The following is a 115,343-nucleotide window of genomic DNA, read 5'->3' as shown; positions in this document are numbered from 1 at the left end:
ACAATTGGGTATGAACCAATCATTTATGGACCAGAATATCAAGAACTATTTGTTAATAATTCTAGTATGAATGGTTATGAAGCATTGAATATTGGTGATTTATATAGTTTTTTGCAATCTTATCAAAATGCAAATAGTACGGTCGGTAATGATTTGTCAATTAATAATTTTTATAGAAACTTTACCCAAAATTATAATTTAAAATATTTCCAAGGTGCAGGGCTTGAATTTTATAAATATAAAGATGATAATATTTTATTTAAACCAAATTTATCAACGAATTTATCGCCGGAATGATTTTTTAATGGGATTGATAGTTTTGATGAAGGCAATGATAGTTTATTAGCATATGCCAAGAAAAATACCTTTATGCCGAAAGTTAATAATGCTATTCTTAATGTGGCGGCAATGAAAGAATTAATTCAATCTAAAAACTGATTTCATGAATCTAATCCAAGTTGAGATCCAAAAAATTATTCAGTAGATGTTTATCCAATTATTATTAATAAAGGAATTAGTTTTATTCACGGTATTAATGTTGGGGACATTATTAATAAAACCTTTGGCCCTTGGGGAACTACCTTTTATATTGTTGTTGACAATTTCTGAAATGGTCCCAAAAATAATCTTTTAGTTAACTGGTATACTAACACAAACTTAAACCAACAGCATTTATCAACACTATATTCAATAGGAAAAACAAATAGTTTATATAATTATTTAGGAATTTATGAGAAAAATAATAATTATCAAATTATGGAAAATCCTAATTATGAAGGGGCAATTGTATATCAAGGAGCAATGGATTTAGATAAAACATTAAGTAGTACTTTGAATTTACAAGCTTTATTATTTATTATTTACTTATTAATTTTATTTGCAACAATTTTAGCTTGCATCTTCCAAATTTTTATTATTACAAATATTATTATTAAAGATAATTTAAAAGTCTTAAATAGTTTTAAAGCATTAGGATATTCTGATTGATGAATTTTTAACCGTTTATTTATGATTTATTTGCCAATTGTCATAATTAGTTGAGTGATTGGAATTCCAATCGGAATTTGAGGAATTGATATGGTTCGTTTCCAAATAATTTGAAACATGATTGCTTATGTTTCTAATGGTGTTATTTGAGTTGATTATTTAATTAGCTTCCTTGGCTTATGATTAATGTTCATTATTGCCTTTTTAATTAATAAGAAATTTATGAATAAACGTTATCCTTTAACGCGGGTTTTAAATTAAATAAAATCGTAGATAACATTGGGGTCCAAAATTTTACTAGTAATTATGCTACAATTAAAGTGTATCAATCATAAGAAAGAAGGACGTTGTATGTTAGTAAAAAGACTAGTAGCATCTTTATTAAATATGGTTTTATGTTGATTAAATTTTATTTTGTGGTTCTTTAATGTTACACCGATTGGATGTATGGTGTTAGGAACAGAATGTCCAAGTGATCGAAAAGGAAAATTAATTTTTGGATTAGCTTCCTTGTTACAATGAATATTAATGGTCACAATTATTGGAACTATTGTTATTATTATTTTATGAGCCCAAGATAAGCCATCAATCGCGACAAGATTAGCAAAAATGGCGTAATATCGAAAAAATGAAAACATACCGCTTTAGGTATGTTTTCATTTTTTTTATTGATGTTAATTAAGTATTATTTTTAAAATTTTAAAATTCGCTTGTTAAGATAAAACTAGTTTAAGGGGGCAATAATATTACAACAATTCAAGATATTAATTTACAAGGAATTTTAGTTTTGAAAGAACAAAGCAAGAAGTTTGCTAATTTTTATTATCAACAGCAACCACAAAGCAATTTAATTTTAAAATGATTAGAAGTTGATTTTGATAGTTTTTATTCTGTATTAGATTGTAGTAAATTTGTGCTTGAATCATTATTTGAAATTTTAGAGCAAGAGCACTTAATTTTATCGGAAGATATTATGATTCAAATTGGTATTTTATTATCGTATAGTAATGGTGTTAAACTGTTATTTGAAAAGTTAGATAGTTATTTAATTGATGTTGAGCAAATTAATGATTGTTATGTGCAAACAGTTGAAGAAATTAATGTTGGATTAATTTTGGAATTAACTCAATTTGAAAGTCTTAATTTGAGTAAAGTTACTAGTATTTTTCAAAAGATTATTAAAGCTAAAAAAATTTATGATTTTTTATCGTTAGAAAAAAAGTTTTGAGCTGAAGTTAAAAACATTATTTTAAATTGTGATCAACCAAAAAGTGAATTGTACAAATTATTTTTATTATATTATTTTACGTCCCAAGCAATCACTGATTTTTTCTATAAATTATCTGTTGTAAAGTGTTAAATTATTTAACTTTTTAATAAAGTTGTTATAATAAAGGTAGTATTAAAATATTACCAGAAAGGAAGTTAATATGTTTGGTTTAGAACAACTAACAGGTTTAATTTTTTTTGTTTTTTTGACATTATTTGGGTTATATTGTCTAGGATGAATAATCATGACAATTGTTACAATTGTTTTTAAAAGAATTAAAACAGGAATCAAAACCCAACCTTTATTACAACAAATATTAAATGACAATAGTTTTAAAGATATTCGAATTGTTCATCGGAAAGGAATTATTAAAGGACAAAATTATGAACAAGATGCTAATGCGATTAAAATTCGTTATCGTGATCTTAATGATGATAGTTTAAGTAAAGTTTATGATATGCTATTTCATTTTTATTATATCTTTCAAATTAAAACAAAGGATGCTAAGTCTTATTTTTGATTAAAAGTTACTTCATATTTCATTTGACTAGTAATTGGTTTATTTGTAATAACAACAGGATTAGTGGTTGGTGCAAATTATCCATCAGGAATTAACTTTGAATTAGCAATTCAAATTCTTTCAATAATTGGGATTTTTTTCTTGGCTGTATTATGATTCGGATGAACAAATATTGTCGAAAAATATCGTAAGGAAATTTTGGATTTGGCGAATGATTTTTTACCACCTGCTGTTGTTAAAAAAATCAAAGTGTTATTAACTTTTAAGGCTTTCTTTCCATTATCAGAAAATGTTATTTTTTTAACATAAGAAAAATTAATTTATTAAATTAATTTTTAGGAATTGTTTTTTTCGTTTTAATTAGGTATATTAAAAGAGTAGAAGTAAATAATATCTTAACCTGTATATGCTAGAAATATGGTCTAGTGTCTCTACGTCTTACCATTAAATAAGACTCTATAGGTTAATGCTTTGGGCATTAACTTTATTAATTAGGTTAATGTTTTTTATTTTTACTCTTAATTAGACAGGAGAAGTAATTAATGTTTATTACAAAGCAAGTTAAAAAGTTTTTTAAATTTGATAAATTAAAAACTACTTTTAAAAAAGAAATTATTGGCGGATTAACTACTTTTTTAGCAATGATTTATATTTTGTCAGTGCAACCAAGTATGTTATCAACAGCCAACGATATTAATTTTCCTGGTGATCCAAGTCATAATATGGCCTTTGGAGGAATCTTTATTGCCACAGCGATTGCGGCTTTTATTTCAACACTAATTATGGGGTTATCGGCAAATATGCCAGTTGGTTTAGCTCCAGGAATGGGACTAAACGCCATTTTTACTTTTAATGTTGCAAATAATGGGGTGGGTTATCAAGGAGCTTTAATTTCTGTAATGATTTCATCGATATTATTTTGCATTATTTCGGCAACAAAAGTCCGAATGATTATTATTAATTCAATTCCAAAATCATTAAAATTAGCGATTGGGGCTGGAATTGGCTTTTTTATCGCTTATTTAGGACTGCATAATATTGGCTTAGTGGGCGATACAGCAGTAACACCTGGGGGCAGCATTGTTAATGGGGGATTACCAATTGCGTCTTTAGGAAATTTAAAAACTAACTGACCAATCATTTTAATGGGACTTGGGGTTTTAATTTTAATTTTAGTTTTACACTTTAAAAAAATTCCAGGAGCAATTGCTATTGCCATTTTTGTTGGTTTAGGGATTTCAATTTTGATTGGTAATTTAGGTACAAGCGACTTTATTAAACAAAATTTTTCTCATTGAAATGGCTGAAGTTATGATGATTTTAGTGGTTTTGCAGGGAATATAAAATCAACATTTGCCGAATTTACTAATCGCGAAATTTGAACATCACCAATTATGTATATTTCAATTTTTGTTTTCTTGTTTGTCTGTTTTTTTGATGCAACAGGAACACTATATTCAATTTCTGAACAAATTTCTGAACAAACAGGGAATAAATATCAATTGAATTCACGAGCTTTATTAGCTGATTCAACAGGAACACTGATTGGTGGAGTTCTTGGCTGTTCACCAGTAACAACGTTTGTTGAATCAACAACCGGTGTTTCACAAGGGGCAAGAACAGGATTTTCGTCAATAATTACGGCCCTAATGTTTTTAGTGGCAATTGCTTTATTTCCAGTTTTTAAATTAATTACTCCGGCAATTGTTGGAGCCGCAACTATTTTTGTTGGTTCATTAATGATTATGCAAATTAAAGATATTGAATGACTTAAACCCGAATTTGCTATTTCAGCCTTTTTTACGATTATCATTATGATTGTTACTTTCTCAATTACAAACGGTATTGCTGTTGGCTTTATCTTTTATGCTATTGTTAGCTTGATTTGTAACAAAGGAAAAGGAGTTGGAATTCCAATTTATGTATTAGATTTATTCTTTATTGGATATTTCATTGCTTTTGCTTTCGTCCAGTAGGAAAGTAGCTAAAAAGAGTTTTTCAGAACTCTTTTTATTTTGGGTAAATAATTTTAGAAAATTTTCTTTCAAGAGCGGATAACAAAGCAATTGTGATAAACTTATAATGGAGTAAAAAAAATGAGAACTAATGAACGCAAGATAAAAATAAAAAAAGAAAAAATCGCCCGAGAAAAGCGTAATAAAAAACGAAAGTATTTAGATTTAAAAGACTTTGGCCAATCATCAAAAGCATTTCGCTTATATGTTAATGAAAAAAGAATCTTTTTCAAAGCACATTGACGATCAATGTCTTTTCGAATTTTCTTTTATTTAGTTGGGGTTTATATTTTTGGATTAAGTGTTTCTTTATACATGGATTTAAATTTAGGAGTTGTTAATGAAGATTTAATAGTCTTTGCTTTAATTGCTGATATTTGGACAAAGGGTGGCGATAATGTTGAAGAATATTATGCAATAATGTTAGTGGTTGTATATCTTGGTTTCTGATTATTTGTAGTCCTCTTTAAAATAATTAAATTAATTCAATTTCACCGTAAAAAGCAATTAACTTTAACATTAATTTATGATGAAATTTTTAAAATGGTGTTAGATTTAGTACCAGTCTTTTTATGACCTGCAGCTGTTCAATTAAATGTTTTAATTATTAATCCAGCAGAGACAATTAAACCGTTAGATCCTTCCAATATTACAGGTTCGCAGGCCCAGTGGAATGAGTGAATTAGAAGTTGAATTTTATGAGCTAGTTATTTATTATTTTGTTTAGGTCTAGCAATTATTGTTTCAACAAAAATGTTAGAAGGTCCATATAATGGTCTTTCGGGGGAATTAGCATTGATTACAAAAATCCCTTATGCCGCTTGTCGGGTAATTGTTGATATGGCTTTATTAGTCGTGGGATTAGGACTATTATTTCTTGGTCAATATCCCATTTCTGAACGGCTAAGTCACCTCTATAGTTGGGTTAGTTATGCGACAATTTTAATGGCCTTTTTTGCTGGACCATTAATTGGGTTAATTGTTGTTATTCTTGAACGTTATATTAAACTTGAATTAATTGATGTTAACCATAAACTTTACCGTAAGTTGCGTCGAGAAGTTATTCGTGAATTTCGCCAAGATAACCCCGATAAAAAAACAAAATTGAAATGAACAATTTTACAAGATAGTATTTTAGATAAATATAATCTTATGATTAAAGAAACATTTATTGAAGAATTTGATGATGCGGAATTAATTGACAAAATTATTAAATAATTTGTTTATAAAAAGCAAGATTACTATCTTGCTTTTTATATTCCTTTAAAATCATTATATTTTTTGAAAAAAAAGCAAAAATTTACAAAAATAGTTGCTAGTATTTACTTTTTTAGTATATAATAAAAAAGGTTAAAAATCACAATAATGCCTAGTTAGCTCAGTTGGCAGAGCATCCGGCTGTTAACCGGCAGGTCGTAGGTTCGAGCCCTACACTAGGCGCCATTATTTTTTTTGACAAAAATTTTATCCGGCCTGTTGGTGAAGCGGTTAACACACATGCCTTTCACGCATGCATTCACGGGTTCAAACCCCGTACAGGTCACCATTTTCGGGTGTTAGCTCAGTTGGGAGAGCGTCTGCCTTACAAGCAGGTGGTCAGCGGTTCAAGTCCGTTACACCCGACCATTTTTTATTTTAAGTGCTGGCTTAGCTCAATTGGTAGAGCAACTGACTTGTAATCAGTAGGTTGGGAGTTCAAGTCTTCTAGCCAGCACCATTAAAAAATTAAAAATTAAAATTAGCAAAAATACTATCTCCTGTTAGCTCAGTCGGTAGAGCTGCTGGCTTTTAACCAGTAGGTCGTAGGTTCAAGTCCTGCACAGGAGACCATTTTATAAAAAAAGATTCTCCGGGTTTGGCGGAATTGGCAGACGCACCAGACTTAGGATCTGGCGGGGTAACTCGTGGGGGTTCAAGTCCCTTAACCCGGACCAAATTTAAAATTAACTTACAACACTTATCTAATTAATAAGTGTTTTTTTATTGTTAAATAATCTCGCAAGATGTATTAAATTTACAGCAATTAAATGATATTATTTAAAGAGATTAAAATATTAATTAGCAATTGCTACATTTATCGATGGAATAGTTATAATAGTTATCAACAATTGAGCTTTTTACAGCATTTTTATCAATAAAAATTAATTTTTATTAATTTTCCACCAATTTTAATAGTAATGCTTTGGAGGTAAAAAATGGATTCAAATAAGGATGTTTTTTTAGATTTAAGCATGTTAGCCGGTCGGGAATTGGATTTTTATTATTTTACAATTAATAACTATGATTTTTTAATTAATTCAAATCTTCAGACTTTAAGCCAAAAATATGGCGTTGGGATGAGTTTTATTTATGGGTTTTTTAAAAAATTAAATGTTTCAGGCTTAAAAGAATATATTTATAAATTAGGGATTTTACATGGTGTTAGTTTAATTACCAAAAAAAATGATAAAAATGGTTGTAATTCACAAGTACTAACATTAATTCAAGATAATTATCAAGTTTCGAATAATATTAATGTTGTGATGTTTCAAGATCAGCAAGCAAAATTTGACGAATTAGTTGCGATTTTATCGCAAGCCAAAAAAATTTATGCCTTTGGGGCCGGCCATAGCTTAATTGCGCTAACAGATTTATGCGGAATGTTAACGCATTTTGGTTTGGTAACTCAAATTTTAGAGCGGGGGAAAAATATTACTAAAACAATATCATCAATGACAAAAGATGATATTTTAATCATTTTTTCAATGCGAGGGCTAAATGACTTTCACTTACAATTATTAAAGTTAATTAGAAGAGAACGAATTCCTGGCCAAGTTGTTTTAATAACAAGCAATTTAAATTCAGAATTAAATAAATATACTAATTTATCAATTTTTATTGATAATCAAATTCGTCGGATTGATGATTTAGAGGATAATTTAATTTTTTCCCCATTATGAAGTTTTCTCTTCTTTACCGATTATTTGAAAAATCTTTTTTATATTAAAAATAAAAAACTAATTGATGCAAAAGATAGTTTTTTACAAGAAATGAATAGCTGACATGACAATAAAAGGATTGAAAAATAAAAAAAATGGAATCTTATTCCATTTTTTTTATTTTTCTTTTTTAAATTATTCTAATAAGTTAAAATGGAAATATGAAAGGAGGCAACATTATGCGAAAATTACTTTTAGTCTTGCCAATGGTTACTTTACTTAATACAACTGCAACAACTTTAATTGCGTGTTCATGAGGAACACCACCTTTAAATGTTGAAACAATTTATCAAATAATGAATCGTTTGCAAGAGCAAGCGGGATATCAAACATCCTCAGCCGGAGAAATTACTAATCCTGGGACAATTGGGGCGTTTCCAATGCCAAAACCAGCCGTTAGTGATTTAGAAGACCCAACTCAGCAAGATTCAATTGCGCATGCGCGAACTGCTTCCGATGCCATTACTAATCTTGCTAGCAATTATATTACAACAAATGTCAAAGAACAAAAAACATTAACAGGTGAAGAAGATAGTTTTTATCAAAACAACAATATTGATGCTAGCTTATTTCAAAGTTACTATTTTACAACAAGAATAGCAAATTTTAAAGCGGCACAAGTAGGAGCCGATCCAGACGAAAAATGGATTTTTGATTACCAAGATGATAGTAATACAATGGAAGATTTTAAATGAACAAATGGTGATAACAACATTGTTCGCTTTAAAAATGATAACCAACAGACTGACTCTGGTCAGGGGGAAAACTATTCATATTTAAATATTCAAAAACTTTGATCAAATGGCAAAATCTTTAATTTGGATGATAAAAATAATATTACTACAGTAGTAAAACCATATCAAAAAGAATCATCACAAATATATACTATAAGATTTTTAGTATCATTTTCTCCAATTGCCAAATTTGGCTATGACCCAGTTAAGTTTTACCTTGATTTTGATTTTAGTAGTTAGTAGAAAGGAGACAAAAAATGACAACAGATAAAATAAAAATTGTAGCAATTACTGCCTGTGCGGCGGGTGTTGCTCATACTTATATGGCAGCTGATAGTTTAAAAAAAGCCGCCAGTGAAAAGGGTTTTGAAATTAATGTTGAAACGCAAGGAACAATTGGGGCGGAAAATGTTTTAACCGCTGAACAAATTGCCCAAGCGGATCTTGTTATTATTGCTGCTGATGTCAAAATTGATTTATCGCGTTTTAATGATAAAAAACTTTTTAAAACAGGAGTTAATTTTGCCATTAAAAATCCAGCCCAATTAATTGATACAGCTTTAGAACAAGGAACAATTCACGGGAAAAAAGGAACAAAAGTGGGGGCTGTTACTTTTGGAACAACAAAAAAACGAGGAATGCTATCGCACTTGATGACTGGAATTTCATGAATGATTCCAATGACAATTGCGGCAGGGATTCTAATGGCGATTGCTAATCTATGTGCTTTCCAAACTGAATATGTCGATAACTATGGGGATTATGGCCAAAACTGAGTATTGGGAACAAGAAAACTACCCCAATTTATGATGGATGTTGGAGCCTTAGGGTTTAAACTAATGATTCCATTATTTGCAGGGTTTACGGCTTATTCAATTGCCGATAAACCCGGATTAGCCCCAGCAATGATTGCTGGATGAATTATTAATGATAATAAAATGTTAGGAATTGATGTAACAGTTGGAACAACTAATTCTCCAATTGAACCAGGAGCTGGTTTTATTGGCGCAATTGTTGTTGGACTTTTAAGTGGATACTTAGTTCAATTATTAAAAATTATTCGTTGACCAAAAGTTTTACAACCAATTGTCCCATTAATGATTATTCCAATTTTAGCAACATTTATTATGGCAACTTTTGTTAAATTTGTGATTGGAGCACCAATTGCCGGTTTAGTATTAGGAATGTTTGATGGCTTAAGTGCTTTACAAGAAAAATTTGCTTCAACAGGAATAATTATTGCGATTGTTGTTGCGATAATGATTGCCTTTGATCTAGGAGGGCCATTAAATAAAACTGCTTTAGTGTTTGGGACAGTTATTTTCTATCAAACATTAGCGCAAGCAATGGCGGAAGGGAAAACATTCTGGGATGCAAACTTTATTCCTGGAACAGCAACCCAAGCCGCAATTTCGGTACCACCACTAGGAATGTGATTATCAACTATTATCTTTAAAAATCGCTACCCAAAAAATCAAAGAATTATGGGGAAAGCCGCTTTTGGAACAGGAATGGTTGGGATTACAGAAGGAGCAATTCCATTTGCTGCTGCTGATCCAATTCGTATTATTCCGGCCAATATTGCTGGTTCGGTTGTAGCAGCGATTCTTGTAACATTGTGAGATGTTAAATTCGCGGCTGGTTTAGGATCACCGTTGGGAACTTTCCTAGGATATATTCAACAGAATTCAGCTCCATTTTGACCAATGGCATGACTTTTAGCTATTCTAGCTGGAGTAGTAACAACAGCTGTCATTGCAGGGTTACTGAAACCAAAAATCAAAGGGGAAGAAGCGCAATTATTAAAAGAAGAAAAATTATCACGTAAAATAGCCCGCAAAAATGCGAAAAACAATTTAAAATTATTATTTACAAAACCAAAATTAGCTGGGAAAAAAATGAATCATTGATTCAAAAGAACTTGGCATAATCGAATTAAAAGTACAAAAGAATATTGAATTTGAATTGGAACAGGAATTAAAAATTACTTTGTTGATTGAGGCTATTCAATTCAAAGAGGATGAATTTCCTTTACTAATTTATTCCGTCGTAAAAAAAATAAAAAAGATCCGTCAGTTGTTGGTGTTAAAATTAAAAAAGATTAAGAATAGGATATGACAAAATGAAGAAATGAACAATTACCGTTGTACCACATACACACTGAGATAAAGAATGATATTTTACAAAACAAGATTCAGATGTCTTTTTATCGGCTAATTTATTAGAATATTTAAAGTTATATCGTCAGAATCCGAATTGTTTTAGTTTTACATATGATGGGCAAACATCAATCATTGAAGATTATCTAACGTATTTTAAAGATGATAATAACGCTATTTTATTTAAAGCGTTAGCTACCAAAAAATTAATTGTTGGACCGTGATATACCCAACCAGATTTCTTTAATTTAACATCTGAATCAATTGTTCGGAATTTATTATTAGGGATTACGTTAGTTGAAAATTATCATGGCCAATATTTAACAACAGCTTATGTCCCAGATTCATTTGGGCATACTTCACAAATGCCCCAAATTTATCGCCAGTTTGGCTTAGATCAATTTATTTATTGGCGCGGAGCCCGTCCAGCTGACCTTGAAGAGGGAACTATCCACTGATGGGAAGGGCTTGATGGGACAAAAATTCTCGCTTACAATTTCTATTTTGGTTACTGAGTAATGGGAAGTCATTTTCCATATCAAAGACTAACAAATGAAAATCTTGCGACCGAAGCACAGTTATTTTTAACAAGTTTTAGCGATATTTTAAATACGCTAAAAGCAAAAACAAAAGTAACAAATAATATCTTATTACCTTTTGGGGGTGACCAAGCCCCAATTTCAAAACTATTAGCTGAATTCATTGATAAACTAAATGATTTGGACCAAGAACATGCCTGAAAATTAGCAGATTACGATGAATATTTTGCTGATAATCAATTTACTAATTTAGCAACAGTTAAGGGGGAGTTAAAATCCCCAGCTTTTGCTAGAGTTCATAAAACAATTGGTTCACAACGTGTTGATCTTAAAATTAAAACTAAGGCGGTTGAATATCGTTTATATAATGCTTTTGAACCATTAGCAACTTATTACCATATGATGGGAGGAACTTATCCTGCTGAATTAATTCGTGAGGTTTTAAAATTATTAACAACATCACAAGCCCATGATTCATTAGGGGGCTGCAATAGTGATGAAACTAACCGGGATATTGCAAATCGTCTTGATCGGGCCAATGATTTAATTGCCAGTTCAATAACAAAATTACTAAAAACCTATAGTTATTATCACCAGTTAAAAAATGAAGAGTTTTTAGTTTTTAATCCGAGAATTACGGAAAACCAAAATAAGCAACACTATGAGGTTGCATTATTTACTAAAACTAAAAAATTTGCAATTAATCATACAACCAATGAGCCAGTTAATTTTGTCTTATTAGAACAAAATTACTGTGATGGGGGCTATGATGTTGTGGCAACAAATAATGGTGAAAAACATGTCTTAAGAGAAGGATTTTATCAAAATAAAGTACTATTATTAGACCTTAATTTGCCGTTATTTACAATTAGTAAATTTAAAATTACAAAGGCACCAAATTATCATAATCGTTTGGGTAACGCAGCAACACTTAAAACAAATCATTGAGAATTTACAATTAATCCCGATGGAAGTTTAGATATTTATGATTTGAAAACAAAGAGACTTTATCAAAAACAATTTTTATTAGAAGCAGATCATGATATGGGCGATTCTTATGATTATTCCCCATCTCGTCAACAACCAGGACCAGTTAGTCAACTTTTCAAAACAAAGTATGACTTTCAACAATACCAAGATTATTATCAACTTGTTTTAAATAATACATATTTAGTCCCTAGTCATGAACAAGGGAAAATGATAAAACAGCAATTTGAATTGAAATTTGCAATTAATAATACTGACTTTATTGAACTAGAAATTACAACAAAAAATGTCGCTCGAGAAATTCGTTGACGAATCAACGCCACTGCACCATTTATAACAAATAATTCTTATGCAAATCAAGCTTATGGAACAATTGAAAGACCAGTTATTTTAAGGGAAGATTTAAAAAATTGGGAAAAAGAACAGTGAAAAGAAAAACCGGTGGCAATTGAAACAAATGAATCATTTGTTTATTTAACAGATGATATAATCAAAGTGGGATATTTGACACGGGGTAATAATGAATATGAAGTAGTTAATGATGATCATTATTCAACACTATGAATTACCTTATTCCGTTCAGTTCCCTTCTTAGGTCGAAATAATTTGATTAATCGGCCAGGACGAGCATCGGGTGTTAACGAAATTGCAGTTAATACCCCAGATGCGCAGTTATTGACAACTTTAACCTTTAATTTACAATGATTTGTTTCAACAGATAATAATCTTTGAAATAAAGCTGAACAGGAAAATACGCCAGTGCTATTTTACCAACAACAAAGTTATAATTCAGTATACCAACATGCTGATCGGTTTTTACTAGCTAATTTAGAAGAACTTGATTTAGCAAGAGAGTGTGATTTAAAATTATTTGAAAATCCAAATTTTGTAATTAAAGCCGTTAAAAAATCCGAACGAAATAACGCAATAATTGTCCGAGGTTTTAATGCTAGTTGTACGGAAATTAAGTTTTCTTTTGAGAATTTACCAGAAAAAATTCAACAAATTAATAAGGTTAATTTATTGGAAAAAGAAAGCGAAACTAATATTAAAAATGATTCACTAAAAAAATATCAAATTCAAACATATGAAATCATTTTAAAAGAGGAGAGAAACAATGCAAAAAGAATTATTTAATTTAAACCATATCTATTTTGATGTAGATTGCAAAACTCAAAAAGAAGCTTTTACATTTATTGCTAACGCTTTTGTTGAAAATGGTGTTAGTGACAATTTAAAAAAATGTTTTAAAGGATTAGTAAAACGGGAAAAAGAAGGAACAACAGGTTTCAATGATGGGATAGCTATTCCTCATGCGCGAATTAAAGAAATTAGTCGCCCGGGATTATTTGTGTTCTTATTTAAAGATGGAATTGAATGAAAATCAATTGATGATTCAAAAGTTAAATTGGCAATCGCTTTAGCAATTCCAGAAACTAATTCAGGAAGTGAACATATTAAAATTTTATCTTCAGTTGCTCGAAAATTAGTTGACCAAGAGTTTTGTAAAAACTTACTATCAGCAAAATCAAAAGAAGCTGTTTATAAATTAATTAGTGAAATAGAGATTAAATAGATGAATTTAGTTTTTGATATTGGGGGATTAAGTACGAAGTATATATTATTTACCTCTGATAAAACAACAGTTATTTGTGAAGGACAAGTTGAGTATCAATCATTGATTGATAATGATCAAATTATCGAGATTGTTAATAAAATATATCAAAAATTACAAATTAGTTATCCAATTGAAAATATTGCCTTTTCTTCATTAGGAGTTATTAACCCTCTTACCGGAGAAATTTCCGGACTAGGAGCGATTAAAAATTACCATTTAGTTAACTGAAAAGATATTTTTAAAGATAAAGGAAACGTTTACATTGAAAATGATGCTAATTGTGCTGCTTGATATGAATTAACAATTAATCAAAATATTAAAAATGCCTTGCTGTTTGTCATTGGAACAGGCCTGGGGGGAGCTGTTATCATAAATCGGCAAGTTTACCATGGTAGCCATTTTATGGCCGGTGAATTTGGTTGCGGACTAGCAGAACAACAAGGAAATATTTATAAAAATATTTCCAGCTGTAGTTCAACATATTCAGCAATCATGCGCTATTATGAAAAAACAGGAATTAAAAAGACGGGCTATGAGTTATTTGCCTTATATGACAAAGATCAAAACGCTCGTACAAGTATTGATGCAATGGTTTTTGCCTTGGCAAAAGCGGTTATTAATTTTGCATTAGTAATTGATCCTGACACTATTTTAATTGGAGGGGGAATTTCTGAAAATACTTTTTTTCTGGGATTACTATCACAGGAAATTGAAAAACTAACAAAATCGTTAGGGCTTTCGCAAACTTTTACTCTTCAAGCGTGTCAAAAAAATAATAAAGCTAATCTTTATGGAGCTTTAACCTTAATTCCATAATAGCTTTTTTTTTTTTTTTTTGTTTAAAATTAGTAATTTTGAAGAGTAATAATTGATAAAATCTAAAGAAGTTCTTTCTCTAGATTTTTTTTGTTTATTTTGCTTTTTTACTAATAATCAACTATAATTAAGCGGATAGGATAGTATTTAAGAGAAAGGGAATTTAGAAAATGAGTAAAGCAATTTTTTCAGATTTAGATGGAACATTATTGCTGGACAATCACCGTTTTAGTAAAGAAACTAAGAAGATTGTTAGCAAAACTCAAAAAGAGGGAATCCATTTTGTTGTGACAACTGGTCGGTTAGCAAGTGATGCCATTCGCCAAGCAAAAAAATTAAAGGCCCATAAATATAATGGTTTTGTCTTAGCAAATAATGGGGCAAGTGCTTTTTCATTTAAAACAAATAGTTTTATTTGAATGATGGTATTTTCAAATAGTGAATTAGAAACAATTTTTAATTTTACCTATAATAAATATAAAGTTCATTTCTTTAGTAATAATTCAACCTATGTATATGAATTTGGTGAAAATTCTTATTATTGATCAAAGATAATGAAAACAAATTATTATATTATTAAGGATGTAAAAGAGATTACAGAAGATATTACCCATGCAAGCGTGATTGCTCCTAGTTCATTGACTGATCAAGAAGCGCAAGACTTAATTGAGACTTTACAAAAGCTTTTGCCACAGTTGGACATTACTCAGTATAATAATCGGGTTTTTGAACTTTCATGTAAGGGGATTTCCAAAGGGAGTGCACTACGATTTTTATCGCATCATCTTGGGGTCGAGATTAATAATACCTACTCATTTGGGGATTCATATAATGATTTGGAATTAATTCGTCAAGCTGGGGTAGGAATCGCGGTTGACAATGCAATTGATGAACTTAAGAAATTAGCTCATCAAACAGTTCCATCAAATCAAAAAAATGGCCCAGCAAAATATATTAAAGAAGTAATTTTAGAAAAATAAGTTATAATAAAGATATAGAAAACGGAGGAAAGTTAGATATGGCAGTAAATTCAATTACCGATAAAGAAAATTTTGATTCAATGATTGCAAAGGATAATATGACATTAGTAGATTTTTATGCAGATTGATGTGGTCCTTGTAAAATGATTGCCCCAATTGTGCATGAATTAGCAGAAGAAATGACAAATGTAACTTTTGCAAAAGTAGATGTTGATCAATTAGGGAATATTGCTCAAGAATATGGAGTTATGTCAATTCCAACATTAATTGTTTTTAAAGCTGGAAAAGAAATCAAACGTCATACTGGATTTATGACTAAAGATGAGCTTAAAAAAATCTTGGCATAAATATTTTAGAAAAGTAAGGGATGTGATTATTTAATGGCAATGGCAATGAAAAAACGTCGTAAGTTAATAGCTGAAAAAAAAGCGGCAAAAGCACTAGCACGTAAAGAAGCAGCAAAAGAATTAGCGGCAAAAGCTAAAAAAGCAGAATAAAAAAATATTAAGAATAGCTCTTAATATTTTTTTTATTTTAAAACTGCAAAGATAACGGCAGTAATTAAGGCAAAAGCCAAATTTAAACTTGTTGAAACGATTAAAATATAACCTTTTTTCTTTAAATAAACTAAGTAACCAGAAAATTCATTTTCTAATGTGGGATCTTGTGTAATCATATTAAATCCTAAATCTTCTTGCCAGGGTGCTAGTTTTTGGTTTTTAATGACCTTTTGAGCAGGGAATTTAATTAAAAAATAATGGCTAACAAATAGGGAAATAATAATAACGACTAAAACTCCAAAAATAATTTGTGATACATCACTGTTATTTAATTTTAAATCGATTTTATAAAGGGCTAATATTGTAACAAGAGCTATTTGAACTAATAAAAATAAGCTGTTTGTAATAGAAGACCAGATTGTAAATTTTTTTAATGTTGTTTTCATAGTGTATATTTTAACATAAATGTTAGAAGAGGGCAAAAAGGGAGACTTTAATATTTACAAAAGGGATTAATTTACCAAAATTTCGCATATCAAAATTAAAATATTGTTATTTTACTTTATTAGCCGTTTTTTTTTTTTTTTTTAATTATAATAAAATTATCTCAAAAGATAAATATAAATTTTATAAATTGTGTTTTATTTTGAGATAGATATTTGAGTTTCAATTTCTATTTTAACTTTAATATCGCTACTAATAATTCAAGACCAAAAATCTCCCTGGTAATTAATGCAAATTATTAGTAAAGAAGTTTTAACAAATTAAATATTTGTTAAGGGGGAACTATCATTATGAAAAAACTTTTAAGTATTATAGGAGCAATCTCATTAACAGCAACAGGTGCATCAAGTGTTGTTGCTTGCAATAAAAAAAAGCAAGATGAACCAAAATCTGGTGCTAAATTAGAAACAGCTCCAAAACTAAAAGATTTAAATAAAAGTACGCCTAATGATCAAAAATTATCAGCGGCTGATAATATTTAGAACAATTACAGAAAGATAAAAAGGTATTGGGTTAATGCTAATAAGGTTGTAAACCAATTCAATAAAATGTCAAAAGGTTAAAATTAATTTGAAAATTGTCTAGCTTACTAAAATTTTATGCCATTTGTAGAAGAAACAATTTTTATTATTAAAATCAACCCTGTGTTAATTTAAAATATCTAATCTTAATGTAAAATAGGTGTAATTAGGTTAGAACAAACAGGTAAAAAATTATTATCATCTAAACGATAAAATATAATTAGATAAATGATTTTAAATCAATTTATCCTTTATTAATAAATTTTAGAATTATAGTATTTAAAAAACAAATATTTTAATAATTTTTGCATAACTGTTTAAAAATTCTAAGATAACAAAATATAGCAAAAGATTAAAAATATAAAATTAACAACTTATAAATACAATTGAATAAATTCCTTATTAACCTACAAAGGAACTACAACTTTTTCTTTCAAATTAAATTCAACAAATCAATAAAAAAATAAATCAACGAACCAACAAATAAACAAATAAGTAAAAATATTTTTCTAATTAGAAAAATATTTTTATTTTCCAGACTATTTTTACTATTTCAATATCACCATACTGTTATAAGGCTGAAAAAATGTTATAATTTTGGTTATAAGATTAAAAAAGGGAGAAGAGAATATCAATGGAATTTTCGCATAAAGCAATTGAACAAAAATGACAAAAATATTGGGCAGAACATAATACTTTTGCCACAAATACAAACTTTAATAAAAAAGCATATATTTTAGATATGTTTCCATATCCATCAGGAGCAGGGTTACATGTTGGCCATCCAAAAGGATATACTGCAACAGATGTAATTAGTCGTATGCGTCGTTTACAACAATATAATGTTTTACACCCAATTGGTTGAGATGCTTTTGGTTTACCTGCAGAACAGTATGCGTTACAAACCGGAAATGACCCAGCTGATTTTACGCTTAAAAATATTGATAATTTTCGGAACCAATTAAAAGCCCTAGGATTTAGTTATGATTATCAAAAAGAGGTAAATACTTCAGCCCCATGATATTTTAAAACAACGCAATGAATTTTTGAAAAATTGTACCAACAAGGTTTAGCAGAAGTACGAGAAGTAGATGTTAATTGATGTCCAGAATTAGGGACAGTTTTAGCTAATGAGGAAGTTTTTGTTGTTGATGGCAAAATGGTTTCAGAGCGAGGAAGTTTTCCAGTTTATAAAAAACCAATGAAACAATGAGTATTAAAAATTACAGCTTATGCTGAACAATTAATCAGTGGTTTAGATGAATTAGACTGGCCCCAATCAGTTAAGGATTTACAAAAAAATTGAATTGGTAAATCAGTTGGAGCGGAAATTAAATTTGCGGTTGCTGATATGTCAGAGGAAGTTACTGTTTTTTCAACCAGAGCCGATACAATTTTTGGGGTGGAATATCTTGTTTTAGCACCTGAGCACCCGCTAGTTTTATCATTAGTAACACCAGAAAATTTAGCAGCAACAAAAGAATATTTAGAATTAGTTAAAACAAAAACAGAGTTAGATCGTCAAGATACAAGTAAAGAAAAAACAGGAGTCTTCTTAGGGCGATATGCGATTAATCCTGTTAACAATAAAAAGATCCCAATTTGAACAGCTGATTATGTTTTATCGCATTACGGAACGGGGGCCGTGATGGCTGTACCAGGTCATGATGAACGCGATTATCTATTCGCAATGAAATATAATTTACCAATTAGTTATGTGATTAAAAATAACAATAATAATGGTCCATTTCTAAAAGATGGCGAACATATTAATTCTGACTTTTTGGATGGTCTAAATACTGACCAAGCTAGCGAAAAGGCTTTAGGATTTCTTGGGGGAAAAGGGCTTGCCCAACCCAAGGTAACATATAAACTAAAAGACTGACTATTTTCGCGACAACGCTATTGAGGAGAACCTTTCCCAATTATTCATTGAGAAGATGGCTCAATTTCTTTAGTTCCGGAAGCAGAATTACCATTAACTCTACCAAAAATGGATAATATTACTCCATCATCAACGGGAGAATCACCATTAGCAAATGCAACAGATTGATTGACTGTTGTTGATGCAACAGGAAAAAAAGGGCGCCGGGAAACAAATACAATGCCCCAATGAGCGGGAAGTTGCTGATATTATTTAGCCTATCCGTTAATGACAGGACAAGAAGAAATGCTTGATCTTGCTTCTCCTGAGGGCCAAGCAGCATTAAAAGAATGATTACCTGTTGATTTATATGTTGGTGGTCAAGAACATGCTGTTTTACACTTGTTGTATGCCCGTTTTTGACATAAAGTTTTATTCGATCAAAACTTAGTCCCAACTTCTGAGCCGTTTATTAAATTAGTAAACCAAGGAATGATTTTGGGCCCTGATGGATCAAAAATGAGTAAATCAAAGGGTAATGTCATTAATCCTGATGATATTATCAAATCACATGGGGCGGATAGTTTACGTTTATATGAAATGTTTATGGGGCCAATTGAGGCTTCATTGCCATGAAGTGAAACAGGGTTAGATTCAATGCGGAAATGGTTAGATCGAATTTATCGGTTGGTGAAAAATAATAATTTTACTACAGTAAACGATAAAACATTAGATTTTGCCTATCATCAGATGGTTAAAAAGACAACAGAAATGCTAGAAAATTTAAGTTTTAATACGGCAATTTCGCAACTAATGGTTTTTATTAATGCTTGTTATAAAACTGATCAACCAATTTATCAGCCGTACTTTGAAGGGTTCACAAAAATCTTGTCATGTTTTGCTCCACATTTAGCTGAAGAAATTTGAAATAATTTTGGACATCAAGCATCAATTGCTAATGAACAGTGACCAATTTATGAAACAAAGTATTTACAAAAAACAGCAATAATTGTTGCTGTCCAAGTAAATGGTAAATTACGAGCAAAATTAGAAGTTGCTGTTGATACTCCAGAAGCAGAATTATTGTTATTAGCTAAAGAACATGAAAATATTCAAGGAATCTTAGCAACACACGATATTTTAAAAGAAATAGTTGTTAAAAATAAAATTGTTAATTTTGTTGTTAAAGCAAGATAATTTGAAAATCTTATCATTAGGTTAAATATGATAAGATTTTTTTATTTTTATCATAAATTACCACTATTTAGCATATAATTACATTAGAAAGAAGGAAGCAATTTTGAAAACAACATTAAAATTCCAATTAGAAAAAGCTCAAAGAGAAGGATATGCGGTCCCCGCCTTTAATTTTGATAATTTAGAAATGTTGAAAGCAATTATTGAAGGAGCCGAAGAAGAACAAGCACCAGTAATTATTATGGTGACTGAATCAGCCGCTAAATATATGGGTTTTGAATATGTCACTGCCCTGGGTAAAACAGCAGTAGAAAAGGCAAAGGTTCCAGTTATTTTACACTGAGATCATGGTTTTGATTTAGAATTAATTAAAAAAGCTGTTGATAATAAATATACTTCTGTAATGTTAGATGCTTCAGCTAAGCCAACAACGGAAAATATTCAAGAAACCCAAGAAATAGTTACTTATGCTCATCAGTATGGTGTGGAAGTTGAATCCGAAATTGGCCATGTTGGAGGAAAAGAAGATGACCGTAATACAGCTGGAGGTAATTATACTACTGTTAGGGCGGCAATTGATTTTGTTCAACAAACAGACGTTGATTGCTTAGCAATTGCCGTTGGGACAGCTCACGGAATTTATCATGATGAGGTTAAACTACAAATTGATCGGATTGCTGAAATTAACTCCGCCGTGAAAACACCGCTTGTGCTTCATGGTTCTTCGGGAGTTCCAAGTGATCAGTTATCTTTAGCAATTAAAGCTGGGATTTGTAAAGTGAACATTGGAACTGATCTAAAATTGGCTAATGTAAAAGGAATACGAACTTGGCTTACTGCTAATCCAACTGGTTATGATGCTCGCAAATTTGGGCGCTTAGCAATCGATGAAATGAAAATAATAGTTAAAGAAAAAATTAAAATTTTAAAAGCTAATGGAAAAGCAAAATAAAATAGTAATTTTAAATTACTATTTTATTTTGCCAAAAACAAATTAAATTTCTGACTAATTTGCTACTATTAATGTAATAAATTTATTATAATAAAAAGGTAGATAAAGTTTAGGAATTATTTATAATTTTTAGTAATATAATACGAAAATATAAAGATGGAAAAGGAGGGCAAATAATGACGTTATTTTCATGAAATATTGATTTTTTTAAAAAGTTAGGTTTATATGATGGTCCAGTTGCTCAAGGAGTTGTTTGATTAATTTTTTTGGTTTTAGCAGCGGGAGTTGTTTTTAGTGCAATTTATTTATCAAATTTTTTAATTGCCTATACAGCCCGGAAAAATATTGGTCAATCATTAGCCGGAGGAATTATTTTAGCAATTATTACATCTTTGCCAGAGTTAACAATTGCAATTACAATGGGCGCAAATGATCGTCCAGAGTTCAGTTTAGGAAATACAATTGGTTCTAATTCATATTATATGGCATTATTTGCCTTAGCAAGTTTAATTTTTATTAAACGCCAGAAATTTGTTAAAATTAATAAATTTCATTGAAGTTTATTAATTGAAGCTCTTGTTTTTATGACAATTTTATTTTTAGCATTTTTACCAAATTCATTTGGTTTGGATGCTAATGCCTTATTGCCATTTTTAACAGCAACAATCCCCGGAATTAAAATGTCATGATTATGGCTAGTTTTTTTACTTTCTTATATCACTTTAATCGTTGTTGTGATTTATCGCCAACGAAAAAGAATGAAACACCAGCCAGGGTTAGAATTTCATATTGAACCAGAGCACCATGAGGAAAAAGATTTTAAACATCATCTATCAGTTAAAATGATTGCCATCATTTTTGCTGGTTTGGCTTTTTTACTAGTCTTTTTAGCTTTTGCCCTATCAATTACTGCCGATATTTTACCACATGTATATGGTATTCCTGAAACTTCAGTTGGAGGGCTTATTTTATCTTTTGTTACAAACTGTCCAGAATTAGCAACAACATTTGTAATGTTTAAAAAGAATAAAAGAATGATTGCATTTGGTGGGTTAGTCGGAAGTTTAAATTTTAAAATTGTTATTAACTTTTTTACCGATTTGGCTTTTCGCCCAACAGGATCATTGGGGCATGTAACTGGTAATGACCCATACTTTTTGCAATATAGTGCTTTAATGTTATTACAATTAGTAATGCTATGATTAACTTTTGCCACAATTACTAAAAAGGTTCAGCATAATAAACCGGCTTATATTGCCATTAATGTTAGTATTATAGCGACATACGTTATAACTTGAATTCTACTATTGTTGTTAATTCCACAAGTTTAAGGAAAACAACATTTTTTATTGCAAATCAGTTATAATTTTAATGACGAGAAAGGGATGAAAAAATGTTTAAGTATGTAATTATCGCTAATGATTATCCCGAATCATTAGCTTTAGCGCAAAAATTAAAAATAATTTTAACAGATCGCGAAATGCAAGAAGATATTATTGCCCCTGAATATGTTTTTGTGATTGGGGGCGATGGGACGTTGCTACGGGCTGTTAATGAATTTCAAGATATTTTAGATGAAGTTTGTTTGATTGTCGTTAAATCAGGTTCGCTTGGTTTTTATGCCAATTATGATGAAAAAACAGTTACCCAAGCAATTGATGATATTATCAATGACACTGCCCATATTCAACAATTGCCATTATTGGAAGTTAAATTTAATAATAACCAAATTCGTTATGCCCTTAATGAAGTTAAAATTGTTGACCATGTTAAAACAATTCGGACAGATATTTATATCAACGATGAGTTACTAGAATATTTTCGTGGTAGTGGGTTAGTATTTGCAACTTCAACTGGTTCAACAGGTTATATGCGGGCAATTGGGGGAGCAATTATTTTGTCGAATAAGCATAAATTATGAGAAATGAAAGAAATTGCGCCAGTTGCTAATTCAACATTTTCAACAATAACAGCCCCTTTAATTCTTGATGATAGTCAGAGCGTAATTTTAGAAGGTGAACTAATAGATAAACAAATCATAATTGATACTTATGAATATGAAGCAAACAATAACTTAGTTGAAATTAAATTCAGTGATAAAACGTTAAATTTAATTTATAATCATCGCCAAAATCAATCAACAACGGCCAAACTACAAACTTTATTTGCTTATTGTAATAATGTTAATAAACGAGGTGATCGTTAATGTCAGTTTGAAAAATAATTTTAATTGTTGTTGGAATGATTATTATGCTATTATTTATTTTCATGATGGTTTTTTGAAAAAAAATCTTTAATTATCGTAAAGAACTATTAGGTAATCAAACCATCAATTTTTCCGTCAGTGATTTAATTACGATTCTAGGAGCTAAGGAAAATATTATTGATGTTCGAGCAACAATGACAAGATTAAAAGTGACAGTTAAGGAAATTGAGGAAATTGATTTACCATTGCTACAAAAAAAATTTAAACTTAAAAAAATTCAAATTATTAATCAAACACTAATTTTACCATTAGGACAAATTAGCTTAAAAGTTGAAGAAGTAATTAAAGCTGAACTTAAGCGCTAATAAGAGGCGAAAGATTTAGATATGATTTCAACAAAGAAGGAGAGAAACTTATGCCAGCAATTTTAACAAAAAAAATTACTTTAAATAATGGGGTAGAAATGCCAATGATTGGTTATGGAACATATTTAGTAACGGACCAAGCAAAAGGGTTGGCAGCAATTACTCATGCTATTAATTATGGTTATCAATTAATCGACACTGCGGATATTTATCATAATCATCAATTAGTTCGTGAAGCGATAAAAAATTCAAACCAACCCCGCGAAAATTTATTTATTACTACTAAAATTTGAATTACAAATAAAAACCCAGAAATAGTAAAAGCCGATATTGATCGAATTCTAGCGGAATTAGGAACAGATTATTTAGACTTAGTGTTAGTTCATTGACCATTACCAGATGGGGTAATGATTTATCAAACATTAGAAGAAATTTATCAGACTGGTAAAATCCGTGCCATTGGTGTTTCTAATTTTATGATTGATCAATTAAAAACTTTGTTAGAACAGACAACAATTGTTCCCGTTGTTAATCAGGTTGAACTGCATCCCCAACTGCCTTTATTGGAATTACAAGAGTTTTGTCAAAAACATAATATTGTTTTAGAAAGTTGACAAACAATTATGAAAGGGAAAGTTAGTGATTTACCATATTTACAAACTTTAGCCGCAAAATACAATGTTGATGCTCCAGCAATTGCTTTAAAATGAGCTCTACAACGTGGTATTATTGTCATCCCAAAATCAGAAACATTAACTCGCATTGAGTCAAATGTCCAACAACTTGAAAATTTTGAATTATCAGCGGAAGAAATTACGGCAATTAATGATCTTGGCCCAACTTTACGATTAGGACCTGATCCATATCATTTTGTTGGTTAAAAGGATTTTTCTTGTTTTTTAAGAAAATTAAAATAACGTTGGGAAAAAAAGAAAAATGATATAATTAATAAAATATTAATAATTTAGCAAAAGTATTACGGAGGCATTAATGCAGATAAAAATTAAAAAAATTATTATTAACTCAGACATTTTTAGTTTTAGTTTTGGTTTTATTGGGATAACCTTTGGTCTTTTAAGTCTACTATCCCTAGAACCATTTTGAAATAATAGTAATGAAGTTAGAGCATATCAATCTTTTATTTTTACAGTTCTAACAATTATTTTTGATACGCTAAGTGTTATTAGCGCCATGCTTGCCTTTATTTATGGGAAAAAAATGTATCGTTTACGTCAAGCAAATAAAAAGGAAAAACGCCGAATTGATAAACGCTTTGAAAAATTATCTTATTGATTTGATTTTTGAAGTTTCAGTGTTGGGATATTAGGGTTAGTTTTTGGTTTAACAAGTCTAGTAACATTATTACCATATACAATTAATGAATTTGTTTCATGATGAGCAACTTTAACTTCAATTTTTTTAGATACTTTTAGTGCAATTGCGGCAATTTTAGCCTTGACTTGTTTTTTGAAAAGTTGAAAAAAATAATTATCTTGTAATAGTTAGAGTTATTAATAAACCAAGAATATAATTCGGACTTTGCCAAGACACACCTGAATTTTAGGGTTACTATGTTATGATTTATTTAAGATTTAATTTAAATAAAACAATTTTAGAAAAGAGGTTAAGATGGATAAAATAGGAAATAATCAAGAAGATTATATAATTGAAAAACTGAAAATTAAAAATGAAGATATAAATAATAGTAAAACAAAAATTAATAAAAAAGGGTTTTGAAAATTAGTGCTACCGTATTATGCAACATATTGACCTCTTTGTACAATGTTTTTACTTTTTTCGCTAATTACTTCTGGTATTCTAGTAGCAATGCCAATTGTTGTTAATCAATTATTAAATGCAATTAATATTAATGTTGCCGCTGGGAAAATTGGCTTAGAATGAATGACAGTTATTTATGCCGGAATTGGCTTATTAATAACATATGTTTTATATGCGTTGTTTTGGATTTCCCGTTATACCATTAGTGGAGTTTTAGCTCGTCGAATTGAAACAAAAATTCGCGTAAGATTATTAGCGAAACTTTTACGTTTAGACTTACATTTTTATCACAATAAAAAAACGGGGGATATTTTAACAAAACTAATTTCTGATACCCAAATCTTAGGAGACCAGGCTGAACAAATCCCCTTGCAAGTAACATATAGTATTTTTTCATTCTTTGGGGCCTCAATTGTCATGTTTTTATTAGATAATAGTGTAATGGTTAATGGAACTCAAGTAAATATGAAAGATACAGTTTATATTATTGCTGCAATCGTATTAGGGTTAACATTGTTAATTACAATTGCAATTATCTTTTTATATAACTATTTACGAAAACTACAATATCGTGTGCGCCGGGTGCTATCTTCAGTTAATGGTGATATTCAAGATCGTATTCATAATATTCGTTTAATTAAAGCATCAGGAACATTACGACATGAAACAGAACGTTTTGAAAATATTAATGAAGATTATTTTAAATTAATTCGTCATTGAGAAATTCGTCAGGGTGTTATTTGAGGATTAATTTTAGCAATGCTATTTTCCGTTAATGGGGTTGTTATTATTGTTGGAGTTGTTTTTGTTAATAAAAATGCCTTAAACCCAATTGTGATGGTTTCCGTTCTAATGTCAGTGAACCAAATGATTAACCCATTAGTTAACTTAATAGGTTTAATGAATAACATTATTTCGGCTTCTGTTTCTGCTTCACGTTTAAATGAAATTTTAACAGAGCCAGAACGAATTGTAGCTAATGAAGGTGAAACTATTGTTGAAAAAATTACTGGTGACATTATTTTCCAAAATGTTGATTTTAAATACTCTACAGAAGGGGAAAAGGTTCTTGATAACTTTAATTTTACTTTTAAACAAGGACATAGTTATGCTTTGGTTGGACAAACGGGAAGTGGGAAATCGACAATTTCACGATTACTATTACGCTTTTACGATCCCACAGCGGGAGCTTTATTAATTAATAATGATCTTAATTTAAAAAACGTTAATTTAAAATCGTTCTTAAATCATGTTGGTTATGTTGAACAAGAACCACAAATTTTATTTGCCACAATCGCTGAAAATATTGCGTATGGATTAGAAAATATTAGTCAAGAAGCAATTTATGCTGCGGCAAAAAAAGCAAAATTATATGATTTTGTTATGACCTTACCAGAACAGTTTGAAACTGTTGTTGGTGAAAGGGGCCATATTTTATCAGGGGGGCAAAAACAACGCTTGGTTATTGCCCGAATGTTCTTACGAAACCCGGAAGTTCTAATTTTGGATGAAGCAACTAGTGCCTTAGATAATCTTGTTGAAAAAGATATTCAAAAAGAGTTAGATGCTTTAATGAAAGGGCGGACAACAATTGTTATTGCCCATCGTTTAACAACAGTTAAAAATGTTGATCAAATCCTTGTCTTAGCGCCGGGAGAAGGAATTTGTCAAGTTGGAACATTTGAAAAACTACGGAAAGAAGAAGGATATTTCCGTGATATGTATGAAGCTAGCTTTAGTTAAAGCTAGCTTTTCTTTTGAAAATTTTAAATTTAATTAATTTTTTTGTAGTATAATGAGTGAAATTTTAACAAAGGAGAACAGAAATATGTCAGCAATTATTGAAGTTAAAAATTTATTTAAAAGTTATCAAAAAAATGAGGTTTTAAAAGATATTAATGTCGAAGTGTTCGCTGGTGATCGTGTGGCAATTTTAGGAGCTAATGGTTGTGGGAAAACAACATTTGTTGAAATGATCTCAAGCTTTTCAAAACCAACGGCGGGTGAAATTAAGATTAATTTGTCAGGGAATGTTAAAAAGGATATTGGGATTCAATATCAAGAAGGAAACTGGCCAATTGGGATTCGGATTAAGGATATGATTAAGTTCTATCGTAAGGTTTATGAAAATTTTTCCCCAGCTTATGAAAAGATGCTTGAGGAAGTTTTTGAATTGGATAAAATTAAAAATATTAATTTACAAAAACTGTCTGGTGGCCAAAAGCAGCGCTTTAATGCTATGTTGGCAGTTATCAATGATCCAGAAATTGTTATTTTAGATGAATTAACAACGGGGTTGGATATTGAATTGCAATATAAAATTGTAAGTTTTTTTAATGAATATATTGTTAATAACAATAAAACTTTGTTGATTGTTTCGCATCATCCTGAAGAAGTTGAAATGCTATGTAACCGAATTTTATTATTTGGTAACAAATCAATTTTGTTAGATTGTTCAATGGCGGAAGCAAAAGCTCAATTTGGTTCAATTCGAAATTTAATGAATTTATATTTTAAAGGAGAAATAAAATAATGCAGACAAAAGTAAATAAAAAAAATAATTTTCGCGCTAATTTTTCAATTTTTCAAGAATTAATGTTGCTAATTAATAAATCATTTTTCCGTGAAAAACGGGGGCCAATTTTTATTTTTGTTATCCCAACGATTTTTTTAATTATTTTTTACTATGTTTTTAATATCTATCCCGGTAATAGCAACGGGATAGCAATTCGGACATTGACTCTTTTTATTTATATGTTATTACCAACGTTAAGTATTATTGTGTCTTTATCAACAACCTTAGTTGATTGAAAAAAATCTGTTTTTTTAAAACGGATTGATGCGACAGGAATTAAAAAGGGGACATTTCTTTTTCTACTACTAATTTATTATCTATCACTAGGTTTGATTGCTGTTTTTTTTGAAATGATAATTGCAATTATTATTGGTGGTCATAATTTTATCGAAGCTTTAAAAGCAACTAACTGAGGTTATCTTTTACTAGGGATAATTGCCGCGATTCTCTTGTCGGTTACAATTGCCTTTTTGATCGGAGGAATTTTTAGTAACGAAGGAATTACCAATTCGGTTGCAATTATTATTTATATTTTAACAATTTTACTATCAGGAGTTTTGGTTTATCCACCATTAATTAGTGATACCTTAGGGGTAAGGGTAATAACTTATTTTATTCCCCATAAATATCCAATCTTTTTAATTCTTTATGCAATTACTGGTACTAGCTGGGAAGCCCAATTTAATACCGGAACAGGTTATTCAACTGAGTTATATCACTATTTTACAGCTTCATGGCAACCAGTTCTAGCGATTATTTTGTTTCTCTCATTTTTTACTTTTTTAGCTAAGTTTTCTTTCCGTTGAAATGTTCGTCGCTAATGTTTTTTCGTCAAAATTAACAGATTAACGTGACAAGAGGAAAACCTCTGTGTTAAACTATAAAAAAGAGGATAAAAAAATGGATGTAAATGTTCTACAAGCAATTTTAGCAAAAAAAGAAATCACGACCAAAGATAAAATCGTTTTTAAATTAATTAATAGCGTTCTAACGACATTATTTATTGATGAAAATCGCCAGTCATTGTTGCAAGTTGGTTATAAAATCAACGAACAAGAATATTTGTGATTTCCAAATCTTAGTTTGGATAATAAAAAAGAACAAAATATTAATGATGGTTATGCAAACTATCTCTCTTCGGATGGTAATTTTTTGTACCAATTTACAGCAACTACAGCTATTGATAAACGTAAAAGTCAAGGGGAAAAATATCTGCAAAATAAAATTCATTTTGTCACATTTGGGAAGATTAATGATAAGAAAAAAGGCATCGGATATCATTTTTTAGGAATATTTATCTTTGTGGGTTTTACAGATGAAGATTGTCAAACAATGATTTATCAAAAAATTAGGGACAATTATCAGCTGGATAGCTAAGGAAAAAGCAGGAAAAATAATATGAATGATTTTAATAACGAAATTATGCAGTTAAAAAATATTTTTGAAAAGAACTGTGACGAAGAAACAAAAATTAAACAAGAAAAGTTTTTATTAAATAACTTTCAATTTTATGGGATATTAACCGGAAAACGAAAACCATTAATTAAAGGGCTTTTATCAGAATGAAATAAAAAATATCCGAATTTTAACGATAAAAAGGCTTTATTTAAAGAACTTTATTATCAACCCCAAAGGGAATTTAAGTACAGTGCAATTGAATTTTTAAATTTATGATGGCAAAAAAATCTTACTTTTGATGATTTAGATTGATTATTAGCTTTAATTAGAATGGATATTTGGTGGGAAACAGTTGATAATGTTGACGATATTTTTGGTCAAATTTTATTTAATCACAATGATCAACCTGCAGCTCGGATTTATATTAATAAATTAATTAACGACGAGGATGACTGAGTTAAAAGAATTGCCATTCAATTGCAATTAAATTTTAAGGAAAAAATGGATGTTGATTTAATTTTTGCCTTAGTGGAGCCACTATTAACAACAACAAACTTTTATTTGATTCGTTCAATTGGTTGAGCGCTACGGAATGCAAAACGGGTTGCGCCTGAAAAAGTTGAAAGTTTTATTATTAGAAATAATATTAGTAACAAGATTATTGCGGTTATAAATGAGCACTAAAAAAGATGAGTAATTTCATCTTTTTTTTCATATTTAGCGATTTCTTGTTTTTAATAATAATTTAAATTATAATTTAATCAACATAATCACTAGGGAAACTTAATGGTTTTGTAATGTATTAAAATAGAAAGAACATAGGTGGATTTAATGACAAAAGAAAAAAAGCAGCGTAGTTTGCTTGGCACACAGTATTTTGTAATGATGATCTTTTGATTAATTTTAACAGCTGTTATTATTACATTTTTAATTCTCTTTTTAAATGAACGGCAAAATGTTAATGAAAAATATGGTGTGACTCAAAAACTTGCTGATATTGCCAATGGCACAACAACGGGTCAAGATGCACAAGCAGTATATCAAATGTTAATGAATATTAAATATCCATTAATTGATTTCTCCTTATTATCATTCACTTTTTTTGCGGCAAGTACTACGCAAATTTCTGATTGAGGAGCAGCATGAGCGCAACGAGAAACAAGTATTAATTTAGCTTATTCATATTTGTTTATTACAGCAGTAATTGCAATTATTGGTTTATGCTATTATATTGTGATTAATATTAAAATTTTTCGTTATCGTAGTTTTCAATGACGTTATGGGTTAGCAACAAATTACCCAAATGATTTACCAATCTTCAATACTAAAATCTATTTAACATTTATTACAAACTTAACAATTATTTTTAGTTTCTTTAACTTTTTAACAACAATTATTGCTTTAGCTTATGGAGCATTCTTGGTATTAGTATCATATTTTTTCTGGTATATTCTTAAAAATAGAACAGAAGTTTTAGTACCACATAAATGATGAAAAGCATCAAACTTTGCATTCTTTACAACAGTTTTAGTAATTCAAAATGGCTATACATTAATTAAATCAATTTTTTCTGCTAAATTTGGCGTTGATTTAGATTTAATTCTGCAAATTATTATTCCAATTGGTACAATTACTGTTATTATTGCTGTCTTTATTAAAAACTTATTATCAACAAAAGTGTCAGCGGTTCGTAATGCAATTAAAACAATTGGGGGAAAAGTCGCAACCTTCCGAATTTTCTATTATACTCAACAAGAAAAATCATTAGAAGATTTTGCTTTTGTAAGCCAATTACCACCATTAATTAAAAAACCATTATCAACAAAAGCAATTAATACAAAACAAGCTTTAGAATTAATGGATACTTTAGAAGATGGTGCTAAATTTATTGAACAACACTTTAAAAAACCCAAAGAGACTAATTATATGCTATATCATTTATTTAATGAAATAGTTGATGTGGCAGAAATTGACGAAATTAAAAGTAATATTTTAAAAGTTGAAGCGAAAAAAAATAAAGGAACAATTAATAAATAAGAAAAATTTAAAACTAAGATTATCGGAAAGGAAAGATAACTTAGTTTTTTCTTTTGTTTATATAAATAATAAAAAGAAAAGTTTTGGAAATATCATAAAAAATTTTAAATTATAATTAAATTTTAGAAAATTATTATTGCAATTTGGTTGTATAATTTGTTATTATAATAGAGATAATTATGTCATGTTATTTAATAAATAACACATATCCACGTTTAATAGGGTTAAAAAGTATTAATACAAAATAGCACTTATTAATTTATCAATTATCAATAATATCAAAAACTATTAATATATTTAATTTAAGAAAGGATACTACTAGAGTATGAAAAAATTATTATCATTATTAGGAGTAATTACATTAGTTAGTTCAGCAACAACGCCTTTAGTTGGATGTGGAACAAATGAAAATGCAACGAATCCAGTACAAGAAAAATTAGAAATTAATAAAGAAAATCTAACAAAATATTTTGCGGAAAATAACACTTGAAATTATGAAGGTGAATTTTTCTTTAAAGATCTTAAGGACCAAAATGAAGAGAGCCAAAATGAAATTGTAACAGCAATTCGCATTGCCACTATCTATCTTTTTGATAATTTAATTAGACCAAAATTTATTGAAACTTTTAACTATATTCCTGAAAATTACTTTATTTCTGTAGTACCAAGTTTAGATGGAATGAAAGGTTTTGAATATGATACAGATTATAAAATAAATTTTTCAATTACATTTCAAGAAAAAAATGAGTTTGGTGCAATTATTTTTAATTACACAAATTTAATGCTAAATTTTAAAACTACAGGAATTTATAATAGAACTGATTGAATAAAAGAATTCTCAAAGTATTTTTTTAGTGCGGAAACATCATTAGTTGGTATTAAAAAACAAGGTCTTAGTTATTTTAGTTTAGGTTCAGTAGGAGATGCTTTAACAGAACAGAATATTAGTAATTATAGCGAAAGTAATAATGAAAATGCAAAAATTAATATTTCAAATGAACTTACACTACTATTAAGTGATAAGAATAATAACTCAGAATCATTTTGATTTTATGATGACTATAAATTATCTTTAGACGTAAAAAAATATGAATTTATTGGAAAACTTAAGGATGAAAATAAATTTGTCGAAAGAATTGATGGAACATTTTCTTATATTAATGAGCCAACTATAAAATCTGATGCAACAGGAAATATTTTAGTTGAGTTATACTAGTTTTTAAAAATAAATATGAAATTTAAAATTTTAAAATCGAAACGATTAGTTTCTGTTTTTAGTGCGCTTTGTGTACTAACTACTGGTACTGTAGTTGCATCAATTTCCACTGTAGTTGCTCATGTTAAAACAAAAGAAAATGCTTATTACAAATTTGATGGTCAAGTCTTTAAATCAAATACCGAATTAATCCAATATGCAAATAATAAAGCACAAAAAGAATCTTACCAAATTGAAAATGATTATTATTTATATAACAATAAAGCCTATGATTTATCTCAACATAATGTTTTAGAAAATGATATTGCTAGTCAATTTCCAATTCAAGCTTTTGAAACTTATCGTAATCCTGCTGAATATGTCATAAACAGTGCGGGAGAAATATCAAATCAAGTATTAACAACCCAAAATGATAAATTAACAACTGTTTATCGGGGTAAAGATGGTAATGCATATTTAGATATTAATGAAGCTATTGCAACCCATCAAAGTTATCAAAAAGTATATAAATTAGGAAGCATTAATAATTCTCCAAATGGTGATAATGGAACAGTTGAATTTGCTAATCGTTATGGTGCAATTCAATATTTAGAAAATATTGTCCAACAAAATTTAAAAGATAATAATACAACCAAATGTTACACAATGGCAGGAACTTGTTTAACAAAAGACCAAGTTTCCGATTGAATTCGATCAACAACAGATATTCAATATGATTACAATGGCTTTCGTTGATCAAATCGTAATTTACCAGATATTTCAAAGCTAAAATTAATTCAACGTGATGAAGAAAAAAATATTCAATTGTATAAACCTTTTAAAAAATCTTATTGATTAAACATAGATTCAATAGGATTAATTGGTTCATTTAGTGGAACACAATATATTGAATCTGATGATTCCCAAGATGTTTTTCAGAATAAATTAATGAATGGCTGAAAAAAACTAATTCAAATAGTATTAATGCAGTTTTAAATAATTTAGTTGTTGCTTCAAGTTTAATTAATTTGATGATGAATTCAAAAGAAGCAGAACCAAAATCATGAGATATTGAAAAAGACTTATTTATGAATGATAAAAAGATAAGGGATAATTTTAAAGAAAAATTTCAAAAGGCAAATTATAAAGAATATAATGACAGAAATAGTGGTTTTAAATATAATGATATAGTTAATACCTTAAACAAAATTAACGGAATGGATAATTTTAAAAAAACTTTATTATTTATCCAAAAGGTTTATGGCTATACATTAACAGTAAATCATTCTGATCCAAAACCAGTATTAGATTTTATTAATTTTTTAAAACAATTAATCAAAAATATTATTAGAGCAAATACTAGTTTGTATGATAGCGTAATTGATGAGTTGTTTAAAGATCAAACAAAATTAGAGTCAGAAACTGAATTGACGTTAACAGATGTAATTCAAATGTTCATTTCCCCTTCACAGTTTATGTATCAATCACCTGCAAAAGGTAATGCCTTACAAGGAATCATTGAAAAAGTCCAAAAAATTGGTGATGAATTATTTGGAGCGCTTGATAACATTGGTAAACTTGTTGGGGAAAAAGGAAATCTTGAAGATGCTGAAGTCAAAATGATGGTAGATAAATTAGAAACCGTTTTTGAAGGTGGAACAGAATACTATATGTTTGGTGGCGAAAAGTATACAAAAGAAGAAGCATTTGATGCTCTTAAAAAGAATTTTAAATCAATGGTTAAGTTTGATAAAGAAGGCTCAAAATTTTGAACTGATCCTGCTAAACTTGGATCAAAATTATTAAAAGGCTTAGGTAAAATGATGAATGGCTTACAAATGGCTAAAGCCATATGAAATATTGGCAGTCTAATTTCGATTTTTGACTTTGTAACTTATCAAAATGATTTTGGTAATGGCCAAGTTTTATACTATACAACAACAGAGATAAGTCTTCCAGTTTTTGGAAGAATATGAGGTCAAGACTTTAGCAAACATGTCCAAATGATTAGTGTTTTTGATAATGGGAGCATTACTAATGACACTAATGCCCAGTTATATGTTGTTTTAGGAAGTTTATTTACTTCACTATCATCAGCGCAAAAATACTTAAAAGAATACATTATTTCTAATCCCACAGATTTTATTGATACAAGACAATATTATATTAATGTAATGGGAGAAGTTGATCAAGAAGAACTTCCTGTTAATAGTGAAGATCCCGATGATGGCTATAATAAATTAGAAAAATTTATTGAGTATATTTTTACCAAGCATTTTGCTAATACAGTAATTAGTCAATATTTTGATGGCATTGATGGCTGATTTAATAATCCAATTGATGCTATTAAAAGTATGCAAGAAAAAATTACTAATAATCAATTTATCATTCAATATAAATACCGTGATTTAGAAGGAATTAATCGTTATTATGATACTCCTGAAGCTTTAATAGCTGATCAACGCAATTATATTATTAATAATATTCTTGAATCAAAAACAGTTTTATCAAGTGATTTAATTAGTTCAATTGATTATGATCGCTTAAAAGAACAATTTGGGTTAAAAAATAAAGTTTATGGTGTCTTATTTGGTGGCCAATATCGTTATTTTTATACTTATAACGATGCCTTTGTTTATGTCTATAATCACGTCGATATTACATATCACCATGATACGGTTGTAAATTACTTTGTCTATTTTGGTAACCAACGTTTTACAAATGAAAGTGACTTTTATAAATGAATTGAAGAAAGTACCCAATTAGTTAATGCAGCAGGGGAGGTTTTGAATCATGGCAATTAATCTTTTAAAAACAATTTTAGCGTCAACAATTTTAACAACAACACCAGTTGGTGTAAGTGCGTCGGTAATAAATGAAAATAGTGAAGTAACATCCCCTCGAGAGGCTTTATTTCAAACAATTAAATCCTCATCAACAGTGAAATCAACAAAAACAAAATATAGTTATGATAATCATGTTTTTTATTCCCAAACTGATTTAGATAATTATATTTATCAGAGTAGCAAAATTGAAACTATTCAAACTTCTTCGAATCCGGGAAAAATTATTGAAGATTATCAATATCGTACTTTAAAAGCCGATAAAATTTATGATACGGATTTTAATAATTTTCAACTTGTATACCGTGATGCGTATGGCAATACAGCTTTAACAAAACAGGCCGCTTTAAATACTTATACTAATGCTGGCTCTGTTAAAGCCCAATATAGTTATGACGGGATTGGTTGATTTGATTCACCAGAAGAAGCAAAAAATGGTTTTATTTATAAAGGTGGATTACATAAGTCATTATATTATTATGTTAATGGAAGATATTATAATGTTTTTAATGAAGATGACCAAGCTAAATTATTAAACTCATTAACTTCAGGTTATTATGTTAAACCCTCTGAATTTACCCAAGGTTTAACCTTATACGGGACAAAAGAAACTTTAAAAGATACAATTCATAATAATTTTGAAAGTACTTGAACAGATTCTAGTACTAGCTTTCCAATTAATTATACGAGTTATTTAGAAACTGATGTTAATCATAAAATATATTTATCACCAGGTGGGGATGACATGATTAAAGTATCAATTAATAGGGGAAGAACCCAAGATTATTATCGTGGTGATACTTTTGTTTTTGAGGATAAACATAACCAATTAAGTAAAGATGAGCTTACTACAAAAATGGGGTGGCAACAAAAATTTGAAAAATCTGGCCCAGCAGTTGGAAAGTACTATTGAACAAAAACAATTAATTTAGAAGGAAATCAATATGATTTTACTTATTTGCCAATAAAAGCAGGATCATTTGGAAAGTATACTGATTTTAATTGAAATGCTTTAACTTCATCACAAGATTATAATGCAACATTATATTTGTATGATAAAGTGAAAAATGACCCTACTCGTCAACAAATTTATCGTTGAGATAATATAGGCATTGAAATTACAAATCCAAATGAAATTCCAACAACATATGTTCGTCAATCATATGACATTTGATTTAATAATTTTTATAGTCGCCAGTTTTTAACTTTAGATAAAAAAGATGAAAATGGAATTGCTTACAATGATTTCGGTGTTTATGCTGATACTTTATATGATGTTAACGGAACCCATGGTGACAAGTATTCAGTACGAGAAAGTGTCAATTATTATAACACTGTTTTAAAACAAGAAATTTTACAACGGGAAACAATTATTGAAAATGGTGTGACAAAGTATAAATTACGCGAAGATTTTTATGCTTCAGCAGCTGAATTAAATCAATACTTATTCTTAACAGGAGATATGAATACTGTCTTAATGTATACATATCTAGATGTTGAAAATATTTCGTCAATTGATGGCTTAGCTTTAGCTCCAACTCAAGCGCAAGCCCAAGAACGCTTATTCCAATTAGAATCAGGAGTTTTATTGAAACAATATTTTGCTTACGATGCATTTGGTAGTTTTGAAATTTCAGGGGAAAGTGCAGAAGATGCTATTAAACAATTGCAAAATCGTATTAGCTTAACTGGACGCTATGTTAATAAGGCGGAAATTGAGTCATGAAATGGTCACCCAATGAGTTTTGATAATATTATTGAAGATGGTGTTTATAATGTTTATCGTATTTTCAGTTCAATTCGCCAGGAACAAGGATTAGATCCCTACATCTATTTTGAAAGTTATAGCGCTGCCTTAATAGCAATTAAAGCCGGAATTAATGAACAAATTCAAATTTTAACTGAAACAATTAATGTTTATATCTATGTTTATAAAGATAAAAATAATGAAACTCATACTTATTCATATACAAATGATAATGAAATTGAACAAATTATTAATGAAATTATGAGCTTAGCATAAATGTTACAATCTTATAAAAGAAGAACATTATTTGATTGAATTATTCTGGGTATCCTATTTCTAATCTTAACTTCTGGTTTAATAGCTTTTTTAACGATAGAATTTACAAATGATTTAGTTAATTTTAATATTATTGGATTAATTGGTTTATTATTATTTTTATGTTTTTTAATTTATTTAATTAAATTAATTACTTCTAAACAAAGTAATAATGTCATAAAACTACAAAAAAAAGACAAAACTTCGGTTGAAGAAATTATTAATTTACTATTATTATGTCTTTTCTTAAGTTTATTTATTAAAGGTTATGGGTTATATGGATTTTGAACCTTATTATTTAAATTATTATCCCCCGTTGTTTTAGTGGGATTAACTTTTCTTTTTACTTTAATGCTAGGACTAATCATTCCAAATTTAAAAACTAGTGCAATAATTATTCCAATTTTATTAATTTATCCGTTCATTTTTGTAGATAGTAATTTATGAATGGGACTTGGTGCAATTATCAGTGGTTTGACAATTACTAATTTTGTGAATGTTCGCAGTCAGTACTATCAAAATATTGGTAAAGAAAATGATAGTTTAGTTAAAAAATATCTATGAATTAATGCAAAAGTAATTGGAATAATTATAATTGTTTTAACAATTTTATATTTTACAATTGGTATGACACCACAAGCCTTTTTTAATAATAATTTAGATATTAATTTTACAAATTTATTAATTAATTTAATACCATTTTTACTATTATTAGGTTGCTACATTTTAAATTTAAAAATGACAGTTTGCCTACCAATTTTAGTTTTGTTGCAAATTGTGTTAGGGCTAACCTTGGATTTATTTAATGTAGTTTCTATTTATAATAGTAACTATTTTGTCTTAATTAAATCAAATTTATTTGTTAATAATAATAGTTTAGTTAGTATTTTTGAAGCCGTTTTAACTAGCTTTATTTGATTTTTTGTAATTATCATAATTGATGAATTTACTTATCAGTATAACCACCTTATTTTGTCTTTGCGAAATTTAAATTCATTATGAGAAGAAAAGCAGTTAGACTGTAATATTAAAAGTTATGGGAAATATCATTTTTGAGTTACATTATTATTAATTGTTAGTTTTGAAAATACTCCGACAATTGCAAGGGGATTAAAAATTAGTGACAATACAGATAATAAAATAAAAACATATCTTGTTCAAAATTATCTTTCCTTTAGCATTTGAAGTATTTTACCTTTTAGTTTTAATACAATATGAGTGATGATATGGACTAGTGCTTTTACAAATTTCTCACTAGGAGAAGGATATTTAAAAATACTACAGTTATCTTGAGGCAATTATTTAATTATTTGGTTTGCACTCCTTTTTATTAGTTTTTCTAAAATATATGATTTAATACAAATGAACTGAATTAGTACAATTAAATTTGAGATTAAAAGTAAACCAAAAGTGGCTGTTAAAAATAAAACAAATAAAATTAGAGGAAGATGAAATAAAGAAAAATAACCATTATCCTAACTATTATTGAATTAAGCAATATAATAAAAAACATAATTTTAATAAGTTAGTACTCGTATTTTTTTAAAATATTTTTCATAGAATTTCTTTTTTAAAAAGAAATTCTATTTTTTTTGCGAAAATTCCTTTATTTTATTTTTTAATTTCCTATAATGTATAAGGGGATATTTTAAAAGTAAAAGGAGATGAATATTTTGATTACATTTGCTCATATTATTGCCGTAATTGTTTCATTTATTGTGATGGCAAGTTTATTTATGTTTACAAAATTTTATGCTAACAAATATGTTAATATATCAATTAGAGCAACAAGCATTATTTGATTATTAATTGTCGAATTATATTTTATTATTAATCGAATAATTGATAATCCACATGACATTAATTCATATATTTATTTGGAATTATGTAATATGGTTGAATGATCAGCTATTATTATTTTAATTTTTCCAACTAAAATCCAAATGGATACTTTTTTTCCATTAGCAATTATTGGACCAGCATTAACTATTTTAATGCCAAAAGATTGAGATGCCTTAGTTTTTAGTAATTTTTGGTATTACCAATTTTTCTTTGGTCACTTAGTTGCAATGTATGCCTATTTTTATGTTTATTTATATGGGCAAACAAAATTTAAATTTTCAAAAGAATTAATTTGAAAATCAGTTTTAACAGGAGTATTAATCTTATCCTTAGTTGAAGTTTATAATTTAACATTTGGAAATAATGTAAATTATATTTTTAATGACATTATTGGTGCAATTGGGCAAGGACAATGATCACAAGGATGGCAATTCCTCTTTGTCCTATGTGTTGCTGGACCAGTTTTCTTAGGAGCAAGTTGAGCCGTGATTTATTTCTTTAAACCAATTTATGAAATAAATTGAAAAGTAAGAAATCAAATTAAATTACGGGATACTCTATGAGAAAAAGCTTTTGCAAAAATTAATTTTCATAAAAAGAAATAAAAAAATAGGTGAGTAAAAATTCACCTATTTTTTTATTTTACTAAAACTAGCATTAAGAGCGATTTATCAAATTTTAATTGATTTATCTGCTAAAATTTGAGTAGTAGAACAAAAATATATTAGATCAAAGAAGAATAGAACATTACGGAAAAGGAGAAAAAAGATGAAAATTGCCATTGTTACAGATTCTTCATATGGAAAAGGAAAATTATATGATAATTTATACATTGCTCCGCTATTAATTAACTTAGATGGAACAGAGAGTATTGAAGATACAGCTGATTTTACTAAAGAACAGTTTTTAAATTTGATCAAAAAGAACAGTTTAAAAACAAGTCAAACTCCAATTGGAAAAATTATTGAATTATATGATAATTTATTAAAAGAATACGATCAAATTGTTGTTTGTGGTCTGGCAAAGTCATTATCAGGACAACATAATGGTTATCTGCTCGCGGCCGAAGAACCCCAATTTAAGGACAAAGTCTTTATTATTAATAGTAATGGGGTTAGTATTATTTTAGAGCATGAAATTGCGCGAATTGTTGCTTTAATTGACCAGGGAAAAACTGGCCCAGAAATTTTAACAGCAATTAATGACATTAATAATGCCTATGAATGTTATATTTTGCCAAAATCTTGAGATACCTTTGTTAAATCCGGGCGTATTAGTCGGATTAAGGCAATGATTGTGACAACTTTGAAAATTAATATTGTGTTAAAAGTCCAAGATGACAAAATTGTTTTTGATAGTAAACACCGTGGTTTCTTTTCTTCGGTCAAGTTTATCGTTAATAGTTTAAAAGCTGTTAGTCCAACCGATATGATTGATGTCGCGTATGGTTATTTAGATGATGAAACAGTTACAAAAGTTAAAGAAATAATTGCTAACGCTGGTTTTAAAATTAATTTATGAAGTGAATTACCTAAAACAATTTTAGTTAATACTGGCCCAGAAACATTAGCTTTTAGTATTTGAAAAAAATAACAGTAATGCTAAGCATTACTGTTATTTTTTTCTTTAGTCATCAATTTTTTAACTCGTAAGATATGACCTTTTTTACCACAATAGGGAATAATAGCACTAGTTTTTTGAACATAAGTCTGATAAGCAGCATTATCTTTCAATTTTTTATAAGCACCAATTTCTAATAATGGTAAACCAGAGACAAAGTTTAGTAAAAATAAAATGTATAAAGGTGATAATAGTCATAATAATTGTAATAAAATCATTTTATCGTCTGAATAGTTTTTTAGAATTAAATTAAATAGAAAAGCAATTGTTAAAAACATTCAGAAAACAATTTCGCCAAAATAGTTTGGGTGGCGTGAGCTTTTTCAAAGACCAGTTTGAATAAATTCACCTTTTTTATTTTGGAAGAAGACGAATTTTTGCGCATCCCCAATTGTTTCGTATAGTAAACCAAATAGCGCAATTCCTACAAAAATAAAAGTGTAATAGTTTGTGCTATCGAAGTAACTTCCATCAATAAATAAGACAAATGTTGTTGGTAAAACTATTAAGAAAACTGAAATAGCTTGTAAAATTCAAAAGCCTAAGAATTTTCAAAATGAATTACGCATTTTATCAAAACGATGGTCAACTTTAATTTTAATAATTCTAATTAGTAAATAAGTTCCTAATCTAATTGCTCATAGCAACACTAGGACATATAAAACGATTTGGAATAAAGAAAAGTTTTGTTTTCATCCCAAAATAATTGATGTTGTTAAAACAAAAGTTAAAGCATATGTTATATCTGTAAAAGCATCACTTTTTAATAAGAACGCAATTACAAAAAACACTAAGTTTAAACCTAAACTAATAAGAAATGTATATAAAATAAAAATATAATTAAGTTCCATTTTGACTCCTTTTCAATAATGATTTATTCAATAAAATTAATAATTGCTATACTTATATTATAACTTATCAGGTTCTATCCTTTAAAAATTATTTTTTAAAATTTTAATTCAGAAATCCTTAATTTAAAGCGCGATAATTTGTTGCTTTTTTAATTAATTTGTATTAATATAAATACGTATTTAAAATAATACCGATATAAAGAGCACACGTGTGCTCTTTATTTAATGCCAAGATATTTTAAAAGAGGTGAAAAAATGGATGAATTGTTAAAACACCAATCAGTAATCAAACAAGCAATGGAAGATTATTTACAACAAAATAATTTAATGTTATTTTCGCTTAATTTTTTAGTTGAATTTGACACAAATATTTTACAAGTATTAGTTGAAGACCAAGCAACAGTAATTGATTTAGATCGGTTAGTAAAAATTAGTGAAGATATTAATCAAATTATTGATCAGTTAGATTTAATTCAAAGTGAATATGTTGTTGAGGTTTCAACACCAGGAGCAGAACGCCCATTACGGAATTTTGATGAATTGGCAGGACGCTTAAACGAAGAAGTTTTTGTTGAATTTATTACTGATGTTGATAAATTATCAAATATAACTGGCCAATTAGTAGCAGTAGATTTATCAACACAAATATTAACAGTCAAATATTTTAAAAAAGGTCAACCAAAAAAATTATCTTTTCGGTATGATAATGTCAAATTTGCCCGTTGTGCAGTTAAATTTTAAGGGAGGAAGAAAACAATGATAGATGGAGCAAAACTATTAACAACAATTGAAGAAATTGTGAGTGAAAAACAAATTCCTCGTGAATTAATTTTAGAATCAATTAAGGAAGGGTTTAAAAAAGCTTATGAAAAACATTTTGACCCAGAAGCAATAATTGAAGTAGAAATTGACCAACAAACTGGTCAAATTAAAGTAACAAAAGAATTAACAATTGTTAAAAAAGTTGAAGATGATTTATTAGAAGTTGGGTTAAATGAAGCAAAAAAACGTTTTGGGGATAATGTTACCATTGGTGACAAAGTTTATGAAGATGTTGATTCAGCTGAATTTTCTCGTTTAGCAATTATCCAAGTTGGTCAAATTATTAAACAACAAATTAAAGAAGCCGAAAAAGACTCAATTTTTGAAGAATATATTATTCAAAAAGGACATTTAATGAATGGGATTGTTATTGCGGTTGAAGAAAAATTTGTGTTAGTAGAAGTAGAAAGAACTTTTGCTTATATTCCCGCTAAAAATTTAATTTTCTCAGATCATTATGAAGTTGGTGATCGAATTTTATTCTTAGCCGAAGATATTGTTAAATCAAAAAATGCTGGGCAAATCACGGGAACAAGAACAAATAATGAATTTTTATTCCGTTTATTAGAACGGGAAATCCCAGAAATCTTTGAAAAAACAATTGAAGTTAAAGCGATTGCTCGGGACCCAGGACGCCGTAGTAAAATAGCTGTTTATAGTGAAAATAAAAATATCGATCCAATCGGAGCTTGTGTTGGAACAAAAGGGAACCGAATTAATAAAGTAACAGCAGAATTACAAAATGAAAAAATTGATATTTGTATTTATGATGAAAACGAACAACAATTTATTATTAATTCACTTTCACCAGTAAAAGTAATTTCAATTACAACAACGCCAGAAAATAAAGAAGCCGATATTGTTGTTCCTGATGAACAATTATCATTAGCAATTGGTAAAGGTGGTAGTGCTGCAAAATTAGTGGCCAAACTAACAAAATGAAAACTAAATATTATTAGTTATTCAGAAGCATTAAATCGTAATTTAGAAATTCTATGAAATGGTAATATTAACTTAGGAGAATTAGAAGAGCTAAAAATTCGCTTAAAAGATAAAGTTAAAGAAAAAGACAAAAACTATCAAGCGAAATTACAACAAGCAGCTGAACAATTTGAACCTGAACCATTTGAAATTATTGAAGAACAATTAGTGGAAGCAGAAGAAATTAAAGTTCTTCCGGAAGACGGTTTTCATGTTGAGGACTTATCAAATGTTGAAGTACCACCAACAGTTGATTTAACTGAGGAAATTCAAACAATCGAAGATAATCTATCATATTTTGAAGATTCAGAAAAACCTGAAGAAGATGAAGAAGAAATTAATTATGATGATTATGATGAATACTATGACGAAAAATAGTTAATAATTTGGAGGTTACAATGCAAAAACAAAAAACTACACCATTACGCAAATGTGTTGTTTCAAATCAAATGCTACCAAAAAAAGAGTTAATTCGGATTGTTAAAACACCAACGGGAGAAGTTAAAATTGATTTAACCGGTAAAGCAAATGGGCGGGGAGCCTATTTACGACCAACAAAAGAAGTTTATTTACTAGCCAAAAAGAATCATGCTTTAGAGCGTGCTTTAAAAGTAAAATTAACAGATGAATTTTATCAACAATTAGAACAAGAAGTTCTTGAAGGATGAGATTAAATGGACGAAAAGGGGTATAATTATCTTGGTCTTGCCATGAAAGCCAGAAAAATTAGTACCGGTAGCACTTTATTAGAACAGATAAAGAAAAAGAAAGTTTTTTTAGTGTTATCAGTTAAAACAATGGGGCAAACGCAAGAAAAACGATTTTCCCAAAAGTGCTTTTTTTACCAAATCCCGTATTTTAATTTGTTAAATGAAACAACCTTATATGAAAAACTAGGGATAAATAATATCAAGGTTTTTGGCATCACTGATATTAATTTAGCGAAACAAATAATTGGATTGATCACAATGTAACAAAAATATTAAGAGAAGGGGGTAATGGAATGAATAATCGAAATAATCAAAAAAATACTAGTAATCAAAAAAACAAAAAAATACAAGCAAAAAACCAACGGAATCGGATTCAATCACAATTAAAAGTGGTTGAAGCCCACGTTAACGAGGGGGTTTTTGTCTATTCAGAAGCACTAACAATTGCTGATTTTGCCAAAAAAATTAATAAACCGGTTAGTGAAATTATTAAGTATTTTTTTATGAAAGGTATTATGCTCAACCAAAATACTTATCTTTCAGAAGAACAATTAGGGGAATTATGTTTAGAATTAGGGTTAGATTTTAAAAAAGAAAAATCAGTAACCCATGAAAATTTATTAGAAACTTTTGATATTAATGACCCAGCAGAAACATTAACAAAACGCCCACCAATTGTAACAATTATGGGCCATGTTGACCATGGTAAAACAACATTATTAGATACAATTCGTAATTCGGATGTTGTTAGTGGTGAACATGGGGGTATTACCCAACATATTGGGGCTTATCAAATTAAAACAAAAAATAATGAGTTTATTACTTTTGTTGATACGCCAGGTCATGAGGCCTTTACCCAAATGCGTGCTCGCGGGAGTGCAGTAACTGATATTGTTATTTTAGTTGTTGCTGCTGATGATGGGGTGATGCCCCAAACCAAAGAGGCAATTGACCACGCCAAAGCAGCTGGAGTCCCAATTATTGTCTTTATTAATAAGATGGATAAACCAGGAGCAAATCCCGATAATGTCATGATGCAGTTAGCTCAAGAAGAATTAACAGCGGAAGAATGAGGAGGATCTGTTCCTTATGTTAAAGGCAGTGCTAAGCAACGCCAAGGAATTGATGAATTGTTAGAAACAATTTTATTAATTGCTGATATTAGCGAACTGAAAGCAAATCCTAATCGTTTTGCCTTAGGAACAGTAATTGAATCGCACTTAGATAAAGGATTAGGACCGGTTGCAACATTATTAGTTCAATCAGGAACACTAAGTATGAAAGACGCGTTAGTTGTTGGATATTGTTTTGGTTATGTTCGTGATTTAACGGATGAATCGGGGAAAAAAATTAAAAGTGCTGGGCCTTCCCAACCAGTAATGATTCATGGTTTAAGTGAAGTGCCAAATGCGGGAGATAAGTTTATGGTTTTCCAAGATGAAAAATTAGCCCGCGAAGTTGCTTCAAAACGAAAAACAACTGATACAATTAATAAACGTTTTAAAAATCAAGCTTTTTCATTAGAACGCTTATCAGAGCAAATTAAGGACGGCCAATTAAAACAAATTAATATTATTTTAAAAGCCGATACACAGGGAACAGTTGAAGCAGTAAAATCAAGTTTAATGAAAATTAGCATCCCAGGGGTCCGTATTAATATTATCCGGGCAACTGTTGGGGGAATTTCAGAAAGTGATGTTACATTAGGATTAGCAAGTCATGCCTTTATTATTGGGTTTAATGTCCGTCCAACAGCGCATGTGCGAAAAAAAGCCGAAGATGAGGGTGTGGAAATTCGTTTACATACAATTATTTATAAAGTAACAGAAGAAATTGAAGCGGCAGCAAAGGGAATGTTAGATCCTGAAGTTATTGAAGAAGTAACAGGACAAGCGGAAGTTCGTCAAACATTCCGTCACTCAGATATTGGGACAATTGCTGGTTGTCACGTCATTGATGGGGTTATTCCACGGAAATCAAAAGTTCATATTTTACGTGATGGGGTTATTGTTTACCAAGGGGAAATTGCCTCATTAAAACATGGCAAAGATGATTTAAAAGAAGCGAAAAATGGAATGGACTGTGGAATTTTGATTAAAAACTATAATGATATTAAAGAAAATGATATTATTGAAGCCTATACTCAAAAAGAAGTGGCAAAATAATTATTAATGAGGTTTTTAAGGCATAAAAACCTTTTTATTTTACAAAAAATGATTTGAGTAGTTGACTTTATGTACTAGTCTTGATAGTATTCTATTGAAAATAATTAAAGGAATGGAGATAGTAATGGATGTTCAGTTAAAAAAGGGTGTTATTGAGCTAGTTATTCTAAAAATGCTTAATAAACAAGATATGTATGGTTATGAGATTAATAACCAAATAAATACCCGTCTTGAAATCAATAAATCAACTGTTTATGCTATTTTACAAAAGTTAATCATTAATAACTATTGTGAGATTTTTATCGGGGAGTTATCTGACGGTCCGATTCGAAAATATTATCGATTAACCGAAAAAGGGAAAGCCTATTTAGAGAACCTTGAAGGGGAATGAAAAAAATTTATGCATAAAGTTCAAGACTTATTGAAATGTGATTATTAAAAAACATCTTTAATTATTTTAAAAGTTAAATTGAAAAGGAGAAAGTTATGAGCGAAATGATTTTGGATATTAAAAATGTCTCAAAAAAATATAAGGATAAGTATGCTTTAAAAGATATAAATTTACAAATTAATGCCGGGGAACGAGTTGGTTTAATTGGAGCTAATGGGAGTGGTAAATCTACTTTAAGTGAAATTATTGCCGGAATTCGTAAACCAACCAGTGGAGAGGTTATTAAAAAAGATGATTTAATCATCGGAATTCAATTTCAGGACTCAAAATATCCCGCTGGGATTTCATCATTAGATATGATCAAATATTATTGTGATACTTTTGATATTAAATATTCTAAAGAAGAAATCATGGGCCTATTAAAAACATATCAATTAGATTCATTTGCCAAAAAAAATATTTCAGGTTTATCAGGGGGACAACAACAAAGATTAAATATTTTATTATCAGTTATTCACCGTCCTGATTTGGTAATTTTAGATGAAGTTTCTACAGGGTTAGATATTGAAGTAAAAGAAACTATTTTTGAATTTTTAGAAGCAAATATTGTTAAAAAAAATCGGGCAATGTTACTTGTTTCTCATAACATGGAAGAAATTCAACGTTTCTGTGAACGAATTGTTTATCTTCATGATGGGGAAATCAAAGATGAAACAACCGTTAAAAAAGTTATTGCCGAATATGGTAGTGTCTTTAACTATACAAAAGCAAAATTTGATTACTATAAAAAAGGAATCAAGCCAACTCCAGTAGGAGGAAAAAATAATGAATAATACTGAAATTAAAAAAGAAAGGGTTGTTGGAAAACGATTAGGCAAACAATTACATTTGCAATTACAAAAATCAGGTCCATTAGCTATAATTGTTGTTAAATATTATTTAAAAAATATTGAGAATGTCTTTTTTACTTTATTATTTCCAGTTATTTTATTATTTTTAGAAGGCTTTGCGTATAAAGCATTAGCCGCCGCAACGCCTGGAATGAGTGAAAGAGAAATTATTGCTTCACTAGTTAATGCGATGGTGATTATGGAAGTGTTAGGGATTGGTTTATCTTTCTTGCCTCCAGCTATTATTGATTTTAAAAATTCTGTTTTAATTAAACGAATTGGGGCAACCGATTTAAGACCAGGTTTTTATATTTTAGTTAACATCCTAATTACCTTTGTAATGGTTATTATTGCCATTTTTTGAACCCTATTATTAGCTGGTTTAATGTTTGCCTGAGTTAAAGACAGCAAAACTGGTGAACAATTTGGTTGATCAATTGCTTTTAATAATAACACGCCGTTAATGATGGTTTTTTATCTGTTAACATTCTTTATTGCAACAACAATCGGGTTAACTTTTGCAGCCATTTTTAAAACAATGCCAGGATTACAGGCATCAGTAACAATTTTAAGTAATCTATCATCATTTTTATTAGGAATCTTTATTCCAATTATCTTGTTAGATCAAATTGAAGTCCTAAAAATTCTTCGGTGATTAATTCCGTTTAAATATTCAATGACCCCAGGAATTGAATTATGATTAACCGGAAAAATTACAATTAACTGAGAATTCTATGTTAATATTTTTGTTTCGCTAGGATTAATTGGTGTATTTGGAACATTAGCGGGGGTGTTAACAAAATGACAACAATAAAACAAAATGTCGATATGATGACAGAAAATAAGAAAAAGGATAAGAAATCTAACTTTAATGTTAAAATTTTGCCACTTTTTAAATTAACTTTTAAAATGGTCTTTTTGGGAGGACCAGGAATACTATATGTAACAATTATGCCATTTTGTTTACTATTACTAGAGGGCTTAGTATATATTAATTTACCAAATGTCTCACAAGCAGAAACATTTAGTAAATTACAACAAATCATTGGGGCAATGGCTTTAATGCCAGCCATTTCAGTTGGGGTCTTTGTTGTTCCCTTTACTTTAATTGAAATTAAAGATTCTGTTTTATTTAAACGGATTGGGGCAACAAGCGTTAAACCATATATGTTTATCTTTACCGTTATTTCAGCTTCGGTTGTAATGACAACAATTGGTCTATTTTGAACCTTCTTATGTGGGGGATTATTCTATGGTTGAAATTATGGATGAGAAGTTGCTTTTCCCCAATCATTTGGAATCTCACTATTATTTATGCTAATCGTTTTAATTCTATCAAGTGCAGTTGGGCTATTATTAGCTAGTTTCTTTACTAGCCGTGCCGTATTAGGAGCTTTTTCAGGGTTATTATTTACCCCTTCATTGTTCTTTACCGGAGCGTTAATTCCAATTGATTATATCTTAGCAGCTCCAGAGTTGAAATATTTAGTTTATATTTCACCATATTGGTACTGTGCTAAGCCATTTTTAGATATTTTTACAACGGGTAATATAGTTATGACAACACAAAATATTATTAATCTTGCTGTATCATGCGGATTAATTGTTGTATGTATTGGTCTAACAACTTATCGTTGAAGATGAAGTAAATAAAAAAAGATGCTTTTGTGAATACCTACAATAAAATAGACACATAAAAAGTTAGTTATGTGTCATAATTTTATTGAAAGGTATTCTTTTATTATGGGAACAAAATGATTTACAAAAAACGAAAAACTTAATATTTTAAAATATTATAAGGAACATGGTTGAGCAAAAACAATTAAAAAATTTGAAATTACAACAACAACTTTATCTCGTTGAAAAAAAGCAATTAAAATTAGTGGCGAAAAAGCATTAGAACCAGGGAAAGGTCCACAATCAAAAGGGATTCGCCGAACAGGGCGACCAAAAGATCTTAACTTTGAACAAATGACAAAAAAAGAATTAATTGAATATATTGAAATGATTCAAGATGTAAAAAAGTCCTTGATCAAATCGAAAAAGAAGAAATTCCAAACGATTTGGTCCTTAAAGAAAAAATACAAGATTAAATATTTATGTAAAATTTTAAATGTTTCTAGAGCTGGTTATTATAATTGATTTAATAGTGGTATGAAAGCATTTAATAAATGAAATAATACAATTGCAAAAATAATTAAAACATTATTTCTAAGTTTTAAGAAAATTTATGGATATAATATGCTAACGTTAATTATCAATAAACTATATAACTGAAATTTAAAACCACATATTGTTTATAGATATATGAAGAATATGAACTTGAAGTCAATTGTTAGAGTCAAAAAATTTAATTATCGATTATCTTCTGGTAGTAAAAGACATGAAAATATCATGAATCAAGATTTTTCAACCACAGATATTAATCAAAAATTAGGAACAGATATAACATATTTACTAACAAATGATAAAACCTACTTTTTATAAATTGTTAAAGATTTTCATACTAATGAAATTTTGGACTACCAAATAAGTAATAATTTAGGAACAGAATTTGTTTTTAAAAATATAATTAATTCTTGAGTAAAAGCTGGAAAACCATCAACTTGAGTACTGCAATCAGATCAAGGTTTTCATTATACAAATTCTGATTATGAAAAATTATGCAATTATCTTGGAATTAGAATTTCAATGTCCAGACGTGGGAACTCTTATGATAATGCCCACACAGAATCATGGTTTGGCACTATGAAAACTGAATTTTTATATCATATAAAAAGAAAAAAACGAACAGCTAAATGAATTAATGAAAATCTTCCTAAATATATCTACTTTTACAACAATTTTAGACCACAAGTCAAATTAAAAGGAATGAGCCCTGTTCAATACAGAAAGTCATTCCCTCAAGTAACTTTTTAAGTGTCTATTTTTCTTGACATATTCATTGAAAGCATCTTTTTTTATTTTTTATCAATATTGTTCCATTGTTCAGTTAAATCATTTGCCGCCAGAATTTTAGCATTTAAACGGGGATTAATTTTTAAAATACTGTTAAAAATAATATCAGCAACTAACATTTGGACTATTTTTGATGATACCGCTGGGAAACGCTGCTTGTCTTCACTATGAATTTCAAAAGAAATAAAGTGTTTGAATGAATATTGTTGTTTTAAGTCGTGGTTAGATGTAATAATTGCCATTACTAAATTTAATTTTTCAGCTAAAGCAATAACATTTTGAACTTCTTTTGTTCGTCCCGAACGTGAGAAAATAATTAATAAATCATCGGGGGTAATATTTTGGATCATAACCATTAGGGCATGGATATCTTCGGTACTAAAACTAGTGTAGCCAATTAAATTTAAATTACTATTTAATACCCGACATGCTAAGTAACTGCTACCAATTCCAAAGATAAAAATTCGCTTTTTAATAATCAAATCATTAATTAAACCATCTAGAGCATTTAAATCAATGTTATCAACTGTTTCATGAATACTATAAGAATAATAAACGCGCATATTGTTTGCAATACTTTTTAAATTTAAACTATCATTTGTTTCATAATTTTGATTTAAAAAATGGGCACGATTATAAATATGCATTTGTAATTTTTTAATATTTTGAAAACCTAGGTGTTTTGCTAACCGTGTAATTGTTGATTCTGAAACATAATATTCTTTTGCTAGTTCTGTAATTGTTCTACTGATAAAAAATTCCGGATTTTCAATAATTTTGTTAACAACAGATAATTCTGCATCAGTTAAATTATCAACCTTAAAATTTAGTAATTTATTTGCCATATTTTTCCCTTCTCTAAGTTTGCTGATTTGAAAATTATTTTCAAAAAGGTCATATTTATTTTATAATATATTTGAAAAATAGCAATTTCTAGGAAATAATTTGTTAAAAAAATTTTTTAATCGGTGGAACTTTTTTATAAATTTTTTTAGGTTTATAATAAATCTATTAAATGATTAGTAAAATATTAATTATTTACCAAAATGACAGAGAGGGATATTAAAAGCATGAAACCTGAAACATTAACTTACTTATTGGTGTTTTTATTTTCGGTTGTTGTAGCAACAATTCTATTGTTATTGTGATTATTTTTACGAAAAAAACTAGCTCAAAGTAATCAATATTATCAAAAATCAAATTTAAATCTTGATTTATGGACATATATTAAGAGAAATATTTTGATTTATGCTGCTTTTTTCTTTTATGTAATCGCTGTAACAGGATTAATTCTTTTAATCTCCTCGCTAAATTAATACTTTTTACTAAAAATTTTAAAAAGAGTTAGAAAGGAAAATAACAATGAAAAATACAACTGGCGCTATTAAAAAAGCGAAGCCTTTTATTTCACGCAGTTGATGAAAAAGTTCAAATCAAAAAACAATGGCAACATTGAGTAAATTAAGTAAAGCCTTTTTATTACCAATTGCCTTGTTACCAATTGCCGGAATTTTTCTTGGCGTTGGAGCAACAATTACTTCAAAAGTTGATGCAAATACTGGAATCTGATTTTTTGGTAATTTCCTAAATAAAATGGGGGATATTGCCTTCGGAAATCTACCAGTCTTATTCTGTATTTCTGTCGCAATGGCTTATACGGAAGATGCCGGGGTTGCTGCCCTAACATCAGTTGTTGGATTTTTAGTTTTTAATGCCATTCAAATGTCATTATTAAGTGGGGCTTTTTCACACATTCAATATACTGTTGATATTAATGGGATCGCAAATCCAATTGTTGGCTTAACAGTTAATGGTGATTCCTTAGCTAATCCAGTTTTAATGGATGCAAATGCCTTGCTGGATTGGATGAAACATAGTCCAATTTATCAAAAATTAGTTGAAGACCCAAATGCAGCTGTTGTCATTAAAGGCTCATCAGTAATTAATGATTCATATAATCTATTATTCTATACTGGTGAAGTTTGAGCTGTTAAAGGAACGCTGTTAACAAGTAATTTAGGGGTTAATTCACTAAATACTGGAGTTTTTGCCGGAATTTTTGTTGGAGCGATTGCTGCTTTTGCATATAATCGTTTTCACAAAACACAACTTCCAGCTGCAATTAGTTTCTTTAGTGGAACTAAATTAGTACCAATTATTACTTTTATTGCTGTAATCCCATTAGCATTTATTTTTATGATGCTATGACCATTAATTGGAACAGGATTAGCATGATTTGGAAATAACTCAGGAAAATTACCAGGAGGATTAGATTCATTAATTTTTGAGGTTTTTGAACGATCACTAGTACCTTTTGGTCTTCACCACGTGTTCTATTCACCACTATGATGAACACAAGCTGGGGGATCAATGCCTGATTTAATTCAAAATGTTTTAAATAATCCTTTACAATACATGGATTTCTTAAAAGACTTACAAAATGCTGGCTTTATTCCAGCAGGAGATTTATCTGCGTTGCAACCGGGAGAAGCAGCGACATATGTTTTAACTTGAGTATCAAAATTAAATGCCGAAACAATTTCAGCTGTTGGGGATCAAACAATTATGTATAAAGTCCTAGCTGATGATAATATTACATTCACAATGGTTCAACATATGGGCTTAAATTTAGGACGTTTCCAATCAGGAAAATTCCCATTCATGATGTTTGGTTTACCAGCTGCCGCTGTCGCAATGTGATATAGTGTGCCAAAACAAAACCGTAAACAAGTAATGGGGATCTATTTCTCAGCAGCCTTTACATGTTTCTTAACAGGAATTACAGAACCAATCGAATTTACATTCTTATTTGTAGCTCCTTGATTATTCTATGGTGTTCATATGCCATTATGTGCTATTTCATTTATGTTAATGGGCTTACTACATGTTCATACCACAATGACAGTGTCAGGGGGAACAATTGACTTTATTGTCTTTGGAGTCGTACCATTTATCGGAAATAAAGGAACTAATTTCTATTGAATTCTTGTTGTTGGTGCCGCTTATGCTCCAATCTACTTCTTTGCTTTCTTCTTTGCGATTAAATATGGAAAAATTAAATTACCAGGTCGTGATGAAGGGGATATGAAGTTATATTCAAAAGCTGATTTTAAAGCAAAAGGAGCTCAAGGAGCTAACAATGAAAGTTCAACAACTGCTCGAGGTAGTGCTGACGAACAAAAACGTGAAAAAGCTCGTAAAATTATTGAATTCTTAGGAGGGCCAGATAACATTAAAGCGGTTGACTCATGTGCTTCACGGCTAAGAGTTACTGTTAGTGATAACACGCTTGTTAATGCTGATGGAATTAAATCCTTAGGAGGATGTAATGGTGTCTTAATTCGGGGCGAATCAGTCCAATGTGTTTATGGGGGAGAACAAGAAGTTCTAAAACCATATATGCGAGAATTATTACAAGAAATGCGGGTTAATAATCCAAATTTAAAAACAAAATAAGGAAAAAAGATTAACATTTGTTAATCTTTTTCTTTTTTCCAAAAAAACAAAACCTTCTTTTTTAGTTATCATTTGATGAAAAATGTAATTGAAATAAGGAGAAAAGGCCTTTTTATGATAAAATAAATAAAGTTAGGTGAGGTAGAAAAATTATGCAATCATTCTTTGATTTTACAAAAGAAAAGTTACAAAGTAGTTTAGTGGAAAACGGTTTTAAAAGATATTTAGCTGATCAGTTATTTGACTGAGTTTATGTTAAAAACATTTTATCATTTGATGAAATGACAAATATTTCGAAAGGTGATCGTGAAAAATTAAAAGAATTTTATACCTTATCAGAATTAGAAATTGTTGTCCAACAAGAATCAAAAGATGGAACGGTTAAATTTTTATTTAAATTAAAAGATGGTTTAAAAATTGAAACAGTTTTAATGCGCCAAAATTATGGTAATTCAGTTTGTGTAACAACCCAAGTTGGTTGTAATATGGCCTGTACTTTTTGTGCATCCGGGTTGTTAAAAAAAACCCGTAATCTATCAACGGGAGAAATTGTTGCCCAAGTTATGATGGTTAATCGCTATTTACAAAAGGCTCAAGAACGTGTGAGTCATATTGTTGTGATGGGAATTGGGGAACCATTTGATAATTTTGAAAATGTGATTGATTTTGTTAAAGTAATTAATGATCCAAAGGGATACCAAATTGGGGCTCGTCACATTACAATTTCAACTTGTGGGTTAGTTCCAAAAATTAAACAATTTGCCGACTTAAACTTACAAGTAAACTTGGCAATATCATTACATGCGCCAAATAATGCAATTCGTAATCAATTAATGCCAATTAATAAAGCATACCCATTAGAAAAATTAATGGAGGCAATTAATTATTATTTAGAAAAAACAAACCGTCGAATTACTTTTGAATACATTTTAATTAATAATGTTAATGATAGTCGTGAAAATGCAGTGGAATTAGCAAAATTAATTCGGGGAATGAATGCCTATGTTAATTTAATTCCATACAATGCCGTTGCTGAAAATGACTATCAACGTAGTACAAGAATTGAAGAGTTCTTTACAACATTACAAAATAATCGTATTAATTGTATTGTTCGTCGGGAATTTGGTCATGATATTGATGCGGCTTGTGGGCAATTACGAGCAAAAAATGAAGGAGTATTAAAAAAATAATGATTAATGTACGTTTTGGTTTTAAAACAGATATTGGCGCATATCGTAGTAGTAACCAAGATAATTTTGATTTTGCGACAAATAATTATAATAATCATTTGGCAATTGTCTGTGATGGAATGGGTGGCCACCAGCATGGAGAAGTTGCCAGTAAAATCGCGGTTGAAGAAATGATCAACTATTTTCATAATGTTAATTTTAATGCGATGTCAGATGAAGAAATTAACCAGTGATTTCGTAATACAATTCTTGTAATTCAAAATGAGATGATTAACTATGCAAAAATTCATCCCGATACAAGTGACATGGGAACAACAGTTGTTGCAGCCTTACTTGCTAATCAAAAAGTTTATATTATTAATATTGGTGATTCTCGTTTATATAAATTACATAATCATAAGATTTACCAAATTACAACAGATCAAAATATGGAAAATTCGGTTGAATATCGTGAACGCCAGGAGTTAGAATTTCAAGGACAATACAAAAAACAATATAATGTCCATACTTTTTGAAAGGTTTTAACAAGTGCCTTAGGACCAACCAAAACATTAAAAATAGACACCTATGTTGTTGAAGATATTGCAGGAACATATTTATTAACAACTGATGGAATTCATGATTATGTTGATGACACTGATTTAGTTGATGTTTTATCTTCTTCAAATAAATTAAACGATAAAGTTAAGATTCTAATTGATCGGGCCTTAGAAAATTTATCAACTGATAACTTAACAGGGTTAATTTTTGAAATTGATTAAAACTTTACCAATTTATTAAATTATAATGCTATGATATTGTTAAGGATATAACAGGGTGAAATAATGGAAAAAATAACAAGTGGGACGATTTTATATGAGCGTTATCAAATAATTGATAAAATTGCTGACGGCGGAATGGCCGAAGTTTTTGAGGGCTATGACTTAATTTTAAAACGCTATGTTGCAATTAAAATGATGTCAGTTAGTTTATCAAAAAATAAAGAAGCTGTTGATCGTTTTAATAAAGAATATAATTCAATTGCGCAATTTTCTCATCCTAATGTAGTTAAAGTTTATGGTACTTTTGAGGCCTTTGACCGCCAGTGTATCGTTTTAGAGCTAGTACGAGGATATACGCTAAAAGATCGTTTGTTAACTTTAGGGCCATGTACAAATAAGGAACTAATTTATTTTTTTGATGCTATTAATCAAGCAATTATTGAAGCCCATAAAAATGACATTATTCACCGGGATATCAAACCAGAAAATATCTTGATTTCTTATGATGGTAAAATTAAAGTTGCTGATTTTGGAGTCGCAATTTTAGAAAATAGTGAAGATAGTGAAAATGGCAAAATAATTGGAACAGCAAAATATATGGCTCCAGAAATTGTACAATCTCGTCCAGCCACAAAAAAAAGTGACCTATATGCTCTAGGGATTATGTTATATGAATTAGCAGTTGGGGTAACTCCTTTTGTTGGAAAAAATCCAACCTTAGTAGCTGTTAAGCATGTTAAAGAATTACCATTAGCCCCAAAGTTAATTAACAATACAATTAATCAAGCTTTAGAAAATATCATTTTAAAAGCAATTGCAAAAGAACCTAGTGAACGATTTGAAACAGTTGCGGAATTTAATAGCGCATTAAAAGGAATTGATAGTCAAGACCATCAACATGATAAACCAATTAAATTAAAAAACTGAGTAACAATCAAAAATCACCGTAGCAAATTGCAAGATCGCTATTTATCATTACCACTTTATTTTAGTAAAACATGGGTCTTTTTAATTTTGACATTGCTGGTAGTGGCGATTGCTGTTTTACTAGTTGGAGTTTTTGTTTAAGATGGAAAAAACAGGTTTAATTGTTTCGGTAATTAGTGAGTTTTGTTATGTAAAAGAAGCTAATAATGATCTTATTTATGAATGTAAAAGTAAAGGTTTATTTCGCCATCATAATCAACGTCCGCTTGTTGGTGATCATGTTGATTTTATTGTTCAAAATAATGACCAGGGGACAATTACAAAAATTCACCCTCGGAAAAATGAATTATATCGCCCAAAAATAGCTAATATAGACCAAACTGTAATAATTACATCTTTACAAAGTCCTAATTTTAGTAGTTATTTATTAAATAAGTTTTTGGCAATTGTTGAATATAAGGGGATTACCCCAGTTATTGTTTTTACAAAAAAGGATTTACTGGGTCAAGATGATGATTTATATGATAAATATTTACAATGATATCCACAAATGGGTTATCAAACTTTTATTTTAAGTAATAAAACTCCTGACTCGTCAGAATGGGATGCTTTTAAAGCAACTTTAATTAATAAAATTTCTGTTTTTACTGGTCAGACAGGGAGTGGTAAATCAACAACAATTAATACATTACTTGAGCAAAACTTAATTAAAACCCAAGAAATTTCCAAGGCCTTAGGACGAGGAAAACATACGACAACAAATAGTAAAATGTATGAGATTAGCAATGGGATTGTAATTGATACTCCCGGGTTTTCATCCTTTGATTTACGAGAATTTAACCCAGAAAAATTAGCGATTTCCTACCACCTTTTTACCGAAAATAGCCGTTTTTGTAAATTCCGTCATTGTTTGCATCTCAATGAACCGCATTGTAAAATAAAAGAGTTAGTAACAGCTAAAATAATTCCAACATTTTTTTACAATGATTATTGTAAAATTATCAGTGAAATAACAGAAAGGAAATAAGTATGTCAAAGTTTATTATTGCTCCCAGTATTTTAAGCGCAGATTTTTTAAATCTTGATCAAGAATTAACGTTAATTGAAGCAGGCGGTGTTAAATGAATCCATTTTGACGTTATGGATGGTGATTTTGTTCCCAATTTAACGTTTGGTCCAAAAATTTTAAAAGATATTACGGACAAACATAATTTATTTGTTGATTGTCATTTAATGGTTAAGATTAAAAATAGTAGTGTTGAAGATTATTTAAAACCTTTTATTGAAGCCAAAGCAAATGCAATTACACTGCATTATGAAGCCTTAACTAGCGAACAAATTAATGAATTTTTAGCTTTAAAAACAAAGTATGATCTGCAATTTGGTTTAGCAATTAAACCATCAACAAATGTTGAAGAAATTTTACCATTTTTACCATTTCTTGATCTTGTTCTTGTTATGACAGTTGAACCAGGTTTTGGTGGGCAGGCTTTTATTCCTCATGCTGCGGAAAAAATTGCCCATCTGCGAAAATTTATTGATAAAAATAAATTAAAAACCCTAATTTCTGTTGATGGGGGAATTAATGCCCAAACAGGAAAAATGTGTCAAGATTTTGGTGTTGATATTTTAGTAGCAGGTAGTTATTTATTTGGCCATCATGATTTATTAGAACGCTTAGAGGGTTTAACTAATGGCAAATAATAATGTTTTAATAGTTTGCACCGATAAAATAACTAATTTACAACCTTATCAAAACTATTTTAAAATTGGTGTTGAACGAGGATGCTTAGCGTTGCTTAATAATTTCAATCAAATTGATTTAGCATGTGCTGATTTTGATTCTGTTTCAGAGTTAGAATATAACCAAATTAAAACGGTTGCCAAAGAACTTTACCATTATCCAGCAGAAAAAGACTATTTAGATGCTGAATTAGCTGTTCAAGCCGCAATTAAACTTAATCCTCATCAAATCATTCTTGTCGCCGATGGACCACGGTTTGACATGGATTTAGCGTGTTTATGACTAATTATTAATTATAATCTTATCTTTTTAAACGAACATAACTATGCTTATCAATTACAATCGGGAGAGAATGTTATCCCCCTTCGAGAAGGTTTTCGTTATTTTTCAATAATTGCTTATGAACAAGCTATTATTACAATTAAAGATTGTAAATATAATGTTACAGATTTTCGTTTATCATTGTTATCACCAAACGCTATTAGTAATGAATTACTTGGTCACCCAGGAACAGTTGTTGTTAATAGTGGCAAAGTGCTTATCATTTACTCAAAATAAAAAAACTGCTAAAAGCAGTTTTATTTTTGTCTTTTTGAGAATAACTAAATGTAATGGTACCCGTAATCGGGGTCGAACCGATACGAATTTCTTCGGTAGATTTTGAGTCTACTGCGTCTGCCAATTCCGCCATACGGGCATAGAATTTATTCTCATATATAAATAATAACTTATTTTCGAAAAAAAAGTAAGAATAATCAGAGATATTCTTACTTTTTTATTATCATCAATAAAATAAATTATTGTGCAATTTGACCTTTACGTTTTAATGTTTTTAAGGTTCTAGTTGCTACACGTAATGTTTTTACTTCACCGTCAACTACAATACGAACTTTTTGTAAGTTTACATTTCATTTACGACGTGAAGCATTCATAGCGTGTGAGCGTTTGTTTCCTGAAAGCGCTGCTTTACCTGTAATTTCACATTTTCTTGCCATAATATCACTCCTTTATAGTCATACTATAAGATAATAACGAAATTTTACATTAATTGCAATAATTTCTTAGCTTTTTTTAAAAATAGTTAATTTTAATCGTCTTCTTGTTCTCATCTTTTATGCTATAATAATTCCCAATAGTAAAGGTGATCATAAATATGACAGAATCATGAAGAATCAAATGACATTTAGAGGCGCAAGCGTTAGTAGGGTTAATTAATGAAGCTGCTAGCAACAAATTAGGCCCCGCTTATACTTTTTTAAAAAATCAGCAATGAAATATTCTTAAAGTTCGTGTTCTTGAGCCAGCCGAAAGTTTTATTAGTGTTATGAAGATTTTTTTCCCAGGGGAAATTATTAATCGTGATGAAGAAGGGGTTTTTGTGCAAACTGGTAACGGAATTTTAAAACTACTAGTCATTCAAAAACCAGGCGCCCCAATTATAAATAATTTTGCTAATCGTCAAATTGCTGAGGAATTGCATTTAGGATCTTGATTTGATCAAGATGAATATGAAAGAGCATTTTTATTGGCAAAACCCTAATTATAATCTTTAGACTATTGGTTTTAGAACTTTGCAACTATGATATTAGCAAAAAAATATTTATCATAATCGTTATTTTTTTTCTTAAGATAGGGTAAAAATTTAAAAAATATAGTAAAATTATATTTAGAAGGAATATTGATTTAAAAATTAACATTAGTGTAAATTTTCCTTGAAAACTTGATTTTATATTGATGATCAAGATAAATATTGAAATTTTTATATTATAAAATATTGCTTTCTAATATTTTATGGATATAATTAAATATGTTAATTTAATTAGTAGGTGATAAAATGGAAAAAAATAGTTTTGAATCAATTGCTAACATTGTTTATAGTGCTGTTATTACAGTGCCTGGTGTAGCTGGTTTTGCAAGATTATCAGAAGATGACAGTGGTGAAGAGAGTGCCACATTATTAATTACAGATTATTCACAATCAATTAAATTAAAGCAAGTTGAGGGTAAGTATGTTATTGATATCTTTTTAATTTTATTAGAAGGTTCTAATATTAGAGATGTTAGTCAAGAGGTACAAATCCGCATCAAATATGAATTGGAAAAACTTGAGTCTTTTCCAACTGATTTTACAGTTAATGTTCATATTCAAGACTTACTTGTATAAAATATAAAATATGAAAAATTATAAAAAATGAGATATTATTTAGATAAAGATTTATAAATAAAATATCACTTAAGAACGATCGAATTAATTTATGATAGATACAGAAATGTAAGGGTGATAACAAGATGGAATTTAATGCCAAATCTTTTAAGAATGCACTAATTAGTGGATATAATAACTTATACAATTTTTATCCAGAAATTGATAAGTTAAACGTGTTTCCTGTTCCCGATGGTGATACAGGAACTAATATGAATTTAACAATGACAAATGCTATTAAAGACATTAGAGATTTAGAAGGAGATTCAGTAAGTAAACTTGCTGATGCTTTTGCGCGTGGTTTAATAATGGGAGCACGAGGGAATTCAGGAGTTATTCTGTCCCAAATTTTCCGTGGTTTTGCCAATGGGTTAAAAGAAACAGACGAATTTTCTGTTGCAGCTGTTAAAACAGCAATAATTCAAGCAAAAGAAGTAGCTTATAAAGCAGTAATGAAACCAGTGGAAGGAACAATCTTAACAGTAATTCGTGAAACAGCAGAAAATGTTGAAAAAATTACTGAGGAATTAACTGTACCAGCCTTATTCCGCAAAATTGTTGTCTTTTCAACTGAATCGTTGAAAGGAACACCAGAATTATTACCAGTTTTAAAAGAAGTAGGTGTTGTTGATTCAGGAGGCTTTGGGTTAGTTAAAGTTTTTGAAGGAATGACTGAATACCTAGAAACAGGTAAAGTAGTTGCTCAACGAAAAAAACATGCTGAAAATACTGGAAATAATGTTGCAATGAATCTTGAAAATGAAGAATTTGGTTATTGTACTGAAACAATTGTCATGTTAAATGAACATTATGAAAAAAATATTGATGTTAACAATGTTCGTCAAACATTAGAAGATCAAGGTGGACAATCAATTGTTGCTGTTGTGGATAAAGATATTCTAAAAGTACACGTACATACATTAGTGCCAGGGCTGATTTTAACATTTTTACAAAAACATGGTGAATTTAAAAATATTAAAGTTGAAAATATGACTTTACAAGCCGAAAAACATGTTAAAACAATTAAAGCTGAACGTGAACTTAAAAATAAAGAAGCAATTATTGCTGTTACACCAAGTGTTGGAATAGCTCGTTTCTTTAAAAGTGATTTAAATATTCAAGCAACAGTTAATGGTGGACAATCAATGAACCCCTCAACTGATGATTATTTAAAAGCAATTGAAGAAGTTGACGCAGTTGATGTCTTTATTCTTCCAAATAATAGTAATGCTATTTTGGCAGCTCAACAAGCCGCAAAAGTTGAGAAAAAATCAAATGTTTATGTTATCCCAACTTCATCTGTCCAAGAAGGAATGGTGGCAACATTAGCTTTTGAACAAGGAGAATTAGCAAAAAAGAATTATTCAACCTTAAAAACAGCGTTAAAAAATGTTGCTAGTTTATCAGTTACTCAAGCAGCAAAAACAACATCAATTGATGGCGTTAAAATTACTAAAGGGGAATATTTAGGGGTTTTGAATAAAAAAATTATTTGTTCACATCCAACATTAATCCAAACGCTTAAACAATTATTTGCTAAATCAATCACAAAAGCTAGTGAAATTGTTACAATTTTTACTGGTGAAGATGCTGAAACAAAAGATATCAACATGATCAAAAAATTATTAGATGAAAGTTATGATGTTGAATATGAATTTGTAAATGGTGAACAGCAATTATATCCGTTCTTAATTGCTGTTGAATAAAATTTCTTTAATAATATCAATATTTTTTAGTAAATTTTCTTGAAAAGTATTATAATTATGATAATATATAAAGGGTCTAAAACTCGTGGCACTATAGCCAAGTTGGCTAAGGCATGGGACTGCAACTCCCCGACCGTCGGTTCGAGTCCGACTAGTGCCTCCATTTAGATTATTACAATTTCACATTTATGCGCCCATAGATCAATTGGATAGATCGTTTGACTACGGATCAAAAGGTTGAGGGTTCGAATCCTTCTGGGCGCGCCATTTATTTTTTTTCGGAAAGTAGCTTAGCTTGGTAGAGCACTCGGTTTGGGACCGAGGGGTCGCAGGTTCGAATCCTGTCTTTCCGACCATTATTTTAGTAATTAATTGGGCCCGTAGCTCAGCTGGGAGAGCACCTGCCTTGCACGCAGGGGGTCGACGGTTCGATCCCGTTCGGGTCCACCATTTTATCAATAAAGTATTCTACAAAAAACAAAATATATTCAAATGGCGGGATAGCTCAGCTGGTTAGAGCGCTCGGCTCATACCCGGGAGGTCAAGAGTTCAAGTCTCTTTTCCGCTACCATATGGACCCTTAGCTCAGTTGGTTAGAGCATCCGGCTCATAACCGGATGGTCACTGGTTCAAGTCCAGTAGGGTCCACCAGTTTATAGTAGAATTCTTTATCAGAAACATTATTGGAAGATTACCCAAGCCTGGTTGAAGGGATCGGTCTTGAAAACCGACAGGCGGTGAAAGCCGCGCGGGGGTTCGAATCCCTCATCTTCCGCCATTTATAAGAATTATTTGCATTTTAGCAGTAATTTATGTTAGTATTAATTTAGTAAATTTTATCGCGGGGTGGAGCAGTTGGTAGCTCGTCGGGCTCATAATCCGAAGGTCGTAGGTTCAAGTCCTGCCCCCGCAACCAAATGGTCTTGTAGTGAAGTGGTTATCATGCCTCTCTGTCACAGAGGAGATCGCGGGTTCAAGTCCCGTCAAGACCGCCATTAATGGTTCAGTAGCTCAGTTGGTAGAGCATTTGATTGAAGCTCAAAGTGTCGGCGGTTCAATTCCGTCCTGAACCACCATTGAATTTAGCTGAAAAAATAACTTTATACTCCAAACTAATAAATAATTAGTTTGGAGTTTTTTATATTTTTCGTTATAATTACTCTGGGTGATTTAATGTTTGCACGTTTTACAAAAGATTTATTATTTTATTATAAGCGCGAAGAATGAAAGTATCAGTTAAATGAAGACAATGTTCGCTATAAACCAAGATTTATTCTCTACCGTTATGAACGAAAAATGGGAAAAGAAAATTTTAATAATTTTAAGTTTTGGATTTTTAAACGATGAATTCTTAAAAATTTTGCTTATACCCAAGAATTTATTCATCGTTTTTACCGTTTGCGTCGAAAACTGGGCTTAACATTAAACCAAAAGGAAAAAGAGTTTATTTATAACGTTGAAGAAGTTAACTTTACCTTATGGCGACCATTAAAAGAATTACCAATTTATTATGAATTAGAACCAAAAGAAAAGTGTCACTTTAAAAATAATGATGTTAATATTCATCAATTAACAAAAAACAATGAAATTAAGTTTATTTGCAAAGGTGTATTATTGATTACAAATAAGCGGATCATTATTGATGGGATTAAAGATAATTTTGAAACAAAAAAAGCGCTCGAATTTGATATTAATACAATCCAACAAGTTGAAGATTTAGATATTGGTATTAAAATTGTTGTTAATAATAAGAGTTATTTACTACGCGAAAATAATAATACTTTAATTTTAGCGCTATTATATCGTAGTTTAGGAAAGAAAAAAGTTAATTTTAACTATAAAAAAATACCGGATAACTTAAATTTTCTAACAAAAAATAATAAATAGCAAATCAGAAAAAAAACCGCTATAATTTAAAAGGTAGTTATTTAAAAAAGAAAAGAGGAATAATATGAAAGTAATTATTGTTGAAGATAAAGCAGCAATTGGTCACACTGTTGGGCAAATGTTTGTTAATGCGGTAAAAAATAATCCAAAGGTAATTTTTGGCCTAGCAACTGGTTCTTCACCAGAATCAACTTATCAGTATTTGATTGAAGATTATCAAACAAACCATACTGATTGAAGTAATGTTAAAACTTTTAACTTAGATGAATATATTGGATTAGAACCAACTCATCCCCAAAGTTATCGTCATTTTATGAATGAAAAATTATTTAACCACATTAATATTCAGAAAGAAAATACTTATGTTCCTTCTGGTGTAGGGGATTATGTTAGTTTAGCAAAACAATATGATCAAAAAATCGCTGAGGCTGGGGGAATTGATCTGCAATTATTAGGAGTTGGAACAAATGGTCACATTGGTTTCAATGAACCACCTGCTGATTTTGATTCTTTAACAGGAGTTGTTGATTTAGTTGAAGCAACATTCCAAGCAAATGCTCGTTTTTTTGATTCAATTAACGATGTGCCAAAACAAGCAGTTTCAATGGGAATTAAATCAATTTTAAATGCTCGTAAAATTGTCTTAATTGCTGATGGAGAAGGAAAAGCCGAAGCAATTAAACATTTAGTTGAAGGGGAAATTAGTAACTTATGGCCTTGTACTGCTTTACAAAACCATCCCGATGTTACAATTGTAATTGATTATAAAGCCGCATCATTGTTAACAAAGCAATAAAATAAAACTTGATTTTAACAATAAAAAAAATAAGCATTTGCTTATTTTTTTTATTGTTTTAAATTATACTAAACGGTTATATCATTCAACAATTAATGCATCGTTAATATTAACATTTAATTCTTCACGTAATGGGAAACGAACATATGTTCCCGTAAATTTTGTTTTATCAAATTTAACAAAGTCTAATGTACTTACTTGGCTTTGTAAACTTTCTAAAACTTTAACATTTTTACGTGCAGCTTCTTTCAGGGTGATTACATCTCCTGGTTTACAGCTATATGAAGGAATATTAACTTTTTTTCCATTAACTAAAATGTGTGAATGGTTAACTAATTGTCTTGCTCCAGCACGTGTTAATGCTAATCCCATACGATAAACTAAGTTATCTAAACGTGATTCTAAGGCAATTAAGAAGTTTGTCCCAGTAATTCCCTTCATTTTTTTTGATTTTGTATAAGTATTACGGAATTGACGTTCTGTTAACCCATACATATATCTAACTTTTTGTTTTTCATTTAATTGTAAACCGTAGTTTGATAATTTACTACGACGTTGACCATGTTGACCTGGGGCTGTAGTTCTTTTTTTCCCTTTTGAAAATTCTTTATCATTTTCTAAGATACTAAACCCGTAACGACGTGACTTTTTAAAAGTACTTCCTAAATAACGTGACATAAAAAAACCTCCTATATATCAGCAAATTGACATACAAAAAGATTCATATATTTTGCTCTAAAAATGGAAGTCTATCTTGTTCGCCCTAACAGCTAGGGTTACTATCTAACAATAAAAAATTAATAGACTAAGAACATTTTTATACAAAACTGCTGCTTCTCAGTGTTGTCTAAGTTATTTTATAATAACTGACTAGCAAATACAAGTTTTTTGTAATTTTTAATGTAATATTTTTAACAAATGCTATAATTCAATTGGATATAACTATTTAGGGGGTCGAATAATGGTTTTAACAATTGTTAATAATTTTTGAAATAGTCCAATTAAATTAACACTTTTTATTTTATTTATTGTTTTAATTATTATTTTGACTGGGTTATTAGTGCTGTGATGTAAAAAAATTACTTTAAAAAAATTAGAAATTAAAATTTTAGCAAAAATTGATATTTTAAAGCGCTTACCGTTAAAGTATAAGATTTTTCGGGTATCAGAAATTGCGCGTAATAATAATGCTTATGCCAAAGACTTAGTAATTTGACGAACAAAGTATGAAATAATTTATGAAAAAAAAATGGTAAGTTGTTTAGAAGTTTTAAAAAAATTATACTTGCCAACAAAAATTAACGGTCAAACAAAGCAAAACCATCCAAATTATAAAGCGTTACAACCGTTATATAAAGAATTAACGTTATTAGAAGATGAAGGACGTAAACTGCTTGGGGAAATTGATAAGCAGTTAAAAATTGAAGTATTACAACGCGACTATATTTTAGCCCATAAAATTATGTTTACGGCTTTACAAGAAGACGCCGCAAAATTGCAAATGAATGTTTCGTTAGATGAAAATAAATTTAACGATTTTCAACATAATATTGAAAATATGTTTGATGAATTTGAAGAATTTTTATCAGCGGGGGATTTTAACCGAACTGATCAAATTCTTTCAAATATTACAACATCATTAACAATCTTTGTTGAAATTTTAGATAACATTCCCCAAATTAAAATTCTCTTAACAAAAGTTGTTCCGAATAAATTATCATTGTTAAAAGACAAATATGTTCTTTTTAATAAGGACGAAAATAGTAAGGATATTTTAAAATATAGTTTTGATGAATTAACAACAAATATTGATGAAATTAAGATCTTAATTTCAAAACATATTGATAATTTACAGTATAAAAAGGCGACGAAAAAAACAATTGAAATTATTAATAGTATTAATGATTTTGATAATACAATTGAACATCAAAAGGCAATTATTTCATGTTTTAAAAAGTATTATAAAATTGTTATGGACTATATTAATAAAATTGAACGTAGTTTTAATATTGTTTCGCGTCAAATTGAAAGTTTACGTAGTTCATCAATTTTGACCCCAAAAGAAGATGGGATTTATCGTGAAGCAATGGCCAAAACTAAACAGTTAACTCATGATACAAATTATTTAGTGTTGGAAATCAATAAAAATGGGAAAGACTATGTTAAATTTAATAATGAATTAGTAAAATTGTTAGAAAATGGGATTACAACCCATGAAGCAATTGCAGGGGTTGTTAAAATTATTGAAAAACGTAATTTTGCCGAAACAGAAATTCGTAAAACAATTCACTTACTAGAAGTTGTTTTATTACAAGCAGAAGTAAGATTAAACCAATTAGAATATAAAAAATTATTGGGAAAATATGATAAGGCCATTAACGATTATCGTAAAAGTTTAGATAAAATTAAAAATATTTCATTTGATGTAACCAAAAAAGAGGAAGTACAAGAAGTAACCGCTAAATTAGATCGTTTAAAAACCGATGTCTTAAAATTATTTGAAAAAATAAAAAATAATATTTTATTAGATATATTAGCCCAAGAAGCATTAATATATGCCCAAAAATATAGCTTAACAAATGACGCCGTAGAAAATCAATTAAAGAATGCCGAAATCTCTTACCGCAGCGGGGATTATGATAGTTCATTATTTGTTTCACTAAAGGTTTTAACAGAAGCAAAATTAGGGAAAACAGGGAAAGGGAGTTAAAAAAGCATGAATTTTGACGTCATCTTAGTTCGCTATGGTGAATTAACAATTAAAGGAAAAAATCGTAGTGATTTTATTAACGTTTTAGTTAAAAATATTAAAAATAAATTAGAAAAATATCAGGGGTTTTATCAAATTGATAAACAGTTTGATCGTTTATTTATTGAAATTTTAGAACCTTCATATGCTGAAGAAATTTTGGCTTTAATGCAAAAAATTTATGGAATTTCTTCGCTTTCGTTTGCGAAAAAATTAGCAAAAGATTTAGATGTGATTGGGGCAATGGCTGTGGAAATTGTCAAATATTATCAGCCAAAAACTTTTAAGCTAGAGGCTCGTCGTAGTGATAAATCATTCCCTAAAAATTCAACAGAAATTAAACAATATTTAGCGCCAATTATTTTAAAAAATACTGAGGTTAAAGTAGACGTTCATAACCCTGAAATGCAAATTGATATTGAAGTTCGTCGTGATTTTACTTATCTATTTATTAAACGAATTAAAGCTCTTGGCGGATTACCAGTTGGAGTTTCAGGAAAAGGGATGGTAATGTTATCTGGGGGAATTGATTCGCCAGTTGCTGCTTATTTAATGATGAAACGTGGGATGGCAGTTGAATATTTACATTTTGCAACACCACCTCATACTGGTCCGGAAGCTTTAGAAAAAGTTAAAACTTTAGTTCAAAAATTATTACCATATGCTGGAACAAAAACACAACGTTTACATGTTGTTAATTTTTCAATGTTACAACATGAGTTGATGCATATTCCGGATAGTACATATCGGATTACAATTATGCGTCGAATGTTTTACCGAATTGCTAACATTGTTGCTCGGAATAATAAAAGTCAGGCAATTATTACAGGGGAATCATTAGGACAAGTTGCTTCTCAAACAATTGAAAGTATTAATGTTATTAACGCTGTTGCTGAAATGGCTGTCTTGCGTCCAGTCTTATGTTATGATAAAAATGAAATTATTAGTATTTCTGAGCAAATTGATACTTATACAACATCAATTTTGCCTTTTGAAGATTGTTGTAGTTTATTTGTTCCAAAAAACCCAGTTACAAAACCACGCTTACATTCAGCGGAAATCCAAGAAAAAAATTTATTATGAGAAGATATCATTAATGTCATTATTGAGAAACATATTGTAACTTATGTTATTAAGGGAGATGAAATACATGAAGAAAATTAATTTCTCAAAAAAGCAAAAACAGTCACAATCAAATTTAGATAAACTAACTGATCAAAGCAAAACTAATTTGTTAGAAGAAACAATAATTATTGATGATGATTATTCAATTGTTAAAGATTTTAAAGATGATAACATTAAAGTTATTAATATGGCAAAAAATAATTTTTACAATGAAAATGCTATTGATTTAGAACAAGAATTATTAAAAGAAGTACCTCAAAAAAAGAAAAACCGGTTTTTTAAGTATATCTTTTTTGTGATTTTAGCAATTTTAATTATTACAATGATTACAATTATTATTATCAAATTTGGTGTTAAATAAAAATCTGGTAAAGGATTTTTAAATTATTTTTGTTAAAATATGATTAGAAAGTGATGTGATAATGTTGATAACCCATTTAAATGTTCGGACAAGCTATAGCCTTTTATCGTCATTAATTACATTAGAAAATTACTTATCGTTTGCTAAAAAAAATAATTTAAAAAATTTAGCAATTTGTGATAATAATATGTTTGGGGTTTATGAATTCCATACTTTATGTCAAAAAAATAATATTAAGCCAATTGTTGGCTTAAATGTTAATTTAATTTATAATAACCAGTCTTATAATTTAAATCTTTTTGCTGTAAATCAAAAAGGCTATTTTAATTTGGTTGAAATTTCTTCAACAATTATGGCTAATAATGAAAAAATCAATAAAATTGAGTTAGTTGATATTTTGCAATATTTTACAACGGGCCTTAAAATTATTGTTAATTATACTAGTGATAATTATGATCAACAATTATTTACTTTTTTACAATCAAAGTTAGAAAATCCGAATAATTTATATTTAGGATTAAATAATAATAATTTATCGTTACTAGAAACTTTTCAAAAAATTATCCCTAGTGACCAAATTATTTGAAATAATAAAATTCAATATTTTACTTCGGATAATTTCGCTGCTTTCAAAATGATTGATGCAATTAAAACTCAAACATTATTTAAAGATAACCGCTTAACTGATAATTATGCGTGAACAGACGTTATTAAAGACTATGCCCTTTATTTTGAAAATATTACAAAATTTATTGCTGATATTGAGCAATATTCGTTAGCAAAAGGAACGGTTATTGATAATTTATTACAATTCCCAACTCCGGAAAATATTAGTGCTCGTGAGTATTTGAAAGCTCTGTGCAAAAAAGGCTTAGAATTTAAAAAAGGGAAAATGGTTGCCCAAAAATATCTGGATCGTTTATTCTACGAATTAGAAGTTATTAATAAAATGGGCTTTAATGATTATTTTTTAATTGTTTGAGATTATGTTGCTTTTGCGAAAAAAAATAATATTTATGTAGGGCCAGGACGGGGAAGTGCCGCGGGAAGTTTAGTTAGTTACTTATTAGACATTACAACAATTGATCCGTTGGAATATAATTTACTGTTTGAGCGGTTTTTAAACCCAGAACGAAATGGTTTGCCAGATATTGATATTGATTTTCAAGATGATAAGCGAGAAATGGTAGTAGAATATTTGTTTGAAAAATATGGCGTTGATCATGTTGCTCATATTGTAACTTTTCAAACAATTGGAATGAAAATGGCTTTGCGTGATTTGTCGCGAATTTTTGAAATTCCCCTTGATGAAGCCGATAAAATGAGTAAGGCTGTTAAAATTGAAGCAAACTTTGATTATGATTTAGCAATGCAAAGCAATAACGTCCTAAGTTTTTTTCAAAAAAAATACCCACAATTATTTTTATACTTAAAAGAATTAGTGGGATTACCTCGCCAAACAGGAACACATGCCGCGGGGGTTATTTTAACTAACCAAAGACTTCAAACAATTATTCCAATTAAAGAAGGTTACAATGGTATTTTTCAAACGCAGTATTCAATGAATTATCTAGAAGATTTAGGCCTATTAAAAATGGATTTACTGGGATTACGAAATTTAACAATTTTACATAATATCATTGATGAAGTAGGAACAGGGTTGCAACAAAAACTGGCAATTGAAAAAATCCCCTTGAATGATGAAAAAACTTTTGCTTTGTTAGCAAAAGGAGATACAAAAGGAATTTTTCAGTTAGAATCACCGGGAATGACAAAAGTTTTAATTGAAATGCAACCTGATAAATTAGAAGACATTGTTGCAACCTCTTCTTTATATCGTCCAGGACCACAAGAAAATATTCCGTTATTTATTCAACGTAAGAAAAAACAAGCCCCAATTACGTATTTAGACCAAAGATTGGGAGATATTTTGGCCCCAACATATGGGATTATTGTTTATCAAGAGCAAGTAATGTTAATTGCCCAGTTAGTTGCTAATTTTAGTTTAGCGAAAGCCGATGTTTTACGCCGGGCAATGGGAAAAAAAGATGCAACAATCATGAACGAAATGCAAACAGAATTTATGCAAGAAGCTGTTAAAAATAATTATACATTAACAATTGCCCAAGAAATTTGAAATTTAATTGCGAAGTTTGCCGCCTATGGGTTTAACCGTAGTCATGCTGTCGCCTATTCGTTATTAGGATATCAAATGGCATATTTAAAAGCTAATTACCCATCCCAATTTTTAGCATCGCTATTAAGTAATGTGATTGGTGATGAAGTAAAAACAACCGATTATTTGGCCTTAGCTCGCCAAAACAATTTAAAAATAGTAGCTCCTGCCATAAATTTTCCAGCTGATCGCTATCGGACAGTAGGAGCAAATATTCACTTGCCATTGTTAGTAATTAAGCAAATTGGATATGCCTTTTTTAATAAAATTTTAGTGGAATTTAATACTAATGGACCATTTAAAGATATTTATGACTTATTTATTCGCTTGTACAAAAAAGGGTTAAATCGCAAAACTTATGAGATGCTAGTTTTCTCTGGGGCCTTGGATTGCTTTAAATTAAGTCGAACAACAATGTTTAATAATTATCAGACAATTGTTAATTATTTAGAGTTGATTAAAGTAGAAGAACAACGTGAAAGTTTAATTGTTGATCAAACCTTGGCTGAACAACCAACGTTAGTGAATGTTCCAGATGATGAAGTTTTTATAATTGAAAAAGAATATGAATGTTTAGGATTTTATTTATCAAATCATCCCTTAAAGTATATTCGTGAAAAAGAGGGTTATCAAAACAAAACAACTTTAATTAAAAATGTCACATTAGCGCAAGGAACAACAAATTTATTAATCACGATTCGTAGGATTCGTGTTATTAGTGATAAGAATAATAAACAAATGGCTTTTTTAGATTGCTATGATGAAAGTGGGGAGATTAGTTTAACAGCTTTTGCCGGGACATATCAAGACCATCATGAAGCATTACAAGAAGGCAATATTTTATTGGTTAATATTCGTTTAGGAACATACCAAGACAAAATCAATGGTATTATTAATCGAATTAAATTAATTGGAAAGCAAGGGGAATAAGAATGTTTTTAGAAGTAATTGGAACAAGTTTAGCGGATTGTGAAATGATTGTTTCGGCCGGAAATGTTAATCGCATTGAATTATGTGCTAATTTAGAACATGGTGGTTATACACCTGAATATCAAGTTATTAAGGAATGCTGTGCCAAAATTAATTTACCAATTCGTGTAATAGTTCGCCATAGCGATGAAAATTTTTATTGCCCAGCGTGAGAATATGAACAAATGAAAAAAGATATTGATTTTATTAAAACAACCAAGGCTGATGGGATTGTCATTGGGATTTTAACCCCAACAAATGAAATTGATCTTGTTCGAATGCAAGAACTGATTATGTTAGCTTCACCGTTAAATGTCACATTTCATCGGGCTTTTGATTTAATTAAAGATAAACAACAGGCAATTATCCAATTAAAAAACCTAGGGGTAAAAACTGTTTTAACGCAAGGGGGTGAAACGCCCATTTTAACAAACTTAACAACTTTTAAAGAAATTAGCGGTCATGGTGTTCAAATCCAAGGGGGTAGTGGTATTAACTTAACTAATTATCAAACAGTTTTACCAGTGGTTGATGCGATTCATATTGGTAGTGCTGTTCGCGTTAATCAGAGTTGAAACGAACCGATTGATTTAGCGTTATTACAACAATTCCAGGAAAAAAAATCTAACGATTAATTCGTTAGATTTTTTGTTTTGTATGAGACAATAAAATTTCTTTTAAAGCAATATGCTGAGGTAATTGGTAAGTGTAAAGAATAATTTCCGCCGCTTCTTGTGCTGTTAATCCTTGGTCAATCGTTGCTTTAACTTTTTGATAATCTTTTAAAATAGTTTCATTTTTAACGGAAGTTAATAAATTGGTATCAATAATTCCCGGGGCAAATAACAGCACTCGAACATTATCAGGAGCCACTTCTTTTCGAATACTTTCCGACAAGGCATGGACCCCAAACTTTGTGGCATTATAGATACTTCTCGTTTCTGATGTATAACGCCCTGCAACAGATGAAATATTAATGATAGTTCCATGGTGGGCTTTTTTCATTTGCGGTAAAACAAGGTTTATGCCATTAATTACTCCTTTTAGGTTTGTTTCAATCATTTCATATTGTTGATCCAAACTTAAGTCTGTAAAATAATCTAAAGCCATAATTCCCGCGTTATTAATTAACAAATCAGCTGGTCCATAAATTGCTTCAGCTTGTTTAACAGCTGCTTTAAACTGTTCCAAGTTGTTAACATTCCCTTGCGCACAAATTGTATTTGGTAAATGATAACTTTCTAAGATTTCTTTTCGCCGCGCAATTAATAATAGGGGATAACCGTGGGCACTAAAAAGTTTGGCACATGCAGCACCAATCCCTGATGAAGCACCTGTAATAATAACTAAATGTTTTCGGTTTGATTGCATATTTTCCCTCCTTATAATAATTATAGCCAAAACAATGCAATAATTTTGGTAAAAAATTTTTTTCCCATTTGGTGAGATTTTAGCAAAAATTGCTAAAAATAGAATATAATTAAACCATTATAAATTAAAAAGGTCATATAATCCCCGGATTATGAAATTGTTAAGTAAAGATGTAGTGAAAGGATTTTATTTATGTTAGAACAAATTGTAGCAAAAATCAATGAACAAAATGAAACAATTCGAATTGTTTTTCCGGAAGGAAAATCAAAACGGATTCAAGAAATCTTACCAAAATTTGCAAATACAAAAATTATTCCTGTTTTAGTTTTTAAAACAAGAGCTGAAATTCCAACTGAAATTTTGGAAAATAAAAAGTTAGAAATTGTTGTTGTTGAAGAGCAAGATTTAGCGGCCTTAGCAAATTATTTATTTGAATTACGCAAAGGAAAATTATCGTTGTCAGAAGCACAAAGATTAGTGACAGAATGTAATTATTTAGCTGTTTTATGAGTTAAATTAGATAAAGCCCAAGCAATGGTTGGTGGGATCGAATATGATACAAAAGATATCATTGGCCCAGCTTTAAAAATTATTAAACCTCGACCAGGAATTAAATTGGTATCATCATTCTTTTTAATGTTACGTGGAGAAGAGAAATACATTTTCACTGATGGTTCATTAAATATTGATCCTTCGAGTGAAGAATTAGCAGATATTGCTGAATTAGGATATGAAGCAAGTCAAATCTTTAATTTTTCTAATCCAAATTTAGTATTATTGTCATTTTCAACAAAAGGGTCAGGGAAAGGACCATTAGTTGATAAAGTTCGTAATGCCTATAAATTAGTCTTGGAAAAAAATTTACCTTGCCAAATTGACGGGGAATTCCAATTTGATGCAGCATGAGATGATAATATCCGTAAAATTAAAGCACCAAATTCACCAATTACCCATCGTGCTGATATTTATGTTTTTCCCTCATTAAATGCAGCAAATATTGGTTACAAAATTGCCCAACGTATGGGAGGTTATCAAGCGGTCGGACCAATTATTATTGGCCTAGATAAGCCAGTTAATGACCTTTCACGCGGAGCTACGGGAGAAGAAATTTATTTTACCGCTATTGTGACAGCATATATGCATATTTATAATCAAAATAAAAAGTAATAGAAAGTAAGAGAAAACAAGAATGATTTTAGTGATAAATGCTGGTAGCAGCTCAATGAAATTTCAACTTTATAAAATTAACGGAGAGAATGATTTTGAAGTTATTTGTAAAGGTTTAGCCGAACGAATTTACTTAGATGGGCGTTTTATAATTAAATATAACGGAGAAGAATTTGAAACCAATGAACAATTGCCTGACCATAGTGCTACAGCTAAGGTTTTAATTAATAAATTAAAAGAGCACAAGGTAATTAAAGATTTTTCTGATATTAAAGGAATCGGGCACCGGATTGTCCACGGTGGGGAACGATTTACTCAATCAACAATTATTACTGATGAAGTTTTCATGGAAATTAAGAAAATGATTACTTTAGCACCATTGCATAATCCCCCATCAATTGCCGCAATTGAAGCCTTTCGAAACATCATTGCTGTTCCAAATGTTGCAGTTTTTGATACATCATTTCATACAACAATTCCAGAAGAAAATTATTTATACTCAGTACCATATGAATGATATAAGGAACACCAAGTTCGCCGTTATGGGTTCCACGGAATTTCATACCGTTATATAACAAGTCATTTGGCAAAAATGTTAGAAAAACCAGTTGAGGAAGTTAATGCTGTGATTTGTCATTTAGGAAATGGAGCATCAATGTGTGCGGTTAAAAAAGGTAAAAGTTTTAATACTTCAATGGGTTTAACACCATTAGAAGGTTTAATTATGGGAACAAGAAGTGGGGACATTGATCCATCAATTCACCAATATATTGCAACACAAACAGGGCAAGATTTAGCAACAATTACTGATATTTTAAATAAAAAATCGGGATTAGTAGGAATCTCAGGGGTTTCTTCTGATTTGCGTGATGTTTTTGCATCAAGTAAAGAAAATCCTCGTAGTCGCTTAGCTTTAAAAATGAGCAGTAAAAGAATTGCTAAATATTTATTAGCTTATGCCAATGAACTTGATGGGGAAGTTGATGCGATTGTCTTCACGGCTGGAATTGGGGAAAATTCAGCAGCAATGCGCCAACTAGTTATTAATAATTTAAAAATTTTAAAAGTTGATTTAGACCCAATTGCAAATGAAGAAAAATATGATTCAGAAAAATTAATTTCTTCAACACGTTCAGTGTTACCAATTTATGCGATTCGTACCGATGAAGAAATTATGATTTGTACAGATACTTACAATTTAACAAAAAAATAAAATGTTGCTAAGGCAACATTTTATTTTCGTAAAGTATAAACATAATAACCAATAAAGCCAGGAATTAAAGCTGCTGTAAAACTAATGGCAATAATTTCAAAAATTCCTGCTTGCATGTCAGTAAATGATTGAATTGCAAAATTCAATTTTCAAACATTACCACTACGCATGACATTTGTATTTAAGTAACTACTATAGTCGGTTAAATCAAAAACAAGGGTAACATAGAATCCAACAATAACAGCTAAAAAGATTCATGTTACTGCTGTTAGGATAATATTTTCAATTGATATTTCTTTATCTTTAATCATAAAAATTAAATGTAAATTAATACCAATGAAAGCTAATCCTCCAGTAATTGTTGCCATTAATAGGGTAATAACTTCCCCAACTTTTCAATTGACGCTATAAGTTTTATCTATTAATGAAAAATATTTATCAGTCCAGGTGCTTAAATTTCATGTGCTATCTTTCATGATTAATGAATTTGTCATTGCAAATGAAATTGTTGCAAAAACTAGGAATAGAATTATTAAGAAAAAATTTAAATTTAAATTAATCCAAATTCGTCGCATATTTTACCTCCTTAGTAATTTATAGTTATCTTATCATTTATTTTTTTAATTTAAAATTTTTTTCCTACATTTTTTTGAAGAAAAATTTGTTAAAATTAATAAATTTAGCATCCTAAAAATAAATAATCGCAGTTGGCAAGGAAGTTAAGATATTTATGTTATAATTAAGCATAAATAAAATAAAGGATGATAATGATGATGCGAAAAATAATAGTATTTTTAATCAGTTGTAGTTTTGCCATTTTACCTATTAGTTTAACAATTAGTTGTCAAACAGTTGTTAAGCATTATCAACCTCAGCAAGACCAAAGGTTAGAACCAGAAATTACCAATTTTTTAAGTGATAATTATCTATTAGAAGTTGTTGATCAAGATGAAGGACTGTATAATTTTGCCTTGAAAGATGAGGCAGATAAGAAAACAACTCCTGATTTTACTTCTTTTTCGTTAAAACATGAAGCACATACGCGCAAACCAATTATTACATTTGATACTAATAATACAGAAAAGGTAAATAATTTTGAATTATCAAATAGCCAAGTTGTTTTGAAATTATATTTGGCAATTACTCCGACATTATTGCCATCACCAAGTTCTTTATATAAAGATGTTGAAATTTTCCCTTTTATTGGGCAAACAACAACTAGCACCTATACAACAGGGCAAACAACTTTATCTGTCTTTGATTTAAATGGTGAAGAAGCAAAATGAGATTTATCTTTTATGTCTGTTAATTTAGATAGTCGCGTATTTTGAAATTATGAAGTTAATAATGATTTAAGAAACTTTTTAATTGCGGAAATTCAAAATAAACCGGCATTTGAATTTAAAACTGAAACTCGTGAAGAAGAAATTATTAAAGAATGATTAACAGGAGTTTATAATGCTAGTTTTACTTTTAATTTAGTTAATATTAGTAAAATTAATAATATTGATGATTTGTACCAATATTTAATTGCTTTACCATTTACGTTTACTTTTGAAAACTTAAATACTAGTCAACCCCAACCAAAAAAGACTTTTACTTTGATTGTGAGAAGTGAGGGGCCAGAAGTTTATGAATGGAAAATTAGTGGCGAATATCTTGTTAAATAAAAATAGCACATATGTGCTATTTTCTTTTATAATTTAAACCAACGGCATTATTAACTTTAGTCATCTTGCGACTAGCAATTTCTCGGGCTTTTTGAGCTCCTGTTGTAAGTAAATCATCAATTGCGGGACTATTAATTAATTCATGATATTTTGTTTGCAGAGGAGTTAATGTGTCAATGATTGTTTGACCAACAATTGTTTTAAATTCTCCATAATCATAATCTTTTAATTCAGCAACGGCTTTTTCAATTGGGATATTTTTTAACGCCGCATAAATTACTAGTAAATTACTAATTCCTGGTTTATTCTCGGGATCAAAATAAATTTTTCCTTCTGAATCAGTGACAGCGCTTTTAATTTTTTTCATAATTTCAGCTGGTGAATCTAATAAGGCAATAAAAGATTTTGGGTTATTGGATGATTTACTCATTTTTTTAGTTGGGTCTTGTAAATCCATGATTTTATTCCCAATTGGGGGAATAAAACCATCAGGAATCTTAAATAAATTTGTTTGGTATTTATTATTCATTCGCTCAGCTAAATTGCGAGTTAATTCAATATGCTGTTTTTGATCAATTCCAACAGGGACTAAATCAGCATCATATAATAAAATATCAGCTGCCATTAAGGCTGGATAAGTTAATAATCCTGTCGGAATAAATTCAGTCCCATTTTCGGCTTTCATTTTATTTGCTTTATCTTTATATTGAGTCATTCGTGATAATTCGCCAACCGTAGTATTACATAATAAAATATGACCTAATAGGGTGTGTTCTAGAACATCAGACTGAATAAAAATAGTTGATTTAACAGGATCAAGACCACAAGCATAATATAAAGCAACCATGCTTTTAATATTTTTTCGTAAATCTTCTTTGCTAATTGGAATTGTAATAGCATGAAGATTAGCAACAAAAATAATTAAATTATTCTCTTCTTGTAAACTGATAAAATTTTTAATTGCGCCAATATAATTCCCTAATGTTAAATTTCCAGTTGCTGTTATTCCTGATACGATTGTTGGGCGTTGTTTTTGTTCCATTTTTCCTCCTGTGGTCGTAATTTTTCACGATATATCATAACTATTATAACTAATATCAGAAAAATAATTAATATTTTTTTTAGTAATTTATGTTAGAATTATTTTAGACTATTCATTTATAGTGACAAATGATAAAAATAAACCGTATAAAATATAATTTAATTATTAAAAGGAGAAATATAAAATGAAAAAAATATTAACATTTTTAATGCCGGCTGTTATCTCATTTAGTAGTGCCCCAGCAATCGCAAATTTAATGACAAGTAATACTACTGTTAAATCAGAAGAAACAAGTTTAACTTTAAATTTTTCAGCACAAAAATCATTTAACTATGCACCTCAACAACCTCAAAGAGGCCTAGTGACCAAGGAACCAGTTTCATATGATATTAGTTCAATTTTGACAGATTGAAATGAATTTGTGGTCAAATACCCAAAGTTTACTTTTAAAAATACAAAAGTAAAAATGGATGCATATTCAGAAAAAAAAGAGGATGATTTGTGAAGACCATTCAATACTAAAAATCTAACATTATCAATCGGATATGGTTTAAGTGCATTAAATTTTGATGGATATAACGCCAAATTCAATTTATCTTTTAGTGCTTATGTAGATGCTAATAATAAAAAATTATTATTAGCAGGTCAATATCTAGTTGAAAATAGCTTAAATCCATCAGCTGTAATGTCTTATGATATTCATTTTGGTGAAATTGTTTTTTTTAGTTAGGACCTAAAAAAATATAAATTTAAAATACATATGATAGATTATTCAAGAATCTATGAAGTACGTAAGCAAAAAAAAGGTAAAAATTATAATAGAGAAAAAAAACGAAAATTATATAATAGTTTTATCAAAGTATCGCTAATAGTTATTATTTTATTGGCAATTGTTTCATTGCTATCAGGACTTGGACAATTGATAATTTATTTGTCATCAGCTTCATTTTTAATAGCAATTGGAAATGGTTTAGCATCAATTGGCAATATTGCTTTTAGTAATTTAGGAATTATTTTCTTTTTAGTAGTGATAATTTCGATCACTAATAATCTTAAGGCAATAGTCGTAGGGCTTTTTGTGTTATTATTTTTCTTTAGTTTTCAGCAACTTTTTATTGAATATTCTTATGATAGTATAAATATGCAATTTAAAAGTTTTTTGTTTTTTTATAGTAATTCAAATGTGATTAATAATTTATCAAGCATTTTTGGATTATTATATCTTAAATTGCCATTACTAGGAGGGATTGTATTGGGAATCTTATGTTCATATATTTTTAATAAATATCATGAATATCGATTACCAAAAAAAATAGGATTTTTAAATGAAATCCCTTTTGTAACAATAATTTTAATTCCTATTATTATTGTTTTTGATTTTGTATATTTATTATTTTTTATTGGTTTTAATGAAGTTGTTATATTATTTAATGACGTTCTAATAAAAAATAATAATGTTGGTAATTTAATTGGTGCTGGGCTACTTTCAATGCTAGTAAAGTTTCTTGGATTTGATCAAATTGAACATGGAGGGGCTTTTTTACCATTATATTCATATGATGCTTTTTTATCAAATTTTATGCATGCTGCAAATCAACATGGATGATATCAAAGCCCATTTAATAATAAAGAGTGATACAACGAAAATAATGTTATAAGCGAGGAGTTAACACGCGTATGAGAATATTTACAAAATCAGTGATTTGGCAATAAAAAATTTAGTAACTTAACGTGAATAAATTTACTATCAATTGGCAATTTACCAATTAACCCAGAGGGAACATTAGCACCATTTAGTAAATGATTTGTCTCTGGTTCTATTAATGATGTTTTAGTTGCAAATTATAATCAAACTAACGCTTTAACTTTTGCTTTGGCATTTTCAATGGGATTTGTTTCAATTTCAACTGCTAAAAAAGAAAATAGATTTTCAACAATTAGCATTATTATTTTAATTAGTGGTAGTGCACTTTTAACAGGTAATTTATGACCATTAGAATTACTATTTATGTTTGTGACACCGTTCTTATATTTCCTAATGTATGTACCAATTAATTTGTTTAATTGAGTAATTATGTTTGGTCTTGGAATGTATGTTCCATTGGATTATTCACAAGGATTATTATTATTCTTAATTACTGGTTTTAAATATCATGCTTTATTTAGTAATTTAAATTTAGTTATAATTTTAAATATTTGCTGAGTTACAATTATTACGCCAATCTTTTATCGTTATGCTAAATGAAATAATTTTTCCCTTGTTGGCTATCAAGAAGAAATATTACCCCGAATTACAAAACGACAATATCATGAAATATTTAATCATTAATAAAAACACTAGATTTATTCTAGTGTTTTTATTTATTTTAGTTGGTATTTTTTATATAATTAAAATGTATGATAAATATTTAAAGTTCTATATTAATATTTTGAATGCAGATAAAGGAGTAGTGTATAGTATGTTATTTTTATTACTTGGTGGAATAAGTTTATCAACAACTTCAGTTCCATCACTATATCAATCTATCAACTTATTAAAAAATAATAGAAAAAATTCAACACCAAAATATTATGTTTAAATTTCATTTAAAAAAAATTATAACTAATAAAATAAATATCCTCACTTTTACTTTATTATTAATATCTGCTTTTATTTTATCGCTTTTATTTATCTTCTTAAAATCTGATTGGCATAGATCAGGGGCTCAAAATTTATATCATGTTTTTACGCCAGTATTAATTTCAAGTATTTTAATTTTAGATTTAATTATTTTGTTTGGTCAGTTTTATGAGGATAAAAAGAATGGTGTATTTAGTATGGAACTGCAAAATGGTCGCAAAGCATGAGAAATTATGTGGCCACGATTTGTTTCAAAAACTATTGTGACAACTGGATTTTTATTAATGACTTTAGTAATAATTTTAGTTTTCGGATCATTTAATCCATATGTTCGAGTAGACTTTATTCCTTATTTTTCGGCAAATTATTGAAGCTTATTTTTAATAGATTTAGCTATCAGTAATGTTATTATTTTTTGTACAATTTTTTTAAAAAGTTATTTAGCATCAATCATATCAGTAGCTTTTGGTTTATTTTTAGCCTTAAATTGACTAATAACAGCAGCATCATTTACCCCAGCAACATATCAAGTTTCTTTAACAACAAGTTTAAAAGAAAAGTTTTTTGCCTACAATGTTCAGCAAGAAATTAAGGAAAATAACATTATTGATAATTATATTAGAGGTTTTTATGCTGATAATTTAAATCCAAGTAAAAATTCTCAGATAAAAGAAGAAATTCCTGAAAAAGAATTAAAACAATTTTATGGGATGTGTACTGATGATGGAATTACTTGCACTGATAAATATCAGTTTCAATATGATAATTTTGGGAAGAATATTCATTTGATTTTAAATCAAGATCAACAAGCTAACTGAAATAATAATAAAAAGCAAATTACATATGATTTTAATAATGTTAATTCGCAATTTGGTGTAAATTATGAATATAACAGAATTTTAAATAATATTAATAAAATTAGCTTATCAACAGAAGAACAAATAAAATTAAAGACACTATTAGATATTGCCAAGAGTTTCTTTGATACTTTTTTATATAAACCTTCATATCAAGAGTGACAAAAATATGGTGGAAATTTAAAAACTGACCAAACGTTTTATAATGACTCGAATTATTCGCCGGGGGAAAGTCAACTAATGTTTGCTTTACAAGAAGGTTTAAAAACAATTGACAAAGGTATTTTACCAGTTGACGAAATTAATCTAGCGCAAAACTCATTAGCTGATCATTTTAAAATTAATCCACTTTTTTGAATTTTAAATTTTAGTTATGGAGCATTAAGCACAAGCATAAATAATAAATATCTTGAGTTTCCAGAAGTTCAATTTTATGTCTTCAATTATGTTGATATGAATCGTAACCCAGATAATGGGGAATGAATGATAACCCCATTTGTATATCAGTATAATTTAAAAGGTTTAAAATCAACGTCTAGTTATTTGGGAAATGCTATTGCAATGCTGCTATTAACATTAATGACTAGTGGGGGAGTATATTTAGCTTTTAATAAAAAGCTTAGAATTTAGGTGAAAGTATGAAATTAAAATTACAAAATTTACAGAAATTTTTTAAAAAACAAGTGGTAATTAAAGATCTTTCTTTTGTTATTAAAACTGGTGATGTAATCGGTTTTATTGGTGATAATGGGGCTGGTAAAACAACTACAATAAAATTATTACTTGGCGAATATAAATTAACAGCCGGAGATATTTTTATTGATGATAGAGCAATAACCTTAAATGATTATAAGAAAATTGCTTTTTTCCCTGACCAAAATTCTTTTCCTCGCGATATAACAATTAATGATTATTTTAATTTTTATTTAAATTTAAAAGGCATTAAATTAGATAAAAATTACCGGGATTTATTATTAACAGAATTTGGCTTAACTAATTATTTGTACAAACCAATTAATAAATTAAGTTCGGGAATGATTAAAAAAATGTTAATGATTGCTGTATTACTTAGTGATTGTGATTTCATTATTTTTGATGAACCAACAGCTAATCTAGATATTAATTCGCGGAACGAATTTATTGCGATATTTAAGTATTTAAAAGCAAAAGGGAAAACGCTTTTAATAACTACCCATCTTGTTAATGACTTAGAGTTAATAATCAATCGTTTAATCATTATTAAAACTGGGACAATAGTGTATGATAAACCATTTAACAAGTCTGATAATATTGAAGATATTTATAAATACAATTATAGTGAAAATTTCAAAAAATCAATTATAAAATATTTAAAATAAAGTATTTGTTATAATTAACTAAAAGGAGAAAAGAAAATGGCTAATTTTTTAAAAATATTAACAATACTACCGGTATTTTCTGCAACATCATTAGTGTCTATAAGTGGTTACATAAATTACGATGAATTCACTTTAAAATCTGATACATATGAAAATAAAAAATGAATTTATGTTGATTCAAGTGGAGATACTGCAACAGGTGAAGAATTTAGCAATGAATATGGGTCTAATCATAATCATGCGGGTAATTGAGAACCTTATACCTATGCAACAACCTTATTAACAATTGATACTACAAAATATGCAGGAAATTCGTCTGATTTTCAAAAAAAATATAAAAGTTTTACAATAAATTATGATGTAAGATATAATTTATGAGATAGCAAAACCGGATGAGATAAAAATGGAGGTAAAACATCACCATTTAGTCAATATTCCAAAAATGATAATATTATTTATGGTGGAAATTATATAAATTTGTTTGAAAATTATTCAAATACTCATAAGGCAAAGGTAAAAATTGATTTAAATTTTAAGATAAACAATGATTTACTTTTAGTCGGGATAAAATACACAGGAGTTGTTTGATGAAAGTCAGGATCAATTTATAATCATGCAGGGATAGTTTCTAGCTGACATGAAAAAATGGTATTTTCAGAAAAAATGGTTAGTTAAATTAACAAGATATCTTTTTAAAATAAAATAGAGAGATTTTTGTTAATTTATAATTATTGAAAGGAATACAATTATGATAAAAGTAGAAAACTTAACAAAAGTAATAAAAAAGAAAGTAATTTTAAATAAATTAAATTTAGTTTTTGAAGATAATAAAACATATGGTATTTTGGGCAATAATGGGGCTGGAAAAACAACATTTATAAAAACATTATTTAATGAATACAAAGTTAATGCTGGAAATATTACTTTTAATAATAACAAACTTTCAAAAGATGATTACAAAAAAATGTATTTTTTTACTGAAAATAACGAGTTACCAATAGATTTAAAAGTTAATGAGTATATAAATTATTTATTTGGTATATCAGATTCCCAGAAGAAGATAGATGATTATATTAAAAAACTGGAATGATTATTTGATTACAATAAATATAAAAATATTTTAATTAAAAAAATATCAGCTGGGGAAAAGAAAAAACTAACGTTGTTCATAATGCTAATTCTTGATCCTGAAATTATTTTTTTTGATGAACCAACTGCAAATTTAGATGAAGTTAATAAAATTATTTTATTTAAAACAATTGAATTATTAAAGCAACAGAATAAAACACTAATTATTATTTCTCATTTAATTGAAGAAATTAAACCATTTCTTGACCACATAATTATTTTTAAAGATGGTGAAATTGTCTATAACAAATCATTGTCTAAAAATGATGATGTAAAAGAAATATACCATCAATATCTGTTTGAAAATAAAACAAATGAAAATAATAAAAATAACGTATTAATTGATGAAATTGATTCTAAAATGAAAGGATTTTTTAGCGATGAAAATTAATTTATTATTTAAAAATTTGTTTTTGATCACCTTAAGAGATTTAAAAAATATAATGTATTTAGTATTTTTATTTACCATTTATCTAATTTTTTCAATTTCGATAATATTTTTAAATGATGTTGCTTCTAATGCAAATCGAATGATGCACAATTTATTTATTTCTTTAAATTCTATTTTGTTTGCTAGTTATATAATTTTTATAACTTCAAAATTGTTTAATAGACAAAAAAACAATAACTTAGTTAGTTTAGAAAGACGAAATGGCTATAGTTACAAAGAAATAATATTAAGTAGACTTGCTATTATTGTAATTAACATATTATTTATTTTTCTTATTGTAATTTTAATAAACGGAATTTTATATTCAGTATCTAATAAAAATATTTTAATGAATAGATACTATTGAATTAGTATTGAATACTATTTATTTGTAGCTTTACTTATTTTTTCCATCTCAGTCTTCTTAATCACTATTTTTAATTTTGGGGTATCAAATTTTATTTCTATTTTAATTGTTTTTATGCTTTTTACAATAAGTTTATTGTCAGTCTTTTTAATATCTCCAAAATCAAATGATGAGAGCTATCTGCAAAACAAGTATTTAGTTTTAAATAAGAATATAGAATTTGAAAAAAATCAAAATATTAATAAGTTAGTTAACTATGATCAAGAATCAAAAGAAGTTTTTAAAGAATTAAATTTACTAATTAACAAAATTAAAATAAACGATAATTACTTGCATATTTTTAGTGAAGAACAAATTAATACTTTAAACTTAAGACCCTTAGATTTATTTTTATATGGGCCAGGAATTTGAAATGGTGGGTTTGATATTACCAATACGAATCCAGAATTTCAAAAAGAATTTCCTTCTTTTTCAAAATTAATTACAGAAATTAAGAACTATTTTAAAGATAATATTTCTTATATTGGGGAAAATGAATTTAAAGATTTATTAAATACAGAACATATGTCAGAAAATCAGAAATATTTTAATATCATTTATAATTCATTAAAAAAAATTAATTTGTCAGCTGGCGGTATAAAAGAATTACTGTTAGAGAATATAGCTAATTATAATTATGATGCCTTAAATGATACAATTCCATTTTTGCAACTTGTTAATAATAAAGAAGGTATAAATGTTTCTAATAGTAATCAGAAACTTAAAAATACTATCTTGGAAAACTATAAAAATAATTGAGAACAATATTATATTTACAAATATTTAAATTCTTTAATGCTAATTAACAATTATATAAATAATAATAAATTTAAAATTTTTCAAGATGAAACTGAAAAAAATAATTATTATGATTTTATAAATAAGATAAAAACAAATGTTAGATTTAATCCATTATTACATGTTAGTCATATGTTTTATGGGGAAGGATATAATAATAGGGCCTTAACGGAAAAAATTTATGACAGAAATGATTTCTTTTATCAACCAATAAATTTGTATATTGATGATAGTAATAAATTATCAGAAATTGCTAATGTAAATGGTTTATTTATTGGATATAGTTTACTAAATGTAGCGATATTAATTGGATCAACATTTATTTTTAAAAAACATAATTTTATATAATACTGTTTTAAGCCTACATTAGTTGAATAATTAAAGTATTTATTTTGCTATGACTATATATTTAATCCCTTAATGATTTAAATAATTAATAAATACAATTTAAAACGGGTGAGATTATTTATTGAAGGATAAAAATATTATGTTAAAGTCTATAATGTATTACATAATAATTAAATTATACAAGCTATTTGAGAATTATCAGATTTAATTAAATAACTTTGCAAGTATATTGCGGAATAGCAGTAAAGAAGAAAAGGCATGCTACTATGTTATGCTAGCAAAAGCAAAATTATTATTTAGTTTTGATTCTGAAGATATTGAAAATATTATGCTTAAAAAATTGCATCGTATTATCAAACAGGTTGATCAAGAAGTTCAAGCTAGAATTAAAAAAGAGAGTAATTAAGTATGGAAAATTTAAATAATAAACTTGATCATCCTCATTATTGATGGATAAAAAATACTTTATTTCGCCATTATACTAAAGAACAAATTTTAGATTCTTTTAATAAAATAAATATTGCAGTTGAAAAAGCAAAAAAGGGCCAAGAAATTTCGTCCTGAACAAATGATACTGAGTTAGATCGAAAACATTATTGATGAATTAGAAGTACTTTGTTTAAGCATTATGAATATGATATTTTAATAGCTACATTAAAAGGCATTTACCCTAATGAAAAAAATCAATAAGTTAATCAAGAAATTTAATTTAAAGTATAAAAATAAATTATATTTATGAATTAATTTATGTAATAATAATGATAAACAAATTATATTGTATTTAAAAACTTTAGATAATAAGAAAAGTTATTCGGATTCTTCAATACCACTTATATATAATTCAAAAACAGGATGTATTAATATGGAAATAAAAAATATTAATTTAGTTCTAACATTGATAAAAATAATTAAAGAAATTAATTTTTATTGCACTAATTAGTTATTAGAGCAATTTTTTTGTTGTATAATGAAAATAATTAGATAGGATATTTTAATATGAATAAAAACGATTATAGTAAAAAAATATCAAATATAAAACATGAGTCAATTAATACATCTGGAATTTATGGTAATAAAGGTTTTACTTTTCAACAAATATTTTTATTATATGAACTTTTATATTTAAAAGATTACAATGTGCATGCATTTAATGAACTTATGGATGATGTTTTATTTCTTTTTACTAATCCGAAAAATAAAGATGAAATTTATTCAGTTACAGTTTGTCAAGTAAAAGGAAAATATACAGGCGAAGATAATAGTCAAGATTTGTCTAAATTTTCAACTGATATTAAAAATCTAGAAAATAGAATAAATTTAGTTAAGATTATTGATAGTACAATAAATGTATCTGGCAAATTTGTTTATAGTGGTAAACTATACTTAAAAGGTTATGAAATTAATAATGGAGATTTATATTCCAAAATATTAGGATATCAACAATTATCAATAGACAATATTGAAAAAACTAGTGTGTATAACAAAATAGTAATTCAATATTTTGATCACCAAAATTCTGAACATTTGAATATAATAAGGAATTTTATTAAAATTAATGATGTTTACAGAATTTTTAATTCAGAACAAATTGAAGAAGTAGTAAATCAATTAATAGGAATTGTTGAGTCAATTAATGATTCTATAAAACTTGAAAGTAAATTTTTATCTGATATTGATTCTAGAAGATCGATTACATATTCAAATATTATTGATGCAATGAAAAAATTTAGCTCACTAAATTCTTATTCTATAAAAATTACTAACTATATTAGTTATGGTGTTTTAGATTCATTTAATTTTAGTAAAAATATAGGTTATGAAGTAATAAAAAATTTACGTAAATATGAGATTACTTTTAAATGAGATAATAATACTGTTTATGATAAATTAGCAACAAAAATAAATAATTTTGAAATATTGACAGAGAAAGATTTATATAATTATTTGGTCAAAATAAAAGAAGAAGAAAACTTAGAAGTTGATGAGATTGCATGATTGTTTTTAGAAGGAAAAATCATGTTGGAGGTTAATTATGAAGAAGATTAAAATAAATTTTGTAGGTTTATACAATTTTATTAATAATGGTTCGTATAGACATTTTTTTGAAGATGGAATCAATTTGATATTAGCTGATAGTAGAGTTGGTAAAACTACATTAGCAAAAATACCTTTTTATACTTTAGGATGTAATACAGACCTAGAAACTATAAGTGAAGAATATGACGATTTTATGACTATTTTATCTTTAAATATAGACAATGAAAATTATTATTTTTTAAGATTAAATAATAAAAAATATGAAAACCAATTGTACATTTTAAATAATTCATATCAAATATTATGGGAAGGCAAGACATATTCACGAAATAATACCAAATCAGTTTTAGGCTATGCAGATTATATTTATAATCTTTTTGGTCTTGAAAATTTTTTAATTAAAAATACTATCAAAAATAAAATTTCTTTTTCAACTCCTTATCCAGGTGCAATGTTTGAATTATTTTATATTGATCAGTTGAATTGAGGAGCTGATTGAAAAACATTTAAAAAAGAATTATTTAATATTTCACCTAAAGATTATTCTTATATTTATGCTTATTTGTATGGGATAATTTCGGATGACGATATTAAATTTTTAAATGATAATGCGTCAATAGCATCTTCTATTATTGATGATGAATTAACAAAAGATAAATTAGAATTTATTATCAAAGAATTATCAAAGAAGTTTTCATCTGATCAAGATTTTAAAGAAATTAAAGATATTTCTAATAATTCTAAAAAATTATTTTCAAATATGATAATAAAAGAAAAAGAAATAAAAGGAAACATGCTTAATGAACGTAAAATAAGTGAAAAAATAGCTGAATTAGAAATTCAATTTAATTTACTTAATGCCAACATAAATGCTATTAATGAATTTATAGAGCAAAACAGTGATTTTATATACAATGTTGATATAAATGGTGCAAATCATAAAATTTACTTAAAAGATATATTAGATTTTAGAGCAAAAACTGTTTTAAATTTACAAGAAAAAGAAAAAATACTTGATGAAATTAATATATTAAAAACTAATAAAAAATTAATAAATACAACTATTAAGTCGCTTAAGACAGAATATTTTAATTTAAAATTAGAATTAAAAAAATTTGATAGTTTATTAGCACAAGTAGGTAACAAGGAAGAAAACAATAGAATTAAAATTTTAATACAAAATTATGAAAATAATTTAAATGACTTAAATAAAAAAATCAAAAAGGCTAAAAAAGAAAAAAAGGCATTTGATCAAAAATCAATTTTTATAACATTAGAATTGAACAAACTTAATCAAAAATTACTAAATGATATTAAAATATATATAAGTAAATTAGATTTAAAATATTCTGTAAAAATTAAAGATGCAATTTATAATAAAAAAAAGTATACAGGAAGTGAATCAATAATATATTCTTTGACTAGATTATTTATTAATTATAAAAATATAGTAAAATTAAATTCTTTTTTTATTATTGATTCTCCAAAAAAAGAAGAACAAGATCTTCCTACAATACGTGCTAGAAATTTAATTTTTAGGGATATAATTGATTACAATAAAATTTTTAATAGGCAATTTTTAATTTTCTCAGTTAATAAAAATGATTTAGATTTTGATAATATAAAAAATATTTCAGAAAGTACAATTGATAGAAGCCCACAAAAGTTACTAGAAATTCAGGATTCCTATTTTAATGAATGATTATCAACTAATATTTTAGATAAGATAAAATAATTTTTATAGTATAAGTTTTTTCTATTGAAATATACTAATTTTTAAACTAAAATTTTTAATATATAAATATAATATTAATTGGTATAAAAATTATTATTAATGAAAGGAATAGTTTTATGACACGAGATGAAAAAGAAAAAGTTTTAGATAAATTTAGAAAAGAGATTGATCCTCAGTTTGAGTTTCCATGCGCAATATGTGAAATTCCTGTTTTAGGATCACGCAGTCTTTGTATGCATTGTGCAACTAGTTTAGACCCAAAAATTGAAAAAGACTATTATAAAATGTCGGAAGAAGATTTCTGATTTAAATATTATGAAAAAAATAACAATTTATAGCATAATTAAATTAATTATGTTTTTTTAATCATAAAAAATCTTAAATACTTATAATTATAAAGTATAGTATAATGTTAAGGTAGATGACCAATGACACATGCTACGATTTTTATCGTATGCATGTGTTTTTTTATTTGGTAAAGGACAAATTTGAATGAAAGGATATAAATATGACATATCAAACAACAATGTCGGCCTTGATGTTTTATCAATAGTTTTAGTAATTTATGAAATTATAGTTTTTGTTAAATGAAATAAGTACTGCCAAAATATATGATCAAAATATTTTCAAAAGTGAGTTAATAGTAAACCTGAATTAAAACAGGAAATTAAAAAGTTGGATGAAGAACATATTTGTAAAGCTAAAAAAGAAATAAGGGTTAGATTAATTTTTAATTTAACGGTTTTAGCAGTCGCAATAATTGGAGTTATAGTTTTTGGAGTGTTAAGTTTCAATGGATAATCAAGGAAAAAAGAAATTTTGAAATAAACCTAGAAAAGAATCTCTAATTAACTCTATTATTATATTTCCTTTTGTCTTAGCAGTTGGGGTTGTAATAATTCCGTTTTTAAAAGCATGAAAAATGGAAGGATTTAAATTATTAAAATACTTTGATTTTTTATGACTATTTATAAAAGCTAATCTGGTTTTTATAACGTTATTGTGTTTAATTTTAACTGCTATTTTTTGGACCATAAGTTTTATGATTATTTTAGTTAAAAAAGAACTTGGAAAGGTTTATATTAAAGAAACTAATTCTGTTGAATATGGTGTTGCAAAGTGAGTAACAAATGAATTAAAAGATAAAGAAAAAATAGACAAGTTTAATGAACTACAAGTTTACTAGCTAAGTCTCCAAGTGAAAGAACTCCGGAAGAACGTGAGATTATTGCCAAATATCGCAATATTCAAACGAAAATAAATAAGGAAGAAAATAAGAATTTAATAAATAAAAATAAACAAGATTTAAAATAAAATCTTGTTTTTATGTGTAAAATAAAGGTAAATAAATTTAGAAATGAGACCTTAAAATGGAAATTTGAAAATCTATATTAATTACTATATATCATTTTTATTAAATTTTGATTTGTTGTTAATTTCTGAAATTGATTTTTATATTCTTCCAAAACTGGTATATTAAATATTTCTAATAATTTTGTGTTATTTTTTGGGTAAAACTGGAATGACAAGTAAGGAGAAAACGGTTGCTTTCAAATTCAAAAAAATTCTTTGCCAATATATGGTGGATTTGTCCAATTAACTTTCATTCTAATATTTGAATTTAATGTATTTGTTCCTAAAATATTATAGGCAATATAAATATTATAAGTTTTAAAAAAGTGAATCAATGATAATTCATTATTTTGTTGAATTGTTTTAATAATTTCATTATTTAAATTTTCCATAGCTTTTCTTGATTTAGTTGAATTTATTTTTTTTGCTCATTTGTAAATCATTTATCATACTTTAATAATGCTTCATTAAAAGATTTTATGTTTCCTTTAAGAAAAATATTAGTATAGTAATTATTAAATATTTCATTAATATATTCATTAAAAGATTTTAGGTTAATTATGTCTTCAAATCATTTTCTAGAGTCTATAGATCTTAATATTTGAATTCTATCTCAAATTCAAATAAGGCAAACTTGTTTAAAATTTAAGTCTATCTTAAAATTTTTTTCATCAATTTGTTTCATAATTCTTTTAGTAAATTCTGCATAAGAATTTTCTATTTGGGATAATTTTATTTCAATTTCATTAATATTATGAATATTATCTTCATATAAAAAATTAAGAGCAAATATATTGTTCATTTTTTTGGTACTATCTATTTTTTTTATTTCACTTGTTTCTCTATTAAGAATAATTCATCCATTGTTTGATTTTCATCTTTTCAATAAGAGGTTAGACAAAAAATGTTGTATTTTTGTAATTTGATTAGTTGCTTCCATACGTTTTAGATCACCAACTTAATAATACCATAAGATTAATGCTTGGCTGTCCGAGAAAGAGGGCAAAAAGAAAAGTGCACGTACTTTTGCCCCCACGAAAAAAGACTGTATCTACAGTCTTTTTTGATATTTAGCGCGCATTCTCCTTATCCTGCTTCTGGACCGAATAATAGACCGAATAATAGACCGAATAAAAAAAGTGGTTGCTATAAATACCAATTTTTGTTATAGTTAGAAGAGTGTTAAAGGAGGTGGTTTTATGGTAGTATCCAGTTATTCCGAAAGGAAATTATCAGACATTAATTTAATTAATTGATGTAATTCAGAGGTTACTACGGTAAGACCACTTTTTTTAGTTGTTGTAAACTAATATTTTTTTGTGGTTCCCTGTAAAGTCTGATAAACATCAAGTACTAGAGGGGGATTAAATATGAGAAAAACTAATTTCTTTCATAAACATAAAAAGAAAAAACATATTTATGCTTATGAAGAACAAATTCGAAAAAATGCCAAAGCTAGTCAAGAAGAACTATTAAATGAATTGAAAATTACCAGTTATGGATTGAGCGAAAAGCAAGTTGAAGATCGCCAAGCCAAATATGGGAAAAATGAAATGAAAGAAAAAAAGTTTCCGTGAGGATGAGAATTTCTTAAAAGTTATTTTAGCCCATTTAATATTATTTTGCTCTTAATTACAGCCTATAGTTTATATAACTACTTTTCAGATGATGAACCATCAATTTTTGATTTAGTAGCGGCTTGTATTGTTGGGGGAATGATTTTATTAAGTGGTACATTTACTTATATTCAAACAATTCGGGGAAATTTAATCGCGAAAAAATTAACAAAATTTATTAGTAAAAAAGCGATTGTTATTCGCGAACCATATTTAACAACAAATGAAATTAATCGTAATAATGAGTTTGAATTTATTAAATATGGAACAGAAATGAGTGCAAGTGAATTGGTGCCAGGGGATTTAGTCCATTTAGCAACGGGAGATGTTGTCCCAGCTGATGTAAGAGTTATTTTAAGCAATAACTTATTAATTAATCAGTCAAGTTTAACAGGAGAATCTTTACCAGTTCAAAAACAAGATTTCTATCAAGAAACAAATAATTTTATTGATTTTGAAAATATTTGTCTAATGGGGACAACTGTTGTTTCAGGAAATGCTTTAGGAGTTGTTGTTGCAACGGGAGAAAATACTTATTTCTCATCAATTTCTGAAACAATTTCTGAACGCCGTCCGCAAACTAGTTTTGCGAAGGGAATTAAAAAAGTAACATTCTTATTAATTATTTTTATGTTAGTAATGGTGCCAATTGTTTTAGTCCTAAATGGTTTAACAAAAAATGACTGAACAACTTCCTTAGTTTTTGCGATTTCAATCGCCGTTGGATTAACACCAGAAATGTTACCAATGATTGTTACTTCCAATTTAGCTCGTGGATCAAAAAAACTAAGTCAACAAAAAATTATTACTAAAAATTTAAGTGCGATTCAAAACTTAGGAGCAATTGATGTTTTATGTACTGATAAAACAGGGACAATTACCAATGATAATATTGAACTAGTTGATTATCGTACGTTAGATAATAAAAATAATGATCATTTACTTAAATTATTATATTTAAATGCCTTTTATCAAACAGGAATTCGTAATCCGTTAGATTCAGCGATTACAAATTATATTGATAAAAATAATTTAACAATTACAACTAATGCTTATCAAAAAATTCATGAAATTCCGTTTGATTTTCACCGTCGTCGCTTAACAATAATTGTTAAAACAGCTTATGATGAATCAATTGTCATCAGTAAAGGGGCGGTTGAAGAAATGCTAAGCACATGTACACATGTCGAATATCAAGGGAAAATCGTACCATTAGATGATAGTATGATGCGTCAAATCAAAAGTACAGTTGATGATCAAAATTCGCAAGGGTTAAGGGTTTTAGGATTAGCTTATAAAAATTTACAAGCTAAAACGGATGATTTTATTGATAACGCTGAAGAAAAATTGATTTTCTGTGGTTTTGCTAGTTTTCTAGATACCCCAAAAGCATCAGCTGCTGGGATGATTAAATCATTAGCCCATTATGGTGTTGATTTGAAAATTTTAACGGGGGATAATGAACAAGTAACTCGTGCAATTTGTAAACGCATTAATTTAAAAATTAAAGGGGTAATTTCAGGTAGTGAAATTGAAAATATGACCCCAGAACAATTAGCGAAAATTGTTGAAAAAAATAACATTTTTGTTAAATTAACTCCAATTCAAAAAGTTGAAGTTATTAAAGCTTTAAAAATGAATAACCACGTTGTTGGTTATATGGGTGATGGGATTAATGATGCTCCCGTTTTACGCCAAAGTGATGTAGCAATTTCAGTTGATAATGCGACCGATATTGTTAAAGAAGCCTCAGATTTAATTTTATTAGAAAAATCTTTAAGTGTAATTGAAGAAGGAATCGTTGAGGGACGCAAAGTCTTTGGTAATATTCTAAAATATATTAAAATTACAATTGCATCACAATTTGGGAATGTCTTTAGTGTCTTAGTCGCTTCAGCCTGATTACCATTTACCCCAATGATGCCAGTTCAATTATTATTCCAAAATTTATTATATGATATTTCTCAATTTGCCATTGCCTTTGACCGAGTTGATAGTAGCTTTTTAGCAAAACCCCAGCGGTGAACGACAAAAGACTTTTTACCATTTGCCTTAATTAACGGCCCAGTATCATCAATTTTTGATATTGTAACCTTTACCGTATTATATATTGGCTATGATGTTAAAAATCATGTTGATGATCCTTCAGCAATTGCAATGTTTAACGCCGGATGATTTATCGAAGGCTTACTAACACAGATCTTAGTTGTCCAAATGTTCCGTACAGAAAAAATTCCATTTATTCAATCACGTTCGCCATGACCAGTTAATGTGATGACAGGATTATTATGTGCAATAGGCTTTGCAATACCATTTACCGTTTTAGGAGCAAATATGAGCATGGTTTCACCACCATATTCATTTATTGGAATTGTCATTACCATAATTGTTAGTTATTGTCTACTTAGTCAGTTAGTCAAAATGGGATATATTAAAATCTTTAAAAAATGATTATAAAAAGTTTAATTTAATTAAACTTTTTATTTTTTAGCGAAGTTATTATATTAACAATCTTGAAAATATTATATAATTTAAATAAATAATTTATAATTTTTTATAGAAAGGTTTAAAAATGAATGGTTTATCTTTATTTGCAAATGTAGGAATTGCAGAATTTTATTTAAATAAATTAAATATTAAAGTTAAAATTGCGTCTGAATTAAAAGAAGATAGAGCAAAATTTTATAAAAATATTTATCCTGAAACAAATGTTATAATTGGTGATATTAAGGAAAAGTATATTTTTAACAAGATAATTTCTTACTCAAAAAAAGAAAAAATTGATTTTATTATTGCTACTCCACCTTGTCAAGGTATGAGTACAGCCGGAAAAAATGATTGAAAAGATCAAAGAAATTTATTAATAAAATATGTAATAGATATTATATTAGAATTAAAACCGAAGTATGTTTTTTTAGAAAATGTACCAAGCTTTTTAAACACTAAAATTATTTTGGATAATAAGCTTAAAAAAATTATAGACATTTTATATGAAAAATTATCTTTGGATTATTTTTTGGAAAAAAGCGTACTAAACTCAGCAGATTTTGGAGTTCCGCAAATTAGAAAAAGAGCAATTATTTTATTAACAAGAAAAGATATTGAAAAAAAATTAATTATTCCAAAAATAAAAAAAAGAGAATGAAAGACAGTTAAGGATGCAATAGGAGACTTAGAATCATTGAATCCTATAATTAAAGAGGAAGTAGGTTCATCAAATACCTTTGGAAAGGAAAATTTACATAATAAATGGCATAAGCCTCCTATTCATTGTAAAAGACATGTAGAAATTATGAAAGTTACTCCTACAGGGAAAAGCGCATTTGATAATTCTGATCTGTATAAACCAAAAAAAACATCTGGAGAATTAATTAGAGGTTTTCCAACCACATATAAAAGAATAGAATGAGATTCTCCTTCGCCAACAATTACTATGGCTAATGGGGCAATTTCATCCCAGAATAATGTCCATCCTGGTAAAAAATTAGAGGATGGCACATACAGTGATCCAAGAGTATTAACAATTTTAGAAATAATGAGACTAACTACATTACCTGACAATTGAAATATACCAGAATGAGCTTCTGATAATTTTATAAGGAGAGTAATTGGTGAAGGAGTTCCACCATTGTTTGTATATGAAATATTAAAGCAATTGAAATAGATAAGGAAAATTTAATATGAAGAGTTATACTTTTGATTATGTAGATAATAAAATAGTTCAAGAATTTGGTAAGAATTTATATAAAAATACATATAGTATGATTACAGAACTTGTAGCAAATTCATATGATGCTGATGCAAAAAATGTATTAATATGATTTAAAACTATAAATAACAAAGTAGAAGAAATCTGTTTTTTTGATGATGGAAATGGTATGGATACAAATGATATTCAAAATAAATTTCTTAAAATTGGTTATTCAAAGAGAACTTTCTTTAGAGAGTCACTAGTTTTTAAAAGACCACCTATGGGTAGAAAAGGCTTTGGAAAATTAGCTGTTTTTGGTATTGGAAATCACATTGAACTATATTCAAAAACTAAAAAAACATCATTAGAAACATTGTTATTAAGCAAAAGGGATATTGATAATAAAATTAATCCCCATGAAATTGATAAAATAGATTCTGATAAAGTTAATTATTATAATCAATTTTTAAACAAATTTTCATCACAAAATGGAACATTAATTTCAATTAAGGATTTTAACAAAAATAATGCTTTGAATGATGTTAAAAATAAAATTAATTATAGAATTTATAAAGCCTTTAAGCCATTATATTCTGAAAAAATAGAAAATAATAGCAAAATGAATATATATGTACTAAAAAATGAATATTTTAACATAGAAAAAATAGAATTAATTAATCCAGTAAAATATATAGTTACTTCGTTTTTAAAAGTATATGATTTAAATTATTTTTCTGAAAAGGAAATTGAAAAAATCCAAAAAACAATTTTATCGCATAAAAATCCTGATATTTCAAAAAAAATTAATGTTCATGAAAATTCTAGTAATAGAATTTTATCAGTTGTTTCTTCTGCAGAAGAGGCAAAAGAACTACATAATTGGTTAGAAAAAAAATTATGTAGAAGTTATAACGATGAAAATTACAAAATTAATCCAGTTCTATTCAAAGAATTAGTTACTTTAAAAGGATTTATAGGTATTTTGGATAGAATCGATCGTGAAAATAATATAGGTGGTATTATATCTATTTATTCTAGAAATAGAGTTATGATATCAAATATTTTTGACTCTATAGAAAATACTCAAATTGGTTCAAATTATATAATTGGGGATATTTTTGCAAATTATTTAGATACAGATGATGAAAACGATATTGCTACACCAGGAAGAGATGCCGTTGATGAGAACGACGAGAGATTTATTTATTTAAAATTTTTTATTATATATTTAATCAATAAATTAATTACTAATCGTAATGAAATAGTTAAAAAAATTAATGATGCAAATCAAGAGAAAATAACTAAAAAATATTCTAATTTTACTAAAAAATATTTGGAATTTGAAGAAAAAGTTCTAAAAAATTCACCACAATTAGATAAAGAAGCTGAAGTTTTAGCTAAATATATTTCAAATTTTAAAAATGAAAAATTACCACAAAAGCTTGATACTGTTTTTATTAGTTTTAAAAATTATTCATCGAGCAAAGCTTTAAACATAGAAAATTTAAAACAGTCAAATAGTTTAACTAGTTTTACATCTTGCTTCATTTCTGAAGTATTAAGTGAGGTTTTAAACAAAATTAAGGTTATTAATCCTAAAATTAGTATAATTTATACTAAAGAAGATCCAAAAATTAATTATGGAACAGATATTACAAGATATATAAAAGAAAAAGCACTAAACCGTAAAATAGAAAATTGTTGTTATTTTATTTGTGCATCAATAAATTATGTAGATAATTGGTTTACAGACATAGAATATGGAGGAATATATGCTTTAAATGATGAATTATCAAATAGTGAGTTTGTAATTTTTGATAGTGATAAGTCAAAGCATTCTTTATCACAATCTGAATACATAGTTTCTCCATTAGCAACAAAAACAAGTTATTTTGATTTTTCATCCATTTTTTTAAAAACAGATAGTCTAATTTTAATAGAGGAAAATAAATTATTTAAATTTATTAGTTGCATATTAGATATTTTAAAAAGTAATATTGAAATTGAGATTAATAACGAACAAATAATGGATATTAATATTCATGTAAAAAATTTTTTGTTAAATAATAATGAAAAAGTCAATATTTTTTATGAAGCAGTTCAATTAATTGATTTAAATAAGTATAAAAAATATTTTAAATTTTAATATATATTTGATAATTTACAAATAAGTTATTTAAAAAAATGCTTTTTTTAAATAACTTATTTACTATTTGAAAGACAAGGAATATAATAGATTTATTAGGTTAAAAAGGAGAAAAATAGAAATGTCAAAAATTGAAAATATTTATGCTCGTGAAGTCCTAGATTCACGAGGAAATCCAACAGTCCAAGTTGAAGTTTGAACAGAATTTGGTGGATATGGTTCTGCAATGGTTCCATCAGGAGCATCAACAGGAAGCCGTGAAGCGTTAGAATTACGTGATGGTGACAAAGCAAGATACTTTGGGAAAGGTGTTTTAAAAGCTGTTGAAAATGTTAATACAAAAATTGCTGATATTGTTATTGGAATGGAAGTTTGTGATCAAGTAGCCATTGATAATGCAATGATTCAATTAGATGGAACAGATTTCAAAAAAAACTTAGGAGCAAATGCAATGTTAGGAGTTTCAATGGCTGTTGCCAAAGCGGCAGCTAATGAATTAGAAATACCATTATATAAATACCTTGGAGGAGTTAATGCTAAAACATTACCAGTGCCAATGTTAAATATTATTAATGGGGGAGAACATGCTGATAGTGCAATTGATTTCCAAGAATTTATGATTATGCCAGTTGGAGCACCAACTTTTAAAGAAGCATTACGTTGATCAGCAGAAATTTTCCATACTTTAAAGAAAATTTTACATGATAAAGGTGATATTACTGCCGTTGGTGATGAAGGGGGATTTGCCCCAAACTTTGCTTGAGCATATAAAGACCAAACTTTAGAAGCATTTCAAGCTCAAACTCCAGCCGAAGTTGCCTTAGAATTAATTGTTGAAGCAATTAAAACAGCTGGATATCAACCAGGAGCTGAAGGAGTAATGATCGCAATGGATTGTGCTTCATCAGAATTATATTTTGAAGATAAAAAATATCATTTCAAAAAAATTGAAAAAGTTACTGGAAAAGAATGAGCAATTTCAACTGAAGAAATGGTTAAATATTTAGATAAATTAGTTGATAAATACCCAATTATTTCAATCGAAGATGGTTTAGCAGAAGCTGACTGAAACGGATTTGAATTACAAGTACAAACAATGGGATCAAAAATCCAAATTGTTGGGGATGACTTATTTGTTACAAACCCAAAAATTACTGCTGAAGGAATTGCCCATAATGCTGCAAACTCAGTATTAATTAAATTAAACCAAATTGGAACTGTAACAGAAACAATTGATACAATTCAATTAGCCCAAAAAGCTGGATGAACAGCTGTAGTTTCACACCGTTCAGGGGAAACAGAAGACACAACAATTGCTGACTTAGCTGTTGCGTTAAATACAGGACAAATTAAAACAGGAAGTATGTCACGTAGTGATCGTATTGCAAAATACAACCGTTTATTAGCAATTGAAGATGAATTAGGAACTTCAGCAAAATATGATGGAATTAAAACATTCTATAATCTAAAAAAACATGTTGCTGAATTTAAAAAATAATTTTTAAGCAATAAACTTATTTGGTAAAGAAAAAGGTTAGGTATAAAATACCTAACCTTTTTTTATTATTTATAATGCTCAGAAAATTAAACTAACAATAATTCCTCCCGTAATTGGGGCTAAAACAGGGATTCAACTATAATTCCATTGGGCTTTACTTTTACCTTTTAGGGGTAAAAAACTATAAATAAGACGGGGAATAAAATCCCGGACAGGGTTAATAGCATAGCCAGTAGGCCCCCCAATTCCTAATCCAATTGCAAAAACAGTGAATCCAACAAATAATGGTGCTAAATTATGAATTACTTTTGATTCTTGTTCAGATAACAATAATACTACTAATACTAATAAAGCCGCGCCAATCATTTCGGTGAAAAAATTCAGAAACTTATTTTGATAAGTAGGAATTGTCGCATGAACGGCTAAAACAAAATCAGGATTATCTGTTACAGTATCTTTAATATGTTTTCAATAAATTGTATCAACAATTAATTGAGCAATTATTGCCCCAAGAATTTGACCAATTAAGATTGCTGGAAGTAAAAATCAACCATGCTCAATAAACCATGTTTGCTGAATAACAACAGCAATTGTAACAGCTGGGTTTAACTGCGCTGCCCCGTTTAATAAACTAGCGACTAAAGCTCCTAAAAATGTTGCAAATCCTCATCCGGCTGTTATTGCCAGAAAACCTTGATTATTTCCTTTTGTTTTTTTTAAAAGAGTATTTGCGACAACACCATTTCCCAATAAAACTAAAATGGCTGTTCCAAGGAGTTCCGTACTCAGTTGTATAAAAAATATTGCCATGTTTCCCACCTTTATATATAATAATATTTCTCTTGCTAATATAAATATTATTATATCTTTTTCTTTCAAATAATTAGTAAGTTTTTCGTAATTTCATTTAAAAAAATTAAATATTTTAGATATAATAAACACAATAGTTGATAAAAGAGGTAAGAAATGAAAATTCATCCATTAGTTAAAGAAGTTTTATATACACGTGAAGAGATTGCCGCTAAATGTAAAGAATTAGCAGTAGCAGTTAATCAATATTATCACGCCAATTCTCAGGATAATAAAGATAATACGGTTATATGCTTAGGATTATTAAAGGGTTGTATTCCCTTTATGGCAATGTTGTTATTAGATTTAGAAATTGAAGTTGAAACAGAATATATGACAGTTTCATCTTACGCTGGGGGTGTCGCTGGTAATCTAAATCCAGAAATAATGTTTGATTTAGTAGCAGATGTTGAAGATCGTGATGTTCTTCTTGTTGAAGATATTATTGATAGTGGGAAGACAATTAAACTAGTTAAAGATTATTTACTGGACAAAGGGGCTCGTAGTGTTAAAGTTGTTACTTTATTGGATAAAAAATCAGGGCGAAAAGTTGATTTAGCAGCTGATTGATATGGTTTTGATGTTCCAGCGGCTTTTTTAATCGGTTTTGGTTTAGATTATGAAGAACGTTTACGTAATTTACCGTACGTTGCAATCGCTGATGTTGAAAAAATCAAAGCTTGAACTTGAGAAAAATAATTTAAACGAAAGAGGTGCAATGATGCGCAAGTTGACAACAAGAGTAATTACAATCAATAGTATTCTTATTGCAATTTTTTTACTATTTACTTTTGTTCCGCAACTAGGGTACATTATGATTGGTCCTGTTGCTTTAACTTTAGTTCACATTCTCTTTTTAATAGGAATGTATGCTTTATTTTTAACAGCGGGTGTTAATTTAATTATCTCGGGAACAATTTATGGTTTAATCTTTGGTTTGTCATCGCTGATAAAGATTCTAGTTTTTCCAGATATAACAGCATTCATTTTTGTTAACCCGTTATTTTCTGTTGTCCCACGCTTGTTAATGGGGATAATCGTGGGAACTTTAGCACACTTGTTAAATTATTCAGCTGTAAAAAGAGAGCAAAAAGCCCTTAATAATCAGTTGGCAAAAGTGACATGATTAACACGTTATTCTTATAAAGTTTATGATGTAATTGTGGCGGCAACAGCAACAATCTTAAATACTTTTTTTGTTTTATCATTTATGTATTTTTTAGGACCGTTAATTTATACTAATCCTGATCAACAAAGTTTTTTTAAAGCGTTTACATGAATTATTTTGGCAACAAATTTTTTGCCAGAATGATTACTAGCAATATTAATTTATCCGCCAGTGGCTTATGCATTACGGAAACTATATTACTAAAATTTGTTAAAAATTAATTAAAAATTATGGCAAAGGAGGAATAGAGTCATGGCGAATCAAAAAGAAGTAACATTTTTTAAAATTATTTTATTTATTTTATTTTTACCTTTACTATATTTATGATATTTTTTAGCTTGACCAGCTGGCTATTTTTATGCAAAATATCGTTCTACCAAGCAATTAACTGATAAATTAGAGCAAGGCGGTAAAGAATGATTTATTATTGTTTTATTAATAATCCTTTGAATTTTATTTTCGTGATTAATTGCGATTTTCTTTCTTTGCTACACTTTAGTTGGTTATTTAAAAGCGCGCCAAAGCCTTGATAATATGATTAAAGGGTTATTTGGCTTAGCATGAATAATTAATTTTTTTGAAAAAATAATTAGTGATAAAATAAAATAGAAAGAAGAAAAAATAATGAAACAGAAAAAAATAGCTATTTTAGGTGATTCCTTAACCTTTGGATATTTACCAATGGGACGTGGTCAAATGGCCCAAGCGGATAATTGACCAGTAAAATTAAAAGACCTTTTACAAGAGCACTATCAAGACTATGAAATTACTTTAGTTATTAATGCTTGACCAGGGCGAACAATTGTTCCGCCACGAATTGATTTTGGTTTTCCCCAAGATAATGGTCAAGCCCAGGTCCCAAAACTATTACAACAAGCTGGTCCTTTTGATCTTTTTATTGTCTTTTTAGGAACTAATGATTTTTTTGGCGAAGACGCTTATCAAAAAATGACGGGGGAAAAAGACAATGATATTAGTAAAACAATTGTTGATAATTTATCACAGTTATTAAAACAAATGGCAAGTTTGGTCGTTAACAGTGAAGGTCACAAAAAATATCAGGAGTTAATTATTTGCCCACCGAAAGTAATTACCAAAACAGATGGGGAATTATTAACAGATTTACCAGCTATTTTTGAAGCGCATTTTGCCAATGCCGGAGTTGGGGTTGTCAATTTACAACAAACAGCAAATCCGCAGCCCGAAGATTATCAAAATTATGATGGGATTCATTATACAGTGCAAGAAACTAGGGCAGTTGCACAGGCAATATTTAATAAAATTGTGGCAGATAATTTATTAGCCATTAATTAGGAAGGGTTATAAAATGATTATTGGGGTATATGGACCAATTGGCGCTGGAAAATCAACTTTATGTCACTATCTTGCTGAGAATTATCATTATGATTATTTATCAGCAGATCAAATCGCCCAAACAGTGATGGTTAGTGAAATAGTGCTTGCTTTTTTTACGAAACATTATCCAGCAGTAGTGATTGATGAAGGCTATGATAAAGCACAACTTCGCCAATTATTATTTACCAATCAAACTGCTGCTAAAAAAATTCGCGATTTCTTATGGCCTTTAGTAGGTGATAAAATTACAGAAATTATTACGGCCAGTCAAAATAAAAATATTGTTATTGAGGCAGTTGCATTTAAGGATTTAAAAATAATTCTTGATTATACAATTTTTATTACGGCTCCAACCGAAACTTTGTTTAAAAGAGTGGAAGAACGAAATACGATTTGAACACCAGCGGAAATTAATTCATTATTAACAATTCAAGCAGAATTATTTACTAGCGAGAAATATGATTTTAAAATAATAAATAATACTTTTGAACAGGAACTATTTAAGAAAATTGACCAAATAATGGTCAAAATGGAAGGAAATAACTAATGCATCGTTTTTTTGCTCAAAACTTTGATGGTACTTTTTTTACCTTAGAACCAGATGATTTAAAACAAATTAAAACAGTCTTAAAATTTCGTCAGGGCGAACATTTAATTTGTATTTTTAATGGTCAACATTATGAAGCGGCTGTTAATTATCAAGATAGCACTATTAAAATTATTTTGGTGCAAGCGCTATTATCAAACCACGAATCGCCAGTTGCAATTACTTTAATTGCTGGTTTAATTCGGGGGCCAAAATGAGACTTTTTATTACAAAAGGCAACAGAATTAGGCGTTAAGGCAATTGTTCCATTTCAGTTTGAACGTTCTGTGGTACAATTAAAGAATGAAAATAGCACTAACAAATTAGCGCGCTGACAAAAAATCTGTAAAGAAGCTAGCGAACAGTCTTACCGCAATGAAATTCCAACAGTTTTTCCAATTATGAATAAACTGGGGGAAATTAAGAAGTTTTGTGGGGAAATTAATTTTGTTTGTTATGAAAATGCAAATTTAGGAGCGCGACTAAATGATGTCTTAGCAAAACCAGGTAAGACAATTACTTTTGTGATTGGTCCAGAAGGTGGTTTAACACCCCAAGAAATTGATCAATTACAAAAGTTAGGTTTTGATAATGTCTCGTTAGGTGCTCGGATTTTACGAGCAGAAACAGCAAGTTTGGCAGTGTTAAGTGCCATTCTTTATCAAAAGGAATTATAAAAGGAGCAGAAGAAGATGAAATCACTAAGTATTAAATCAATTGTTAGTATTGCTAATATTATCTTATATACAGCATTATTATTAGTATTCTTAGTTTTAGGAATTAACAAAATTAACCTTGACCCAGTAACTACTTATAAAATTTGTTATGTTTTAGTAGGCTTTGGTATTGTCTTATTTGTTATTTATCATGTTGTCAGAATTCATGAATTGAAGAAAACAACATTTCAATTAACAAAAAAACACTTAGTTTATATGCAAATTTTCTATATTGGTCAGTATATTATTTTTGGGATTACTTTGCTTTATTTAATTTTGGCCAATACCAATGTGTTAAATCAAACTGGCATTAACATTTTTTGATACGTTTGATTCCCAATTGTGTTTGTTTTATCGATTGCTATTTCAATTCTAGAATCAATTGTTAGAGTCGAAGAAAAAATCTTTTTAGTTAAAAAAGCCTGAAAAGATTCAGCTGATTGAGAAGAGGCCCAATTAAAAGCAAAAAATGATTCCCCATTTACTAGCGTGAAAAGTAAAAACCCTAATGCAAATCCCTTTTTAGATGACTCAGAAAATAAAACAAAAGAATAAGATATACCAGGATTATTTGAGGTGATAAAATGTTAAGAATTGGCACAATTGGAACTGGGATGATTGTTAGTGAATTTATTAATGCCTGCCGAGAAAATAAGGAAGTGGAAATTACTTGTCTTTATTCTCGTAGTTTAGATAAAGCAAAAATTTTTAGTTTAAAAAATAATTTACAAGTCCGGATGGTTGATAATTTTGAGGAAATGCTTGATTACATTGATATAATTTACATCGCCTCACCAAATGGACTACATTATCAGCAAGCCAAATATTTTTTACAACAACAAAAGCATGTTTTACTAGAAAAACCAGCCGCTTTTTGCCAAAGCGAAGTTATTGATCTAAAAAATATTGCTTTAATGAATAATGTTATTTTAATGGAAGCTTTTAAACCAATTCATTTACCAGAGTTTCAAATCTTGAAAAAAACGGTTGATGAAATAAAGCCATTTTTGGCTAATTTTAACTGGAATAAATATTCAAGTCGGATGAAAGATGTCTTAAATGATGAATATCCATCAGTTTTTGATGAAATATTAGGACGGGGTTCATTATACGATGCCTTAATTTATCCTGTTGAATTAGCAGGGGCTTTATTTGGTCCGATTAAAGAAGTTAAAGCAATGAGTCATAAGTTAAAAAATGGGGTTGATATTAATAATATTGTCCTATTACGTCACCAAAATAATATTTTTACAAGTATTGTTTGTTCGAAAGCCACAAATGGTAAAAGTGAAAGTGAAATTTTAAGTTATGACTATACAATTACTTTTAATAATTTAACTAGTATTGATAACTTAGTACTCCATCGCCGTGAAGAAGATGATGAACAACAGTTAACAGCTACATCTACAAATCCTAATAGAATGACATATGAATTAAATGTCTTTCTTGATCTTATTAATAGTAATAATTTTACAGAAATGGAACGGTTATTAGATTTAACAATTAATGCAATTGGCGCATTGGAAGCGATTGACCGTAATCAAAATCAGCAAGGAGAATTTATTGATGAAATTAAATAAATATATTGATCACACCCTACTTAAACCAGAAGCAACAACAAAGGAAATTACTATTTTATGTGAAGAGGCATTGAAATTTGATTTTGCTTCGGTTTGTATTAATCCAACATATGTTAAGTTAGCATCTACATTATTAAAAAATAGTGATGTTAAAGTTTGTACTGTAATTGGTTTCCCTTTAGGAGCTAATACAACGCCAACAAAAGTTTTTGAAATTACGAATGCGCTCGAAAATGGGGCTGACGAAATTGACATGGTAATGAATATTAGTGCTTTTAAATCACAAGACTTTGATCTTGTGCAAGCAGATATTGCCGCTTGTAAAGCAGTGTTAAAAAATAATGTTTTAAAAGTTATTATTGAAACATGTTTATTAACAAAAGAAGAAATTGTTTTAGCTTCTCAAATAGTTTTACAAGCTGGAGCTGATTTTGTTAAAACCTCAACTGGCTTTAATAAAGGTGGGGCAACAGTTGAAGATGTTAAACTAATGGCTACAACGGTTGGCGATCAGATTAAAGTTAAAGCGGCTGGGGGAGTTCGTACGAAAAACGATGCTCTAGAAATGATTGCCGCTGGTGCAAGTCGAATTGGAACAAGTGGAGGAGTCGCAATTGTGCAAAATCAACAGCACAATGATGGTTATTAGAAAGGAAATAATAAAATGTATCTTTTAGAAAATGGCGAATTACAAGCAAAAATTGCCCAAGAACCTTTTGAACTAATTTCGTTGACAAAAAATGGGCAGGAATATATTTATCAACAAAACAGTAGTTGAAAAAAATCATGACCAATTTGTTTTCCAATTGTTGGAAAATTAATTGATGACCAATATTGGTATCGCAATCAAGTCTATAAAATGACAGGTCATGGATTTTTTCGTTCAATTACAAAGTGAGAATTACTTGAACATAGTGCAACAAAATTAGTTGTTAAATACGATGGCGATGATTTTTTAGCAATTTATCCTTTTCGCTTCTGTTTAAAAGTCACTTATGAATTAACAACAACTGGCTTAATTAATACTGTCGAAGTGATAAATTTAAGTAATGATGATTTACCATATAATTTTGGCTGACACCCTGCTTTTAAAGTAAATCCAAATGTTGGGAAGGTTATTTTTGATCAGTCATCCCAAGTAATGGAAATTCCAGGGGGCCAATTTTTAGGAAAAGAATTAGTTGGGGAAGTTCTTACAGAATTTGACATTAAAAGCCATGATTTTGATCAAGGTCAGTGTTATGCGGTTTTTGGCCACAAATTAACAACTGTTAAGATTGAAGATGACTTACGTGAACTTGAAATTGTCGTTAAAAATTACCCAAATTTATTACTTTGAAAAGTTGATAATGGGGCTGAATTTATTTGTGTTGAGCCATGAGATGGCCATCATGATGATTATAATTTTGCCACAACCCCATTCGATGAAAAACCATGAATTAATCATTTAAAACGACAAGAAAATAAAACTTATCAGTTAGTTATTACAATTAAAAAATAGTCAGTTTAATGTTTCTAACGAAAATTATTTATATTTTTTTAAAAAAAAATTAATATTTTTAATAAAACCCTTATAAAATAAGGGTTTTATTATGCGATATTTCGGACTTTTTTCCTTGTTTTTATATACTTTTTCAATAAAATAGAGTAAAATAACGATAAACCTAATGAAATGGGTTTAATTAGAAGAGGTGTAAATATGTCAAAAAAAGAATTAGTAGAATTATTAGCAGGACAATTTAACAAAACTAAAGTTGAATCAGCTGAAATCGTAGATTTTATCTTTGATAAAATTTCAGCAAATTTAGTAAAAGGGAACGAAGTTGCTATTGCTGGATTTGGAAAATTCTCAGTTACAGCACGTGCAGCAAGAGAAGGAAGAAACCCAGCTACTGGTGAAACAATTAAAATTGCAGCATCAAAAGCAGCTAAATTTAAACCAGCAAAACAATTAAAAGATGCTTTAAACTAGGATCATTTAATTAAATAAATAATCTATGTTAAATATTTTATTTAATAATGGTAGTATCAATAAGTGAAGATTTTTATTGAATCATTACAAGTTAATAAGTTTATCAGAAGAACAGTTAGTATTAATTATGTTAATAATGAACTGTTCTTCTTCTGATAAAAGGTTTATTACACCATTAGAAATTTCAAATCATTCAAATTTTACTGAAACACAAGCGAAAGCAATGTTGGATGAGCTAAAACAACAAGGTTTTATTAATATCACAATGAAAAAAGGGGCCCTGGAAATGGATTTGTCACCAATTTTTAAAAAAATTATGATTATTATTGAAAACAATGAAACGAATTTAGAAAAACAATTTTTGTATCAACAAGTTGATGTGTTATTACAAAACCCATTAACAAATGACGAAAAAATTGTTTTAAATAAATATCTTAATGATGAAATTTCTGATTTCCAATTAACATTAATTCTAAATAACTATCAAGGTAAAAAACTTGTTTTCAAAGAATTATTGAAATTAATTGAAGATTATATTAAAACTAAACCAAAATCTTTAACTAAATATAATTGACTACTTGATAATTAAATGCTGGTAAAAATCTAGAATATAGGGATAAGTAATAAATAGTTCATGACCATATTGTTCAAAATAAGTGATTGGCATTTGTCGTGATTTTATTGTAGCTAGTCATTTTTTTATTTCTTCGCTATATAAAAGAAAAAAACGATGATAAAGATGAAAATAAACAACAATAAAACTAATCCCACCATGAGCAGTTACTGAAAATAATTGTTCTAGTTGATGTTTTTTTAATAATGCTAGGTTAAATTTTTCTTTAAAAGTTTCTTTTGCTTCAAATTCAACATATGTTCCCCGAAATAACCCATAGTAGTCACAAGTTGACTTTTCTTTAAAATACCCTTTTTCAATTATGGCCCCATTTTTTACTAAAGGAATAATGTTTACGGGCCTTTTATTAAATAATGCAATATTTTTGCTTTTATATTCATTGATGGTATAATTAATTAGTGTTTCAAGAAACATACCCCGATTGGCAGTTAGGTGAATAATTTCACTTCCTTTCCAATCTATTATTACCATTAGAATTTTATTTTTCCTTATCATTTAAAAGAGGTGAATTAGTAGTGAAAACAATTAAATTAAGAGCAGTTGATGTTGTCAATAAAGAATTTCAAGTTGATTATCAGGGATATGATCCCCATGAAGTCGATGTTTTTTTAGATATGGTAGCTGTTGATTATCAAATGTTTGAAGCAATTACTAATGACTTCAATAAGGAAATTAAATACCTTCGCCAACAGATTAATGATCTCCAAGATAAAAATGATGTTTTAAAAGCCCAACTAGATGAAACAAAAGCCCAAAAAGCGCGTCTAGAAGAGGAAGGTTTTTCAAAAGCAGATTTAATTAAACGGATTCATAATTTAGAAGGTAAATTAAAAAATGACTAATTTTCAATATTTGGATTAATTTAAGAGAGGAATATATTTTATGTCATTAAAACAACGTAACTTATACATTAAAGATTGACGATTTTGATTTAAAATTGCTGCAATTTTTATTGGGCTATTTGCCATTTTAGGTGAATATATTAATGGAATGGTCAATATTTCAAATGTTTGAAGAATTCCGGAAGGTTCAACAGATAAAGTTTATGTTTGGGCGCTGTATGATGCCCAAGGTAATCTTCACTGAGATTATGCAGGTTATACGGTCTTTTTCTTATCATTTTTTACAATTCAAACTAACATTTTAGTAGTATTATGATTTATTTTTGCCGCAATCTGACATACTAAAGAAGGGGTACATAAATTTTTAAAACCATACTTTAGTTTAGCTGTTGCCGTTTATATTTCAATTACATGTATTGTTTATAACTTGGTTTTATTACCAGTTGGAATAGCAAATAGTGGAAGTGGAAAAGGATCAGCTTTAAGTGCATTTAGCTGAGTAATTCAAACCTTCTTACACTTTATTGTTCCAATGCTATGTATTATCTATGTGATTTTCTTCTTGAAAAAAGATAACTTAGTTTCAAATAAACAATTTATCAAAAAATACTACGGTAATTATGTTATCTATGTTGTAGTTTATGGTGTATATGCTATTATCCGTGGGTTGTTGAGAGAATTTAGTGGTAAACTAGTTTCAACTGCATATCCATACTTCTTTTTACAAGTAACAGCCCCAAAAATTTTAGGGTTACCAGGATATGCTTGATTTATTATTGTTGTTTTTGTCTTATTAGCAATGATTTTAGGCTTTGCAACATTATATAATTTTGCTTTCAACCGTTTAAATAAGAAAAAACAATTAACGCCAGCAAGTAAATAATTATTTACCAAAAAATCACTGTTAAATAACAGTGATTTTTCTTTTGCAACAATATTAAAATTAGCGATTTAATAGTATAATAATATTGTTATGGCCGAACTAGTTGCTGCTATATCAAATAGTAGAGGAAACTCCACGCTCGCACAATCTGGGATGATTGTAGTGTTTGTGTTAATCGAAAAAATAAGATTAAGCATAAGAACTTTCTTATGACGGCTGAAAAGATTCCTAAGTTACAATGTAATATGGATATTTTCTGTAAAAGTGCCACAGAAACGAGGAACTAAAGAAATTTAGGGAGATGGAACGGGTAAACCCCACAAGCGAGAAACCTAAATATTGGTAAGGGACTTTTGTATTTTTAATTCAGAAGAAATACAAGAATTAAAAGGAGACTTTTAATAGATAAATAACTAGTGTTTTTATTCGTAAGAATAAAAAAACAGAACGTGGGTTATGAAGTCATAACTTTTTTTTTTTTTTTTCAAAAAAGGTTGACTGTTACTACTAAATAAATTATAATTTTTATAAATAATTGGAGGAAATATTAATGGAAAAAAAAGAGCCTGAAATTAAAGTAAAACAAGATTTACTTTGAAACCGTGTTAAAGAATCAATTTTTAAAAAAGAATTGTATAATCAAAAAAGTTTAGTTTTTAAAATCACGCTTGCTGGGGTTTTTCTAGCAATTGCTGTTGGTTTAAGTTTATTAGAAATTTTTGATATTCCAATGCCATGAGGGGCGACATTTGGGGTGCGCTTTTTTGACACGTTAGTGCTAATTTATTCAATTGCCATTATCGGATTATGATTTGCGTTATTGGATGGAATTGCATTACCATGATTACATAATTTAGTTGATGGACATCATTCTTGGTTAGAAATGGCGTTCTTTATGTTATCAAATATTTTAGTAATATTTATTACTTGATTTATTTACTATATTGTCTTTAGTGCATATCGTAAGGAATTTGTTGAGGAAAATGTTGAAGATCATAACATTCATGATCCACATTTAACAAAAACATCACATGATCATCATCACCGTATTGTTAAAGTTAAATTTTGAAAAAAAATTTTAGCATTTAGTTTAGTTGTACCATTATGTGCAATTGTTGAGGCTTTAGCTGTTTTAATTGTTGCGAAAATATTATTAAGTACTGGCGCTGGGGGCTTTGAGGCTCACACTGAGGCTGGGGGGCACCTGGTTGGGAGTTTACCTCTTGATAAGGGACTTTATCATGAACATAGTGAAAGTAATGATTTATCACCAATATTTGCTTCATGGAAAAATACGTTAATTTTTATCGGAATTTTCTTTGGAATCTTTGTTGGAAAGTATACAATTAGTGCAATTTTATTCATTGTTTTAGAACAACGAAGTCGTCAGCTAATTGATCGCTATGGGATATATGTTTAGGTAATTAGAATAAGAGAATGGCTCAGGAGGCCATTTTTTTATGTAAAAAGGACTAATGCTAACCAAATTTACCAAAAATAATATAAAGATAATTAACTTTTATAAAAAATTTATGATATTTTTTGTCTTAAGCGGTTTTTTTTTTTTTTTTTGTTGTGATATAATGAAAAAAGTTTGAAATAAGGAAGGTTAAGTGTTATGAAAAAATTACTTACTATTTTATCCTCTGTAATTTTATCAACTATGACTATCACATCTGTTACTCAAGTAATTTCTTGTCAAAACAATAGTTTTGAACCTCAACATGGCTGACCACCAATGAATGAAAAGTTTTTGTCAATATGAGAACAATTTTATACTAATTCTCAAGAAAAAATTGCCCAAAATCAAGGAATCATTATTCACAAATTTGAAGATTATTATTATTCGCAATATTTGAAATACAAAGACATAAATAAGGAACATGCTGGGCAAGATGGCTATGATGCTTATGGTGTACCTAATGAAGTTATGGATAATTATTTAGCGCAAACTGTAGCTAAAAGTATTGAAATGAAAAATTATGCTTTTTATTCATTACGATTATATTTTATTGAATGTGCAATAAGCGAAATTAAGCAAGAAAAAATTTTATTAAATCAAAATGAAATGCTAAATTTATGAGGAATGGTTTATTGACATTCTTTCCCATTTTATCAATGAGCTAAAATTATTTTATGAGATACAGGTTTTATTTATGAAACTGGCATAAATTTAAATTTTTATGATTTTATCGGTCCAGATAATGATGAACAAACTGGTACTATAAAATGATGAGAAGGACCAGATTACGATAATAATTTTAATCCTTATATTAATATTGATCAATTAGATCCTGAATTATGAGGTTTTGCCTGAGATATTTATAATTGAGCTGTAACTGGGGAAAAAACAATTAATATTGGGGAAATTAAAAAAGATTATAGTTTAGAAGATCTACAAAAGGCGGTTATTGAAAAAGGGGTTTTATTTCACAATAAATTAACTTATCAAGATTTAGATATTTCTTCCCAAAGCGATGATGGGACTTCAGAGATTATTAAAGAAGAAAATGGCAAACAATATAAATTCATTTATCAAAATAGAAAAGCTTTACTAAAACTATTTATTAATAAACAAGAATGAAATTTAACATTAGATTTCAAATATTTAAAACAAAAAGAAGAGGTTAGTTATTAAATGATTAAGTTAGAAAAAGTGTCGAAATATTTTGGTAAGATACAAGTTTTAAAAGATATAAATTTAGAAATTCAGGAAGGTGAATCAATTGCTATTTTAGGGGCTAATGGTTCAGGAAAAACTACATTAGTAGAAATGATTGCTGGAAGTTTGAAACCATCATCAGGTAAAATAATTCATTCAGATAAAAATATTAATATTGGTATTCAATTTCAAGATGGCTCATGACCGCTTGGAACAACACCAAAAGATCTAATTATTTTTTACAAAGGTAACAATTATGAAAAAGATAATTATGTTTTAGAATTACTAGATATTTTTGAATTAAATTTACTCTTAAAAAAAGATCTTAATTCTTTATCAGCTGGACAAAAACAAAGATTTAATTCTTTTTTATCAGTTGTAAATGAACCTAAAATTTTAATTTTAGATGAATTAATTACTGGTTTGGATTTAAAAATGCAAGTAAAATTAACTAATTTTTTCAATAAATTTAGAACTGAGAAAAAAATATCATTAATTATTGTTTCTCATATTCCTGAAGAAGTTGAAATATTAAGTGACCGTATAATTATTTTAAAAGATGGTTTTATATTTGAAGATGTAAAAATGCAAGATATGTTAACAAAATATGGTTCAGTACGAAAAAGGCTGGTGAATTTTTTTGAAAATGAAAATAAATAAGCAATGATTTAAAGAAGAATATTCTTCACTTAAATTGCTAAATAAAACAATTTTTAAAAATCCACGAACT

115 protein-coding genes, 17 tRNA genes, 1 other RNA gene and 1 riboswitch (2 of these 134 cut by a window edge) are annotated in these 115,343 nt (G+C 28.4%); of the genes, 120 read left to right on the top strand and 13 right to left on the bottom strand.

What is annotated here, in order from left to right; genetic code table 4:
- From SSYRP_RS04390 to trxA, 20 genes are all read left to right on the top strand, one after another.
- Positions 1-1,248, top strand: the 3' end of a protein-coding gene (locus SSYRP_RS04390) for an FtsX-like permease family protein (RefSeq protein ID WP_016341092.1). The gene continues 2,277 nt to the left of window position 1, outside the view; 1,248 of the gene's 3,525 nt are visible here — the last part of the coding sequence; the start codon falls outside the window, past its left edge; the stop codon is at positions 1,246-1,248.
- Between the two features lie 90 nt (positions 1,249-1,338).
- Positions 1,339-1,605: a hypothetical protein gene (locus SSYRP_RS04385; RefSeq protein ID WP_016341091.1), complete on the top strand. Its 267-nt coding sequence runs from the start codon at positions 1,339-1,341 to the stop codon at positions 1,603-1,605.
- A 169-nt stretch (positions 1,606-1,774) separates the two neighbouring features.
- A complete protein-coding gene (locus SSYRP_RS04380; protein ID WP_016341090.1) occupies positions 1,775-2,347 on the top strand; it encodes a hypothetical protein in 573 nt (190 codons plus the stop codon).
- A 70-nt stretch (positions 2,348-2,417) separates the two neighbouring features.
- The gene (locus SSYRP_RS04375; RefSeq protein WP_016341089.1) at positions 2,418-3,086 is read left to right on the top strand and encodes a hypothetical protein; all 669 of its coding nucleotides are present in this window, start codon (positions 2,418-2,420) and stop codon (positions 3,084-3,086) included.
- Positions 3,087-3,157: 71 nt separating this feature from the next.
- Positions 3,158-3,256: riboswitch (purine riboswitch) on the top strand.
- 63 nt (positions 3,257-3,319) lie between these two features.
- Positions 3,320-4,753, top strand: a complete 1,434-nt coding sequence (locus tag SSYRP_RS04370) for an NCS2 family permease (RefSeq protein ID WP_016341088.1) — start codon at positions 3,320-3,322, stop codon at positions 4,751-4,753.
- Positions 4,754-4,873: 120 nt separating this feature from the next.
- The gene (locus tag SSYRP_RS04365) at positions 4,874-6,010 is read left to right on the top strand and encodes an SPE_1075/MLC_0560 family membrane protein (protein ID WP_016341087.1); all 1,137 of its coding nucleotides are present in this window, start codon (positions 4,874-4,876) and stop codon (positions 6,008-6,010) included.
- Positions 6,011-6,159: 149 nt separating this feature from the next.
- Positions 6,160-6,235: transfer RNA gene (locus SSYRP_RS04360), tRNA-Asn, on the top strand.
- Between the two features lie 27 nt (positions 6,236-6,262).
- Positions 6,263-6,338: transfer RNA gene (locus tag SSYRP_RS04355), tRNA-Glu, on the top strand.
- Between the two features lie 4 nt (positions 6,339-6,342).
- Positions 6,343-6,418 (top strand) — tRNA-Val (locus tag SSYRP_RS04350).
- Positions 6,419-6,433: 15 nt separating this feature from the next.
- Positions 6,434-6,509, top strand: a tRNA-Thr gene (locus SSYRP_RS04345).
- 37 nt (positions 6,510-6,546) lie between these two features.
- A tRNA-Lys gene (locus SSYRP_RS04340) sits at positions 6,547-6,622 on the top strand.
- Positions 6,623-6,641: 19 nt separating this feature from the next.
- Positions 6,642-6,726 (top strand) — tRNA-Leu (locus SSYRP_RS04335).
- 261 nt (positions 6,727-6,987) lie between these two features.
- Positions 6,988-7,860 (top strand): MurR/RpiR family transcriptional regulator, encoded by an 873-nt coding sequence (locus SSYRP_RS04330; RefSeq protein WP_016341086.1) that lies wholly within the window; start codon positions 6,988-6,990, stop codon positions 7,858-7,860.
- A gap of 89 nt (positions 7,861-7,949) precedes the next feature.
- Entirely contained in the window at positions 7,950-8,744 is a 795-nt protein-coding gene (locus SSYRP_RS04325; RefSeq protein WP_016341085.1) for a hypothetical protein, read from the top strand.
- A gap of 17 nt (positions 8,745-8,761) precedes the next feature.
- Positions 8,762-10,609: a PTS fructose transporter subunit IIC gene (locus tag SSYRP_RS04320; protein WP_016341084.1), complete on the top strand. Its 1,848-nt coding sequence runs from the start codon at positions 8,762-8,764 to the stop codon at positions 10,607-10,609.
- 17 nt (positions 10,610-10,626) lie between these two features.
- Positions 10,627-13,326 carry a glycoside hydrolase family 38 N-terminal domain-containing protein gene (locus SSYRP_RS04315; protein ID WP_016341083.1) on the top strand — a complete coding sequence of 900 codons (2,700 nt, stop codon included), beginning with the start codon at positions 10,627-10,629 and terminating at the stop codon, positions 13,324-13,326.
- Entirely contained in the window at positions 13,307-13,765 is a 459-nt protein-coding gene (locus SSYRP_RS04310) for a PTS sugar transporter subunit IIA (RefSeq protein WP_016341082.1), read from the top strand. Before SSYRP_RS04315 ends, SSYRP_RS04310 begins: the two co-directional genes overlap by 20 nt.
- Entirely contained in the window at positions 13,766-14,623 is an 858-nt protein-coding gene (locus tag SSYRP_RS04305; RefSeq protein ID WP_016341081.1) for an ROK family protein, read from the top strand.
- Positions 14,624-14,793: 170 nt separating this feature from the next.
- Entirely contained in the window at positions 14,794-15,603 is an 810-nt protein-coding gene (locus SSYRP_RS04300) for a Cof-type HAD-IIB family hydrolase (protein WP_016341080.1), read from the top strand.
- 38 nt (positions 15,604-15,641) lie between these two features.
- A complete protein-coding gene (trxA, locus tag SSYRP_RS04295) occupies positions 15,642-15,950 on the top strand; it encodes a thioredoxin (RefSeq protein ID WP_016341079.1) in 309 nt (102 codons plus the stop codon).
- 182 nt (positions 15,951-16,132) lie between these two features.
- Here trxA and SSYRP_RS04290 read toward each other — a convergent pair whose 3' ends face one another.
- A complete protein-coding gene (locus tag SSYRP_RS04290; protein WP_016341078.1) occupies positions 16,133-16,549 on the bottom strand; it encodes a hypothetical protein in 417 nt (138 codons plus the stop codon).
- A 348-nt stretch (positions 16,550-16,897) separates the two neighbouring features.
- Here SSYRP_RS04290 and SSYRP_RS04285 point away from each other — a divergent pair, with 348 nt between their 5' ends.
- From SSYRP_RS04285 to SSYRP_RS04185, 21 genes are all read left to right on the top strand, one after another.
- A complete protein-coding gene (locus tag SSYRP_RS04285; protein ID WP_016341077.1) occupies positions 16,898-17,089 on the top strand; it encodes a lipoprotein in 192 nt (63 codons plus the stop codon).
- Between the two features lie 673 nt (positions 17,090-17,762).
- Positions 17,763-20,189: a leucine--tRNA ligase gene (gene leuS, locus SSYRP_RS04280; protein WP_016341076.1), complete on the top strand. Its 2,427-nt coding sequence runs from the start codon at positions 17,763-17,765 to the stop codon at positions 20,187-20,189.
- A gap of 103 nt (positions 20,190-20,292) precedes the next feature.
- Positions 20,293-21,141: a class II fructose-bisphosphate aldolase gene (locus tag SSYRP_RS04275; protein WP_016341075.1), complete on the top strand. Its 849-nt coding sequence runs from the start codon at positions 20,293-20,295 to the stop codon at positions 21,139-21,141.
- 176 nt (positions 21,142-21,317) lie between these two features.
- Positions 21,318-22,472, top strand: coding sequence for a sodium:calcium antiporter (locus SSYRP_RS04270; protein WP_016341074.1), 1,155 nt, complete (start codon positions 21,318-21,320; stop codon positions 22,470-22,472).
- A gap of 62 nt (positions 22,473-22,534) precedes the next feature.
- Positions 22,535-23,347: an NAD(+)/NADH kinase gene (locus SSYRP_RS04265; RefSeq protein ID WP_016341073.1), complete on the top strand. Its 813-nt coding sequence runs from the start codon at positions 22,535-22,537 to the stop codon at positions 23,345-23,347.
- Positions 23,347-23,712 (top strand): PTS transporter subunit EIIB, encoded by a 366-nt coding sequence (locus SSYRP_RS04260; RefSeq protein ID WP_016341072.1) that lies wholly within the window; start codon positions 23,347-23,349, stop codon positions 23,710-23,712. Before SSYRP_RS04265 ends, SSYRP_RS04260 begins: the two co-directional genes overlap by 1 nt.
- 50 nt (positions 23,713-23,762) lie before the next feature.
- The gene (locus SSYRP_RS04255; RefSeq protein ID WP_016341071.1) at positions 23,763-24,593 is read left to right on the top strand and encodes an aldo/keto reductase; all 831 of its coding nucleotides are present in this window, start codon (positions 23,763-23,765) and stop codon (positions 24,591-24,593) included.
- Between the two features lie 109 nt (positions 24,594-24,702).
- Positions 24,703-25,200, top strand: a complete 498-nt coding sequence (locus SSYRP_RS04250) for a hypothetical protein (protein ID WP_016341070.1) — start codon at positions 24,703-24,705, stop codon at positions 25,198-25,200.
- 141 nt (positions 25,201-25,341) lie between these two features.
- The gene (locus SSYRP_RS04245; RefSeq protein ID WP_016341069.1) at positions 25,342-27,234 is read left to right on the top strand and encodes an ABC transporter ATP-binding protein; all 1,893 of its coding nucleotides are present in this window, start codon (positions 25,342-25,344) and stop codon (positions 27,232-27,234) included.
- 85 nt (positions 27,235-27,319) lie between these two features.
- Positions 27,320-28,024, top strand: a complete 705-nt coding sequence (locus tag SSYRP_RS04240; protein ID WP_016341068.1) for an ABC transporter ATP-binding protein — start codon at positions 27,320-27,322, stop codon at positions 28,022-28,024.
- Complete coding sequence (locus SSYRP_RS04235; protein WP_016341067.1) at positions 28,024-28,887, top strand: ABC transporter permease; 864 nt, start codon at positions 28,024-28,026, stop codon at positions 28,885-28,887. Before SSYRP_RS04240 ends, SSYRP_RS04235 begins: the two co-directional genes overlap by 1 nt.
- A 79-nt stretch (positions 28,888-28,966) precedes the next feature.
- Positions 28,967-29,443, top strand: coding sequence for a hypothetical protein (locus SSYRP_RS04230; protein WP_041614560.1), 477 nt, complete (start codon positions 28,967-28,969; stop codon positions 29,441-29,443).
- Between the two features lie 21 nt (positions 29,444-29,464).
- A complete protein-coding gene (locus SSYRP_RS04225; RefSeq protein ID WP_016341065.1) occupies positions 29,465-30,148 on the top strand; it encodes a DNA alkylation repair protein in 684 nt (227 codons plus the stop codon).
- A gap of 147 nt (positions 30,149-30,295) precedes the next feature.
- Positions 30,296-31,501, top strand: a complete 1,206-nt coding sequence (locus SSYRP_RS04220; protein ID WP_016341064.1) for a hypothetical protein — start codon at positions 30,296-30,298, stop codon at positions 31,499-31,501.
- Between the two features lie 325 nt (positions 31,502-31,826).
- The gene (locus SSYRP_RS04215) at positions 31,827-32,717 is read left to right on the top strand and encodes a lipoprotein (protein WP_016341063.1); all 891 of its coding nucleotides are present in this window, start codon (positions 31,827-31,829) and stop codon (positions 32,715-32,717) included.
- 15 nt (positions 32,718-32,732) lie between these two features.
- The gene (locus tag SSYRP_RS05170) at positions 32,733-33,692 is read left to right on the top strand and encodes a hypothetical protein (RefSeq protein ID WP_016341062.1); all 960 of its coding nucleotides are present in this window, start codon (positions 32,733-32,735) and stop codon (positions 33,690-33,692) included.
- A 35-nt stretch (positions 33,693-33,727) separates the two neighbouring features.
- A complete protein-coding gene (locus tag SSYRP_RS04205) occupies positions 33,728-35,500 on the top strand; it encodes a hypothetical protein (RefSeq protein WP_051090650.1) in 1,773 nt (590 codons plus the stop codon).
- On the top strand, positions 35,490-37,562 hold the full coding sequence (locus SSYRP_RS04200; protein ID WP_016341060.1) for a hypothetical protein: 2,073 nt from the start codon (positions 35,490-35,492) through the stop codon (positions 37,560-37,562). The genes SSYRP_RS04205 and SSYRP_RS04200 overlap by 11 nt, the downstream gene beginning before the upstream one ends.
- Positions 37,563-39,068 (top strand): hypothetical protein, encoded by a 1,506-nt coding sequence (locus SSYRP_RS04195; protein WP_016341059.1) that lies wholly within the window; start codon positions 37,563-37,565, stop codon positions 39,066-39,068.
- Positions 39,069-39,274: 206 nt separating this feature from the next.
- Entirely contained in the window at positions 39,275-40,048 is a 774-nt protein-coding gene (locus SSYRP_RS04190; protein WP_016341058.1) for a YwaF family protein, read from the top strand.
- Positions 40,049-40,211: 163 nt separating this feature from the next.
- Positions 40,212-41,036 (top strand): DegV family protein, encoded by an 825-nt coding sequence (locus SSYRP_RS04185; RefSeq protein WP_016341057.1) that lies wholly within the window; start codon positions 40,212-40,214, stop codon positions 41,034-41,036.
- 8 nt (positions 41,037-41,044) lie between these two features.
- Here the strand turns inward: SSYRP_RS04185 and SSYRP_RS04180 are convergent, their stop codons facing one another.
- Positions 41,045-41,914 (bottom strand): DUF1295 domain-containing protein, encoded by an 870-nt coding sequence (locus tag SSYRP_RS04180; RefSeq protein ID WP_016341056.1) that lies wholly within the window; start codon positions 41,912-41,914, stop codon positions 41,045-41,047.
- A 255-nt stretch (positions 41,915-42,169) separates the two neighbouring features.
- Between SSYRP_RS04180 and SSYRP_RS04175 the strand changes: the two genes are divergently transcribed.
- From SSYRP_RS04175 to SSYRP_RS05315, 11 genes are all read left to right on the top strand, one after another.
- Positions 42,170-42,655 (top strand): LSm family protein, encoded by a 486-nt coding sequence (locus tag SSYRP_RS04175; RefSeq protein WP_016341055.1) that lies wholly within the window; start codon positions 42,170-42,172, stop codon positions 42,653-42,655.
- A 15-nt stretch (positions 42,656-42,670) separates the two neighbouring features.
- A complete protein-coding gene (gene nusA / locus SSYRP_RS04170; RefSeq protein WP_016341054.1) occupies positions 42,671-44,095 on the top strand; it encodes a transcription termination factor NusA in 1,425 nt (474 codons plus the stop codon).
- 20 nt (positions 44,096-44,115) lie between these two features.
- A complete protein-coding gene (rnpM, locus tag SSYRP_RS04165; RefSeq protein WP_016339185.1) occupies positions 44,116-44,391 on the top strand; it encodes an RNase P modulator RnpM in 276 nt (91 codons plus the stop codon).
- Positions 44,392-44,691 (top strand): L7Ae/L30e/S12e/Gadd45 family ribosomal protein, encoded by a 300-nt coding sequence (locus SSYRP_RS04160; RefSeq protein WP_016341053.1) that lies wholly within the window; start codon positions 44,392-44,394, stop codon positions 44,689-44,691.
- A 29-nt stretch (positions 44,692-44,720) separates the two neighbouring features.
- Positions 44,721-46,592 (top strand): translation initiation factor IF-2, encoded by a 1,872-nt coding sequence (gene infB, locus SSYRP_RS04155; protein ID WP_016341052.1) that lies wholly within the window; start codon positions 44,721-44,723, stop codon positions 46,590-46,592.
- Positions 46,593-46,716: 124 nt separating this feature from the next.
- Positions 46,717-47,031 (top strand): PadR family transcriptional regulator, encoded by a 315-nt coding sequence (locus SSYRP_RS04150; RefSeq protein WP_016341051.1) that lies wholly within the window; start codon positions 46,717-46,719, stop codon positions 47,029-47,031.
- Positions 47,032-47,078: 47 nt separating this feature from the next.
- Positions 47,079-47,816: an ABC transporter ATP-binding protein gene (locus tag SSYRP_RS04145; RefSeq protein WP_016341050.1), complete on the top strand. Its 738-nt coding sequence runs from the start codon at positions 47,079-47,081 to the stop codon at positions 47,814-47,816.
- Positions 47,809-48,687 carry an ABC transporter permease gene (locus tag SSYRP_RS04140; protein ID WP_016341049.1) on the top strand — a complete coding sequence of 293 codons (879 nt, stop codon included), beginning with the start codon at positions 47,809-47,811 and terminating at the stop codon, positions 48,685-48,687. The genes SSYRP_RS04145 and SSYRP_RS04140 overlap by 8 nt, the downstream gene beginning before the upstream one ends.
- Positions 48,675-49,526, top strand: a complete 852-nt coding sequence (locus SSYRP_RS04135; protein WP_016341048.1) for an ABC transporter permease — start codon at positions 48,675-48,677, stop codon at positions 49,524-49,526. Before SSYRP_RS04140 ends, SSYRP_RS04135 begins: the two co-directional genes overlap by 13 nt.
- A 90-nt stretch (positions 49,527-49,616) precedes the next feature.
- Positions 49,617-50,360, top strand: a complete 744-nt coding sequence (locus SSYRP_RS05320) for an IS3 family transposase (protein WP_236608040.1) — start codon at positions 49,617-49,619, stop codon at positions 50,358-50,360.
- Between the two features lie 30 nt (positions 50,361-50,390).
- Positions 50,391-50,792 carry an IS3 family transposase gene (locus tag SSYRP_RS05315; RefSeq protein WP_236608039.1) on the top strand — a complete coding sequence of 134 codons (402 nt, stop codon included), beginning with the start codon at positions 50,391-50,393 and terminating at the stop codon, positions 50,790-50,792.
- 41 nt (positions 50,793-50,833) lie between these two features.
- Here SSYRP_RS05315 and SSYRP_RS04125 read toward each other — a convergent pair whose 3' ends face one another.
- Positions 50,834-51,676 carry a MurR/RpiR family transcriptional regulator gene (locus tag SSYRP_RS04125; protein WP_016341047.1) on the bottom strand — a complete coding sequence of 281 codons (843 nt, stop codon included), beginning with the start codon at positions 51,674-51,676 and terminating at the stop codon, positions 50,834-50,836.
- 225 nt (positions 51,677-51,901) lie between these two features.
- On the opposite strand from SSYRP_RS04125, the gene SSYRP_RS04120 reads away from it, so the two are divergent.
- The 8 genes from SSYRP_RS04120 (at position 51,902) to SSYRP_RS04085 (ending at position 59,467) form a co-directional block, all read left to right on the top strand.
- Positions 51,902-52,147, top strand: coding sequence for a hypothetical protein (locus SSYRP_RS04120; RefSeq protein ID WP_016341046.1), 246 nt, complete (start codon positions 51,902-51,904; stop codon positions 52,145-52,147).
- 46 nt (positions 52,148-52,193) lie between these two features.
- Complete coding sequence (locus SSYRP_RS04115; protein WP_016341045.1) at positions 52,194-54,287, top strand: PTS transporter subunit EIIC; 2,094 nt, start codon at positions 52,194-52,196, stop codon at positions 54,285-54,287.
- A 152-nt stretch (positions 54,288-54,439) separates the two neighbouring features.
- A complete protein-coding gene (rlmN, locus tag SSYRP_RS04110; protein WP_016341044.1) occupies positions 54,440-55,477 on the top strand; it encodes a 23S rRNA (adenine(2503)-C(2))-methyltransferase RlmN in 1,038 nt (345 codons plus the stop codon).
- Complete coding sequence (locus tag SSYRP_RS04105; protein WP_016341043.1) at positions 55,477-56,238, top strand: PP2C family protein-serine/threonine phosphatase; 762 nt, start codon at positions 55,477-55,479, stop codon at positions 56,236-56,238. Before rlmN ends, SSYRP_RS04105 begins: the two co-directional genes overlap by 1 nt.
- Positions 56,239-56,301: 63 nt before the next feature.
- Complete coding sequence (locus SSYRP_RS04100) at positions 56,302-57,306, top strand: protein kinase domain-containing protein (protein WP_016341042.1); 1,005 nt, start codon at positions 56,302-56,304, stop codon at positions 57,304-57,306.
- Position 57,307: 1 nt separating this feature from the next.
- On the top strand, positions 57,308-58,192 hold the full coding sequence (rsgA, locus tag SSYRP_RS04095; RefSeq protein ID WP_016341041.1) for a ribosome small subunit-dependent GTPase A: 885 nt from the start codon (positions 57,308-57,310) through the stop codon (positions 58,190-58,192).
- Positions 58,193-58,194: 2 nt separating this feature from the next.
- Positions 58,195-58,869, top strand: coding sequence for a ribulose-phosphate 3-epimerase (gene rpe / locus SSYRP_RS04090; RefSeq protein WP_016341040.1), 675 nt, complete (start codon positions 58,195-58,197; stop codon positions 58,867-58,869).
- On the top strand, positions 58,859-59,467 hold the full coding sequence (locus SSYRP_RS04085; protein WP_016341039.1) for a thiamine diphosphokinase: 609 nt from the start codon (positions 58,859-58,861) through the stop codon (positions 59,465-59,467). The genes rpe and SSYRP_RS04085 overlap by 11 nt, the downstream gene beginning before the upstream one ends.
- A 54-nt stretch (positions 59,468-59,521) precedes the next feature.
- Here SSYRP_RS04085 and SSYRP_RS04080 read toward each other — a convergent pair.
- A tRNA-Leu gene (locus SSYRP_RS04080) sits at positions 59,522-59,606 on the bottom strand.
- A 100-nt stretch (positions 59,607-59,706) separates the two neighbouring features.
- Entirely contained in the window at positions 59,707-59,904 is a 198-nt protein-coding gene (gene rpmB, locus SSYRP_RS04075; protein ID WP_016339169.1) for a 50S ribosomal protein L28, read from the bottom strand.
- A gap of 158 nt (positions 59,905-60,062) precedes the next feature.
- On the opposite strand from rpmB, the gene SSYRP_RS04070 reads away from it, so the two are divergent.
- From SSYRP_RS04070 to nagB, 15 genes are all read left to right on the top strand, one after another.
- Complete coding sequence (locus SSYRP_RS04070; protein WP_016341038.1) at positions 60,063-60,449, top strand: DNA-3-methyladenine glycosylase; 387 nt, start codon at positions 60,063-60,065, stop codon at positions 60,447-60,449.
- A gap of 294 nt (positions 60,450-60,743) precedes the next feature.
- Entirely contained in the window at positions 60,744-61,073 is a 330-nt protein-coding gene (locus SSYRP_RS04065; RefSeq protein WP_016341037.1) for an Asp23/Gls24 family envelope stress response protein, read from the top strand.
- A gap of 125 nt (positions 61,074-61,198) precedes the next feature.
- On the top strand, positions 61,199-62,818 hold the full coding sequence (locus SSYRP_RS04060) for a DAK2 domain-containing protein (RefSeq protein WP_016341036.1): 1,620 nt from the start codon (positions 61,199-61,201) through the stop codon (positions 62,816-62,818).
- Between the two features lie 87 nt (positions 62,819-62,905).
- Positions 62,906-62,981, top strand: a tRNA-Cys gene (locus tag SSYRP_RS04055).
- 27 nt (positions 62,982-63,008) lie between these two features.
- Positions 63,009-63,085 (top strand) — tRNA-Arg (locus SSYRP_RS04050).
- A 12-nt stretch (positions 63,086-63,097) separates the two neighbouring features.
- A tRNA-Pro gene (locus SSYRP_RS04045) sits at positions 63,098-63,174 on the top strand.
- Positions 63,175-63,192: 18 nt separating this feature from the next.
- A tRNA-Ala gene (locus SSYRP_RS04040) sits at positions 63,193-63,268 on the top strand.
- A 44-nt stretch (positions 63,269-63,312) separates the two neighbouring features.
- Positions 63,313-63,389, top strand: a tRNA-Met gene (locus SSYRP_RS04035).
- A gap of 3 nt (positions 63,390-63,392) precedes the next feature.
- Positions 63,393-63,469, top strand: a tRNA-Ile gene (locus SSYRP_RS04030).
- 34 nt (positions 63,470-63,503) lie between these two features.
- Positions 63,504-63,596 (top strand) — tRNA-Ser (locus SSYRP_RS04025).
- A 62-nt stretch (positions 63,597-63,658) separates the two neighbouring features.
- Positions 63,659-63,734 (top strand) — tRNA-Met (locus SSYRP_RS04020).
- Positions 63,735-63,737: 3 nt separating this feature from the next.
- Positions 63,738-63,813: transfer RNA gene (locus SSYRP_RS04015), tRNA-Asp, on the top strand.
- A gap of 5 nt (positions 63,814-63,818) precedes the next feature.
- A tRNA-Phe gene (locus SSYRP_RS04010) sits at positions 63,819-63,894 on the top strand.
- A 97-nt stretch (positions 63,895-63,991) separates the two neighbouring features.
- Positions 63,992-64,705, top strand: coding sequence for a hypothetical protein (locus SSYRP_RS04005; RefSeq protein ID WP_016341035.1), 714 nt, complete (start codon positions 63,992-63,994; stop codon positions 64,703-64,705).
- 64 nt (positions 64,706-64,769) lie between these two features.
- A complete protein-coding gene (gene nagB, locus SSYRP_RS04000) occupies positions 64,770-65,501 on the top strand; it encodes a glucosamine-6-phosphate deaminase (RefSeq protein ID WP_016341034.1) in 732 nt (243 codons plus the stop codon).
- Positions 65,502-65,564: 63 nt separating this feature from the next.
- On the opposite strand, the gene rpsD is transcribed toward nagB, so the two are convergent.
- Positions 65,565-66,179: a 30S ribosomal protein S4 gene (rpsD, locus tag SSYRP_RS03995; protein WP_016341033.1), complete on the bottom strand. Its 615-nt coding sequence runs from the start codon at positions 66,177-66,179 to the stop codon at positions 65,565-65,567.
- Positions 66,180-66,462: 283 nt separating this feature from the next.
- On the opposite strand from rpsD, the gene SSYRP_RS03990 reads away from it, so the two are divergent.
- From SSYRP_RS03990 to SSYRP_RS03970, 5 genes are all read left to right on the top strand, one after another.
- Positions 66,463-68,211 (top strand): septation ring formation regulator EzrA, encoded by a 1,749-nt coding sequence (locus SSYRP_RS03990; protein WP_016341032.1) that lies wholly within the window; start codon positions 66,463-66,465, stop codon positions 68,209-68,211.
- 6 nt (positions 68,212-68,217) lie between these two features.
- Complete coding sequence (gene thiI / locus SSYRP_RS03985) at positions 68,218-69,414, top strand: tRNA uracil 4-sulfurtransferase ThiI (protein WP_016341031.1); 1,197 nt, start codon at positions 68,218-68,220, stop codon at positions 69,412-69,414.
- Entirely contained in the window at positions 69,401-69,736 is a 336-nt protein-coding gene (locus SSYRP_RS03980) for a hypothetical protein (protein WP_016341030.1), read from the top strand. The genes thiI and SSYRP_RS03980 overlap by 14 nt, the downstream gene beginning before the upstream one ends.
- A 61-nt stretch (positions 69,737-69,797) precedes the next feature.
- On the top strand, positions 69,798-72,842 hold the full coding sequence (locus tag SSYRP_RS03975; protein ID WP_016341029.1) for a DNA polymerase III subunit alpha: 3,045 nt from the start codon (positions 69,798-69,800) through the stop codon (positions 72,840-72,842).
- Positions 72,843-72,844: 2 nt separating this feature from the next.
- A complete protein-coding gene (locus SSYRP_RS03970; RefSeq protein ID WP_016341028.1) occupies positions 72,845-73,516 on the top strand; it encodes a copper homeostasis protein CutC in 672 nt (223 codons plus the stop codon).
- A 4-nt stretch (positions 73,517-73,520) separates the two neighbouring features.
- Here the strand turns inward: SSYRP_RS03970 and SSYRP_RS03965 are convergent, their stop codons facing one another.
- Positions 73,521-74,252, bottom strand: coding sequence for an SDR family oxidoreductase (locus tag SSYRP_RS03965; protein WP_016341027.1), 732 nt, complete (start codon positions 74,250-74,252; stop codon positions 73,521-73,523).
- Between the two features lie 192 nt (positions 74,253-74,444).
- Here SSYRP_RS03965 and SSYRP_RS03960 point away from each other — a divergent pair, with 192 nt between their 5' ends.
- Together SSYRP_RS03960 and SSYRP_RS03955 are read left to right on the top strand one after the other, a co-directional pair.
- A complete protein-coding gene (locus SSYRP_RS03960) occupies positions 74,445-75,419 on the top strand; it encodes a phosphotransacetylase (protein ID WP_016341026.1) in 975 nt (324 codons plus the stop codon).
- Between the two features lie 22 nt (positions 75,420-75,441).
- On the top strand, positions 75,442-76,632 hold the full coding sequence (locus SSYRP_RS03955) for an acetate kinase (RefSeq protein WP_016341025.1): 1,191 nt from the start codon (positions 75,442-75,444) through the stop codon (positions 76,630-76,632).
- Positions 76,633-76,652: 20 nt separating this feature from the next.
- Here SSYRP_RS03955 and SSYRP_RS03950 read toward each other — a convergent pair whose 3' ends face one another.
- On the bottom strand, positions 76,653-77,207 hold the full coding sequence (locus SSYRP_RS03950; RefSeq protein ID WP_016341024.1) for a hypothetical protein: 555 nt from the start codon (positions 77,205-77,207) through the stop codon (positions 76,653-76,655).
- A gap of 195 nt (positions 77,208-77,402) precedes the next feature.
- On the opposite strand from SSYRP_RS03950, the gene SSYRP_RS03945 reads away from it, so the two are divergent.
- The gene (locus tag SSYRP_RS03945; RefSeq protein ID WP_236608038.1) at positions 77,403-78,302 is read left to right on the top strand and encodes a hypothetical protein; all 900 of its coding nucleotides are present in this window, start codon (positions 77,403-77,405) and stop codon (positions 78,300-78,302) included.
- A 16-nt stretch (positions 78,303-78,318) separates the two neighbouring features.
- On the opposite strand, the gene trpS is transcribed toward SSYRP_RS03945, so the two are convergent.
- Positions 78,319-79,344: a tryptophan--tRNA ligase gene (gene trpS, locus SSYRP_RS03940; RefSeq protein ID WP_016341022.1), complete on the bottom strand. Its 1,026-nt coding sequence runs from the start codon at positions 79,342-79,344 to the stop codon at positions 78,319-78,321.
- 184 nt (positions 79,345-79,528) lie between these two features.
- Between trpS and SSYRP_RS03935 the strand changes: the two genes are divergently transcribed.
- From SSYRP_RS03935 to SSYRP_RS03860, 14 genes are all read left to right on the top strand, one after another.
- Positions 79,529-80,074 carry a hypothetical protein gene (locus tag SSYRP_RS03935; RefSeq protein ID WP_016341021.1) on the top strand — a complete coding sequence of 182 codons (546 nt, stop codon included), beginning with the start codon at positions 79,529-79,531 and terminating at the stop codon, positions 80,072-80,074.
- A gap of 30 nt (positions 80,075-80,104) precedes the next feature.
- Complete coding sequence (locus SSYRP_RS03930; RefSeq protein WP_016341020.1) at positions 80,105-81,673, top strand: hypothetical protein; 1,569 nt, start codon at positions 80,105-80,107, stop codon at positions 81,671-81,673.
- A gap of 488 nt (positions 81,674-82,161) precedes the next feature.
- Complete coding sequence (locus SSYRP_RS03920; protein WP_144060308.1) at positions 82,162-83,451, top strand: hypothetical protein; 1,290 nt, start codon at positions 82,162-82,164, stop codon at positions 83,449-83,451.
- A gap of 8 nt (positions 83,452-83,459) precedes the next feature.
- Positions 83,460-84,179, top strand: coding sequence for an ABC transporter ATP-binding protein (locus SSYRP_RS03915; protein WP_016341017.1), 720 nt, complete (start codon positions 83,460-83,462; stop codon positions 84,177-84,179).
- Positions 84,180-84,215: 36 nt separating this feature from the next.
- A complete protein-coding gene (locus SSYRP_RS03910; protein ID WP_016341016.1) occupies positions 84,216-84,854 on the top strand; it encodes a hypothetical protein in 639 nt (212 codons plus the stop codon).
- 73 nt (positions 84,855-84,927) lie between these two features.
- The gene (locus SSYRP_RS03905; RefSeq protein ID WP_016341015.1) at positions 84,928-85,698 is read left to right on the top strand and encodes an ATP-binding cassette domain-containing protein; all 771 of its coding nucleotides are present in this window, start codon (positions 84,928-84,930) and stop codon (positions 85,696-85,698) included.
- 52 nt (positions 85,699-85,750) lie between these two features.
- A complete protein-coding gene (locus SSYRP_RS03900; RefSeq protein ID WP_144060307.1) occupies positions 85,751-87,289 on the top strand; it encodes an MARVEL domain-containing protein in 1,539 nt (512 codons plus the stop codon).
- A gap of 271 nt (positions 87,290-87,560) precedes the next feature.
- Complete coding sequence (locus tag SSYRP_RS05340) at positions 87,561-87,695, top strand: hypothetical protein (protein ID WP_016341013.1); 135 nt, start codon at positions 87,561-87,563, stop codon at positions 87,693-87,695.
- 2 nt (positions 87,696-87,697) lie between these two features.
- Positions 87,698-87,979 carry a hypothetical protein gene (locus SSYRP_RS03890; protein WP_016341012.1) on the top strand — a complete coding sequence of 94 codons (282 nt, stop codon included), beginning with the start codon at positions 87,698-87,700 and terminating at the stop codon, positions 87,977-87,979.
- A 306-nt stretch (positions 87,980-88,285) separates the two neighbouring features.
- Entirely contained in the window at positions 88,286-89,335 is a 1,050-nt protein-coding gene (locus SSYRP_RS03880; RefSeq protein ID WP_016341010.1) for a hypothetical protein, read from the top strand.
- Complete coding sequence (locus SSYRP_RS03875; protein WP_016341009.1) at positions 89,322-91,061, top strand: hypothetical protein; 1,740 nt, start codon at positions 89,322-89,324, stop codon at positions 91,059-91,061. Before SSYRP_RS03880 ends, SSYRP_RS03875 begins: the two co-directional genes overlap by 14 nt.
- Positions 91,062-91,177: 116 nt before the next feature.
- Positions 91,178-91,399, top strand: a complete 222-nt coding sequence (locus tag SSYRP_RS03870) for a hypothetical protein (RefSeq protein WP_016341008.1) — start codon at positions 91,178-91,180, stop codon at positions 91,397-91,399.
- Positions 91,400-91,553: 154 nt separating this feature from the next.
- On the top strand, positions 91,554-91,862 hold the full coding sequence (locus tag SSYRP_RS03865; RefSeq protein WP_016341007.1) for a hypothetical protein: 309 nt from the start codon (positions 91,554-91,556) through the stop codon (positions 91,860-91,862).
- Positions 91,855-92,247, top strand: a complete 393-nt coding sequence (locus tag SSYRP_RS03860) for a hypothetical protein (protein ID WP_016341006.1) — start codon at positions 91,855-91,857, stop codon at positions 92,245-92,247. The genes SSYRP_RS03865 and SSYRP_RS03860 overlap by 8 nt, the downstream gene beginning before the upstream one ends.
- Before the next feature lie 205 nt (positions 92,248-92,452).
- Here the strand turns inward: SSYRP_RS03860 and SSYRP_RS03855 are convergent, their stop codons facing one another.
- Together SSYRP_RS03855 and SSYRP_RS03850 are read right to left on the bottom strand one after the other, a co-directional pair.
- A complete protein-coding gene (locus tag SSYRP_RS03855) occupies positions 92,453-92,806 on the bottom strand; it encodes a hypothetical protein (protein ID WP_144060306.1) in 354 nt (117 codons plus the stop codon).
- A 23-nt stretch (positions 92,807-92,829) separates the two neighbouring features.
- Positions 92,830-93,354, bottom strand: a complete 525-nt coding sequence (locus SSYRP_RS03850) for a DUF4238 domain-containing protein (RefSeq protein WP_041614488.1) — start codon at positions 93,352-93,354, stop codon at positions 92,830-92,832.
- A gap of 430 nt (positions 93,355-93,784) precedes the next feature.
- Between SSYRP_RS03850 and mgtA the strand changes: the two genes are divergently transcribed.
- From mgtA to eno, 4 genes are all read left to right on the top strand, one after another.
- Positions 93,785-96,487 (top strand): magnesium-translocating P-type ATPase, encoded by a 2,703-nt coding sequence (mgtA, locus tag SSYRP_RS03845; RefSeq protein ID WP_016341003.1) that lies wholly within the window; start codon positions 93,785-93,787, stop codon positions 96,485-96,487.
- Positions 96,488-96,602: 115 nt separating this feature from the next.
- Entirely contained in the window at positions 96,603-97,694 is a 1,092-nt protein-coding gene (locus SSYRP_RS03840) for a DNA cytosine methyltransferase (protein WP_016341002.1), read from the top strand.
- A gap of 16 nt (positions 97,695-97,710) precedes the next feature.
- Positions 97,711-99,867: an ATP-binding protein gene (locus SSYRP_RS03835; protein ID WP_016341001.1), complete on the top strand. Its 2,157-nt coding sequence runs from the start codon at positions 97,711-97,713 to the stop codon at positions 99,865-99,867.
- 121 nt (positions 99,868-99,988) lie between these two features.
- Positions 99,989-101,365 carry a phosphopyruvate hydratase gene (gene eno, locus SSYRP_RS03830; RefSeq protein ID WP_016341000.1) on the top strand — a complete coding sequence of 459 codons (1,377 nt, stop codon included), beginning with the start codon at positions 99,989-99,991 and terminating at the stop codon, positions 101,363-101,365.
- A gap of 69 nt (positions 101,366-101,434) precedes the next feature.
- Here eno and SSYRP_RS03825 read toward each other — a convergent pair whose 3' ends face one another.
- Positions 101,435-102,175 carry an MIP/aquaporin family protein gene (locus SSYRP_RS03825; RefSeq protein WP_016340999.1) on the bottom strand — a complete coding sequence of 247 codons (741 nt, stop codon included), beginning with the start codon at positions 102,173-102,175 and terminating at the stop codon, positions 101,435-101,437.
- A 156-nt stretch (positions 102,176-102,331) separates the two neighbouring features.
- Here SSYRP_RS03825 and hpt point away from each other — a divergent pair, with 156 nt between their 5' ends.
- The 12 genes from hpt to SSYRP_RS03765 all read left to right on the top strand — a co-directional run bounded on the left by hpt (position 102,332) and on the right by SSYRP_RS03765 (position 110,181).
- Entirely contained in the window at positions 102,332-102,913 is a 582-nt protein-coding gene (hpt, locus tag SSYRP_RS03820; RefSeq protein WP_016340998.1) for a hypoxanthine phosphoribosyltransferase, read from the top strand.
- Between the two features lie 19 nt (positions 102,914-102,932).
- Positions 102,933-103,586, top strand: a complete 654-nt coding sequence (locus SSYRP_RS03815) for an ECF transporter S component (protein WP_236608037.1) — start codon at positions 102,933-102,935, stop codon at positions 103,584-103,586.
- A gap of 48 nt (positions 103,587-103,634) precedes the next feature.
- Positions 103,635-103,991 carry a hypothetical protein gene (locus tag SSYRP_RS03810; RefSeq protein WP_016340996.1) on the top strand — a complete coding sequence of 119 codons (357 nt, stop codon included), beginning with the start codon at positions 103,635-103,637 and terminating at the stop codon, positions 103,989-103,991.
- 15 nt (positions 103,992-104,006) lie between these two features.
- Positions 104,007-104,696, top strand: a complete 690-nt coding sequence (locus SSYRP_RS03805) for a GDSL-type esterase/lipase family protein (RefSeq protein WP_016340995.1) — start codon at positions 104,007-104,009, stop codon at positions 104,694-104,696.
- 13 nt (positions 104,697-104,709) lie between these two features.
- On the top strand, positions 104,710-105,285 hold the full coding sequence (gene coaE / locus SSYRP_RS03800) for a dephospho-CoA kinase (RefSeq protein WP_016340994.1): 576 nt from the start codon (positions 104,710-104,712) through the stop codon (positions 105,283-105,285).
- A complete protein-coding gene (locus tag SSYRP_RS03795; RefSeq protein WP_016340993.1) occupies positions 105,285-106,001 on the top strand; it encodes an RsmE family RNA methyltransferase in 717 nt (238 codons plus the stop codon). Before coaE ends, SSYRP_RS03795 begins: the two co-directional genes overlap by 1 nt.
- A 15-nt stretch (positions 106,002-106,016) precedes the next feature.
- Entirely contained in the window at positions 106,017-106,595 is a 579-nt protein-coding gene (locus SSYRP_RS03790) for a hypothetical protein (RefSeq protein ID WP_016340992.1), read from the top strand.
- 29 nt (positions 106,596-106,624) lie between these two features.
- Positions 106,625-107,620, top strand: a complete 996-nt coding sequence (locus tag SSYRP_RS03785) for a Gfo/Idh/MocA family protein (RefSeq protein WP_016340991.1) — start codon at positions 106,625-106,627, stop codon at positions 107,618-107,620.
- Complete coding sequence (gene deoC / locus SSYRP_RS03780) at positions 107,607-108,269, top strand: deoxyribose-phosphate aldolase (RefSeq protein WP_016340990.1); 663 nt, start codon at positions 107,607-107,609, stop codon at positions 108,267-108,269. Before SSYRP_RS03785 ends, deoC begins: the two co-directional genes overlap by 14 nt.
- A gap of 15 nt (positions 108,270-108,284) precedes the next feature.
- A complete protein-coding gene (locus tag SSYRP_RS03775) occupies positions 108,285-109,121 on the top strand; it encodes an aldose epimerase family protein (RefSeq protein ID WP_016340989.1) in 837 nt (278 codons plus the stop codon).
- A 198-nt stretch (positions 109,122-109,319) separates the two neighbouring features.
- Positions 109,320-109,592 (top strand): HU family DNA-binding protein, encoded by a 273-nt coding sequence (locus tag SSYRP_RS03770; RefSeq protein ID WP_016340988.1) that lies wholly within the window; start codon positions 109,320-109,322, stop codon positions 109,590-109,592.
- Between the two features lie 76 nt (positions 109,593-109,668).
- Positions 109,669-110,181: a DnaD family protein gene (locus tag SSYRP_RS03765; protein WP_236608036.1), complete on the top strand. Its 513-nt coding sequence runs from the start codon at positions 109,669-109,671 to the stop codon at positions 110,179-110,181.
- Here SSYRP_RS03765 and SSYRP_RS03760 read toward each other — a convergent pair.
- Positions 110,167-110,697, bottom strand: coding sequence for a Holliday junction resolvase RecU (locus SSYRP_RS03760; protein WP_016340986.1), 531 nt, complete (start codon positions 110,695-110,697; stop codon positions 110,167-110,169). The two genes, SSYRP_RS03765 and SSYRP_RS03760, sit on opposite strands and share 15 nt — an antisense overlap.
- Before the next feature lie 44 nt (positions 110,698-110,741).
- Between SSYRP_RS03760 and SSYRP_RS03755 the strand changes: the two genes are divergently transcribed.
- From SSYRP_RS03755 to SSYRP_RS03730, 7 genes are all read left to right on the top strand, one after another.
- Complete coding sequence (locus tag SSYRP_RS03755) at positions 110,742-111,068, top strand: DivIVA domain-containing protein (RefSeq protein ID WP_016340985.1); 327 nt, start codon at positions 110,742-110,744, stop codon at positions 111,066-111,068.
- 40 nt (positions 111,069-111,108) lie between these two features.
- Entirely contained in the window at positions 111,109-111,951 is an 843-nt protein-coding gene (locus SSYRP_RS03750; RefSeq protein ID WP_016340984.1) for a Pr6Pr family membrane protein, read from the top strand.
- Positions 111,952-112,042: 91 nt separating this feature from the next.
- An RNA gene (gene rnpB, locus SSYRP_RS05190) (RNase P RNA component class B) lies at positions 112,043-112,413 on the top strand.
- A gap of 88 nt (positions 112,414-112,501) precedes the next feature.
- A complete protein-coding gene (locus SSYRP_RS03745) occupies positions 112,502-113,371 on the top strand; it encodes an ECF transporter S component (protein ID WP_016340983.1) in 870 nt (289 codons plus the stop codon).
- 198 nt (positions 113,372-113,569) lie between these two features.
- Positions 113,570-114,589, top strand: a complete 1,020-nt coding sequence (locus SSYRP_RS03740) for a hypothetical protein (protein ID WP_016340982.1) — start codon at positions 113,570-113,572, stop codon at positions 114,587-114,589.
- Complete coding sequence (locus tag SSYRP_RS03735; RefSeq protein WP_016340981.1) at positions 114,590-115,273, top strand: ATP-binding cassette domain-containing protein; 684 nt, start codon at positions 114,590-114,592, stop codon at positions 115,271-115,273.
- Positions 115,260-115,343 carry the 5' portion of a hypothetical protein gene (locus SSYRP_RS03730; protein ID WP_016340980.1) on the top strand. 768 nt of this gene lie beyond the right edge of the window, so only the first 84 of its 852 coding nucleotides appear in the window; it begins with the start codon at positions 115,260-115,262; its stop codon lies beyond the right edge, outside the window. The genes SSYRP_RS03735 and SSYRP_RS03730 overlap by 14 nt, the downstream gene beginning before the upstream one ends.

Source organism: Spiroplasma syrphidicola EA-1 (assembly GCF_000400955.1).
Lineage (GTDB): Bacteria > Bacillota_I > Bacilli_A > Mycoplasmatales > Mycoplasmataceae > Spiroplasma > Spiroplasma syrphidicola.
The sequence above is the reverse complement of the archived record's forward strand: the minus strand, read 5'-3'. Positions and strand labels throughout refer to the sequence as shown.